Raw genomic sequence first — 112,419 nt, 5'->3', positions numbered from 1 at the left:
TCGATCAGGCGCACCTCATGGCCGGGCAGCGGGCGTCCGACGGTGTGCAGCTTGTCGCGGTGCTCGGTGGCGTTCAGCGCGCAGCTCGCGCCACCCTCGGTCATGCCGTAATATTCGACCAGCAGCCCCGGCCAGCGCGTCACCACATCACGCTTCAGCTCGGGCTTGAACGGCGCGGAGGTGCAGGTCTTGAAGCGGAACGACGACAGGTCGAAGTCGTCGAACTCGGGCAGTGCCATGATGCGCTGATACTGGACCGGAACCAGCATCGTGTGTGTCGCGCCGTGCTGCGCCGCGAGCTCGAGATAGCAGTGTGCGTCGAACTTCTCCATCAACACGACGCTACCGCCCCAGGCGAGCGTCGGCAGGAAGCTGACCAATGTGGTGTTCGAGTAGAGCGGGGTGGCGAGCAGCGTCACCGCGGTGTCGAACCCGGCGGCGGTGTTGCGCGATAGATGCTGCCACCGCATCGCGTGGCTCTGCACGATGCCTTTCGGCACGCCGGTCGTGCCGGAGGAATAGATGATGTTGAACCCGTCGCCCGGCTCGACCGCGACCGGCTCGGGCATCGCACCTTCGGGCGCGAGCCAGGCGTCCAGATCCTCCAGCATGACGACGTCGGCGGGAAAGCTCTGACCGATCAGTGCATCGGCGTTCGCCGCGTCCAGGAACACGACCGCAGCGCCGCTGTCAGTGATCATCCCGGCGATCTGCTGCGGCGTCGCCGAGGGTTGGATCGGCGCGGCGACCGAGCCGGCGCGCAAGGCACCGAGGAACACGACCGCCTGTGCGACGCTGGGGTACGACACCGAGGCGACCGCCTGTCCCGCGCGCGTGCCGCCCTGCTGCAAGGCGGCGGCGACCCGGTCCATCAATTGGTCGAGCTCGGCATAGCTGACCTGCGCTTCGTCGTCCGCGATCGCCAGCTTGTCCGGCCGCTGCTGCGCGTGGACGCGGATCAGGTCGGCCAGCGTGCCGAACTCTTCGGCGAGCAGGGCGGCGATATCGGGCTCAGCGCTCATGAACGCGATCGCTAGGCGAAGCCGCGTTCGAATGCCATACGCGATCTTCGAAAAACAGGTCGGAGGGTGGTATGATGCAAGGTGCAGTGGCGATCGTGACGGGTGGCGGCACGGGGATCGGTGCCGGGACCGTCCGCCGACTGGCAGCGCGCGGCGTGTCGTGCGTGATCAACTACGCGTCGAGCCGCGACGATGCCGAGGCGCTCGCCACGCAAGTCGGGCAGGGCGCCGTCGCAGTGCAGGCCGACATCGTCGACGATGCCGCTTGCCGTCGCCTGGTAGAGACCGCCACTCAGGCGTTCGGACGCGTGGATTTCCTCGTCAACAATGCCGGACGGACGAAGTTCGCCGCGCACGAGGACCTCGACGCGCTCGACGCCGCCGACTTCGTCGACATCTACCAGTTGAACGTCATTGCCGCGTTTCAGATGATCCGCGCCGCTGCGCCCTCGTTGCGCGCGAGCCCCTTCGGCGCGGTCGTCAACGTGGCGAGCGTCGCTGGCGTGTTCGGCATTGGCTCATCGGTCGCCTATGCCGCGTCAAAGGGTGCGCTCGTCACCATGACCAAGAGCTTGGCGCGTGTCCTCGCGCCCGCCATTCGCGTCAACGCGGTCGCGCCCGGCTATGTCGGCACCGGCTGGTTCGAGAAGCGGCTGGGCGAGGAAGGCTTTGCCAAACTGAACGCGAAGATCGCCGCCGCGACACCGATGGCGCTCGCCACCGGCCCCGACGAGGTCGCGGCGCCGATCGAGCTGCTGCTCGACCCTGCCATGCGCGCGATCACGGGCGAGGTGATGCTGGTCGACGCGGGTGCCCATCTCGATGTCGGACTTAGCCGGCGGCCCGGCCGGGAGAACTGATCAACCAGTCGCTTCTCCCTTTGCAGCGCGGCACGACTATGGCATGAACGCCGCCATACCGTTTATTCAGAACGTGGAGACTGACGCGATGGCGACCGCCGCCGAACAGACCCGCCCCGCCGACGCGGCCGACGACTTCCGCCAGGAAGTGCGTGGCTGGATCGAGGCGAACTTTCCCGCGTCGTTGCGCGGCAGCGACAATGCGATGTCGGCTGTCGAGGGGCCGACCGAGGAAACGCCCGATCAGCGCCGGTGGCGCGAAGCAATGGGCGACAAGGGCTGGGGCGTTCCGACCTGGCCGAAGGAATATGGCGGTGGCGGACTCGACCGTGCGCAGGCGCGGATCGTGCAGGAAGAACTCGCGCGCGCAGGCGCCTACAATCCGATCGGCGGCATGGGCGTGATGATGTTTGGCCCCACCCTGCTCGAATACGGCAGCGAGGAGCAGAAGCAGCAGCATATCCCCGGCATCGTCCGCGGCGAGGTGCGCTGGTGTCAGGGTTATTCCGAGCCGGGTGCGGGATCGGACCTCGCCAGCTTGCAGACCTTTGCCGAGGACAAGGGCGATCATTACCTCGTCAACGGGCAGAAGACCTGGACGTCGGGTGGGCAGTGGGCGGACAAGTGCTTCGCGCTGGTGCGTACCGACAAGACGCAGAAGCATGCCGGCATCAGCTTCCTGCTGATCGACATGGACGCGGAAGGCGTCGAGACGAAGCCGATCCGCTTGATCAGCGGGCAATCGCCGTTCTGCGAGACCTTCTTCACCAACGTGCGCGTGCCGAAGGAGAATTTGGTCGGGCGCGAGGGGCAGGGTTGGACGATCGGCACGCGCCTGCTCCAGCATGAGCGCAACTCGCTGTCGGGCGGCAGTGGGTCGGCCAGTCGGATGAATGCGGGCAAGACCGTGCCCGACATCGCCAAGAAGTATCGCGGCACCGATGGCGAGGGCCGTCTCGCCGACCCCGATCTGCGCACCCGCATCGTCAAGCACGAGATGGATCAGCGCGCCTTTGCGCTGACTCTGCGCCGTGCCGCGCTGGAAGCGAAGGGCAATGCCGGACCGTCCGCCGCGACCTCGATCATGAAGAACGTCGGCGCGCGCATCACGCAGGATCGCGCCGAGCTCAACATCGAGATCATGGGCATGCAGGGGCTCGGCTGGGAAGGCGAGGGTTTCAGCGAGGAGGAGCTGTCACAGACGCGGTCGTGGCTGTGGGGCAAGGCCGTGTCGATCTACGGCGGCTCGTCCGAGATCCAGAACAACATCGTGGCGAAGCGCATCTTGGGCATGCTCGACCACCAATGATCACGAGGTAGGCGCGGCGGCATCGAATCGCCGCGTCCGGAGAGGGCCGGGTCGAGGAAGCGGGCGCGACAGAACGCTCCTTCCTCCCCGGCTTGGCTCTTCCACCACATTTCCCCCGAGACATCGCAACGCTGCGTTGAAAGCCTAGAGGACGACACATGGCCGCCTTGAACGACGAACAGGTGATGTTGCGCGACATGGCGCGCGAGTGGGCCGACAACGAGAGCCCGGTTACCGCTTTCCGCAAGCTGCGCGACGCCGCGCCGGCCACCGGCTTCGACTCCGAAGCATGGGGTGCGATCGGGCAGATGGGTTGGGCCGGCGTGGTGATCCCCGAGGAGTTCGGCGGATCGGCATTCGGTTATCTGTCGCTAGGGCTCGTGGTCGAGCAGCTCGGGCGCAATCTGGCGGTGTCGCCGTTGTCGTCGACCGCCGTCGCGGCGAGCGCGATCGTGATGGGCATCTCGGACAGTGCGAAGCAGGAGTGGTTGCCCAAGCTTGCCAGCGGCGAAGCAATCGCCACGCTCGCGATCGACGAGGGTCCGACGCACAGTCTCGATGTCAAGACAAGCCTCGAGCAGGGCAAGCTGACCGGTACCAAGGCATTCGTCGCCGAAGGTGATGGCGCCGACGTGTTCGTGGTTGCGGCGCAGGATGGATTGTACCTGGTGCCCAAGGGGGACGGCATTACCGTCTCGTCGCGTAAGATGGCCGACAGCCGTAGTCACGCCGAGGTGCGCTTCGACGCTGCGCCAGCCGAGAAGCTCGGTGGACCCGAGCTGACCGTGCAAATCGCCGACCGCGCCGCCGCGATCACTGCAGCCGAGATGCTGGGGATGGCCGATTCGGCGTTCCACCAGACGCTCGACTATCTCAAGCAGCGTGTCCAGTTCGGGCAGGTGTTGTCGACGTTCCAGGCGCTCCAGCATCGCATGGCGAAGATGCTGACCGAGCTCGAGTTGATGCGGTCGACCGTCGAGGGCGCGCTGGAAGCGATCGACGCTGGCCGCTCCGACGTTGATCAGGCAGTCAGCCTCGCCAAGGCGACCGCGGGCGAAACGCTGCGCCTCGTCAGCCGCGAAATGGTGCAATTGTTCGGCGGCGTCGGCATGACCGACGAATATGACGCCGGGCTCTACCTCAAGCGTGCCGCGGTGTTGGACGTCATGTGGGGCAACGCCGCGCATCATCGCGATCGTTTCGCGCGTTTGAACGGTTATTGATACCGTCCATCAAGCACTCGGTACGCAATAAAAGAAGATATAGCAGCCACGCTGTCTTGATCTGATAGTCCCGATCCGGTTTACTCGAAGATACGGTACGGCGCGCAACAGCGCCGATCGACAGGAGAGGGATTAATGACGAAGCAGATGCTTTTGTCGGCGTGCGCTGCTGCCGCCTTCGTCGTCGCGGGTCAGGCCGGCGCGCAGACCACCCCCGCGGGCGCTGCCGAGACGGCGCCCGTGCAGAACACCGACAACGTCGACACCACGCCGGCGGACATCGTCGTCACCGCCCAAGGTCGCGCTCAGGTTCTGGCCGACGTGCCGGTCGCGATCTCCGCGGTGAACGCGGACAGTCTCGCGCTGTCGGGTGCGAACGACATCCGCCAGCTCAACCAGCTCGCCCCGTCGCTGCTCGTCTCCTCGACAGGGTCGGAGGCCAACGGCTCGCCCCGCATCCGCGGTATCGGCACGGTTGGCGACAACCCCGGGCTCGAAAGTTCGGTCGTCGTCTTCGTCGACGGCGTGTACCGCTCACGCGCCGGTATTGGCCTCAACGAGCTCGGCGAGATTGACCGGATCGAGGTGCTGCGCGGACCGCAGGGAACGCTCGGCGGTCGCAACTCCTCGGCCGGCCTGATCAGCATCGTCAGCCTCAAGCCTGCCTTCACCTTCGGCGCGAACGGAGAGGCGACCTACGGCAATTACAACTTCGTTCGCCTGGCCGGCGGCGTCACCGGCCCGATCGCGGGCGACACGCTCGCCGCGCGGCTGGATGGTGTCTATGTCAAGCGTGACGGTTTCTACCGTGACCGCACCAACGACACCCGCATCAACGATCGCGACCGCTACTTTTTGCGCGGCCAGCTGCTGTTCGAGCCGACGAGTGACGTCTCGCTGCGGCTGATCGGCGACTATACCAAGCGGAACGAAGCGTGCTGCGCGGCGACCTACGTCGATCGCTCCGTCAATCCGTATATCGGCAACCTGAACGAGCCCGCGACGCCGCTGACCACGGGGCTTCCCAACGGCAACAACATCGTCAACGTGCTGCGCGACCTGGGCCAAAACTTGGGCGCGCTGAACCAGGGATACAGCCGCAACGTGTCGGTGTCGCGTGGGCGTACCTACGACGGCCAGACGCAGGATTGGGGTGTCTCGGGTCAGCTTGACTGGAAGTTCGGCGACACGAACCTCACGTCGATCACCGCCTATCGCGACTATTATAACGCGCAGGGCAGCGACACCGATTACGGCACCGTCGACATCCTCTACAACGCCAATGACGGCAACAATCGCCGCGGGTTCAGGACGTTCACGCAGGAAGTCCGCCTGAACGGCAGCCTGTTCGGCGACAAGCTCGACTGGCTGATCGGCGGCTTCTACATCAACGAGAAGTTCCGCGGTAAAAGCAACCTGCGCTTCGGCTCGCAATATGGGCGTTTCGCAACCTGCCGCATCATCTCGGGCGGTGGTCTCGCCACGCTCTATGCGCCCAACAGCACCGGTTGTGTCGCTCCCGGTGTCGGCCCATTGACGCTCGCCGCCGTGGGCGGTGCGGATGTCGCGAACGGGTTCGTCACCCTCGACGGGATCAACGATCGCGGTTCAACGATTGATCGTTACAACCAGAACATGAACAGCTTCGCGGCGTTCACGCACAACATCATCCACGTCACCTCGAACATCGATCTGACCCTCGGTCTTCGCTACACGACCGAACGCAAGCGGTTCTCGGCCACGTTCGGCAACGACAATACGGGCTGCGTCTCGTTACAGCAGAACCTGACCGACGAGGCGAACATCACCGCGGCGCAGATCGCGGCGAACCCCGCGCTCGCCACCCGGCGCGCGCTGGCGCAGGCGCTGATCGGTCTGGGATGTCAGGGCAATTCGACCGCGGAACTGAACGGCGTCAGCATTCGCGACCGCCGCTCCGAGGATCAATTGACCGGCACCGCGATCCTGTCGTGGAAGCCGATCGACGACCTGCTCGTCTACGGCAGCTACTCGCGCGGCTATAAGGCGGGCGGGTTCAACTTCGACCGCTCGGCACTGAAGGCTCCGCTGCAGTTTGCCAACGGGCAGATCACCACCAGCTTCGCCTCGCTCGGCGGAGCGCAGGCGCTGGTCGGCAACCTCCAGTTCGATCCCGAGAAGGTGAACGCGTACGAGATCGGTGCGAAGTACGCGACCGGACCGTTCTCGCTGTCGATCGCCGGCTTCCGTCAGGAGTTCAGTAGCTTCCAGCTGAACACGTTCGATGGCACCGTGTTCATCGTGCAGAACGTGAACGGTTGCTCGAACAGCCTGAACGGTGCCGACCGTGACCAGAGCACCTTCCCGGCTGTGCCCAATTACAATGCCAATGCCGCCGCGAGCGGTGCCTGCGCGCGCGACAACGTCGGCTATGGCGTCGTGTCGCAGGGTGTCGAACTGGAAGCGACGCTGGTGCCGGCACGTGACTTCCGCTTCACCGCCGGCTTCACCTATGCCGATACCAAGTACCGCGACAATCTGGTCGGCAACAACAATGGCGCGCCGCTCAATCCGGCGCTGCGCAAGCTGCCTGGCGACAATCTGTCGAATGCGCCGCAGGTGGTCGTGACGGCCTCGGCCGCGTGGACCCCCGACATCGGCAGCAGCGGCTGGTCGATGCTGTTCTATGGCGATACGCGCCTCAGCGGTGACTATAACACCGGCTCCGACCTCTTCCCGCAAAAGGAACAGGACGGGTTCGCGCTGGTCAATGCACGCGTCGGGGTGCGCACGCCCAACAACCGCCTGTCGCTCGAATTGTGGGCGCAGAACCTGCTCAACAAGGATTACGCGCAGGTCGCCTTCAACTCGCCGTTCCAGCAGGGCGCCGGCACCGCCAACTTCCAGGATCCGATCTATCCGGGCGGCCGGCAGTTGTTCTCGCAATTCCTCGCCGAACCGCGGACCTACGGCGTGACACTGCGCAGTCGCTTCTGACCGACTGACACGAAGACCCTAGGCGGCGTCGCGCATCCGTTGCGCGGCGCCGTTTTGCTTTGCGAGAACACCTACGGGACCAGACTCTTGGGATTGATCTGGATTATCGTGTCGGATCATGTCCGGCGATTGAAGCAACTGGCTTAGTTCATGGTCACTCGCTAGCCTGCCGCGAAAGAATCAGGAGAGCAGCGCGGTGAAACTGGACCGTCCCGAAATCGCCGACACGCTGGCGCTCAAGCGTCGGGGTTGGACGCTCGCGCTGCTGACGCTGACCTATTTCTTCAGCTTCATGGACCGGCAGATCCTCGCCATTCTGCTGGAAGCGATCAAGGCCGATCTGAAGCTGTCCGATACGCAGCTGGGATTGTTGTCTGGGCTCGTCTTCGCGATCTTCTACGCGACCCTCGGTATCCCGATCGCGCGCCTCGCCGACCGGACCAGCCGCAAGCGGATCATCGCGGTCAGCCTGGCGATCTGGAGCGCGATGACCGCCTTGTCGGGCGTCGCGCAGAACTTCACGCAATTGATGCTCGCGCGGATCGGGGTGGGCGTCGGCGAGGCCGGTGCGGGACCGCCGAGCCACTCGATCATCGCCGATCTGTATCCGCCGGAGAAGCGCGCCTCGGCGATGGCGATCTACTCGCTCGGTGTGCTGCTCGGCGGTGGTTTGGGGATGATGATCGGCGGCTTCGTCGCGCATGCCTATAATTGGCGGGTCGCCATGATGGTGGTCGGGCTGCCGGGCGTTGTCCTCGCGGTGATCGTCTGGCTGTTCGTCGCGGAGCCGCGCCGTGGGCTGTCGGATGCGCAGCGCGCGATGGACGCACCCGACGCAATGCCGTCGCTGGGTGAGGGGATCGCGGCGATGTGGCGCGACCCGGCTGCCCTCCATCTGGTCGCTGCAGTCACGATCACGTCGCTGGTCGGCTATGCGCTGACGGGCTGGGGGCCGAGCTACATGCAGCGCTCGCTCGGCATGTCGATGCTCGACGTGTCCAAATATGTCGCGCTGCCCGCGGCGATCATCGGTTCGACGTCGGCGCTCTTGGGCGGCGCTGCCGCCGACCGTGCCGCCCGCCGCTTCGGACTTCACGCGCAAAGCTGGGTCGTGGCGGCGTTCAAGGTGGTCGCGTTTCCCTTCGCGGTCGGCTTTTATTTCGTCGACGAACCGCGCGTTGCACTCGCGAGCTATTTCGTCGCCGCGCTGTTCGCGGGCGCGTATCTTGGCCCATCGTTCGCGCTCATTCAACATCTCGCGCCCTTGAAGCTACGAAGCGTGTGGGCGGCGCTTACCCTGCTGGTCATCAACCTGATCGGGCTCGGGCTGGGGCCGTTTCTGGTCGGACAGTTGAGCGATCATCTTCGCCCCGTCTATGGCGCGCAGTCGCTGCGTTGGGCGATGTTGTGCGTCGCTTTGCTGACGCCGGTGGCGATCTTTGCTTACTGGCGCGCCGGTGTGCTGATGAACCGCCACGTCGATAACAAAAAGTGACGATAATGGTCCGATATTGATTATTTCCTTTCCACAAAGGTCATGATAACAGACCTGTTCATCACTGCTGGGGGGCGGGAGCGATGAGCGAAGCAGTTTCGCCGGTACAATATTGGCAGCCGAGCGCCACGTTGGCGCCGTATGTTACAGGATTTCACTCCTATCACGCGGCCCTGCCGCCGGGGCTTATCTTGCAGGACGTGTTCCTGCCAAGCTGGGCGTCGATCCGCGTCGCACTGCATGAGAGCCCACCCTGGTCGCTGCGCATGGGGCCGCGCACCTTCGATCCAATGCCGCAGATCGCGCTCATCGGCCCTACCAACTGTGCCGGCTACCTGTCGACGCAAGGCGGTACGATGGTCGGTGTCGGGTTGAAGCCGCTGGGTTGGGCGCAATTATTCGGTGGTGATGTGTCCAAGCACGCCAACCGGGTGGTTCCGCTGTCGCAGATCGACTCGGGCGCGGAGCAGTTGCGCGAAGCGCTGGAGACGGACGAAGCGCCGGATCAGGCGTTCGGCCGCTGGCTCGAAGCGCGGCTGCACCGCCGTCCCGCAGCCGACCCGCGGATCGCGCAGTTGTTCGCCATTCTCGAACAGGGATGTGAAACCCGGATCGACGTCATCGCCGACATGCTCGGCACCAGTCCGCGCTCGCTGGCGACGATGACGCGCTACAGTTTCGGGTTCACCCCCAAGCTGCTGCTGCGTCGGACCCGCTTCGTTCGTGCATTAAGCGCGATGCTTGCCGCGCCTGATCAGGGCGCGGCGGTGCTGGAGGAGGCGGGTTACTACGACCGCTCGCACTTCCTGCGCGACAGTCACCTGTTTCTCGGCTGCTCAGTGCGCGACTTCAATCGTCGCCGTGGCCCGCTCAACCAGATCGCGCTGCGCGTGCGCGAGAAGGTGCTCGGACGACCTGTTTGAGCAGCCGGACGAGTGCGCCTGGTAGCTACAAGGCGCGGTTGTCGAACATGCCGAACATCAGCGTCGAGGCGTAGAGCGCGGTCGCGCGCTCGCGTGGCATCGACCAGGCCCATTTGCGCATGTCGAACGCGGCGTTGAGGAACGCCATCATCGCCTGCGCCGCAATCAGGCTGTCGACCGGGCGGATCGTGCCCTCGGGGATGCCGTCCGAGATCGTGCCGGCGAACCGGCGTGCGATGCGGTTCGATCGTTCCACCATCGCGGCGCGCGTATCGGTCGGCAGCCCGCTGAGCGCCGTGGTACGCAGCAGCGGGCCATGCTCGGAGAATTGCACGTCGAGCAGCGCCGCGACGGTGTCGCAGAGACGCTGCCACTGTGTCCCGCCGCGCTCGTCCGCCTGGCGTTGAGCCGCGGCGATCGTATCGAAGCTGCGGCGATAGCAGGCGGCGACCAGATCGTCCTTCGCATCGAGGTGATGGTAGAAGCTGCCCTTGGTGACGTTCAGCTCGGACGCGATCCGCTGTACGCTGGCGCCGCGATAGCCGAGCTCGTTGATCAGCCGGGTCGCAGCGAGCAGAAAGGCTTCGCGCCCCGGTACCGGATCGTCGTGACCGAGCGCGATCGGTGTGGGTGCCCATTGCGCGTTCGGTCCGGCCACGCCGTGACGGAAGATGTCGATCAACCGGTCGCACGCGCGCGGCCACTGGTCGACGTCGTAGCGCGGCAGCCATACCGGCATCCAGAAGGTGTTCTCCAACAGCACGTGCGCGCGGGCACCCGCCAGGTCGGTCTGCGCGCGTCCGGCGGCTGGGCCCCAGAGCAGTCGCGTGCGGCGAAACACCTCGCGCCATCCGGCCATCAGTTTGGTGCGGACCGGATCCTCGGTCGCGCGCAGGTCGGACAGGACAGCGAACGGCTTCTCCTCGTCACGCTCGATGCGGGCGAGCCGCGCCATGTTGAGCCGCAGGTACGCCTCGACCCGCTCGGCCGGCGTGTCCGCCTCCATCGCCTCGTCGAGCATGCGCAGGAGGTAGTCGAGCGTGTACTCGAACGCAGCGGCGGCGAGATCCTCCTTCCGCTTGAAATAATAAGTCACGCTGGTCGTATTGAGCCCGACACGGCGCGCGACATCGGCGAAGGTCATGCCCTTCGCGCTCTGCTCGTTGATCGCCTCGGCGGCGGCGGCCAGGATCGCGTCGCGCTTCTCGCGAAAACGCCGCGTGCTGGTGGTTTCGTCTACTCGGGTGTCCCCCATCGCCGGAGTGTAGCAAAAGCTTTTCGAAGAAACAGTCCCTTTGTGCGAGCGTCTGGCGTCAACTCGTCGCAGAGGCAAGCGGCGCAATCAGGCGCTTTACCGAATAACCGGTATGGCTTAGACCCGCATCAAACGGATCAAGGCGGAGGGACGAGATGGATTTCACCCTGAGCGAGCGCGAGACCTATTTTCGCGACCGCGTGAAGGCGTTCATCGACGCCGAGATCGCACCGCGCAATCACGAATATCACGAGCAATCGCACACCGGCGACCGCTGGAAGGTCATTCCCGTCATCGAGGAAGTGAAGCAGAAAGCGAAAGCCGCGGGCCTGTGGAATTTCTTCATGCCCCCGCACTCGGGCCAGCAGCACGTCGACACGACGTTCGAGTTCGAGGGAACGCAGCTCACTAACCTCGAATATGCGCTATGCGCCGAGGAAATGGGCAAGATCGGCTGGGCGAGCGAATGTTTCAATTGCTCCGCGCCCGACACCGGCAACATGGAGGTGCTCCACCGCTACGGCACGCTGGAGCAGAAGGAGCGCTGGCTGCGCCCGCTGATGAACGGCGAGATCCGCTCGGTCTTCCTGATGACCGAGCCGCAGGTCGCCTCGTCCGATGCGACCAACATCGAGACGCGGATCGAACGCGACGGCGATCACTACGTCATCAACGGTCGCAAATGGTGGTCGTCAGGCGTCGGCGATCCGCGCTGCAAGATCGGCATCCTCATGGGCAAGACGAGCTTCGAGGGCTCGCGCCATCAGCAGCAGAGCCAGGTGCTCGTGCCGATGGACACGCCCGGTGTCGAGATCAAGCGCATGCTCTCGGTCTACGGCTATGACCACGCGCCGCACGGCCACGGCGAGGTCGTCTTCACCAACGTCCGCGTGCCCGTCGAGAACGTGATCCTGGGTGAAGGTCGCGGGTTCGAAATCGCGCAGGGGCGCCTCGGGCCGGGCCGCATCCACCATTGCATGCGCACGATCGGCGTCGCCGAGACGGGGATCGAGGCAATGGCCAAGCGGCTCGTCAGCCGCGTCGCTTTCGGCAAGCGGATCGCCGATCATAGCGTGTGGGAGGAGCGCATCGCGCGCGCGCGGATCGACATCGAGATGACACGCCTCCTCTGCCTCAAGGCCGCGGACACGATGGATAAGGCGGGCAACAAGGCAGCGCAGCTCGATATCGCGATGATCAAGGTGCAGGCGCCCAGCATGGCGCTCAAGATTCTCGACGACGCGGTGCAGGCGCACGGCGGCGCGGGCGTGTCGGACGATTTCGGGCTCGCGCATGCCTGGGCGAGCCAGCGCACCCTGCGCTTGGCGGACGGGCCGGACGAGGTTCACGCCCGCTCGATCGCGCGCAACGAGTTTGGCAAATATGCCGACTGGAAGATCGACCGTCCGTCGAACGATCAGGCACCGGCCTTTTCCAGCGGCGACGTCGGCGTCAGCCGCTGACCATAACGCCTCGCGCCGGCAGCGGCGCGGGGCACCTATTCGCCACCGGCCAGATGCCGGGGCACGTCATGAGGTGAGGGTGGGGTCATGAAAGCCGCCGTTCTGTTCGAAACCAAGTCGCCGCTCCGGATCGAGGACGTCGACGTCGCTAAGCCCCGCGCGCACGAGGTGCTGATCCGCACGCTCGCGTGCGGCGTCTGCCGCTCCGACCTCCACTTCGTCGACGGCGCCTATCCGCACCCGCTCCCCGCCATTCCGGGGCACGAGGCCGCCGGTATCGTCGAGGCGGTCGGCGAGGAGGTCCGCACGGTGAAGCCGGGCGACCACGTCGTCACCTGCCTGTCGGCCTTCTGCGGGCACTGCGAATTCTGCATCACCGGGCGCATGTACCTGTGCGTCTCGGGTGAGACGCGACGCTCGGCGAAGGACGAGCCGCGGCTCCGCCTCGCGAACGGCGGCCAGGTCCAGCAGATGCTCAATCTGTCCGCCTATGCCGAGATGATGCTGGTGCACGAGCATGCCTGCGTATCGATCGACCGCGACATGCCGCTCGACCGTGCCGCCCTGATCGGTTGCGCGGTGACCACGGGCGCCGGGGCGGTATTCAACACGACCGACGTGTCGCCGGGCGAGACGGTCTGCGTGGTCGGCTGCGGCGGGATCGGGCTTGCCGCGGTCAACGCCGCCAAGATCGCTGGCGCGGGAAAGATCATCGCGCTCGATCCGGTGGCGGAGAAGCGCGCGGTTGCCGAGAAGCTCGGTGCGACGCACACGCTTGATCCGATGAGCGATACCGCGGTCGCCGAGGTGGTCGAGATCACGAACGGCGGCGTCCATCACGCGATTGAGGCGGTCGGGCGCCCGCAATCCGCCGCGACGACCGTCGGCGTGCTGCGCCGCGGCGGTACCGCGACGATCCTCGGCATGATGCCGCTCAGCGAGAAGGTCGGTCTGTCGGCGATGGACCTGCTGTCGGGCAAGCGGCTCCAGGGCGGGATCATGGGCTATAACCGGTTCCCGGTCGACATCCCGCGCTTGGTCGACTTCTACATGCGCGGGCAGCTCGACCTCGACACGATCATCGCCGATCGCCTGCCGCTCAGCCAGATCAACCGTGCCTTCGACGAGCTGCGCAAGGGCGACACCACCCGCAGCGTGATCGTGTTCGATCAGTGAGCGAGCTGCAGACCGAGCTCGCCGAGCGCGACCGGCTCGACCTCGATCGCCTGTCCGAGTGGATGCGCGCCCACGTCCCCGGCTTCGATGGGCCGATGAGCTATGCCAAGTTCGCCGGTGGTCAGTCGAACCCGACCTACAAGCTGACGACGCCTCGCGCGAATTACGTGCTCCGCCGCAAGCCGATGGGCGACCTGTTGCCCAGTGCGCATCAGGTCGATCGCGAACACCGCGTCATGGCCGCGCTCCACCCGACCGGCTTTCCGGTGCCGCGCCAGTACGGCCTGTGCGAGGACGCGGGGGTGATCGGCTCGGCCTTCTACGTGATGGAGATGGTCGAGGGGCGCACGATCTGGGACGGCGGCATGCCCGGCCTCACCCCCGATCAGCGCCGCGACCATTACCATGCGATGATCGACACGCTCGCCGATCTCCACAACACCGATTACGAGAAGATTGGCCTTGGCGACTTTGGCCGACCTGGCAATTATTTCGAGCGTCAGGTCGGCCGCTGGACCAAGCAATATCGCGGTGCCGAAACCGAGCACATGCCGGCGATGGAAACGCTGATCGAGTTCCTGCCGCGCACGATCCCCGAACAGACCCGCACCTCGATCGTCCACGGCGACTACCGCGTCGACAACATGAAGTTCGCGCCCGGCACCGACCCGCGCGTGGTCGCGGTGCTCGACTGGGAATTGTGCACGCTCGGCGACCCAACCGCCGACCTGACCTATTATCTGATGAGCTGGGTGACCGAGCCCGAGGGTCGCTCGGGCGTGCAGGGGCTGACCGGCCCGGAAACGGGTATTCCGACGCTGGAGGAGATGGTCGAGCGCTACTGCGCGCGAACGGGGCGCGACGGTTTGCCCGAGCTCGACTGGTATTTCGCCTTCAACCTCTTTCGTCTCGCCAGCATCGTGCAGGGCATCAAGAAGCGGTTCCTGATCGGCACCGCCTCCAACGCGCGTGCCGAAGAGACGAGCGCGCGCGTGCCGATGCTCGCCGACGCCGCGCTGATGTTCGCCCGCAAGGCGGGAGCCTGACCACCACCACCGCTCGCGCCGGTGCGTGACCACCAAACAAGGGGACGAGAATGTCGCTGTTCGATCTGACCGGCAAGGTCGTGCTGATCACCGGTTCCTCGCGCGGGATCGGCAAGGCCTCCGCGATCGCCTGCGCCGAGCAGGGTGCGAAGGTCGTCATCTCCAGCCGCAAGCAGGACGCATGCGACGCCGCGGCCGCCGAGATCAACGCGCGCTTCGGTGAGGGCACCGCGATCGCAGTCGCCGCCAACATCTCCGACAAGGAAGGCCTGCAGCATCTGGTCGACGAGACGCGGCGCGCGTTCGGGCGCATCGACGTGCTGGTCTGCAACGCCGCCTCCAATCCCTATTACGGGCCGCAGGCCGGCATCGCCGACGATCAGTTCCGCAAGATCCTCGACAACAACATCATCTCCAATCACTGGCTGATCAACATGGTGGTGCCCGAGATGAAGGAACGCCGCGACGGTTCGGTCGTGATCGTGTCCTCGATCGGCGGGCTTCGCGGTTCCACGGTGATCGGCGCCTATTGCATCAGCAAGGCCGCCGACATGCAGCTCGCACGCAACCTCGCGCACGAATACGGCCGCCACAACATCCGCGTGAATTGCATCGCGCCCGGCCTGATCAAGACCGATTTCGCCAAGGCATTGTGGGAAGACGAGAGCGCAGTCGCCGAGCGTAACGCCACGACGCCGCTGCGCCGCATCGGCGAACCCGAGGAGATCGCGGGCGCGGTCGTCTATCTCGCCAGCCCGGCGAGCGCGTTCATGACCGGGCAGACGATGGTGATCGACGGCGGCGTCACGATCTGACCGCGCGAGGGGAGAGGAAAGACATGGCACGCTTCACCGACAGGTCGATCATCGTCACGGGCGCAGGCTCGGGCATCGGCCGCGCTGCCGCAACCCTGTTCGCCGCCGAAGGCGCGCGCGTCGTCGTCGCGGACGTGAGCGAGGGCGCGGAGGAGACCGCGCGGCTGATCCGCGACGCTGGCGGCACCGCCGAGGCGATCCGCATGGATGCCGGCAACGAGGAGGACGTGATCCGCACCGTCGCGCTCGCCTGCGACCGGTTTGGCGGGCTCGACGTCATGTTCGCCAACGCGGGCATCTCCGGCGGCATGGCCAACATCTTCGACACCGACGTGTCGCTCATTACCGAGGTGCTGCGCGTCAATCTGATCGGGCCATATCTGGCGGTGAAGCACGCCGCGCCGAAGATTGCGGAGCGCGCGGCGCAATCGGGCAGGAGCGGCGCGATCATCCTGACCGCCAGCGTCGCCGGCATCCGATCGGGCGCGGGCTCGCCCGCCTACTCCGCGTCGAAGGCAGGCGTCATCAACCTCGCCATGGTGTCGGCGCAGCAGCTGTCGGGCGCGAACGTCCGCGTCAACGCGATCTGCCCCGGGCTGACCGAGACGGGTATGACCAAGCCGACGTTCGACTACGCGCGCGACGCCGGCAAGACCGACCGGCTGGGTCGGCTCAACCCGCTTCGCCGCGGTGCGCAGCCCGAGGAACTCGCCAAGGTCGCGCTGTTCCTCGCCAGCGACGACGCCAGCTACGTCAACGGACAGGCGATCGCGGTCGACGGGGGACTGTCGTCCAGCCACCCGGTCACCAAGCAGGAATATGGCCGCACCGCGGTGTGAGACCGGAACAGCTAGCGCGCGGGCGGGTTAACATGGGTGAAGAACAAGGGGGCTTCACCCATGACCGATCCGATCCGCTATTCGCCCGACCTCGAAGACGTGCAGCCCGATGAGGGTGAGACGGTCGAGCAGCTCAACGAGCAGTTCGACATCATCCTCAAGACGACACACGAGGATTACGGCCACGCCGTCCGCTCGGTCCATGCCAAGGCGCACGCGATCGTCGAGGGGACGCTGACGATCCATGCCGACCTGCCGCCTGAGCTTGCACAGGGACTGTTCGCGACGCCCGGCGAGCATCCGGTGTTCATGCGCTTCTCGACCAACCCCGGCGATATCCTGAGCGACGCGATCTCGCTGCCGCGCGGGCTGGCGATCAAGGTGCTCGACGTCGATGGCGCCCGGCTGGCCGGCGCGGAAGGGCGCACGCAGGATTTCGTGATGGTCAACGGGCCCGTGTTCCAGGCCAAGACGGCGGAGAAGTTCCTCGGCAATTTGAAACTGCTCGCGCGCACCACCGACAAGGCCGAGGGCGCGAAGATCGCGCTGTCGGCAGTGCTGCGCGGCGTCAACACCGCGCTGACCGCGGTTGGCGTGGAGAGTGCCGCGATCCGCTCGATGGGTGGCGCACCCAACGTCGATCCGATCGGCGAGACATATTACAGCGCGACACCGTTCCGCTACGGCGACTATGTCGCCAAATTCTCGCTCGTACCCATCGCTCCGGCGTTGAAGGAGCGTACCGGCGCGATCATCGACGCCTCCGGCCGCCCCAATGCGATCCGCGAGACGCTCCAGCAGGAGCTGCGCGACATCAATGGCGAATGGGAGTTCCGCGTCCAGCTCCAGCGCGACACCGGCAAGCAGCCGATCGAGGATCCGACGGTCGAGTGGAAGGAGGAGGACGCGCCCTTCGTCACCGTCGCGACGATCCGCACCAAAGCCCAGGACAGCTGGGACGATGCGCGCGTCAAGCACGTCAACGAGGAACTGCGCTTCAGCGTCTGGACGGGGCTTGCCGCGCATCAGCCGCTCGGCAACATCAATCGCTCGCGCAAGGACGTGTACAAGCACAGCGCCGACTTTCGCGCCCGCGCCAACGGCTGCCCGATCCACGAGCCGGCGTAGCGGGGCAGGGCGGGGCCGCCCCCGCCCGCTGTCAGGCGCGGTTCGCCGCCGACAGCACCGCGCGCACGCTGGCGGTTGCGATGTCGGTGTCGATGCCAACGCCCCAGACGACGCGTCCGTCCGCGGTGCGACACTCGAGATACGCCGCCGCCTGCGCGCCCGCACCGTGGCCGATCGCGTGCTCGGCATAGTCGATCACGTCTAAGTTCGGACCAGTCGTCTCGGCCAAGGCCGCGATCACGCCCGAGATCAGGCCGTTGCCGCGTCCCGAAATCGAGCGCTCCTCGCCATCGACCGCGACGCGTCCGACGAATAGCCGGTCGCCGACCGCACCGGTTTCCTCGTAATCGCGCAGCACGAAGCGATCGCCGGCTCCCGGCAGGTAGGTCGCAACGAACCGGCCCCAGATGTCGGCGGCGTTCAGTTCGCGGCTCGTCTCGTCCGCCAGCGTCTGGACGTGGCGGCTGAAATCCGCCTGCAGTCGCTTGGGCAGCCGCAATCCCTTGTCCTGCTCGATCACCCAGGCGACCCCGCCCTTGCCCGACTGCGAATTGACGCGGATCACCGCCTCGTAGCTGCGCCCGAGGTCGGCCGGGTCGATCGGCAGGTAGGGCACTTCCCACAGGCCGTCGTTGCGCGTCGCCTGCGCGGCGAACCCCTTCTTGATCGCATCCTGGTGCGAGCCCGAGAAGGCGGTGAACACCAGGTCGCCGGCATAGGGCGTGCGCGGATGGACGGGCAGGTTGGTACAATAATCGACCGTCTTCACGACGCCATCGATATCCGACAGGTCAAGCTTCGGGTCGACGCCCTGCGTGTACATGTTGAGCGCAACCGTCACGAGGTCGCAATTACCCGTCCGCTCGCCATTGCCGAGCAGGCAGCCCTCAACGCGGTCGGCGCCCGCCATCAGCCCCAGCTCGGCTGCCGCTACCCCGGTGCCTCGGTCATTATGCGTATGGAGCGAGATCACGACGGCGTCGCGGTTGGGAATGTTGCGCGCGAACCATTCGATCTGGTCGGCGTAGACGTTGGGGGTCGCGCACTCGACCGTCGCGGGCAGGTTGAAGATGATTGGTCGCTCGGGCGTCGGGCGCAGCACCTCCATGACACCAGCGCAGACCTCGACCGAGAAGTCGAGCTCGGCGGTGGAGAATGTCTCGGGGCTGTATTCGAACTGCCAATCGGTGCCCGGCCGCCGGGCCGCCTCGTCGCGCAGGATCTTTGCGCCGTCAATCGCGATCTGGCGCACCTCGTCGCGTGACATGCCGAACACGATTCGTCGCCATGCCGGACTGACTGCATTGTAGAGGTGGACGATCGCGGTCTTCGCTCCCTCCAGGCTGCGGAAGCTCGTCTCGATCAGGTCGCGGCGCGACTGGGTGAGCACCTGCAACGTCACGTCATCGGGCATGCGACCCGATCGTACCAGGCCCGAGATGAAGTCGAACTCGGTCGCCCCCGCGCTCGGAAAACCGACCTCGATCTCCTTCAACCCGACCTTCACTAGCAGGTCGAAGAAGCGGGTCTTCTTCTCCGCGTCCATCGGATCGATCAGCGCCTGGTTGCCGTCGCGCAGGTCGGTCGACAACCAGCGCGGCGCGCGGGTGATCGTCTTCGACGGCCATTGGCGGTCGGGCAGGTCGATCGTCGGGAACGGGCGGTATTTGGATGATGGATCGCGCAGCATGGCTCGGCTCTCTGCTTGGGGAGTGTCGGCTGGGCCCTTAGGCGCGGGATGCGCGAGCGACGCGCACAGGTCGAGGTCGCGCCTAAGGGCGCGTAAGTCGAAGAAGGCGAATGGCCGAAATCATCGCGCGTCGTTCTGCCGCGCATGCGCCGCGCTGTCCACCCGGAATATCAGACCCGGTCCGGTTCACGTAGATGACGTAGCCGCTCGAACAATGTTCTTAACCTGGGTGCAAGCATTCATCTTTGCCTAACTTCTCAGTCCTAGGCCGGCGGCAAGGAGCCTTCGCCATGCTGCAACTCGTCTACATTTCTTCGGTCGCACAAAAGGCCGATCTCGCCAGCATTCTCGCGGTGTCGCGCATCAACAACCGTCGCGATGGAATCAGCGGGCTGCTCTACTCCGATGGCGTACGATTTCTTCAGGCGCTGGAGGGACCGACGCTCGCGGTTGAAACTGCTTACGCGCGGATCAAGCAGGACCCGCGACACAATGCGCTCGTCATTCTGTCCCGCCGCGAGGTCGCCACGCGTGAGTTCGGCGACTGGGCGATGGCCGAGCGCCGCGTCGGCGAGGAGGGCGACCAGTTCTGCGCGCGCATCGATCGGCTGCTGGCGAACACCGGCCCGAACATCCGCGCGACGTTCGACAGCTTCATCAAGCTGCGTCGCGCAGCATAAGGGCACGGGCGGCACTGCGCCGCCCGCGCGTACGATCAGGCGGTGAACGCCGCGTGGATCGTCAGATTGACCGTGTCCGACACGACCGGTGCATAGGCCCCGACGCCGAAGTCGCTGCGCTTGATCTGCCCCTTGGCGGTGAAGCCGAGGTTGAGCTTCTTGCTCATCGGATTGTCGCCCGCGCCGACGAAGGTAACGTCGAGGGTAACCGGCTTGGTCTGGTCCTTGATCGTCAGGTTACCGGTCATCGTTGCGCTGTTCGCGCCCTTGGGCACGATGCGGGTCGAGACGAAGCGCGCGGTCGGGTATTGCGCGGCGTTGAAGAAGTCCTCCGACTTGAGATGCTTGGCAAAGCCCGCAGAAGTTACCGACAGATCGTCGACGTTGAACGAGATGTCGACCTTGGTCGCCGCCGGCTTCTTCGGATCAATCGTGATCGAACCGCCGCTCGCGCCGAACTGCCCTTCGAGCATCGAAAAGCCCATGTGGTTGACCTGCCAGCTGACCTGCGTGTGCGCGGGATCGACCTGATAGGTGCCGGCAGGCACGCGCGAGGCGATCGGCTGACCGGGCTGCTGCGGCGTGGTCGCGATCTGCGCGAGCGCGGGCACGGACATGAGCGCCAGCGTGGCGGCGGCGAGGTGACGGATGCGCATGGTCGAGGAACACTCCCTGTTGATCGAGTGATCCAACCACAGCGCGGCAGGCAAGGGAATAGGTCGAGCCGAAACGGTCGGTTTCGCGCGCGCCCTACTCGTCGTCGAGCTCCTTCGAGCCCTGCGGCAGGATGTCGTAGCGGATACGAACCCAGACGCCGAGCATCGGCTGACCTCCCTTTCGCGGCGGGCGTATCAGGAACTGCCACGCAGCCTGACGCACCGCGCCCGCGATGCGTGAGCCCGGCGTTTCACCCAGCTCGCGGCAGTCTTCGACGTGGTAGCGCGCGATCGTGCGGCACGCGATGACGCCCCAGCCGAGCTTGCCCGCGGGCAGGTAGGTCGACATCTCCGCGCGGGTCGGCTTGCGATACCATTCGGCGGCGTACATTGGCTCGCCACCTGGACCCGTGCCGATGCTAGGATCGCCGCCCGCTTCGCCTGCAGAGGCGGTCTGCGTGCCGTCGCCCGTTCCCGCGGTGCCCTTGATCTTGCCGATGTTCGAAGCGGCATAGTCCGACTGACTCAGCATGATCACGCCGGGCAGGTGGAGCGTGACGGGCGGCGGCGGCACGATCGGCGCTTCGCGCGGCTCGGTCACCGGACGCGGCTCCGGCGTGGCAGCGGCCGGTGAAGCCGCGCGCGTGCGCTGCACCGATCGCTTGCTTGTCTCCGACGATCCGAGTGGGGTCACGTTGAAGGTGGACAGCCGCCGCCCGTCGCCCGGCTCATGTCGCTGGTAACCACCCATCCCGAGCAGCGCGAGAATGATCGCTGCCGCAATGCCGAGCGCCATTGCCCAGGACGCCGCGCGGCCGCCGCGCGAGGCGCGGGCGTCGTACGACAATGACCGGTACGACGCCGCACTCATGACGAGCCGCCCCTACGCTCGGACGTGCGCCGCGGCAACGGGGCCGCGGCGCTATTTCGTGGCCGCTAGTTCTTGGCCTTATCGACCAGCTTGTTGGCGCCGATCCACGGCATCATCGCACGCAGCTCGGCACCCACCTTCTCGATCGGGTGCGCCGCCGCCGCCTTGCGCGCGGCCTTGAGCTCGGGCTGCCCCGCGCGGTTGTCGAGCACGAAGTTCTTGACGAAGCGACCCACCTGAATGTCGGCCAGCACCCGCTTCATCTCCGCCTTGGTCTCGTCGGTGATGATGCGCGGACCCGTCGTGATGTCGCCGTACTCGGCGGTGTTCGAAATCGAGTAGCGCATGTTGGCGATCCCGCCCTCGTACAGCAGGTCGACGATCAGCTTGGTTTCGTGCAGGCACTCGAAATAGGCCATCTCGGGCGCGTAGCCCGCCTCGACCAGCGTCTCGAACCCCGCCTGGATCAGATGGGTAATGCCGCCGCACAGCACCGCCTGCTCGCCGAACAGGTCGGTTTCGCATTCCTCCTTGAAGTTGGTCTCGATGATACCCGAGCGCCCGCCGCCGACCGCGCTGGCGTAAGAAAGGGCGAGATCATGTGCGTTGCCGCTCGCGTCCTGCTCGACCGCGATCAGGCAGGGCACGCCACCGCCGCGGACGTATTCGGAACGGACGGTATGGCCAGGACCCTTCGGCGCGATCATGATGACGTCGATGTCGGCGGGCGCCTCGATCAGCCCGAAATGCACGTTCAACCCGTGCGCGAACGCGATCGCCGAGCCTGCGCGCATGTTACCCTTCAGGTCCTTCTCCCAGATGCCCGCCTGGTGCTCGTCGGGCGCGAGGATCATGACGAGGTCGGCCCAGGCCGCCGCCTCCTTGTTGCTCATCACGGTGAAGCCGGCGTCCTCGGCCTTCTTCGCGGTCGCCGAACCCTCGCGCAGCGCGATCGCGACATCCTTGACGCCCGAATCGCGCAGGTTCTGCGCGTGCGCGTGACCCTGGCTGCCGTAGCCGACGATCGCGATCTTCTTGCCCGTGACGAGGTTCAGGTCGGCGTCCTGGTCATAATAGACACGCATGGTAAGCTCCCTTTGATCGTGGAAAGCGGCGCCTGCTGATCGTGGCGCCGTGGAATATGGGTCAGGCGGCGTCCTTGCCGCGCGAGATCGCGACCACGCCGGTGCGCGCGACCTCGATCAGGCCGACCTCGCCCATCAGCTCGACGAACTTGTCGATCTTCTCGATGCCCCCGGTCACCTCGAACACGAACGACGAGGTGGTCGCGTCGACCACGCGCGCGCGGTACACGTCGGCGAGCCGCAGCGCCTCGATCCGGTGGTCGCCGGTGCCGCGTACCTTGACCAGCGCCAGCTCGCGCTCGACGTGTGGGCCCTCGGCGGTCAGGTCGTGGACGCGGTGAACGGGCACCAGCCGGTCGAGCTGCGCGACGATCTGCTCCAGCGTCGCCGGGCTGGCGCTGGTGACGATCGTGATGCGGCTGACCGCCTTGTCGGCGGTCACCTCACTGACGGTCAGGCTCTCGATATTGTAGCCGCGCGCGGTGAACAGCCCGGCGATCCGCGCCAGAATACCGGGTTCGTTGTCGACGATGACCGCCAGCGTGTGCCGCTCGGCCTTTTCCTCACGAATATGCATGATGGTCCTTCTGCGCGCCCGGGCAGGGCGGAGGCAATCGTTGTCGGGGGTGTGATCAGACGAGCGCGCGTGCCTCGTCGTCCATCGTGCCCGATACCTCGTTCGCCTGCAGGATCATGTCGGTGTGCGCCGCACCCGACGGAATCATCGGAAAGCAATTGGCGAGCTTCGCCACGCGGCAGTCGACCATCACTGGCCCGTCATGCGCGAGCATGTCGGCGATCCCGCTGTCGAGCTGATCGGGTCGCTCGATGCGGATGCCCTTCCAGCCATAGGCCTCCGCCAGCCGCACGAAGTCGGGCAGCGAATCGGAATAGCTCTCCGAGTAGCGGCTCTCGTAGGTCAGCTCCTGCCACTGGCGCACCATCCCCATGTACTCGTTGTTGAGGATGAAGACCTTGACCGGCAATCGGTACTGGGTCGCGGTGGCGAGCTCCTGGATGTTCATCTGGATCGACGCCTCGCCCGCGATATCGATGACGAGCGCGTTGGGATTGCCGAGCTGCGCACCGATTGCTGCGGGCAGGCCGTAGCCCATCGTGCCGAGCCCGCCGCTGGTCAGCCATTTGTTGGGCAGTTCGAACCCGAAATATTGCGCCGCCCACATCTGGTGCTGGCCGACCTCGGTGGTGATGATCGGCTGGCGCTGGTGCGTCGCCTCCCACAACGCCCGCACCGCGCGCTGCGGCATGATCTCACCGCGCAAGCCGCCGGTCTCATCCTCCGGAAAGGCCAGACTGTCCTTCGCACGCCATTCCGCGATCCGCGCCCACCAGGCGGACAGATCGGGCTTGGCATATTGCCGCGATTTCCAGACGCGGATCATGTCCTCCATCGCGCGCCCGGCGTCGGCGACGATGGGAAGGTCGATCCGTACCGTCTTGTTGATGCTCGACCGGTCGATATCGACGTGGATCTTGCGGCTGTTGGGCGCGAAGGCGTCGAGCCGACCGGTGACGCGGTCGTCGAAGCGCGCGCCGATGTTCACGATCAGATCGGCCTGGTTCATCGCCCAGTTCGCCTCGTACGTGCCGTGCATCCCGAGCATGCCGAGAAACTGCGGCGACGAGGCTGGATACGCGCCCAGCCCCATCAGCGTCGAGGTGACCGGCGCCCCCGTGATGCGCGCCAGCTCGACCAGCAATTGCGCCGCGGCCGGCCCCGAATTGATCACCCCGCCGCCGGTGTAGAGCACCGGGCGCTCGGCCGCGGCAATCATTTCGACCGCCTGCTCGATCGCGCCGCGATCGGCCTTGAGCGCGGGTCGATAGGTCTTGTGCTGGATCGGACCCGGCTTGCTGTACGCCGCGGTCGCGACCTGCACGTCCTTGGGGATGTCGATCACGACCGGCCCTGGGCGGCCCGAGGTGGCGATATGGAACGCCTCGTGGATCGTCGCGCCCAGGATCGCGGGGTCTTTCACCAGGTAATTGTGCTTGGTGCAGTGGCGCGTGATGCCGACCGTGTCTGCTTCCTGGAATGCGTCGGAGCCGATCAGGTGCGTCGGCACCTGACCGGTAATGACGACCATCGGGATCGAATCGAGCATCGCGTCGGTGATGCCGGTGATCGCGTTGGTCGCGCCCGGGCCGGAGGTGACGAGCACGACGCCGGGCTTGCCGGTCGAGCGCGCGTACCCTTCGGCGGCGTGCGTCGCCGCCTGTTCATGACGGACGAGGATGTGCTTGATCTTCTGCGCGCGAAATAATGCATCGTAGATCGGCAGCACCGCGCCACCGGGGTAGCCGAAGACGACCTCCACGCCGAGATCGACCAGCGCCTCGACCAGGATGTCCGCTCCGCTTCGCTCAACCACCACTCAACTCCCGCGTTGGTGCAGGCCAAAGCCCGCTGGGTGGCGGCGCGCTAAGCCATGTAAAGTTGCGCGTCAACCAACCTAAAGGAAATAAAATTGCGGGTCAGCTTTATCGATGCGTGTCCACGATGCCGGCGGCTGGTTGCGAAACCAAGTATATTGGCGCTTGGCGTACTGCCGTGTCGCACGCTGCGCACGCGCGATGGCGTCGCCGCGGCTGATCGTGCCAGCCAGCAACGCCGTGATCTCCGGCACCCCGATCGCGCGCCGCACGGGGGCGTCGGCGGGCACATCGTTGCGGGCCAGCAGGGCGGCGACTTCCTCCACCGCTCCTTCCTCGAACATCGCTTCCAGCCGGCGATCGCAGCGGGCGAACAGATCCTCGCGGTCGGGCAGCAGAACCGCGGCCGAGAGCGCGATCCGGTCGCCGATCCCGCCGGCGCGCTGCTCCTGCCAATGCGATAGCGGCTTGCCGGTCGAGCGCACCACCTCCAGCGCGCGCGCCACCCGCGTCGTATCCGCGGGCGCGAGCCGCGCGGCAGCGGCCGGGTCCTCACTTATGAGCGCCACGTGCGCGTCCGCCACCGACAGCGCGCGCACCGCGGCGCGGATGTCCGCGTCGATGTCGGGCACCGGCGCGATCCCGTCGAGGAGCGTGCGCAGGTACAGCCCCGTTCCGCCGACCAGCACCGGGACGCCGCCTTGCGCATGCACCGCGTTGATCGCAGCAGCAGCGTCGCTGGCCCAGCGTGCGGCCGAGCATGCCTCCGCCCCATCGACGTAGCCGAACAGCCGGTGCGGCACGCGCGCCTCCTCCGCAGGCGATGGCCGCGCGCTCAGGACGCGCAGGTCGCGGTAGACCTGGCTCGCGTCGGCGTTGATCACCGTGCCGCCGATCGCCTCCGCCAGCGCGATCGCCAGCGCGCTCTTGCCGCTCGCGGTCGGCCCTGCGATGAGCGCGACCCTCGGGTGCGGACTTGGGCGCAGATCAGGGGGCGACACGATGTTCACGGCAACGCTGATAGCAGCGGGGCGGCTGCTCCCCAACACGCTGGCGGACGCGCGCGCGCGGCTGGCGGCGGCGGGCTGCGCGCCGACGACGCTCGCCTGGATCGACGAGGGCGACGCCGCCGACCTCAGCTTCGGCCTCTCGCTCGTTGCCGCACGCGAGGTGCTGGAGGACGCGTTCGACCACGTCGATGTCGTCATCCAGCCGGCTGAGGGTCGCGCCAAGCAACTGCTCGTGGCCGACATGGATTCGACCATGATCACGGTCGAGTGCATCGACGAGCTCGCCGACTATGCCGGGATCAAGCCGCAAATCGCGGAGATCACCGAGCGCGCGATGCGCGGCGAGCTGGATTTCGAGGCCGCGCTCGATGCGCGCGTTGCGCTGCTGCGCGGGCTTGACGAAACCGCGATAGACCGTTGCCGTGCCGAGCGGGTTTCGCTGATGCCCGGCGCACGCACGCTGGTGCGGACGATGCGCGCGCGTGGAGGTACGGCGGTGCTGGTATCGGGCGGCTTCACCCGCTTCGCCGAGCCCGTTGCGGCGGAGATCGGCTTCGATCGCGCCATCGCCAATGTGCTGGAGATCGCGGACGGTCGCCTGACCGGCACCGTCGCGCGCCCGATCGTGGGGGCCGCGACCAAAAAGGCGACGCTGCTCGATTATCGCGCCTCGCTTGGCCTTCCCGACCCCGCGACGCTCGCGGTCGGCGACGGGGCCAACGACCTGTCGATGATCGAAGTCGCCGGGTTGGGCGTCGCCTATCACGCCAAGCCGATCGTCGCGGCGGCAGCGTCTGCGCGGATTGACCACAACGATCTGACCGCGCTGTTGTGGGCGCAGGGCATTCCTCGCGCCGAATGGGTCGACTGAGCGGACGCGCGCGCGCCCGCCCAAACCTGCATCAACCCGCCAGCGCCGCCTTCACCAGCCCGCTCGCTTTGCTCATGTCGAGGTTGGCGGCGTGGCGCGCCTTCAACTCGCCCATGACACGGCCCATGTCCTTCATGCCACTGGCACCCAGCTCGTCCTTGATCGCCTGGATCGCCGCGCGCGTCTCGTCCTCGCTCATCTGCTGCGGCAGGAAGCGTTCGATCACCGCGACCTCGGCCTCTTCACTCGCTGCCAGCTCCTCGCGACCGCCCTTGCGGTACATGTCGATCGACTCGCGGCGTTGCTTGACCATCTTCTGCAGCACCTCGACCACCAGCGCGTCGTCGCCGGGGGTGCCGGGTTCGGGCGCATTGCCGGTGCGCGCCTCGATGTCGCGGTTCTTCACCGCCGCCTGGATGAGGCCGATCGCGGCGCGGGCTTCCTTGTCGCCCGACTTCATGGCGGCGATCTGGGCTTGCTTGATGTCGTCTCTGATCATGCAAGCGCGATAGCGCGAGTTCGCCGCATAGGCGAGGCCCGGCGGTTGACGGATCGGGGCCGGGGGCTTAGCGGGCGGGGCTTAGCGACATCGCAGACTTTGACCAGGAGTGCCCGCCGATCATGGCCGACGCCAAGCCTTCGCACGCGTCCAAACCCGATGGAGCCACCGGCGTCCTCGTGCTCGCCTCGGGTGAGGTCGTCTGGGGTCGCGGCTTCGGCGCGGAAGGGCAGGCGGTCGGCGAGGTGTGCTTCCACACCGCGATGACGGGTTATCAGGAGATCATGACCGATCCGTCGTTCGCCGGGCAGATCATCACCTTCACCTTTCCGCACATCGGCAACGTCGGCGCCAACCCCGATGACATCGAGGCCGATGCGCCGCACGCGCTCGGCATGATCGTGCGCGAGGACGTGACCGCACCGTCGAACTTCCGCGCGGTCGAGAATCTCGACGGCTGGATGCGCCGCCACGCGCGCATCGGCCTGTCGGGCATCGACACGCGCGCGCTGACCAGGCGCATCCGGGCGAGCGGCGCGCCCAACGGCGTCGTCGCGCACTCGGCGGCGGGCGAGTTCGACCTCGACGCGCTGCTCGACATGGCGCGCGCGTGGCCGGGGCTGGAGGGGATGGACCTTGCCAAGACGGTCTCGACCGAAACTCATTACGCCTGGGGCCAGACGCGCGAGGGCGGGCCGTGGCGGCTCGGCTTTGGCTACGGCACCCAGGGTGATGACGCCCGCCCGCACGTCGTCGCGATTGATTACGGCAGCAAGCACAACATCTTCCGCAATCTCGTCCACGCCGGCGCAAAGGTCAGCGTCCTGCCCGCCACCGCGACGTTCGAGCAGGTGATGGCGCTCGCGCCCGACGGCATCTTCCTGTCGAACGGGCCCGGCGACCCCGCCGCGACCGGCGAGGACGCCGTGCCGGTGATCCGCCAGTTGCTCGACACTGGAAAGCCGCTGTTCGGCATCTGCCTCGGCCACCAGTTGCTCGCGCTCGCGGTCGGCGCGCGCACGACCAAGATGTTCCAGGGCCACCGCGGCGCGAACCACCCGGTGAAGCGCGTCGGCGCGAATGGTGCGACCGAGCAGGTCGAGATCACCAGCATGAACCACGGCTTCGCGGTCGAACGCGACAGTCTCCCCGCGAATGTGCGCGAGACGCACGTCTCACTGTTCGACGGCAGCAACGCAGGGCTGGAACTGACTGATCGGCCGGCCTTCTCGGTGCAGTACCATCCGGAAGCGAGCCCGGGGCCGCAGGATAGCCTCTACCTGTTCGAGAAGTTTGTAGGGTCGCTTCGTTGAATTTGGAAACGGCGACGAAGTGTCGGCTGTTGATCGCAAAACGATACGAAGTCACCGCTCGGCTCATGTTATATGCTGGGATGGCAACGATCGGTCTTTCTTGGTTTTTGCAGAACCTTTGGATGGCAATCATTGCGGCGTTCGTGAGTATGCCGTGCGCGTGGATATTCAATCTTAGATGTCCGGTATGTTCATGGCTGGTCTACCGAATTTACGGAACGGCCGACGATAAGCACGCTAAAGACCAACTGTTGGCGCCGCTGTATTCAAGGCACATATGGCGGCAGCCGCCGGCGTGTACGAAATGCGCGCAGCCATTTCTGACAACTGAGAACCCTTCCGAGGCGATTTTCTAATGCCCAAACGCACCGACATCTCCACCATCCTCGTCATCGGCGCTGGGCCGATCGTCATCGGTCAGGCGTGCGAGTTCGATTATTCGGGCACGCAGGCGATCAAGGCGCTGCGCGAGGAGGGCTATCGCATCGTCCTGGTCAACTCGAACCCGGCGACGATCATGACCGATCCCGATCTGGTCGGCAGTGACGGTGCGACCTACGTCGAGCCGATCACGCCCGAGGTGGTCGCCAAGATCATCGAGAAGGAGCGCCCCGACGCCGTCCTGCCGACGATGGGTGGGCAGACCGCACTCAACACCGCGCTCGCGCTGTTCCGCGACGGCACGTTCGAGAAGTTCGGCGTGCAGATGATCGGTGCCGACGCCGACGCGATCGACAAGGCGGAGGATCGCCTCAAATTCCGCGACGCGATGGACAAGATCGGGCTGGAGAGCGCACGCTCGGCGATCGCGCACACGGAAGCCGAGGCGCTCGCGGGGCTGGAGAAGGTCGGGCTGCCCGCGATCATCCGCCCCAGCTTCACGCTCGGCGGCACCGGCGGCGGCGTCGCCTACAACCGCGAGGAGTTCCTCGATATCGTCCGCAAGGGGCTCGACGCCTCGCCGACGACCGAGGTGCTGATCGAGGAGTCGCTTCTCGGCTGGAAGGAATATGAGATGGAGGTGGTCCGCGACCGCGCGGACAATTGCATCATCATCTGCTCGATCGAGAACGTCGATCCGATGGGGGTCCACACCGGCGACTCGATCACTGTCGCGCCCGCGCTGACGCTGACCGACAAGGAATATCAAATCATGCGCAACGCGAGCATCGCGGTGCTGCGTGAGATCGGGGTAGAGACGGGCGGCTCGAACGTCCAGTTCGCCGTCAACCCGAAGGACGGCCGCCTGATCGTCATCGAGATGAACCCGCGCGTGTCGCGTTCGTCGGCGTTGGCGTCAAAGGCGACCGGCTTTCCGATCGCCAAGGTCGCGGCGAAGCTGGCGGTCGGCTATACGCTCGACGAGATCGAGAACGACATCACGGGCGCCACACCCGCGTCGTTCGAACCGACGATCGATTACGTCGTCACCAAGATCCCCCGCTTCGCGTTCGAGAAGTTCAAGGGCGCGGAGGCCGTGCTGTCGACCGCGATGAAATCGGTCGGCGAGGTGATGGCGATCGGTCGCAACATCCACGAATCGATGCAGAAGGCGCTGCGCGGGCTGGAGACCGGCCTGTCGGGCTTCAACAACGTCGATCGCCTGATCGGTGCCCCGCGGGCCGAGATCGAGGCCGCGCTCGCGATCGCCTCGCCCGACCGGCTGCTCGTCGCCGCCCAGGCGCTGCGCGAAGGCTTCACCGTCGCCGAGGTCCACGCGATCGCCAAATACGATCCCTGGTTCCTCGAGCGCATCGCCGAGATCGTCGCCGCCGAGGCGGAGGTGATGGAGAACGGCCTGCCGATCGACGCACCTGGCATGCGCCGTCTGAAATCGATGGGGTTCAGCGACAAGCGGCTCGCCTGGCTCGCGCTGCAATCGGCCAATCTGCGCGGCATGAGCCGCGGCATCGCGCGCGGCTCGGGGCTGATTCACGAGGCGGTCAAGGCGATGACCGGAGGCGTGACCGAAGACGAGGTGCGCGCGCACCGCGTCAAGCTCGGCGTCCGCCCCGTCTTCAAGCGGATCGACACCTGCGCCGCCGAGTTCGACGCGAAAACGCCGTACATGTACTCGACCTACGAAGCGCCCAGCTTCGGCGAGCCCGAGAACGAGGCGATGCCGTCCGACCGTCGCAAGATCGTCATCCTGGGCGGCGGACCCAACCGGATCGGGCAGGGGATCGAGTTCGATTACTGCTGCTGCCACGCCTGCTTCGCACTGGCGGATGCGGGGTTCGAGACGATCATGGTCAATTGCAACCCGGAGACGGTGTCGACCGACTATGACACGTCCGACCGGCTCTATTTCGAGCCGCTGACCGCCGAGGACGTACTCGAGATCCTCCACGTCGAGCAGTCGCGCGGTGAGCTGGTCGGTGTGATCGTGCAGTTCGGCGGGCAGACCCCGCTCAACCTCGCGCGCGCGCTGGAGGCGGCGGGCATCCCGATCCTCGGTACCGCACCCGACGCGATCGACCTCGCCGAGGACCGTGAGCGCTTCGCCGCGCTCGTCAACAAGCTCAAGCTGTTGCAGCCGTCCAACGGCATCGCGCGCAGCCGCGACGAGGCGATCGCGGTCGCGCACCGCATCGGCTATCCCGTGCTGATGCGCCCGAGCTACGTGCTCGGCGGCCGCGCGATGGAGATCGTCGACAGCGACCAGCAGCTCGACGATTACATCCAGACCGCGGTGCAGGTGTCTGGCGACTCCCCCGTCCTGATCGACCAGTATCTGCGCGACGCGGTCGAGGTCGACGTCGACGCGATCGGCGACGGCGATCAGGTGGTGGTCGCGGGCGTGCTCCAGCACATCGAGGAAGCCGGCGTCCACTCGGGCGACAGCGCCTGTTCGATCCCGCCCTACAGCCTGTCGGCGGAGATCATCGTCGAGATCGAGCGTCAGACCGAGGCGCTCGCGCGCGGGCTGAACGTCGTCGGGTTGATGAACATCCAGTTCGCGGTCAAGGATGGTCAGGTTTACCTTATCGAGGTCAACCCGCGCGCCAGCCGCACCGTGCCCTTCGTCGCCAAGGCGATCGGCGCCCCGATCGCGAAGATCGCCGCGCGCGTCATGGCGGGCGAGAAGCTGCGCGATCTGCCGCCGATCGACCGCCGCATCGACTATGTCGCGGTCAAGGAAGCCGTGTTCCCGTTCAACCGCTTTCCCGGCATCGACCCGGTGCTCAGCCCCGAAATGAAGTCGACCGGCGAGGTGATGGGGATCGATCGCGACTTCACCACCGCCTTTGCCAAGGCGCAGCTAGGTGCGGGTACCGTTCTGCCGTCCTCGGGCGCGGTGTTCGTCAGCGTGAAGGACAGCGACAAGCCGCTGATCGTGCCGGCGGCGCGCCAGCTGGTCGACGCCGGGCTCACGATAGTCGCGACCGGCGGCACGGCGGATTACCTGACGCGCGCCGGGTTGCCGATGGAATTGGTGAACAAGGTGGCGCAGGGGCGTCCGCACATCGTCGATCGGATCAAGGACGGCGGCATCGCGTTGATCTTCAACACGACCGAAGGATGGCAGAGTCTGAAGGACTCACAGCCGATCCGTGCCAGCGCGGTGAACGGGCGCATCCCGTATTTCACTACCGCATCGGCCAGCATCGAGGCAGCCAAGGCGATCGCTGCGAGGGCCGTGGCCGGTGCGATCACACCTGCGAGCGGCACGCTTGAAGTGCGTCCGCTGCAATCCTATTATTCGCAATCGCACAACTGAACCTCGGACATATAGTTTGATCGTGCGTGCGGCCTCGCAGGGGAGGTCGCTCGGGGGCGTTTGAAGGAAGTGACGCATGGCGACCGTTGAAAAGATGCCGATGCTGCAGGAAGGCTATGAGAAGCTGAATGCGGACCTGAAGCGTCTGAAGATCGAACGCCCGCAGATCGTCGATGCGATCGAGGAAGCCCGCGCGCACGGCGACCTGTCCGAGAATGCCGAGTACCACGCTGCCAAGGAGCGGCAGGGGCAGATCGAGGCGTCGATCGCCGACATCGAGGACAAGCTCAGCCGCGCGCAGATCATCGACCCGCGCGACCTGTCGGGCGACAAGATCGTGTTCGGCGCGACCGTGACGTTGCTCGACGAGGACGACAAGCCGATCCGTTACCAGATCGTCGGTCAGACCGAAGCCGACGCGAAGGGTGGCCGTATCAGCTACAACTCACCGCTCGGTCGCGCGTTGATCGGCCGCAGCGTCGACGATGAAGTCGAAGTGACGGTGCCGTCGGGCGACCGTTATTATCTGGTGTCGAAGATCGAGTTTATCTGATCGGGCGGAATAGAACGGTGTGACGCCTGACTAGCGGATCAGATGCAGGAAGGCATGCGGCGTCGTCAGCGTGATTGGGGAGCGCAGCCTCCTCCCACGTATCACTATGTTTCGTGCTTGCTGCCGCGCGAGGTTGCGCAACTGGCGTAGGTGATCGGTATCACCGCACGTGCGCTCCAACTTATTGAAGTACTTGGATACGCGTCTCGCGGTGATGCGCGGCGCGCACATCGCTACGCTTACCTGAACTGAGCGTTGAGCCGATGTGCAAGAGGATCAATCGCCGCGACGTGGCACTAGGCAGAAGATCACTCGCTTGGTCCGAAGCCGGAATCAAGGCAGTTGCGGACCATCAGAGCCCGAAGCAAACCGTGGCACACCACTCCCTAGAGACGCGCGCCTTGAAGCTTCAGGCGTCGGTGCTCAGCGATGGTTCGAGCAGGCGGTGCAGGTGCACGACGACGTACTTCATCTCAGCGTCGTCGACCGTTCGCTGCGCCGCCCCGCGCCATGCCTTTTCGGCGCTGGCGTAATCGGGAAAAACGCCGACGACGTCGATCGACTTGAGATCGTTGAATTCTAGCGTGCGCGGATCGCTCACGCGCCCGCCGAAAACGAGGTGAAGCTTGCTCATGCGCGCTCCTCTAGCGTTCTCGGCGGGAAACGTGAAGGGTCAGGCGGCAGTCGTTTGCGTGTCCGATTGATCGTCGGCGTGGCGCAGTTCCTTCTTGCCCGCCGACGCTGCGGCCTTGCCGGCGGTCGCGGCGGCACCGGCGACGTTCTGCAACAGCGTCTTGACCTGTTCCTTCGCGCCGCCCTTGGTCAGGCCGATATTCTGCAGCTCGCTCTTGCCGCTCTCGCGCGCAGCGGCGACGGCGGCGAGCGCGGTCGCGCCGAGGCGCTTGCCGACGGGTGCAAGCAGTTCGCGCTCCTTCTGGCTGCGCGGCACGATTGCCCCAACGAGCGCGCCGAGCGCCAGGCCGCCGGCCACGATCGCGAGTGGGTTGGTTTCCGCCGCGTGAGCGGTCTGGTGTGCGAGTTCGCGCGTCTTCTCGCGCGTGGTTTCAACAGCATCGCTCACTGCGGCCGTCGCAGTATCCAGGCCGTCGCGCAGCGTGCCGTGGTCGTTCGCATGATTGTGATCGGTCATGTCGTCGTTCCTTTCGCGAACGGATAGGTGCGTTATCGAACGCGTCTGAGGTGAGGTGGTTTCGCTGCCGAAGGCGGACGCTTGCTCAGGCCAAGCGCCCGCATCAGCGGCTTGCGACACAGCAGCAGCACCACCGCGGCAACGCCGCCGGTCACGGCGGACGGATTGCGCATCGCGGTCTTGACCGAGGCGCGCGCGGCAAGCTGCGCGCCTTCGGTCACGTTATCGGCCGCAGTCCGCGCCAGCTTGCGCGGCGCGAGTTGCTCCTGCAACTGCTCCACCGTGCCGTTCAGTCGCGCCCGTGCCTCGGCGGCGCGCGCTTCGGCTGCAGCAACGTCGGCGGGCGAGGTCACGCGTCGACCTTGGGCGACAGACGATTTTTCCCAATGAGCGCCAGCACGCCCGCAATCAGGAATACACCGCCAACCACCAACAGTGTCGACAAACCCGGACCCATCAGCGTCGCCAGTGTCTCGATCAGCCCGACGAGCAGCGCGATCAGACCCGCGAGCGCCAATACGCCCGCTACGGCGAAGAAGATGGCGGCGTTCCGGTAACGACCCACCGCCTCACCGACCTTTGCTTTCTGCAAGGCGATCTCGGCCAGCGCCACGTCCTTGGCGTCGCCGGTCAGACGCGAAACCAGATCGGTCAGACCTGGCTCCGGTGCCACCTTGTCGCGGACGGCGTTAGCCGCGCGTCTGATCGGGGTCACGTTGCTGATGTCGCTCATCGCTTTAGGCGCCGCGCTGCTCGACGCCCGCCGAGACGAGCCGCGCGATCGCGAAGCCGAACGCGGCTGCGATGCCGACGGCCACGCCCGGGCTCTTCTTCACCAACTCGCGCGCCTCGTCGAAGATTTCGTCGACCGTCGTGTCGTCGAGCTTGGCGCCGAACGACTGCACCTGATCGGCCGCAGTACGTGCATATTGCCCGTATTGCTTGCCAAGCTTCTCATCGACCTGCGAGGCCGCATCGTTGAGGATCTGCGTCAATTGACCCAGCGCGTCGGTCGCCTTCGTCTTGCCGTCCTCGGCGAACAGGCGCACGCGGTCGGTTGCCTGCCCGCGCAAGCCCGAGGCGCTCTGCTTGATCGTGTCGCCGGCCTGGCTGACCTTGTCGGAGACGACATCGGCGGTGCTGCTCGTGCTGTCGCTGGGTCCACCGTTCTTGAGTGGGGCTGCCTGCTGGAGGGACGAGTCGCCGCGCGGCGTTTCCGTGTCGCCGCTGGTCATCGGTGCCAAATCGTTGCGATCGTTCGGGTCGGCCATCGTGGTCATGTCCTTTATGGTTTCGTCGTGAACCCCGCGCGTCGCAGCCGGTTCCCTCGCGTTGCGGCATCCACCGCCGCTCGCTACAGCCGCCCACGACATGCTTGCCCGAACAGCTAGGGGGATCGTTACGTGACCGCAATCATCGACATTCACGCACGCCAGATCGTGGACAGCCGCGGCAATCCGACGGTGGAGGTCGATGTGCTGCTGGAGGACGGCAGCTTCGGCCGCGCCGCCGTTCCCTCCGGCGCCTCGACCGGCGCGCATGAGGCGGTCGAGCGGCGCGACGGCGACAAGGCGAAATGGGGTGGCAAGGGCGTCGACCAGGCCGTGGAAGCGGTCAACGAGGAGATCGCGGGCGAGATCGTCGGCATGGACGCCGAGGACCAGCTCGAAATCGACCACGCGATGATCGAACTGGACGGCAGCGAGAACAAGGGCCGCCTGGGTGCCAACGCGATCCTCGGCGTCAGCCTCGCAGTCGCGAAGGCGGCCGCGGACGCGCGCGGGCTGCCGCTCTACCGCTACGTCGGTGGCGTCGCCGCGCACGTCCTGCCGGTACCGATGATGAACATCATCAACGGCGGCGAGCATGCCGACAATCCGATCGACTTTCAGGAATTCATGATCATGCCGGTCGGCGCACCGTCGCTCAGCGAAGCGGTGCGCTGCGGGTCGGAAATCTTCCACACGTTGAAGAAGGGCCTGCACGACAAGGGCCTGGCGACCGCGGTGGGCGACGAGGGCGGCTTCGCGCCCAACCTCGCCAGCACGACCGACGCGCTCGACTTCATCATGGCGAGCATCGAGAAGGCGGGTTATACGCCTGGCGACGACGTGATGCTCGCGCTCGATTGCGCCGCGACCGAGTTCTTCAAGGGCGGCAAATACGTCATTTCGGGTGAGAATCTGACGCTCGAACCCGGCGCGATGGCCGAATATCTGGCCGACCTCGTCGCGCGCTACCCGATCCTGTCGATCGAGGACGGCATGGCCGAGGACGACTTCGAGGGCTGGAAGGCGCTGACCGACGCGGTCGGCGGCAAGGTGCAGCTGGTCGGCGACGACCTGTTCGTCACCAATCCGAAGCGGCTGCGCGACGGGATCAAGCAGGGCCTGGCAAATTCGTTGCTGGTCAAGGTCAACCAGATCGGCACGCTGTCGGAGACGCTGGAGGCGATCCGCGTCGCCGAGCGTGCGGGCTATACCGCGGTGATGAGCCACCGCTCGGGTGAGACTGAGGATGCGACGATCGCCGACCTGGCGGTCGCGACCAATTGCGGGCAGATCAAGACCGGCAGCCTCGCGCGCTCCGACCGGCTCGCCAAGTACAACCAGCTGATCCGCATCGAGGAGGAGCTGGACAAGGTCGCGCATTACGCGGGCCGCGACGTGCTGCGCACGCGCTGAACGGTCTTGCCACGGCGGCGTATCTGCGCGATTTTCCGCGTCGATGCGCCGCAAGCCGACACCTCCGCTTCTGATCCTCCGACGCGCCGCGGTGCCGGCAGCGGCGCTATCCGTGATGGCGTTCTTCGGTGCCTATGCGGTGACGGGATCGAACGGCATCTTCGCGCTAGGCGAATATAAGCAACAGATCGCGGCGCACGAACGACAGTATCAGCAGCTAGACGAGCGTCGGACGATGTTGCGCAACCGGGTCGCGCTGCTCGACCCGCGGCATGCCAATCCCGATCTGGTCGACGAACTGGTGCGCAAGGAATTGAACGTCGCGCATCCCGACGAGGTCATCGTTCCGATGAAATGACCGGAACGGAGCTGCGTTGCACGGCTCCGTTCCGGTGAACAGCTCAGCGCAGGAAGGTCAACAGATCCTGCGTCAACCGATCGCCCTCGGTCGCGAATAGTCCGTGTGGCGCACCGTCATATTCGACCAACTGGCTGTTCGCGATCGACGCCGCCGCCGCGCGCCCGGCGGCGTCGATCGGCACCGTCTTGTCCGACGTGCCGTGAAGCACCAGCGTCGGCACGCGAAAGGCGGGCAGGTCGGGGTGGAAATCGGTGTGACCAAAGCTCTCGGCGCAGGCGAGTGTCGGTTTCAACCCGGCCTGCATCGCCAGCCGCCACGCCCAGTCGATCGTCGCGCTGCTGACCGGGCTGGTGAGATAGCCTTCACCGAAGAAGTCCTTGAAGAAGGACTGGAAAAAGGCGGGGCGATCCTTCTTGATGCCGTCCGCGATCTCCTGCAACTTCTCCTCGGGCGTACCGTCGGGATTGTCGTCGGTCTTAAGCATGTACGGCACGACCGAGGAAATCAGCCCGGCGGAGACGACACCGCGGCCGTCGTGCCGGCTCATGTAGCGCGCGACTTCGCCGCCGCCCATCGAGAAGCCGACGAGGCTGACGTCGCTTTCCGCGCCCGCCGCCTTCAGCACGTCGGCAAGATCGTCGGTCAGCGTATCATAGTCATAGCCAGACCAGGGCTGGCTCGATCGACCGAAACCGCGGCGGTCATAAGCGATGACGCGGAAGCCCGCATCCGCCAGTGCCATCATCTGCGGGTCCCAACTGTCCGACGACAGCGGCCAGCCGTGGATCAGGACGATCGGGCGGCCAGATCCCCAATCCTTGACGTAGATGTCTGTACCATCACGGGTTTTCACGTAAGGCATGCGGGTTGCTCCAGCCCGTTGTTGAGCCGGGTTAACGTAGGGCAAGCACGCCTGTTCCTGTCAGCGCGCCTCGCTCGCGAGGAAGTGCTCGATTCGGTCGAGCGAGACGGTCTTGTCGAGGAAGGTCTGCCCGATCCCGCGCGCCAGCAGGAAGGGCAGGGTGCCCGATGCCATCTTCTTGTCGTGGCGCATGTGTTCGACCAATCGCGATGCGGGCGCCGCGATGTGAGATGCCGCCAGACCCTCGGGCAGCCCGCTGTCGCGCCAGTGTTCAGCGACGCGATCGGCATCGGCGCGTGTGCACAGCCCGATCGTGGCCGAGAAATCGAATGCGAGCCCGCATCCTGCGGCCACGGCCTCGCCGTGAAGCAGGCGATCGGAGAAACCCGCCTCCGCCTCCAGCGCGTGGCCGAACGTATGCCCCAAATTCAGCAGCGCGCGCCGCCCCGTCGTCTCGAACTCGTCCTCCGCGACGATCCGCGCCTTTGCCGCCACCGCGTGCGCGATCGCGTATGCGCGCGCTTCCGCATCCCCCGCGAGCAGCGCCGCACCGTTCCTCTCGCACCAGGCGAAGAAATCGGCGTCGTCGATCAGCCCGTATTTGACGACCTCGGCATAACCCGCGCGAACCTGCCGCAGGGGCAATGTGTCGAGCACGTCGGGGTCGATGAGCACGACGCTCGGCTGGTGGAACGCGCCGACCAGGTTCTTGCCCGCGCGCGCGTTGATCCCGGTTTTCCCGCCCACCGAGCTGTCGACCTGCGCGAGGAGCGTGGTCGGCACCTGCACGAAGCGACACCCGCGTTTCAGGATCGCGGTCGCGAACCCGACCAGATCGCCGATCACGCCGCCGCCGAGCGCGATCACATGGTCCTGCCGCTCGACCCCGAACTCGAGCAGTGCGTCGCACAATCGTTCCAGCACCGCCCAGCTCTTGGTGCCCTCCCCCGAGGGAAGCACGACCTCGCGCGCGCCGATGCCGGCGGCGCGCAACGATTGCCGCAGCGTCGTCAGGTGCGGGGCGACATGCTCGTCCGCGACGATCACGACCGGTCGCGTCCCCACCAGCGGCGCGAGTTCGTCCCCCGCACGCGCCAGCAGCCCGCTCGCGATCCGCACCTCGTAGCTGCGCGCGCCGAGCGCGACCGGAACCACCTTCATCGACCAATTGCCTCCAGGATCGCGCGGACGGTGTTTTCGTGCGGCGCGTCGGCGCTCACCACGCGTAGGTGCGCGAGGCTGTAGAACGGCGTGCGCGCTGCGGCGAGCTCGCGCAGCACCGCGCCGGCGTCGCGCCCGCGCAGCAGCGGACGCGTGTCGCGTCGGCGCACGCGGTCGACCAGCACCTCAACGGGCGCGTCGAGCCAGATCGACAGCGCGTCGGACAGGATCAGCGCGCGCGTCTTGTCGTTGATGAACGCGCCGCCGCCGGTCGCGATCACCTTCGGGTTGCCGTCGATCAATCGCGCGATGACGCGGCGCTCGCCATCGCGAAAATATGCCTCACCGAACCGATCGAAGATGTCGGTGATCGTCATCCCCGCGGCGTGTTCGATCTCGTGGTCGGCATCGACGAACGGCAGCTTCAGCCGGTTGGCCAGCCGGCGCCCGACTGTTGACTTGCCCACCCCCATCAACCCGACCAGCACGATCGGTTGCCCCGTCCAGGCGGGCGTCACGGGCGGGCTATGCAACATGGTGAGGCGGGCTATACAGCGCACTTCGACGCCGGCGCCAGACCTAGCGCTCGGTGATGTGATCCGTTCATGCTAAGGTCCCGATATGCGTTTGATCGTCTCGCTCGTGGTGCTGATCGTCCTGATCGTGGGCGCCTTGTTCTTCTTCGCGGGGCGCGCAACCGAGCGGCCGCTGACGCAGATCGAGAAGCCGGTCGAGCTCGGCAACCTTGCCAATTAAGCACCTGCTGATCGGGGTCGCGGCGGCAGCGGTCGCGGCCACCGCGCTGGCGCAGGAACGACCCGAATCACTGCTGCCGCCGGGGTTCGGACAAACGCCCGCACCCGCGCCTGCACCGACCCCTGCGCCCGCGGCGACGAGCGACACGACGGCAGCGCCGCGCGCATCGACCAGCGCGGGGCCGCTCCCCGCGCTGCCGCCGCTCGTGCTGCCCAGCCCGACGCCATCACCTTCTCCGACGCCCGACGCGGCGCAACTCGCGCTGTACGAGATGCCGGCGTTCGCGCGCCGCTCACTGGCGCAGGTCGGTCCGATCGGTGCGGGTGAGGGAGGTGTCGCAGCCGACGCCTTCGGGCGTGCCGACGGTCGCTATCTTGAGATACTGATGCGGCGATTGTCCGCACCGCTTCCCTCGCGCTGGCTGTCGATCGCGCTCCGCCGGTCGCTCGCGTCACGCCTCGATACGCCCGCGGGGGTCGACGGCGCCGATTTCGCTGCCGAGCGCGCGTGGCTGCTGCTGCGCATGGGCGAGGCGGTGGCGGCGCGCGCGGTCGCGCAGTCGGTTGATACGCGCAACGTCACGCCGAAGCTCGCGCAGGTGTGGATGCAGGCCGCACTCGCCAATGCCGACCCGGCGGGACTGTGCACGCTGGCGCCATTGCCGCGCATTGCCTCCAGCGAGCGCGGCTGGACGGTTGCGCAGGCGATGTGTGCGGGGCTGACTGGCGAGCCGACGCGGCCGCTGATCCAGAGCCTGCGCCGCCGTCGTGTCGCGAGCGGAGTTGACCTGCAACTCGCGCAAAAGGTGATCGGTGCCGGGGCAGACAGCCGCCAGGCGATCACGATCGAATGGGATCCGGTGTCGCAGCTGACCGCGTGGCGCTTTGGCCTCGCTACCGCCACCGGCGTGACGATCCCCGATACGCTTTATGCCACCGTCGGCCCGCAGGTGACCGGCTGGCGCGCGCTCGCCCCCGCGATCCCGCTCGGTGATCGTGCCGTTCCGGCCGAGCGCGCCGCGGCGATGGGCATTCTCTCCAACGCAGCACTGGTCGACCTCTTCGCCGCCTCGCGCGAGCTGGAGGAAGCGCCGGCATCGCTCGCGCAGACCGCCAACGATCTACAGGACGCGTACGTCGGCGCCGATCGCGCGACGCGGTTGAAGGCGATGGCGGCGTTGTGGGACGGCGCTGCGGCCCCCGATCTACGCTACGCCCGGCTGATCCTGACCGCGCGCGCGGCGGGACGCTTGACCGTGTTCGACGGCGTTGAACGGCCCGAGCGGCTGATCGCATCGATGCTTTCCGCCGGGCTCGATCGCACCGCGATGCGCTGGCAAGGGCATGTGCCGGGGGGCAGCGATGCCTGGGCGATGCTGCAGCTCGCCGATCCCGACCGTAGCGGCAGCGGTTGGGGCAGCGTCGATGATTATGCGCCGACCGGCACGAATGCCGCGCGCAAGAAGCAGATGTTCTTCGCCGGGATGGCGGGGCTCGGCCGGATGAGCGCGAGCGACGTCGAGAGTGCCGCGCAGTCGCTCGACGTCCGCATCGGCGCGGCGAACGCCTGGACCCGCGCGCTCGATCGCGCTGCGGCGGAAGGCCAGTCGGGCACGGTGCTGCTGCTCGCCGCGGTCGGTATGCAGACGGGCGACTGGGCGGGCGTTCCGCCGGCGGCCTTGTACCGTATCATCGGCGCGCTGCGCGCGGTCGGGCTGACGGGTGAAGCACGTATGATCGCGGTCGAAGCGCTAACCCGTTTGTGAGGCGCGGGTGACCGGGGCGCTGCCGATGCCGCAACCGAGCGACCGCGACGCGATCGAGCGATTTCTCGAGATGATGGCGGCGCAGGCGGGCGCGGCGCGCAACACGCTCGCCGCCTACCGAACCGACCTGCGGCTCGCCTCGGAAGCGTTGAACGGTGCGTTGAGCGTCGCCGATCCGCAGGCGTTGCAGCACCTATCGGCGACATGGGTCGAGCTGTCGCGTGCCACCGTCGCGCGCAAGGCAGCCGCGCTGCGCCGGTTCTTCGCTTTTCTGGTCGAGGAGGGCGACCGTGCCGACGATCCCTCGTCGGCGCTGCCGCGGCCGGGTGCCGACCGAGGTCTGCCTCGCACGCTGTCGCACGAGGACGTCGATCGGCTGTTCGCCACGGTCGCGGCGCGGCTGGAGCGCGATCCCCCGCTTTCACCCGACCTGCGCCTGTCGGCGCTGCTCGAGCTGCTCTACGGCTCGGGTCTGCGCGCGAGCGAGCTGGTCAGCCTGCCGCGCCACGCGGTGCAGGGTGACCGGCCATTCCTGATCCTGAAAGGCAAGGGCGGGCGCGAACGGCTGGTGCCCTTGTCCGATCGCGCGCGTGCCGCCGTGGCGGCGTGGCGCGCGCACGTGCCCGCCGATCAGCAATACCTGTTCCCCTCGGGCAAGACGCATTTGTCGCGCGTCCGCCTGTTTCAGATCGTGCGATCGATCGCCGCCGACGCGGGGATCGCGCCCGATCGCATCAGCCCGCACGTGCTGCGTCACGCCTTCGCGACGCATTTGCTCGAAGGCGGCGCGGACCTGCGCGCGCTTCAATCGATGCTCGGCCACGCCGACATCGCGACCACCGAGATCTATACCCACGTCGACCGGCGCAGGCTGGTCGAGCTGGTCAACGAGCGGCACCCCTTGCGCGAGGCACTCGTTGACGCTGGCGCGCGCGCGTCCTAACCGCGCGCGATGCTCAAATTCCTCGATTTCGAGAAGCCGATCGCCGAACTCCAGTCGCGTATCGACGAACTGCGCGACACTGGTGCCGAGGGCGGGGTCGACATCGCCGCCGAGGTGTCGCGGCTGCAGGCCAAGTCCGACAAGCTGCTCAAGGACACGTTCGCCAAGCTGACGCCGTGGCAGAAGACGCAGGTCGCACGCCATCCCGAACGGCCGCACTTCAAGGATTACGTGGCCGGATTGTTCAGCGAGTTCATGCCGCTCGCCGGCGACCGCGCGTTCGGCGATGATCAGGCGATCCTCGGCGGCTTCGCCACCTTCCGCGGGCGCCGTGTCATGGTTCTGGGCCATGAAAAGGGCGACGATACCGCGACGCGGCTGCGGCACAATTTCGGCATGGGCAAGCCCGAGGGCTATCGCAAGGCGATCCGCCTGATGGAACTCGCCGATCGCTTCGGGCTGCCGGTGGTCACGCTGGTCGACACCTCCGGTGCGTTTCCAGGCATCCAGGCCGAGGAACGCGGCCAGGCCGAGGCGATCGCGCGCTCGACCGAAACGTGCCTGTCACTCGGCGTTCCGCTCGTGTCCGCGATCGTGGGCGAGGGCGGCTCCGGCGGCGCCGTGGCATTGGCGAGCGGCAACAAGGTGCTGATGTTTGAGCACGCGGTCTATTCCGTCATATCGCCCGAGGGCTGCGCCTCCATCCTGTGGCGCACCGCCGACAAGGCGGCTGATGCGGCCGAAGCGATGAAGGTGACCGCGCAGGATCTGCACGCGCTGGGCGTCGCGGACACGATCGTGCCCGAGCCGCTGGGCGGCGCGCACCGTGATCCGGCCAAGGCGATCGCCAATCTGGGCGACGGGATCGAGCAGGCGCTGGGCGATCTGGTACCGCTCGATGCGGCGGCGCTGCGCCAGGCGCGTCGCGCGAAGTTTCTCGCGATGGGGCGCGTCGCTTAATCGACCACGACGAAAAAGGCGGCGAAACCGTGTTTCGCCGCCCCATTCGATCAGACGTGATCCGCTATTTCGGAGCGGTCGTCTTCATCGTGTCCGAGGTCTTCTTGAACGTGGTCGACAGCTGGGTGCCCAGCGTCTGCATCGCGGTGATGGCGGCGACGGCGATCAGCGCGGCGATCAGGCCGTACTCGATCGCGGTGGCGCCCTTGCTGTTCTTCAGGAATGCGCGAATCTGCTGCATGTCGATCTCCAGTGGCTATTCGAAACTTCAGTTACCCGGCTGGTTTTCCGAAGCTCGGTAGCCAGCAAGGAAGCGGATACGGCCTGGGCGGTTGAGAAATGTTTAAGCCCGGCAAATAATCATCAGCCCTGCGAGGCGTTGGTTACGCGAACACGAATGTCGCTCCACATCGTCTGGGTCACGTCGGCGAGCTGTGACAGGGCGGCGAAGCTGGCAAGGACGATCAGCGCCAGGATGAAGCCATATTCGACGGCGCTGCTGCCCCGCTGCGAGCGGAGGAGTGCGCGTGCGAAGCACGCGATCCGATGGGCGGAGCGCCGGCGTCTCGTCATGTTGGGAGGAACTAGCAGGTGAGCGTTAACGATTTGTCCAAGCTCGATGCGGGTACGCATACATCATTGCTGGTCGTCGTGGCGGCCGCGCTGATCGACCATGACGGCCATGTGCTGATGCAACGTCGACCCCCGGGCAAGGCGCATGCGGACCTGTGGGAGTTTCCCGGTGGCAAGGTCGAGCGCGGGGAAACGCCCGAGCGCGCGTTGGTACGCGAATTGCGGGAAGAACTAGGGATCGAGGTCGATGTTGCCGACCTGACCCCGTTCAGCTTCGCGGTCGACCATCGATCTGATCGGCCCATGATCCTGTTGCTGTTTACCTGTTGCCACTGGCGCGGTCGCGTCACCGCGCTCGACGCCGCTGCCTTGTGCTGGGACAAGCCTTCCAACTTGCGCCGCTTGCCGATGCCGCCGCTCGATCAACCACTGCTGGAGGCGCTGATCGCGCGCGGCGGCCCGATCTGAACCGGTCGGCAGATCAGGCGGAGGCGGCGATACCGAGCGGAGAGCGCTCCATCACCTGATCGACCGCCTGGGCCAGCTCGGCCCGGGTAAAGGGCTTGCCCAGCACCGGATAGATGGCGGCCTCCGCGGCGGTGAACTCGGCATAGCCGCTGACGATCAGCACCGGCATGGTCGGCGCGCCGTGGTGGATGCGGCGGATCAACTGCGTGCCGAGCATGCCGGGCATCAACTGGTCGGTCACCACCATGTCGATCAACTGGTCACGCGCGAGCTGTTCGAGTGCCTCCTCGCCCGAACAGGCGATGGTGACGTGGTGACCGATCTCGTCGAGCATGGCGGCGATATTCTGCCTCACCAGTGGATCGTCCTCGACCAGCAGCACGCGGCGCGGCTGCGCCGGCAATCGATCGCCGATCGACTTTGGGCCGGACGTGCCTGCGGCGCGGCTGCGCACGGTTGCGGGCAGCAACAGATCGATCGACGTGCCCGCGCCGGGCTGGCTGCGGATCAGCAACCGTCCGCCCGATTGCGCGGCGAGCCCGTGCACCATCGAGAGGCCGAGGCCGGTGCCCTTGCCCGCGGGCTTGGTCGTGAAGAAGGGGTCGGTCGCGCGCGCGAGTGTCGCGGCGTCCATGCCGTGCCCGCGGTCGATCATGGTAAGGCGCACGTAGCTGCCGGCAGGCAGATCGGCCCGGTTTTCGGGCGCGAGATGCTCGGTCGCGCCCTCGATCCGCAGATCACCGCCGTCCGGCATCGCATCGCGCGCGTTAACCGCCAGGTTGAGCAGCGCAAGTTCCAGTTGGTGCGCATCGACGTGCGCGGGCGGCATGATGTCGGGAAAGTCGGTGGAGATGTTCATCGACGGGCCGAGCGAGCGACGCAGGAGATCGTCCATCCCCGCGACCAACTCGGCCACGTCGACCGCGCGCGGGCGCAGGTCCTGCTTGCGTGCGAAGGCGAGCAGCCGCTGGGTCAGCGCGGCACCGCGCTGCGCACCCTGCGTGGCGCCATTCAGGAACCGCTCGGCCTTGGCGTCGAGCGGGCGCGTGCGCAGCAGATCGAGATTGCCGATGATGACCGCGAGCAGGTTGTTGAAATCGTGCGCGACGCCGCCGGTCAGATGGCCGAGCAATTCGCTCTTCTGCGCCTGCTGCAACGCCTTCTCCGCCTCGTGCCGTGCGGTAACGTCGGTCAATCCGCCGAGCACGTGCCTGAAGCCGCCACGCGAGTCGCGCTCGACGCGGGCGGAGACGATCACGTCACGCACGTCACCGTTCTTGGTCATCGCGCGGTAGTCGCATTCCTCCAGCACGTCGCGGGCTACGAGCAATGGCCAGTCACGTGTCGTGAATTCCAGTGCGCTGTCGGGGGCGAGGAAATCGCGCAATGGACGGCCGATCACCTCGTCGCGCGTGAAGCCGAACAGGTCGAGCCAATTGTTGCTGACCTGCTCGAGCCGTCCGTCGCGATCGAGCGAGAACAACGGCAGCGGTGTGCGCAGGTATAGCGCACGAAAACGTTCCTCGCTCTCACGCAGCGCGTCGGCTTCACGAAGCGCGGCCGCCGCCAATCGTCGGTCGACGTTTGCAGCGACGAGTGACAGCAACAGGATCACGAACGCCGCGCCCGCGACCGCCAGTGCCAGCGCGGTCTGTCCCAAGCTGGCGCGATCGGGTGCCATCGCGGAGTCGAGCGCGGTGAAGCGTGCCGCACGCATTCCTGCGAAATGCATTCCGGCGATCGCGGCACCCATCGCGGATGCGGCACCCGCGCGCAGCAGTCGATTGGCATTGCGTCCCGCGAGCCACAACGCAACCGTCGCCGCGCCGATCGCGATGAAGATCGAGATGCTCAGCCACCATCGGTCATAGCTGATCGTCGCCGGCATCTGCATCGCCGCCATGCCGATATAGTGCATGCCGACCACGCCGAGCCCCATGAGCAGGCCTGCGGGTAGCAATTGCCGCCACACCACGTCGCGACCAGACACGAGCGCGAAGGCGACGCCGGTCGATCCGATCGCCACCACGACCGACAGCAAGGTCAGTCCCAGGCTGTAATGCACCTCCATGCCGGGCATGCTGAAGGCGAGCATGGCGACGAAGTGCATCGCCCAGATGCCGCCCCCCATCGCGAGCGCGGCGGTACACAACCAGGCAGCCCGCGCCCAGCCGTGCGCCGCGCGCATCCGACCGGCAAGGTCGAGCGCCGAATAGGATGCAAAGACGGCAATCGCGATCGAGAGCAGCACCAACGTCGCGTCATGGGTGCCAGCGCCGGCCAATCACGTCCTCCTTTCTCGTCCTTACCTGATTATGCGGCGGTCGCGGGAAAGAAAAGACCGGCGCACTGTCGCAGGCGTGATGTGCGAACACCCGCTCGTCGATGAAAGAAGCCGCGGGGGATTATAATTACCGAACCTGTATCAAGGCGTGGGTCATGCTTGCTGACAGGTGAACCGGTTGCGGCTAGTTGCCGCGCGTGGAGTCTATCCGCCGCCTCGTCGCGCAACGCCAATTCGCGGTGCTGATCTGCGCCGCGGCGCTGCTGATGAAGGTGCTGGTGCCCGGCGGTTACATGGTGAGTAACGTCGCCGGCTGGCCTGCGATCACGCTGTGTCCCCAGGCGGAGCCGATGCCTTCGACGCGGTCACCAGCCGAAGCCACTCCGATCCCGCACGCCGGTATGTTCATGGCGATGCATCACGATAACGATCACCGCATGCCTGGCGATCATGGCAAGACGGGAAACCACGGCAAGGCGGAAATGCCGTGCGTGTTTACCGCGCTCTCGGCGGCGACGCTCGCCGCCACCGACCCGATCCTGCTCGCCGCGTTCATCGCGTTCATCGTCGCGACGGCGATCACGGGTTTGGTGTTGCCGCGTCTCTCTGAACCGGCACGAACACGCCCGCCGCTGAGAGGCCCGCCCGCCTTCCTTTGACCTGATCCGTGCCGCGTTCGCGTGGCGCTTGTCCAGCATCCCGACGCAAGGGTTCTCGCCGCGCGCGTTGGTCAAAGGTATTCCATGTTCCGATATCTTTTTCTCGCCGGTGCGGCCGTGCCGTGCCTGTATCCGCCTGCGTTCGCCGCGGCCCAGACCCGCGACGGCGACATCGTCGTCGAGGGCACGCGCGATCCGCTCAAGCTCGATCAAAGAGCGTCGGGCAGCAGCCGACTACCACTCACGATCAGGGAAACGCCCGCGAGCGTCGAGGTGCTGACCCAGGACGATCTCCAGGTCCGCGGTCTTCGCACCGCGCGCGAGACGTTCAACGACGTGGTCGGTGCGGTCGCGGGCAACGTGCCGGGCAACCCGGCGGTCGTGTCGTTGCGCGGGTTCGCGGGCAATACCGTGTCCATCCTGCAGGACGGCGTCCGGGTGTCCGCGTCGACGGTCGTCCAGCGTGACAGCAACAATTGGCATTATGACCGCGTCGAGGTGCTGAAGGGACCGGCGTCGGTGCTCTACGGCGAGGGTGCGCTCGCCGGTGTCATCAACAAGGTGACGCGCAAGCCGGTGCTGGGCGAACGGCACCTCGACAGTCTGATCTCGGTCGGCAGTTTCGACACGGTCTTCGCCGCGGCGGGCGTCAACCTGCCGATCGCGAGCGACGTGGCGATCCGCGCCGACGCGAGCTACCAGCGATCGGACAGCCTGTACGACGTCGACAACAACGACACCTTCTCCGCCGGGCTGACCGCGAGCGCGTTGTGGCGGCCGGACGCTAATGTCACGGTGCTGGTCGCCGTTGATCATTTCGAGGATCGTTACGACGCAACCTATCAGGGATTGCCGCTGATCCCCGCGCGTTATGCGCTGCGGCCCAGCGACGCGGTGGAAAGCACGACCGGGCTGGTCGCTGATCGCGCGCTGCGCCGGCGCAACTACAATCCGCTGGGGGCCTATTCGGGCGCGAACGAGACGACGCTGCGCTCGCGCATCGACTGGGCCATCGGCAGCGGCTGGACCGCTGCGCTCGACCTGACCGGCTACACCGCCAAACGTGCTTTTCTGCTCGCCGACACGCAGACGTTCGTGGCGCCCGGCGCGGGATTTCCGAACGGCAGTTTTCGCCAGAGCTATCAGGATTTCCGCCACGATCATCAATTCTGGAACGTTCGCGGCGTGGTGGGGCACGAGGGTCCGATCGCCGGGTTGCGCAATCGCTTCAGCCTGGGTGCCGAATATAACGACACCGATTTCACCAGCCTGCGTCAGCAGGCACCCGCGGGCGTGTTGCCGGCGGTGGACGTTCGCGCGCCCGCCGTACTCGCGCGGCCGACGGCAGCCGGTATCTTCACGAGCGGCAACGTGACGTTCGTGTCCAAGCTCAAGCAGGGCTCGCTCTTCGCCGAGGATGCGCTCAATCTCACCCCTAAATGGCTGCTGGTCGGCGGCGTGCGCTGGGACCATCTGGCGCTCGACCGCGCGACGATCCAGAATGCGAGCGGCGCAATCGACCGCAACGATCCCCGCTTCGATCCGGTGTCGTGGCGCGCGGGAACGACGTGGGATGCGCTGCCCGGCGTGACGCTCTACGCGCAATATACCACCGCCGTGTCGCCGGTGTCGTCGATCCTGCTCGCTTCGGTCGCCAACAGCCGCTTCAAGCTCACCGACGGACGCGCCATCGAAGCCGGCTTCAAGGCGAGCGGATGGGGCGGACGCGCCAGCCTGACCGGGGCGGCCTATCGGATCGAACAGCGCAACATCATCACGCGCGACCCCGTCAACCCCACGATTGCAGTACAGGGCGGGCGGCAGTCGTCGCAGGGCGTCGAGCTCGTCGCCGCGGTGACGCCGATCAAACCGCTGCGCCTGTCGGGCGGCGCATCCTACACCGATGCGCGCTACGATGCGTTGAACGAAGTGGTGGCAGGCCAGACGGTCAGCCGCCGCGGCAATCGCCCGATCAACGTGCCCGCGGCGACGGTGAACGCGTCCGCGCTGTACACGGTCGCGGACCGGCTGACGCTGGGCGCGTTCGTGCGCCACGCCAGCGCCTTCTACACCGACACCGCCAATACCATCCGTGTCGCCGGACATGTCGTGGTCGATGCCAGCGTGTCGCTGCCGGTCGCGCCCGGCGTCACGGTCACCGCGCGCGGGCGCAACCTGTTGAACGCCTTCTACGGTGAATATTCGGGTTATCCGACCACCAACGTCTATATCGGTGCGCCGCGGTCGTTCGAGATCGCGTTGGCGTCGCGCCTGTGAGGAACGCCATGCAACACAACAGGCGCATCGCCGCGTTCCACCGCACCGTCTGGCGCTGGCATTTCTGGGCCGGGCTGATCGTCGCGCCGTTTCTGCTGATGCTCAGTGTGACGGGCGCGATCTACCTATTCAACGATGGGCTGAACGACCTGATCTACCCCGACCTGCGGTTGGTCGCGCCGCACGCCAGCGACGTTCCGGTTTCGCGCATGATCGGTGCTGCGCTGGCGGCGCACCCCGGCGCCGTCTCCCGCGTCGATTTGCCCGCGACCGGCACGCGCGCGGCGGTGGTCTATGTCGCGCCGCATGTCGGCGCGCCGCTGCGCGTCCACGTCGACCCAGGAAGCGGCCGGGTGCTCGGCAGTCTGGTGTACGAACGCACGCTGGTCGGCATCGCCAACGACCTGCACGGCAAGCTGATGATCGGCACGCTGGGCGACCGCTTGGTCGAGCTCGAGGCCTGTTGGGCGCTGGTCCTGCTCGTGACCGGCACGATCCTCTGGTGGCCGCGCGGGCAGGGTGCCACACGCTGGCGCGCCGCGGGTGTGTTCTGGCCGCGTTTCGACGTGCGCGGGCGACGGTTCTGGCGCGCATTGCACGGCCCTGTTGGCGCGTGGAGCGCGGCGCTGATCGGCTTCCTGATCGTGACCGGGCTACCCTGGGCCGGCATCAGCGGCGATCTGCTGCAACGCGCGAGCGCGGCAGCCGGCGTCGGCTACCCAGCGTCGTTTCGCACGCATAACGCGCCGCACAGCGTCACGATGAAGGCAGCGCTCGGGCAGGTCCCCTGGACGCTGGAGGCAGCGCCGATGCCGCGGTCGGCCAGCCCCGTGGCGGTCGACGAGCACGCCGGTCACGCCGGACACGAGATGCCCCCGGCGACCCAGGATGCCGCGGCGATCGCGGGCGTCGACCGCGTGGTGCAGCTGCTTGCTGCGCGTGGCCTGTCACGCAACTATTGGCTCTACCTGCCGAACGGTCCCGACGGCGTCTATACCGCGGTCACCTATCCCGATCGCCCGCAGGGGCAGCGCACGATCTACGTCGATCGCTACAGCCTGCGCCAGATCGGACCGGAGGTGCGCTTCGCCGATTACGGCATCGTCGGACGCGCGATCGAACTCGGCGTGCAGTTGCACATGGGCAATTACTTCGGGCGGCTCAATCAGTTGCTGATGCTGCTGCCGTGCGTGGCGATCTGGGTGCTGGCGGTCAGCGGTGTCGCGATGTGGTGGAAACGCCGGCCGCACGGCTCGGTCGGTGCGCCGCCGCCGATCACGGGTGCGCGCGCGCGCGGCCTGATCGTTGCGCTGGTGGTCGGCGGATTGGTGCTGCCGCTGTTTGGCGCATCGTTGCTGCTCATCGCCGCCCTCGACTGGCTGCTCGTCCGCCTTCGCCCCGCCCATCGCTACGCGGTGGCGTGAACCACATCGGGAACCGCCGTCCTTGCCCGCGCGCTGAACGGCGCAAGGGAGGGCAGGCGATTGCTGATGCAGGTAGGAGAAGGCGACACCCATGCGGTGGCGGAACGCGTCGTCGCTGCCGCACGTGAGTGGGACCGCGTCAACGGTCACGAGGATTTTCCGACCGAGCGGTTGCGGACCCTGATCGACCTCGGCGCGACCGCCGCATTCGCGTCGCTCGACGACGAGCGCGCCGTCGACGACCTGCTGGCGGTGTTGCGGCACGTCGGTGGCGCCGACCTGAGTCTCGGCCGCATTTTCGAAGGGCACGTCAATGCCGCGCAACTGGTCCATGCCTATGGTACCGACGCGCAACGCGCCGCGCTCGCGCGCGACCTCGCCGATGGACGCGTCTACGGCGTGTGGAACACCGAGCCGGCGCCGGGCATGCGGATCGAGCCAGCCGCTGCCGGCAGCTACCGCCTGTCCGGTGCGAAATGCTTCGCGACCGGCGCGGGGCATATCGACGCCGCGCTGATTACGGCGGTGGAACCGAGCGGCGGCAAGCAGATGGTGCTCGCCGACCTCTCCAATGCCGCGACGCGCGTCGACAACGGCGCGTGGCAGGTGCGCGGCATGCGCGGCACACAGAGCGGCACGCTTGATTTTGACGGCATGATCGTGAGCGACGACGCGCTGATCGGCGATGTCGGCGATTACGAGCGCGAGCCGCGCTTCTCGGCCGGCGCGTGGCGTTTCACTGCCGTGCAACTGGGCGCGATCGAAGCCTTGCTGCGGCACTGGCGCGATCACCTGATTGCTACCGGAAAGGCCGGAGACGCGATCCAGCGCGCCCGCATCGGTGCGGCGATCGTCGCGACCCGCTCAGCCGCGATCTGGGTCACGCGCGCGGCGCATCTCGCCGAGCAGGGCGCGCGTGACGCGATCGCGCACGTGCTGATGACGCGCGGGGTGGTGGAAGAGGCGGGCCTGCTGGTCATGGAAGGCGCCGCGCGCGCGGTTGGGACCGCATCGTTCTTCGCCGCCAGCCGCATCGATCGCATCACGCGCGATCTCGGCCTCTACCTGCGTCAGCCCGTGCCCGATCAGGCGCGCGATCGCGCCGCGGCGGCGTGGATCGAGGCGGATCGCTGGGGCGACGACCCGTGGTGGTGACACCCGGCCACGCCCATTGGCGTCGCACGTTGCTGCGCGCGCGGCCGATGTCGATCAAGGAGGCCGCACGCGACGGCTGGCTGGTGATCGCGCCGCACCCCGATGACGAGGCGCTGGGCGCAGGCGGACTGATTGCCGGCCTCACTCGCGACAACGCCCGGCTGGCGGTCGCGTTTCTGACCGATGGCGCGGGCAGCCACGTCGGCGCGCCGGGCTGGAGCGCGCGGCGGGTGGCGGCGCTGCGTGCCGGGGAGGCGCGCGCGGCGCTGCGCATTCTCGGGGTTCGAACACCCCCGATACTGCTCGGCTGGAGCGACGCTGCCCCACACCCGCGTGACAGTGCGGCGTTTGCGTGCACCGTTGACCGGCTGGTCGCGCTGTGCCGGCGTGTACGGCTCACCCGCGTCACGACGACCTGGGCAGCGGACCCGCACTGCGACCATCAGGCTGCCGCCGACATCGCGCGTGCGGTCGCGGCGCGCATCGGGACGGTGCCGCTCTTCTACTGTGTCTGGGGCTGGACGCGCGACGATCTCGCCGCCCGGCTCGCCACCGTGCGGTCGGTCGCGCTCGCGTCAATCGGACGGCCCGGTACGGCGCGGCGCGCGCTGGCCTGCCATCGCAGCCAGTTGGGTGGGCGGATCACCGGCGCGCGCGAGCGTTTCGTGCTGCCGCGTGGCATGCGCCGACTGGCCGATCGCCGCATCACCCTGCTGCTGGAGGAACGCGATGCGGCGTGAGCGATCGATCGCACCCGACTGGTTCGAGCAACTGTTCCGCGATCAGGGCGATCCATGGCATTTCGAAACAAGCGCGTACGAACGCGCCAAGTACGATCACACGCTCGCCGCCCTTCCACGCGATCGCTACGAGGCGGCGCTGGAGGTGGGTTGCGCCAACGGCGTGCTGACGCAGCGACTGGCGCCTCGATGTGCCGATCTGCTCGCCGTTGACGTATCGCCGACCGCGCTCGACGCGGCGCGACGGCGCTGTGCCGATCAGCCGCAGGTCCGGTTCGAGCAGCGGCGGATGCCTGCGGATGCGCCCGACGGACGCTTCGACCTCGTCCTGTTGTCGGAGGTGATCTATTACTGGGATCGCGACGATCTGGCGCGCGCGGCGACCTATCTGTGCGAGCATGTGCGAGAGGGTGGCGACGTTCTGCTGATCCATTGGACCGGCGACACCGATTATCCGCTCTCAGGCGACGAGGCCGTGGATGGGCTCAAGTCCCTGCTCGGCGATCATGTCCGTCCGATGCTGGCGGAGCGGCGCGAGCGCTACCGGCTCGACCTGTGGCGTCGCGGCTGAGCGGCGCGCGCGGATCATCGCGCCCGCGCGCACGACCGCTGCGGGCAGCGTGTCGAAGCTGAGCCGGTCACGGGCATCTGCCCGACCGGGATCGAGCGCAGCGGGAAAGGCATAGGTTTCGTGCAGCGGCTCGTCCGCGGCTTGCGTGATCCAGCGTGCGAATGCGTCCGCCATCCCGCCCGGCGCGCGCCCGTCGATCCGGCTCGAGGTGAATACCCGTACGTCGAGCGGGTGCCGGACGACGCCACCCTGAGTGCGGACGGCATCGAACAAGGCGCGATCCTCGGCCACGGGCGGCGTCGGCGCACCGCCGATCGCGCGATACGTCGCCAGCCGCAACGCGATGCTCGCGCCGCCTTCGTAGAAATGGCGCGGCCACGGATCGTGTGCGATCGGTGCGCCATCCGCGCGCAGCCAGTCGAGCGCGGTGTAGTAACGGCCGAGCAGGTTGAGCCGCCGCATCGCGTCCCGCCCGAGTGCACGGCGATCCTCGCGCCGGGTCAGCGCGCGTCCGGCGACCGCGTCGGCTCCGGCGTCGAGGTGATGCACCGCACGCACGATCCAGTCGGGTGACACGCACGTGTCCGCGTCGGTCGACAGCAGCACGTCCTCGTCGTCGCCGAGTATCGCCGCGGCTGCATCGAACGCGATTCGGCGCGCCCAACCGGCATGCCGGAACGGCGGCAGCAGCGAGACTGCGCACGGCAGCAACACGGCATGGCGCAGTACCGCGCGTGCGAGCACGCCGTGCGTGTCGTCGGTGCAGTTGTTCGCGGCGACGACGATCGTCACGCTGCCGCCGAACCGCGCCGCGGCATGGTCGAGCGTCAAAAGGCAGGCGGGCAGGTCCGCCGCCTCGTTCTTCGCCGGCAGGGCGACGGCCACGCGCGGCAGGCGATCGTTCATGGAATAACGAACATCATGGATCACTGACCTAGATCGAAGTTACCTGGGCTACAACAAACGTAGATCAATCGCGGCAGGACCGTCGGCCTTGTTCGCGCGGCGTGCGCACGTCATAGCCAGGCGCTCCTCTCACCAGCGGCTCTCGTCCCATGTCCAGATCTCAGGCCGTCGGGCTCGATTTCGGCACCACCAACAGCGTGGTCGCGGTCAGTGACGACGCGCGTACCCCGCCGCGGCTGCTGACGCTCGATCCCGCGACCGACGGCGCGGTGTTTCGCTCGGCTTTGTGCTTCTGGCAGGACGAGGACGCGCGAGGCGGACTGATGGTGGAGGCGGGTCCGGCCGCGATCCGCGAATATCTCGACTACCCAGACGGCAGCCGTTTCCTGCAATCGTTCAAGTCGGTCGCCGCCAGCGCGTCGTTCGACACCGCGCCCGTGTTCAACAAACGCTTCCGCTTCGAGGAATTAGGGCAGACCTTTCTCGATCGCCTCGCCGAACATGCCGGCGGGGCGCTCGATCGCCCGCAACGCCTCGTCGTCGGCCGGCCGGTCCGCTACGCAGGCGCGCGGCCTGATCCAGCGGTCGCGCGTGAACGCTATGACGCGATGTTCGCCGGGCGCGCGGCGGAGGTCCACTACGTCTACGAACCGCTTGCGGCGGCGTTCAGCTACGCGACCTGGTTGAGCGAGCCCGCGACGTTGCTGGTGGCGGACTTCGGCGGCGGCACCAGCGACTTCTCGGTCGTGCGGGTCGAGGAAGCGGGCGCCGCGCGGCGCTGCCTGCCGCTCGGCCACGCGGGCGTCGGGATCGCCGGCGACCGCTTCGACTATCGAATCGTCGATCGCCTGGTGCTGCCGATGCTCGGCAAGGGCGGCAGCTATCGCTCGTTCGACAAGGTGCTGGAGATCCCCGGCGGCTATTTCGCCGATTTCGCCGACTGGTCGAAACTCGCGTTGATGCGCAACCGCCGCACGCTGGGCGAACTCGAGCGGTTGCAGCGCAGCGCGATCGACCCGGACGCGATCGGGCGCATGATCGCGTTGATCGAGCACGAGCTAGGCTTCCCGCTCTACGACGCAGTTGCGCGTCTGAAGCGCGACCTCTCCTCCGCCGACCGGGCCGAGTTCCGCTTCGCCGGTGGCGGATTGGACATCGCCGACACCGTGACCCGCGCCGATTTCGAGCGCTGGATCGCCGACGATGTCGCGCGCATGGCCGCGTCGGTTGATGACGCGCTCGCCGACGCGAACGTCGCGCCTGCCGCGATCGACCGCGTGTTCCTGACTGGTGGCACCTCGCTGGTTCCCGCGGTACGTCGCTTGTTCGAGCAGCGCTTCGGCGCCGATCGCATCGTCTCGGGCGGCGAACTCACCTCGATCGCGCACGGCCTCGCGCTGATCGCGCAACAGGACGACCTGTCCGCCTGGACCGTGTAGCGCTGTCGGGGGAAACTGGAGGCCCGACCGGGAATCGAACCCGGGTGCAAGGATTTGCAGTCCTCTGCGTCACCACTCCGCCATCGGGCCTCGACGTCGGGAGGCGCGCCAATGCGCAGCGCGCGCGCGGGTGTCAAGCCTTCGACGCACCGGCGGAGTGATCGGGCGCCAAGTGTTGGCGAGCGGCGAGGTGTCCGGTACATAGCGTCGTAGCAGAAGTGTGTTGTCTTACTATGACAGCTATGGCACAGGAACCGTAATGACCGCGACGACGCTCCATTCCGATCAATTCGAGGCCATGCGCATTGCAATGGTGGCCAGCCAGTTGCGCCCCAGCGGCGTCACCGATCCGCGCGTGATCGCGGCCATGGCGGAAACCCCGCGCGAGCGTTTCGTGCCTGCCGGCATGGAGGAGCTCGCCTACCGCGATTCGACGATCAACCTCGGCGAAGGTCGCCGCGCTAACACCCCGCTCGCGACCGCGCGGTTGCTGGTGGAAGCACGGTTGCGCCCGAGCGACCGGGTGCTGCTGATCGGCGCGGCGATGGGCTATACCGCGGCGGTGCTGGCGCAGATCGTCGCCGAGGTCGTCGCGGTGGAGAGCACGCCCGCGCTGGCAGCGGCGGCCCGCGCCAATCTCGCTTCGTTTCCCAAAGTCACCGTGGTCGAGGGCGCGCTGGAGCAGGGCCATGCCGCGGCTGCGCCCTATGACGTGCTGGTGATCGACGGCACGGTCGAACAGGTGCCGGCGACACTCTACACGCAACTCGTCGAGCGCGGACGCGCGGTGACCGGGCTCAACGACCGCGGCGTGTCGCGGTTGGCGGCGGGTTCGCGCGACGCCGACGTGCTCGGGCTTCTGCCCTTCGCCGATTACGACAGCGTGCCGCTGCCCGGCTTCGCCAAACCTCGTTCCTTCACCTTCTGAGGATTTCTCCCTTTGCGCGCTTCCTTTCTCCTGCTGGGAACGATCCTTGCCGGCCTCTCCGTCGCGTCCGCGTCGGGGGAGACGTTGCAGGAAGCGCTGTTGAAGGCTTATCAGACCAATCCGACGCTGACGGGTCAGCGCGCGGGGCAGCGCGCGGCGGATCAGAACGTACCGCTCGCGCGCGCCGCCGGGCGACCAACGGTCGCGACCTCGGGCGGGCTGAACGAGAACTTCATCCGCGGCGGTAACAGCTTCACCTCGCCTGAGCGATCGCTCAACGGCACGATCGGTGTGACGGTGCCGGTCTATCAGGGCGGCGCGGTGCGCAATTCGGTGCGCGCGGCGGAGATCCGCGTCGAGGCGGGGCAGTCGACGCTGCGCCAGACCGAGGCGCAGCTCTTCACCGCGGTGGTGGGTGCGTACAACAACGTGCTGCGTGACGAGGCGATCGTCGGTCTGAATGCGCAGAACGTTCGCGTGCTCGAAACCAACCTGCGCGCCAGCCGCGACCGTTTCGAGGTCGGCGACCTGACGCGCACCGACGTGGCGCAGTCGGAGGCGCGGCTCAGCCTCGCACGCGCGCAATTGCAGACCGCGCAGGCGAACCTGATCACCAGCCGCGAGAGCTATGTCAGCCTGGTCGGTGACGCGCCCGGCACGCTCGCGCCGCCGCCGCCGTTGCCGCACCTGCCCACGTCGCCCGACGCCGCGGTCGAGGTGGCGTTGCAGGACAATCCGCAATTGCTCGCCGCGCGACGCGCGCGCGACGCGACCGACTATGACATCAAGGTCGCGCGCGCGAGCAGGCTGCCGCAGGTCGGCGTGACCGTCGGGCAGAATTACTCGAATTTCCTCGGCACGCTGGGCGCCGGCCAGGGGTATCAGGGCACGCAGTCGGGCACCTCGACCGCGGCGGGGCTGTCGCTCAACCTGCCGCTGTTCCAGGCCGGTCGTCCTGCCGCGCTGATCCGGCAGGCGCAGGAGCTTCGTTCGCAGGCGATCGAGCAGGCGACGCTCGCCGAGCGGCAGGTGATCGCGCAGACCCGCTCGGCCTATGCGGTATGGCGCTCCTCGCAGGAGGTGATCGCCTCTGCCGAGGCTGCAGTTGCCGCCAACAAGCTCAGCCTGGAGGGTGTGCGCGCGGAGAACAGCGTCGGTACGCGCACGATCCTCGACATCCTGAACGCCGAGCAGGAATTGCTCAACAGTCAGGTGACGCTGGTCACCGCCAGGCGCGACGCCTACGTCGCGGGCTTCGCGCTGCTCGCCGCGATGGGTGAGGCGGAGGCGCGCGACCTGGGTCTTGAGGGCGGCCCGCTCTACGATCCGACGGTGAATTACACGCGCTACCGCGGCAGCCTGTCGGATTTCGACACGGACATTCCGACGTCGACCGCGGCATCGTCGACCGCGTCGGTGCCGGCGCAGAATGCGGTTGTCACGCGTCCGCTCGACCCGATGTTGCAGAGCAATGTTGACAGAAGCGCGCCATTAACCACAGGTGCGGACACGCGGCGTCCCTGATCGGGGGCCGAACGGTGGGGCAACGGGATTACGATGGGCGACATGAGCGCGGAGCCGTCGATGGAGGACATCCTTTCCTCCATCAAGCGCATCATCGCGGAAGAGGGTGATGCCGGAACGCCGCGTCACCGCCGCAGCGCCGGCGCGCGCGCCGCGCCGCTGCCGATGAGCCGTGACGACGAGGATGAGGACGAGGTGCTCGAACTGAGCGACCCGATCTCACCGCCGACCCCGCCGCCCGCGGCGCAGGCGACGCCCGCGCATGATCCACGTCCTGCACCGCGTGCGCCGGCGCAGCACGCCGCACCGATCCATACGTCCGCTGCGCACGACCATGACGCACACGGCGGGCACGTTTCCGCCGCCACCGTTGAGGCAACGCGCGGCGCGCTCGACTCGCTCTCTCGTCTGCTCGTGAAGCCTGAGCCGGAGAGCGACGGCACGCTCGAGGGGCTGGTGCGCGAGATGCTGCGCCCGATGGTGTCGGCCTGGCTCGACCGCAATCTGCCGGGCATCGTCGAGCAACTGGTCGCGCGCGAGATCGCGAAGATCACCGCCGGGCAGCCGTAACGACGCCGACCGCGCGATTGTTTCACGCGCGACGATCTGCTTAATCGACGCGATGAAGAGGATCATCGCGGCGACTCTGTTCGCCACCACCGCTGCCCTGTCGCTCGGCATCGCGCCTGCCGCCGCGCGGCCGCTCACGATCAACGATGTCGTCGCCTTGTCGCGTGTCGGTGCGCCGACGATGTCGAAGGACGGGCGTTGGCTCGTCTGGGCGCAGCGCGAGGCCGATGTCGCGGCCGATCGTGGCCGCTACGATCTGTGGCGGCTCGACCTGTCGCGCAGCGGTGCGGCGCCGGAGAAGCTCGCTGCCGACGCCAAGCTCGACGAGAACGACCCGCAGATCGTCGGCTCGACCGTGTATTTCTCCGCCGACGACGCGATCTGGTCGGTGCCGGTGACGGGCGGCACGCCGCGCCGGCTGACCAGCTTCAAGGGTGGGTTCAACGGCTACAAGGTCGCGCCGACCGGTGATCGCCTCGTCGTCTGGGCGGATCGCAAACCCGGCGCGCCGAGCCTGGAGCCCGCGATGGAGAAGAAGGACCCGCTCGCCGGATCGGGTCGCACCTACGATCAGCTGTTCGTGCGCCACTGGGACACCTGGGCCGACGGCACGCGCTCGCAACTGTTCGTCATCCCGCTGACGAGCGCCGGGGCGCCGGGCAACGGTGTGGCGATTCAGGGCGCGCTGGTCGGTGACGCGTCGTCGAAGCCGTTCGGCGGCGCCGAGGAAGTGAGCTGGAGCGCGGACGGGCGCACCGTCTATTTCGCGCTGCGCGAGGCCGGGCGGATCGAGCCCTTGTCGACCAACCTCGACATTTTTGCGGCGCCCGCCGACGGCTCGTCCCCGCCGACCAACCTGACCGCGTCGAACAAGGCGACCGACACGCAGCCGAGCGTGTCGCCAGACGGGCGCAAGCTCGCCTATCTCGCAATGCGTCGCCCCGGCTTCGAGGCCGACCGCTACGTGCTGACGATCCGCGATCTGGCGAGCGGGCAAACCGTGTCGCTGACCGAACGCTGGGATCGCTCGGTCGGGTCGATCGCCTGGGCTCCCGATTCGCGCAGCCTGTACGTGACCGCCGAGGACACGCAGGAAAACCCGCTATGGCGCGTCGATGCCGCCAGCGGGCAGGTGACGCGATTGACGCAGGCGGGCAACGTGTCCGCGGTCGCAGTGGGTCCGCGCGGTGCGATCGTGGCGATGAACAGCCTGACCGCGCCCGACGATTTCTATCGCATCGCCGGCGGTCAGCCGCAGCGGCTGACGCAGGTCAACGCGGCGAAGCTCGCCGGCATCGACATGCCGACCGTCGACCGCTTCAGCTTCAAGGGCGCGAACAACGACACCGTCTGGGGTTATGCGGTGAAACCCTACGGCAGCGCGGGTAAGGTGCCGATCGCGTTCATGGTCCACGGCGGGCCGCAGGGGTCGAGCAACAACAGCTGGTCCTATCGCTGGAACCCGGCGGTGTTCGCGGGCGCGGGCTACGGGCTGGTCGCGGTCGATTTCCACGGCTCGACCGGATACGGCCAGGCCTTCACTGACGCGATCAGCAACAATTGGGGCGGGTGGCCGCTCGAGGACCTGCAGAAGGGGCTAGCAGCGGCGACCGCGAAATATCCGTGGCTCGACGCGAACAACGCCTGCGCGCTCGGCGCATCTTACGGCGGGTACATGATGAACTGGATCGAGGGGCGCTGGCCCGATCGCTTCAAGTGCATCGTCCAGCACGACGGCGTGTTCGACGCGCGCGCGATGGCGTACGAAACCGAGGAATTGTGGTTCGACGAGTGGGAGCACGGGCAGAAAGCCTATTACGAGGACCCGCAGGCGTTCGAGCGTTGGAACCCGGTCAATTACGTCGCCAAGTGGAAGACGCCGCAGCTCGTCATCACCGGCGAGAAGGATTTCCGCATCCCTTACACGCAGGGCATCGCGGCCTTCACCGCGCTCCAGCGCCGTGGCGTGCCCTCTCGCCTGCTGGTGTTTCCGAACGAGAACCATTGGGTGTTGAAGCCCAAGAACTCGCGGCAATGGTACGGCGAGGTGCTCGGCTGGATGGACCGCTGGACCAAGGGTGGTGATCAACGCTGAGCGATCTCAACTGAAACGTGACTTCGGCGGGGTCGGTTGGCTAAGGGCAGGCGCATGAGCGAACTTCCCCAGAACACGTTGGCCAAAACCTTCGACCCCGCCGCGATCGAGACCCGCTGGTACAACCATTGGGAAGAAAAGGGGCTGTTCCGCCCCGATCGGCCGAACGCCGAGCCGTGGACGATCGTCAACCCGCCGCCCAACGTGACCGGCTCGCTCCACATCGGCCACGCGCTCGACAATACGCTCCAGGACATCCTCGCGCGCCATGCCCGGTTGAAGGGCAAGGACGCATTGTGGGTCGTCGGCACCGACCATGCCGGCATCGCGACGCAGATGGTGGTCGAGCGGCAGATGAATGCCGCGGGGCAGAAGCGCACCGATCTGTCGCGGGAGCAGTTCGTCGCGCGCGTGTGGGACTGGAAGGCGGAGAGCGGCGGCGAGATCACGCGGCAGCTACGCCGGCTTGGCTGCTCGATGGACTGGGCCAACGAACGCTTCACGATGGACGAGGGCTTCTCGAAGGCCGTGCTCAAGGTCTTCGTGGACCTGCACCGCGAAGGGCTGCTCTACCGCGACAAGCGGCTGGTGAACTGGGACCCGGGTCTCGGCACCGCGATCAGCGACCTGGAGGTCGAGACGCGCGAGGTGCAGGGCAAGTTCTGGCACCTGCGCTATCCGCTGGAGGACGGATCGGGCTTCATCGAAGTCGCGACGACGCGGCCCGAGACGATGCTCGCCGACATGGCGGTCGCGGTTCATCCCGACGACGCGCGCTACACCGCGCTGATCGGACGCAACGTGCGCCTGCCGATCACCGGACGGCTGATCCCGATCATCGCCGACGAGCATGCCGACCCGGCGCTGGGATCGGGCGCGGTGAAGATCACGCCGGGACACGACTTCAACGACTTCGAGGTCGGTCGCCGCGCGAGGATCGAGGCGCGCGACATGCTCAACATGCTCGATGCCAGGGCGTGCGTGACGCAGGTTGCGGACGGCAGCATCCCGGCCGACTTCCTCGGGCTGTCGACGGCCGAGGCGCGGGCGGCGGTGGTCGCACGGCTCAAGGCCGAGGGCGTGCTGGTCCCGCATGTCGACAAGGACGGCGCGGAACACGACGCCGAGCCGCGCACGATCCAGACGCCGTACGGCGATCGCTCGGGCGTGGTGATCGAGCCGTGGCTGACCGACCAATGGTACGTCGACGCGAAGACGCTCGCGCAGCCCGCGATCGAGGCGGTGCGATCGGGCAAGATCAAGATCGTCCCCAAGACGTGGGAGAAGACGTTCTTCAACTGGATGGAGAACATCCAGCCGTGGTGCGTCTCGCGTCAATTATGGTGGGGGCACCGCATCCCTGCGTGGTTCGCTGAGGATGGAAACGTCTACGTCGCCGAGACGCAGCAGGAAGCGCAGGCACAGGCGGGCGCGGGCGTCGCGTTGCGCCAGGACGAGGACGTGCTCGACACGTGGTTCTCCTCGGCATTGTGGCCGTTCGCGACGCTCGGCTGGCCCGAGGGCGAGGATCGCACGCTCGCCGGCCGTTATCCCAATGACGTGCTGATCTCGGGCTTCGACATCCTGTTCTTCTGGGATGCGCGCATGATGATGCAGGGCATGCACTTCATGGGCGATGTGCCCTTCCGCACGCTGTACCTCCACGGCCTCGTCCGCGCGGCCGATGGCGCCAAGATGTCGAAGTCGAAGGGCAACACGGTTGATCCCCTGGGGCTGATCGACCGCTACGGCGCCGACGCGCTGCGCTTCTTCATGGCGGCGATGGAGAGCCAGGGCCGCGACATCAAGATGGAGGAAAAGCGGGTCGAGGGATACCGCAACTTCGCGACCAAGCTGTGGAACGCCAGTCGCTTCGCGCAAGGCAACGGCATCGGCGGATCGACCACGCTCGACCCGCCGGTTGCAACCAATGCGGTCAACAAGTGGATCGTCGCGGAGGCGATCGCCACTGTCCAGGCGGTCGACCTCGCGCTCGCCGATTACCGCTTCGACGCGGCGGCGAACGCGATCTATCAATTCACCTGGAGCCGCTTCTGCGACTGGTATCTGGAGCTCATCAAGGGCGCGATCGACGATGAGACCAAGGCGGTCGCGGGCTGGGTGCTCGACCAGATCCTGGTGTTGCTCCACCCGTTCATGCCGTTCATCACCGAGGAATTGTGGCACGCGCTCGCTCCCCGCGAGCATGAGCTGATCGTCGCGCACTGGCCGATGGCGGACGCGCGCGCGCTCGATCCCGCCGCGGGGGCGCAGGTGTCGGGGCTGATCGAGCTGATCGAGGCGGTGCGCGCCGCACGCGCCGAGCTGAACGTACCGCCGGGCGCGCGGATCGCGCTTCACACCGGCGCGAGCGCAGTCCCGGCGGAGATCGTGCCCTATGTCGAGCGGCTCGCGCGCGTGACCGTGACCGCGGGCGAGGCGGCCGGCGCGCGCGCGCCGATCCTGTGGGGCGCGGAAACCTTCGCACTCGCGCTCGACGGCGTGATCGACTTGGACGCCGAGCGCGCACGCCTGACCAAGTCGCTCGCCGCGGCCGAGAAGGAGCGCGATGCGCTCGCCGGCCGCCTGGGCAATCCGAGCTTCGTCGAGCGCGCGAAGCCTGAGGCGGTGGAGAAAGCCAAGGCCGATCACGCCGAGAAATCGGCCGATGCTGAGCGGCTCGCGGCGGCGCTCGCCCGGCTTGGCTGACGCGGTGTTCGCGCGCGGCGGGCGGGTCGGCCCGCCGCGCACATCGCATCAGGGAAGGATGCGGTAGGTCACGCGCGCGGTCGCCTGCGTCTCGATCGGTCGGGGCGCGACTGCCACGTCGATCGGCGGCGGTGGTGGCGGGGGCGGCGGCGGTGCAGGAGCTGCCCGCAGTGCACCGGTTAAGACGATCTCGTCGGGCGTATCGCCGCGACCACTGTCAGACGCGTAGAGCAGATCGCCCAGCTTCACCTGCGCGCCCTGCGCGACCGCCTCGGCGCGGGTGCGTGCGTCCGCCAGCGCCGCTGCCATCGCGCGCCGCTGCGCGCCCCGCGGATCGGCGAGCATGAACGAGGTCACGCGCGGGTCACGCGCGCCAAGCCGACCGATCAGGCCGGTGATCGTCCCTACCTTTGCGAGCTGATCGGTGCGGAGCTCGAGCGGCAGATCGGCGACGTAGCCGATGATCGCGCACGTGCCGGCGTCGAGCTGCGGCGGACCGTAACTGTTGGCGGTGCACTCGCGGCTGCGAACTGCGCGGATCGACACGTCACCGCCCTTTGCGGTCGCGCTGGTGAGCGTCCGGATGCCGCCGTCGATCGCGCGCCGCGTGGCATTCAACTGCGTCAACGCCACGTCGGAGGTCGGGCCCTCGCCGTGGACGGTCCAGCTCACCACCGCCAGATCGGGCGGGGTGAACACGCTGCCGCTGCCCGTCACGCTGATCTGAGGCGTCGGCGGCTCCGCGCCGCTTGCCTGAACCAGCAACAGCACGCTCAACAACGATCCGGTGAATGGCATTTCACGTCCCCTCTGCCACTAGGCTAGCGCGCGCCGATGACCGTTCCAAGTGCGCTGGTGGACGGGGTCGCACTTTCACGGCAGGTTGCGCGGAACGGATCAACGCGACGGGGGTAGGGCAGCGACATGGACGAAGCCTCCCCACCCCAGACGCACGGACCTCAGCGCGATCTTACGCGCGGGCCGATCGGCAAGACGCTGCTCGCCTTCGCGCTGCCGACGCTCGGGTCCAACGTGCTGCAATCGCTCAACGGATCGATCAACACGATCTGGGTCGGGCGCTTCCTGGGCGAAAATGCGCTTGCCGCCACCAGCAACGCCAACATCATCATGTTCCTGATGTTCGGCATGGTGTTCGGGTTCGGCATGGCGGCGACGATCATCGTCGGTCAGGCATGGGGCCGGCGCGACCATGATGCCGCTAAACGCGCGTTCGGCTCCGCGATCGGGCTGGTGCTCGCCGGATCGGTCGTGACGGGCGCGCTCGGCTGGATCTTCGCGCCGCAGATCCTGACGCTGCTGGCGACCCCGGGCGATGCTTATGGCGAGGCGCTCGCCTATCTTCGCGTCATATTCCTCGGGCTGCCCGCTTCGATGCTGCTGGTGCTGATGTTCATGGGTCTGCGCGGGATCGGCGATTCGCTGACGCCGCTGTGGTTCATGGGACTGTCGGTGGTGCTCGACGCCGGGCTGAACCCGGTCTTTATCCTCGGGCTCGGCCCCGCGCCCCAGCTCGGCATCGCGGGCTCCGCGACGGCGACGCTGATCGCCAACGTCGTCGCCTGTCTCGTGCTGGTGATCTACATCTACGCGCGCGAGCTCCCGCTGCGGCTGGTCGGGGCGGAGTTGCGATACATCCTGCCCGAGCGGGACCTCGTCGGCACGATCGTCGGCAAGGGGCTGCCGATCGGCGCGCAGATGCTGGTGATCTCCAGCGCGGGTCTCGCCATGGTCGGCCTCGTCAACCGCAACGGCGTCGATACCACGGCCGCCTATGGCATCACGCAGCAATTGTGGACCTATATCCAGATGCCAGCAATGGCGATCGGCGCCGCGGTCAGCGCGATGGCGGCGCAGAACATCGGGGCCGGGCGGTGGGACCGCGTCGGCGCGATCACGCGCAGCGGCATCATCTACAATCTGGCGATCACCGGCGCGATCATCGTCGTCGCGCTGCTGTTCGATCGGCTGCTGCTCTCGCTGTTCGTGCCCGATCGATCGGCCGTGCTCGGGATTGCGGAACACGTGAACCTCGTCTCGACCTGGGGCTTCGTGCTGTTCGGCGCGACCATGGTGCTGTTCGGCGTCGTGCGCGCGAACGGTGCCGTATGGGGGCCGCTCGCGATCTTGTTCATCGCGATGTTCCCGGTCCGGCTCGGAGTCGCACTGGCGCTGCGGCCTACGATGGGCGCGGACGCCTTGTGGTGGAGCTTTCCTTTGGGATCGGCCACGACGGTGTTGCTCGCCGCGCTTTATTACCGCCACGGGGGCTGGCGAAAGGGCGCGTTGCTGGCGCCCGAGCAGCATTGCGACGAGCGCAGCCACGCCGATGTCGAACCCGGCGGCAGCATGCGTCCGGCGAGCTGACGCCGGGCGCCAGGGCGCGTCAGCGCGGCACCATCACCTCGATCACCCCCGCCGCGATATGCGCGGTGACTGGCGTATGGGCGAGGACTTCGCCGTCGATCGAGATCGGCATGCCCGTGGGCACGGTATCGATGCGCATGCTCTTGCCGGTAAACGCGGTGGTATGCTCGCGGCGCGCCTCGTGACCCACGAAGGCGGCGGCCCAATTCTTGACCAGGTTCCGCTTGAACGGGCCCTTGACCGCTTGGACGACGATCTCGCCCGAATCGACCTGGGCGCCTTCGACCACGTCGGTGCCGCCGTGGAACGGCCCGTTGGAAATCCGCACCTCGACCGCCTTGATCCGTGCCGCGTCCTCGCCTTCCCCGACGATGAGCGTGAACGAGTGGAAACGCAGGAACTGCAGCGTTGCCCAGCCGAGATAACCGACCCGCCCCGCCACCTTCTTGAGCAGGTGCGGCACCGTGGCCGCGATCTGCGGGCTGATCCCCATCGCAGCGCAATTGGCGTAATAATCGCCGTCGATCATGCCCAGATCGATCCGCCGCGGCGTGCCGTCCGCCAGCACCCGCACCGCCCCCGCGATGTCGAGCGGCAGGCCGAGCGAGCGCGCGAAGCTGTTGGCGGTACCGAGCGGCAGGACACCCAGAATTACATCCTTGCCGACCAGCAGGTCGACGAGGCCACTGATCGTCCCGTCGCCGCCGCCCAGGATCACCAGGTCGGGTTTCTTCGCCAGTGCCTGGTGCACCGTACCCTCCAGATCTTCGGGATCTTCCACCGCGTGCGCGTCGACCGGGAAGGGCAAGCCGCGCATCGCCTCGCACGCTTGCGCGAACAATTTCTGACCGCGCCGCGATTTGGCGTTCACGATCAGGGCGGCGGACGTGATGCGCGGGTGTGTCATGCGGCGCCAACGCGCCAAGAGCGATTTCGCTTCCGTAACGCTCGTGCAACATCAGCTACTTGCACTGGTCTCGCCCATGACCGAGAACGCGCGCATGCATGCTCCTTACCCTGCGCTTCGCCTGCGTCGTACCCGTGCCAGCGCGTGGAGCCGTCGGCTCCATGCCGAGAACGTGCTGACCGCCGCCGACCTGATCTGGCCGTTGTTCGTGACCGAGGGGGAGGGCGTCGAGGAGCCGATCGCGACCTTGCCCGGCGTGTCGCGCTGGTCGGTCGATCAGGTCGTCGCGCGTGCGCGCGATGCGCGCGATCTCGGCATCACCTGTCTGGCGCTGTTCCCCAATACGCAAAGGGAGCGGCGCAGCGATGATGGCGCGGAGGCGCTCAACCCCGACAATCTGATGTGCCGCGCGATCCGCGCGATCAAGCAGGCGGTTCCCGAGGTGGGCGTGCTGACCGACGTGGCGCTCGATCCCTATACAGCGCACGGTCACGACGGGATCGTCGACCGCGACGGCTACGTGCTGAACGACCGCACCATCGAGGTGTTGATCGGCCAGTCGCTCAACCAGGCGGCGGCGGGTGCCGACATCATCGCGCCGTCGGACATGATGGACGGCCGCGTCGGGCTGATCCGCGAGGCGCTGGAAGGCGACGGGTACGTCAACGTCCAGATCATGGCCTATGCCGCCAAATATGCGTCGGCCTTCTACGGCCCGTTCCGCGACGCGGTGGGCAGCCGCGGGCTGCTGAAGGGCGACAAGACGACCTATCAGATGGACCCGGCCAACCGCGAGGAAGCGCTGCGCGAGGTCGCGCTCGATCTTGCCGAGGGTGCGGACAGCGTGATGGTGAAGCCCGGCCTGCCGTATCTCGACATCGTGCGCGAGGTGAAGGACGCGTTCGCCGTTCCGGTCTTCGCCTATCAGGTGTCGGGCGAATATGCGATGATCGAGGCCGCGGTCGCCGCCGGCGCTGCCGACCGCGACGCGATGGTGTTGGAAACGCTGCTCGCGTTCAAGCGCGCGGGGTGTTCGGGCGTGCTGACCTATCATGCGCTGCACGCGGCCCGGCTGCTCGCCCGCTGACCACGGCCATGATCCATACCGAGCGGCTGATCCTGCGCTCGCCCGTCGATGCCGACCGGCCGGCGCTCCACGCGATCTGGGCTGATCCGGTGACGATGGCCGATCTCGGCCCCGTCAAGTCGGCCGCCGACAGCGACGCCACACTCGCGCGTCACGCCGGCTACGGACCCGATTTGGGCTTCTACGCCGTTGTTCGGCGTGCCGATGATGCGGTGATCGGCTTTTGCGGGTTGAAGCCTGGTCCGCCCGATACGCCGATCGCGGGCGAGCTGGAGGCGGGGTGGCTGATCGCGCGATCGTGCTGGCGTCAAGGATACGCGTCCGAAGCGATGCGCGCGGTGCTCGACCGGGGCTGGTCCACTACGCAGGCGGCGCGGATCGTGGCGATCACCGCGCGCCGCAATGCGAAGAGCCGCGCGATGATGGCGCGCCTCGGTATGTCGCACCAGCCTGCGCTCGACTTCCTCCATCCGCAGTTCGCCGCCGACGATCCGCTCGCCGACATCGTCACCTACACGCTGGCGCGTTCGTGATGGAGCGACGGGGGACACGACGTTTCACCGGCGTTAACCATCCGGCAGCTAGGTAGATCGCTCGTCCGGCCGCGGTTCGGCTCTGAAAGGCTCGCATGGTTGCTGTTCCCCCGCGCGGATCGCGCTGGCTGTTCATCGCGACGATCCTGACGGGGTCGTTCCTGCTGTTCCTCGTCCAGCCGATGATCGCGCGGATCGCGCTGCCGCGGCTGGGTGGTGCGCCGGCGGTGTGGAACTCCGCCATGCTGGTTTACCAGGCGCTGCTGCTCGGCGGCTACGCTTATGCGCACCTGCTCGGACGCTTGAGCCCGCGCGGGCAGGGACTGGTGCACCTGTTGGTGCTCGTCGCCGCGGCGACGTTCCTGCCGATCGGGCTCGCCGATCGCATCCTTCCCCCCGGTGCGGAGCCCGCCTTGTGGGTGCCCTACCTGTTCGCGATCTCGATCGGTCCGCTGTTCTTCGCCGTGTCGGCGCAGGCGCCGCTCGTGCAGCGCTGGTTCGCGCTGGCGCGGCCGGGCGAGGATCCGTACGCGCTCTATGCCGCGTCGAACATCGGCAGTTTCGTCGGACTGCTCGCATTCCCGCTGCTGGTCGAGCCGATGCTTCCGGTCACCGCGCAGCGTTGGCTGTGGAGCGCGGGCTACATCCTGCTCGTCGTTCTGGTCGTCGCCTGCACGCGTTATCTGCCACGGGTCGCGGAGCAGCCCGCGCTCGCCCTCCCGCCGCGTGACGCCGCGTCACCGGGTGCGAAGCGCTGGTTGACGTGGATGGTGCTGGGGCTGGTGCCCTCGGGGCTGATGCTCGCCACCAGCACGTTCATCAGCACCGATCTGCTGGCGATGCCGCTGTTATGGGTGCTGCCGCTCGCGCTCTACCTGCTCAGTTTCTCGGTCGCTTTCGCCGCCAACCGCGCGCTCGCCGACGCGATCACGCGTTATGCGCCGATCACCCTGGTCGTGTTCGGCGGCATCCTGATGGGCGGGTTCACCGATGCCGCGCTGCTGGCGGTGGGCATCGCGTTGATGGTCCTGTTCGTGGCCTCAGTCGCGCTGCACACGCGGCTCTACCGGCTGCGACCGCCGCCCGCGCAGTTGACGAGCTTCTATCTCGCCATGTCGACCGGCGGCGCGCTGGGCGGCGTGTTCGCCGGGCTGGTCGCGCCGGTCATCTTCGACTGGACCTGGGAATATCCGATCCTGATCCTCGCCACCGGTGTGCTGATGCCGCAGACCTTCCTCGCGCAACAGATTGCGCGGGTCTGGCTCACACCCAAATCGCGGCTGGTCGCGATGGCGGTATACGTGCTGGTGTTCGCGACACTGTTCGTGCTGACCAGCGGTCCAGAGGCCGCGTCGGGGGTTAATCCGCATTTCACCCTGTTGTTCGCCGTCGTCGCGCTGTTCGGCATCCTGTCGGTTGGCGCGCGCCGGCCGTTCCTGCTGGTGCTCGCCTGCGGGTTGATGCTGTTCGGCGGCATGCGCTCGCTCTCGCTGTCGCTTGATCCGGGCGCGCGCATACGCAGCTACTTCGGCGTGTACACGCTGAACGACGCACCGCGCCGCCACGTGCTGGTGCATGGCAGCACCGTTCACGGCATCCAACAGGCCGGCAGCCCCGCGCGCGAGCGTACCCCGACCACGTACTACGTTCCTGGTTCTGGTATTGGCCGCGTCATGACGCTCGCGCCCGCCTTGTACGGCACGGGCGCGCGGATCGGGGTGGTCGGGCTGGGGACCGGCACGCTTGCCTGCTACCATCAACCGGGTCAGCGCTGGCGATTCTACGAGATCGATCCGGCAATGGTTCGTATCGCGCAGGGGCGGCATTTCACCTTTCTTCGCCGCTGCGCACCCGATGCCCGGATCGTGCTCGGTGATGCGCGGTTGAGCCTGGAACGGCAGGCGACCGATACGCTCGACGTGCTCGCGCTCGATGCATTCTCGTCCGATGCGGTGCCGATGCATCTGCTGACGCTGGAGGCGTTCGACACGTACGGGCGTGTGCTCGACCGGCGCGGCGTGCTCGCGGTGCATATCTCCAACCGCTTCATCAACCTCGTACCCGTGGTCGCGGCCGCGGCAAAGGCGCGCGGGTGGCAGGCAGCAATCCTCGATTTCACGCCCGATCCGTTCGAGGAGGATGCGAGTCTATCGTCCTGGGTGATGATGACGCGCGATCCGACCGTCTTCGACGCGGTGCACGCGCGTGATGCCGCTTGGCGTCCGATCCGCCCGCGTCCCGGCTTCGCCGCGTGGAGCGACGATTACGGGACGATCCTGCCGCTGCTGCGCTTCTGATCCGTCAGGCGGGGGCGAGCCTCGCGGCGATGGCGTCGATGCGGCGCGTCTGCGCACTGCTCGTGGCGCGCGCGGTGGTCAGTGCCTGTTCGAGCGCGGGGTAGGCGGGCTCGAGCGCCTGCGCCCGCGTCGCGGCCAGATCCTCCAACACGCCGACTGCGTCCTGATGCCGGGCCCGCGCCGCGTCGAGTTCGGCGAGCGCGGTTTGCGCGTCGAGCCAGCGATCGCTGCCGGCCTTGGCACCACGCGCCGCGCGCGCCAGCCGCTCCGCCCGTGCCGCGCCCGCATCGAACGCCTGCGTCGCGGCCGCGCGGTCGCGCGCGTTGCTTGCCAGCTTCGCGTCGAGCGCCGGATCGGGGGCGACCGGCGCGGGCGGCGCCACCGCCGGTTCGTCGAACCCCAGCTTCTCCGCCGCGCGCGGGGCAAGCGACGGATAGGGCCCCTCCGGCACGGCGCAGCCCGAGAGCGTGGCAAGGGCAGCGCAGAGCAGCAGCGGCGGACGGGCAAGTGGGTGCGACATGACGGGTGCGATAAAATCTTCCAGAAAAGTGCGCAACGCACTTGCGCGCTCGAAAAAGCCCTCGTATCAGCGCGCCTCCACAGGGCGCCCGTAGCTCAGCTGGATAGAGCATCAGACTACGAATCTGAGGGTCGGACGTTCGAATCGTTCCGGGCGCGCCATTCTTCTCTTGAAGAACTGGCTGGAAAAACCATCGTGAGGATGGACGAAGCCGGGTCAGCAATGACCCGGCTTTTTCGTGTCGACGGTGTTCGGCGGCGTGACGCGAGCCAGCATGCGGCGCAGGCGCTTAATCGCTTGCGCTACGCTCCACCGCCTCGATGATCTTTGCGCCCGCCATGAACACCGCGATCGTGCAGGCGCCGAACAGCAGCCATCCTTGAACGCCGGGGTACAAGCTGCGGTAGTGCATACCGCGCTCAACCGCCCCCGCGCCCAGGCCGTAGATGACGAGGAACGCCTCGAACTTGGTCTTGATGACGAACAGGCGTGCGATGCGGCTCCACATACCTGCCGTTACGCAAAATACACGCCAACCGCGGTTTCCCGCCATTTCGGCGTTATCGTTGTTGGTTAACTGTCAATTAAGCCGACAAGATCGAGCGCGCGAAACAGTGCCGCGCGTGCCTGCTCCACCTGCTGGATCAGCGCTGGGTCGCCGATCTGCTCGGGTGCGATTGCCTCGGGCCAGTGCGATGACACGACCGCGGCGATCCGGTCGAGCTTGGCATCGTCGACCAGGAAGCGCGGGTCGACCGTGTCCGGATCGCACACCACGCGCAGCCGCAGGCACGCGGGACCGCCGCCGTTCGCCATCGATTCGCGTACGTCGACCACCTCGACCCGGCGGATCGGCCCGTTGCCGGCCAGATGCTCGCGCAGCCACTGCCACGTGCGCGGATGGTCGCGTACCTCCTGCGGCACGATCAACACCTGCTCGCCGCTTGCCGCCGTGACCAGTTGCGCGTTGAAAAGGTAGGAACCGATCGCGTCGGCCAGGCTCACCTGGTCGGCCGGCACCTCGACGATCTCGACCTCGGGCATGAGCCCGCGCAGTTGCGTGAAGAAGCCGTCGCGATCGGCGAAGGCTTGTTCATGCGCGAACAGCGTCCGCTCGTTCGCGACCGCGACAACGTCGTTGTGGAACGCGCCAGCCGCGATCGCCGCGCTCGATTGCTCGACGAACAACGTCCGTGCAGGGTCGAGCCGGTGCCCGCGCGCGATCGCGCGGCTCGCCTCCATATGCTGGCGTGCCGGGAAAGGACCGCCTGAGACGCCATACACGAAGATCTCGACGCCTGCCGCATCGTGCGCGGCGCATAGCCGCATGTGATTGGCCGCGCCCTCGTCGCCGAACGGGGCGGGGACGGGCGCGTGGACGCGGAATGCGTCGTGCGCGAAGGCGATACGAAGCTGCGCCAGCGTGTCGGGCCATTCGTGGCTGCGGTGCGGCATGGTGACGAGGTTGGCGACGCTCAGGTGACAGCGTCCGTCGGCGCAGTCGGGCGCGGGCGAGACCGTTGCCGCATTCGCCGCCCACATCGCTGAGGCCGAGAGCGCGCGCGCCTGCAGGTGCGCGTCGGCCGCGGCATAGTCGGTATGAAGCGCGGACAGCCAGCGGTGATCGGGCCGGCGGTGTGGCAGCAGCACGCCTTGCACCAGACCGAGCGCCAGATTGGCCCGCATCTTCGCGATGCCTTGCAATGCTGCGGCACGGGGATGCGCAACGGCTCCGGCGTTGCTGGTCGCGGCGAGATTGCCGGGGCTTAGTCCGGCATAATTGTGCGTCGGACCGATGATGCCATCGAAGTTGATCTCGCGCATGGTCGTCACAGCCGACCGACGTGCGTGATCGTCGCGTCCTCGGCGACGCCCAGCGTATCGGCGCAGGACCGCGCCAGGATCACACCCTCGCCGCATTCGCGCACCTCGCCATAGGCGCAGCGGAAGTCGGCAAGCGTTCCGCTCGCCACCAGCGCCTGCTCGCCGGGTTCACCGTCGATCGCGACCACGCGCGTCTGGTGCGCATCGCGGATGCTGCGCACCGCGTCGGTGCGCGCGGTCATCGTCGGGCCGCCATCGAAGATGTCGACGTAATTCTCGAACGCGAAGCCCTCGTTTTCCAGCATCCGCATCGCCGCCCGACCGCTCGGATGCGGCTTGCCGATCGCGGCGCGCGCGGTGTCGGACAACATGGCGGTGTAGATCGGGTGCTTGGGCATCAGATCGGCGATGAATTGATGGCCGTTGATCGCGTTGAACTCATCCGCGGCTTGGAAATTCATGCCGAAGAAGCGCCCGGCAAGGCCGTCCCAGAACGGCGAGCCGCCCGCCTCGTCGATCAACCCGCGCAGCTCCGCCAGGATGCGCGGCGCGAAGCGCGCGCGGTGCATCGCGATGAACAGGTAGCGCGCGCGTGCCAGCAAAAGCCCCAACCCACCAGCGCGCTCGTTCGGGTGGAGGAACAGGCCGCCGACCTCGCTGCACCCTTCCAGATCGGTCGTCAGCGTCAGCATCTCGGCACGGAACGTCCGGTCGAGCTCGCGGCTGTGCTGCGTCAGCATGCCGATGCGATAGCTGTAGAAAGGGTGCTGCTGCCCCACCATGGTGAAGATCTGGCACGTGCCGCGCACCTCACGCGTCGCGGTATTCTCCAGAATGAGAACGAACAGCTCGTCGGTGACTGGACCATCTTCACGCGCGAACGCCTCGCGGCTGCGCGCAAGTTTGGCTGACAAGGCTTTGCGATCGGGCGGCAAATTGGTGAAGCCGCCGCCCGTCAGCTTCGCCATCTCGTACAGGTGCGGCAGATCGGCCTCGGTGGCGGCGCGGACAACGAACGTCAAAGAAGGGCTCCCTCGGCAATGCGGGCGATGGTCAGCGCGGACAGAGCGGCGCGTTCGGCCAGGCTGTCGACCAGCAGAAATTCGTCGGCTGAGTGGATCGCGCCGCCGCGCGCACCCATCGTGTCGACGACCGGCACGCCCGCCGCCGCAATGTTGTTGCCGTCGCACACACCACCGGTGTCGCGCCACGCGATGTCGAGACCGAGCGCCGATCCGCTGTCCTTCACCAGCGCGAACAACCGCGCCGCGCCCGCGTCGACCGGCTTGGGCGGGCGATTGAAGCCGCCGTGGACCTCGACCTGCACGTCGTGGCGGCCCGCGACTTGACCGGCCACCGTGTCGATCAGCGTTCGGGCGCGATCGATCTCGGCGGTGTCACCCGGGCGGAAGTTCACGCGCAGGACGGCGGTGTCCGGCACGACGTTGTTGGGCCCGCCGCCGTCGATCCGGGCGGGGTTCACCGCGAGCCGCGGGCCGCGCGCATCGTGCAGTCGCAGCGCGATCTCGCTCGCCGCGACGATCGCATTGCGACCGTCCTCGGGATTGCGCCCCGCGTGCGCCGATCGCCCGCGCACGAGGATCGAGAAATTGCCCGTTCCACCCCGCGCCCCGGCGAGCGTGCCGTCGGGCAGCGCCGGCTCATAGGTCAGCGCAGCGTGCTTGCCCCGCGCCGCATCGGCGATCAGCCGCGCGGATGAAAAGGAACCCGTTTCCTCGTCGGCGTTGATCAACACCTCGTAGCCGAGGTCAGGCATGCCCGATGCTTCGATCACCCGCAGCGCTTCGAGCAGTACCGACAATCCACCCTTCATGTCGGCGACGCCGGGTCCGTTCAGCACATTGTCGTCGCGCCACGTCAGCGCCTGAAAGGCGTGATCGACCGGATAGACGGTGTCCATATGCCCGGTGAACAGCATCTGGATCGGTGCCTTGGGTCGCACGACCAGACGCAGGTGGCGCCCGTGCGTCAGCCGCGTCACCGTTCCGTCCGCGCCGACGCTCTCAGCCTCGTCACCCTCGACGAGCGACAAGCAGCCAGGAAGGATCGAGAAGTCATCGGCGAGCAGCGCCGCGACCGTGGCGAGACCGGCCAGGTTGCGCGTTCCGCTGTTGATCGCGCTCCACGATTGCGTCCGCGCGAGCAACGCCGCTGCGTCGATCCGCTCGGTCAATGCTCGATCGTCATGTCTCTCCGTCACACCCGCAGCCTAGCGTGATCTAGTTACAAATGCGACCGTCGCGTAGGAGCACTCGGTGCGTACTAACTCTCGCGCAATAACAGATGCTTGGATCGAACGGTTCGTGTCGGTTAGAAGCTGTACACGATCGACGCCCGACTGGTCGTATCGGTCGAAACGCGACCCTCGGGGGGCGCACTCTCATATTGCACCATGTACGAAAGCTGCGCCGACAGAGGGCCGATCAGCTTGGCAGCCAGCGCGGTGTTGCTGCTCACGGTGCTGTTGAACCGTTCGGCGTAAGCGGACGCATTCTGTTTCACGGTCACGCCGGGCGACAATTTCCAGTTCAGATCGACGCTGCCGCGTGCCGCAGGGCTGCTCTGCAAGCGCCCATCGGTGAAGTTCGTGTAACGGAACGCCGGTCCCACCTCGATGTCGAGCGTCAGCGCCGGTGAGCGCAGCGCATTATAGCCCGCCCCCGACGATGCCGAATAGCGTTCGTGATAGCCGAAGAAGCGATCGGCTTCGAATTGCGCGCTGCCGTACAGGTACAGGCGGTCGTCGATCTTCCAGTTCGGCTCGTAGGCGGCGAGATAATGCTCGCGGCTGGTGACGCCGGCATTGCGCTGATAATCGGCCTGCAGCCGCAGCTTGTGGCGCCAGTTCAGACTCTCGCGCTGAAGATTGGCGGTGCCGGTGATCCCGGTCACCTGCGTGTTGCCGGTCGATGCGAAGCCACCCGCTTCGATACGCCCCGTCCACAATTCGAGCGGAGACGCCTCGCGCAGCCGCTCGTTGCGCTCCCTGGCACGCGCCTCGCGCCAGTCGCTGGCGAGTTTCAAGGACGCGTCGCCGGAGGCAGGGTCGGCGAGCCGCGCATATTTGACGATCGTGTTGACCGCGTTCTCGTCCCCCGACGCCATCGCCGCGTCGAGCATCGAGCGGATCGTGGGCGGTATCGCCATCGTGTCGGGCGTGTTGTCGACAGCGACGGCGGACAGGAGCAGCGCAGCGATCATCGGCACAATGGTCTTGTCGGAGGAAAGCGGGAAAGAGAAGCCGACGCGGCGGCGATCGGCGACGATCCGCCCGTCAGTTCAGATGATCCGCGAACGCGGCGAGCACATCCTCGTACAGCGCGCGCTTGAACGGAACGATCAGCGTCGGCAGGTCGGCGGGCTCGGCCCAGCGCCACGCGCGAAATTCCGGGTGTGCGGTGTCGATACGGATGTCGCTGTCCTCGCCCTCGAAACGGAACAGGAACCAGCGCTGGCGCTGGCCGCGGTACTTACCCTTCCACACCTTGCCGACCAGCTCGGGTGGCAGATCGTAGAACAGCTCGTCGGCGGCCTCGGCGACCAGCGTGACCTTGTCGGGCGTCACGCCGGTTTCTTCCCCGAGTTCCCGGATCGCCGCTGCCTGCGCGTCCTCGCCGGGATCGATCCCGCCCTGCGGCATCTGCCACGCTTCCAGCGTGTTATCGATCCGCTGCCCGACGAAGACGTGATGGTCGCGGTTGATCAGCATGACGCCCGCGCAGGGGCGGTACGGAAGCGAAGCGGGATCGGTCATACCCGCTTCCCTACCAGCCGGCGCGCGCCGACTCCACCGTTGACGCGCATCGCTTCGTTGATCGTCAGCCCGCGGCCTGCGCCATGACGCGTTGACCCTCCGCTTCGACGATCGCGCCCTTTACCGCCGTCAGGTAAGCCGCGACGTCCCCCGCGCTCGACGGCACGGCCTGACGCAGCGTGATGAAGCCGTGGATGTTGCCGCGCGCCTCGCGGAAGGTGACCGGCACGCCCGTCTGGATCAGCGCAGCGGCATAAGCGCGGCCCTGGTCGCGGATCGGGTCCAGGCTGGCCGTCACGATCACCGCCGGTGGCAGCCCGGCGAGCGAACCGCCCATCGGCGACGCCTTCCGGTGGTCCGGGTCGGGCGCGTAATGCTCGCCGAACCACATCATGCCTTCACGCGTCAGCAGATACCCGTCGGCGAAGTCGCTGAACGACGGATATTCCTTCATCATGTCGGCGGCGGGGTAGATCGGCGCCTGCACGATCACCGGCACGTCGGCCGGCTCGTCGCGCAGCGCGATCGCGGTGGTGATGGTCAGCGTGCCGCCCGCGCTGTCACCCGACAACACCAGCGCGGTCGCGGTACGCCCGAGCTCCGCGGGATTGGAGGCGACCCAGCGCGCTGCCGCCTCGCAATCGTCGGGCGCCGCGGGCCATTTCGCTTCGGGCGCGAGCCGGTAATCGACCGAGACGACCGGCAGGTCGAGCTGCCGCGCCATCTCGGCGGTGAAGCTCGCATGCGTGTCGATGTTGCCGATCACGAAGCCGCCGCCGTGGAAGAACACCACCATTGGGCCGGGCTCGCGGGTCTCGCGCGGGTCGAACAACCGTGCGGCGATGCTGCCGCCCTCGACCGGGATCGTCAGATCCTTGATCGTCGCCAGCACGCCCACCGGCGGATCGGCGATGTCCTTCATCGCGTAGAACACCGCACGCGCTTCCGTCGGCGTCTGCTGGTGCATCTTGGGCCCGGGAATGCTGTTCAGGTAATCGAGGAAGTTGCGCACGTCCGGGCGGACGAAGGGTTCGCTCTTGGTCGGGGCAGGACGATCGATGGTCGTATCGGTCACAAACGCTCTCCTGTGTGCCGCGCGGTGGCGCGTCGTTCTTTGCAACCTATCTTAGCTGCATGATCGCGGTCGTCCACCATCCCGATTACGTCACCGAGGCGCCCGCGCGCAGCACGTATCGCTGGGGCAAGAACGGTGCGATCCGCGATCTGCTGCTGGCGGAAGGAGCGCGCGTGGCGTGGCACCAGCCATCGGCGATGCCGCGCGCGTGGCTGGAGGCGGTGCACGATCCCGATTACGTCGCGCAGGTGCTGTCCGCGCAGGTGCCGCGCGAGAAGGAACGGCGCACCGGCTTTCCGATCACGCCGCTGGTCGCGCGACGCGCCGCGGTGGTGCCGGGCGGAACCTATCTGGCCGCGCTGCTCGCGCTCGATCGCGGTTTTGCGGCCAACACCGCGGGCGGCAGCCACCACGCATTGGCCGATACCGGCGCCGGTTACTGCGTGTTCAACGATCTTGCCATTGCCGCGCACCGCCTGGTCGAGGAGGGCAGGGCGGAGCGCGTCGCGATCGTCGACTGCGACGTCCACCAGGGTGACGGCACTGCAGCGCTTTGCGCCGGCCACCCACAAATCGCGACCTACTCGATCCACGCGGCGAAGAACTTTCCGGTGCGCAAGGCGCAATCGACGCTCGACGTCGCGCTCGCCGATGGCGTCGGCGACGCGGAATATCTCGATACCCTCGAGACGACGTTGTCCGGGTTTCTCGACGCGCACCGGCCCGACCTGATCCTTTACCAGGGCGGCGTCGATCCGTTCGCGGGCGACCGGCTCGGGCGGCTGGCGCTGAGCGAGGAGGGGCTGGTCGCGCGCGACCGCCTGATCGCGCGGCTGGCGACCGACCGCGGCCTACCGCTCGCCTGCACCGTCGGCGGCGGCTACGGTGACGACGTGATGGCGATCGCGGCGCGTCACGTCCGCGTCATTCTGACGCTCGGCGAGGCGATGGGGCGGGGTCACGTTGCGCGGGCGGAACAGAAAAGCGGAGCCAGCGTAGTCGCGGGGTGACGAGCATCCTGTGGTTCCGCCAAGACCTTCGCCTCCACGATCAACCGGCGCTGCTCGCCGCGGTGGCGGACGGCGACGTGATCCCGCTGTACATCCTCGATGACGAGACACCCGGGGACTGGCGGATCGGCGGCGCGCAGCGCTGGTGGCTGCACGGCAGCCTCGCCTCGCTTGACCAGAGTCTGCGCGCGCATGGAAGCCGCCTGATCCTGCGCCGCGGCGCGTCCGAGCAGGTGCTGCGCGAGGTGCTGGACAAGAGCGGAGCCGATCGCATCCACGCGTTGCACCATTACGAGCCATGGTGGCGAAAGGTCGAGCAGGCGCTGGGCGACCATCTCTGCCTCCACGACGGTAATCACCTCGTCCATATCGAGGACGTGAAGACCGGCAGCGGCGCGCCGTTTCGCATCTATTCGTCCTTCTGGAAGGCGCTGCAGGAACATCTTCCGCCCGAGAAGCCGCATCCCGCGCCAAAGAGCATCCCCGCACCCAAGAAGTGGCCGAAGTCGGAGACGCTCGCCAGCTTCGATCTGCTCCCGACCAAACCCGACTGGGCGGTCGACTTCGATGGTGAGCCCGGCGAAGCCGACGCGCAGGAAAAGGTGAACGCGTTCGCGAAGCGCGTCGACCGCTACGAGCAGATGCGTAACCTGCCGGGCGAGGAAGGTACGTCGCTGTTGTCCCCGCACCTCCACTTCGGCGAGATCTCGGTGCGTGCGCTCTGGCACAAGGTCGGCACCGGCGAGGACGCGGTCAAATACCAGAAGGAGCTCGCCTGGCGCGACTTCACCAGCGGGGTGACGCTCGCGCTGCCCGACTATGGCGACAAGAACGGTCGACCCAAGTACGACAAATTGCAGTGGCGTACGGGCGAGGACGCGAAGGCCGACCTGCGTGCGTGGCAGCGGGGTCGCACCGGCTATCCCATCGTCGACGCAGGCATGCGCCAACTCTGGACCAGCGGCTGGATGCACAATCGCCTGCGCATGATCACCGCGAGTTTCCTCATCAAGCATCTGCTGATCGACTGGCGCGAGGGCGAGCGCTGGTTCTGGGACTGTCTGGTCGATGCCGATTACGGCAACAATTCGGTCAATTGGCAGTGGGTCGCGGGGACCGGGGTCGACGCCAACATGTTCTCGCGGATCATGGCGCCGCTGACCCAGTCGGAGAAGTTCGACGCCGGCGACTATATCCGCCGCTGGGTGCCCGAACTCGCCGACGTGCCCGACCCCGCGATCCACGACCCCGAGACTGCCGGGTGCAAGCCCGACGCCTATCCGTCCAAGATCATCGGGCACCGCGAGGCACGCGAACGCGCGCTGGCGGCGGCGGCACGGTTGCGATAACCGCCGCGTCCTATGGACGCTCCGGTTCGCTCTCTGGCTCGCCAGCCCCGTCGTGCCTCCCGCTTCGCCGGGCTGACCGCGCCCGTCTTCCACCGCATCCTCGACCGCGTCGATGCCGGGCTGGTCGAAGGCGCGATCGAGGCGACGCTGCCCGACGGCACGCACCGGCTGCTCGGCGGTCGGCAGGACGGACCCGTCGCGATCGTCGCCGTACACCGCTGGCGCGCCTTGTGGCGCCTCGTCTCGGCCGGCTCGATCGGCTGGTACGAGGGGTGGGAGGCTGGCGACTGGTCGAGCCCCGATCTCGTTCCGATCTTTGATCTGTTCATGCGCAACCGCGTCGCGCTCGGCGACACCGCGCGCGCCAAGCGCGGCGCGAAACTCGCCGCCCGCGTCGTCCACGCATTCCGCCGCAACGACCGCCGCGGCGCGCGCCGCAACATCGCCGCGCATTACGACCTCGGCAACGATTTCTACCGCGAGTGGCTCGACGAGACGCTGACCTATTCGTCGGCGTTGTTCGCGCATGCCGAGGAACCGCTCGCCGTCGCGCAGCAGCGCAAGCTCGACGCGGTGCTCGCACGCACGGGTGCGCGGGCGGGCGACCGCGTGCTCGAGATCGGCTGCGGCTGGGGCTCGTTCGCCGCCACCGCCGCGGCTGCGGGCGTGCAGGTCCACGCACTGACGCTCTCGACCGAGCAGCGCGACCATGTCGCGGCGCGCGCGTTACCGGGCGTCACCGTGTCGCTGACCGACTATCGCGACGTGACCGGCACCTATGATGCGGTGGCGAGCATCGAGATGGTCGAGGCGGTGGGCCAGGAATATTGGCCCGCCTACCTCCAGACGATCGCGCGCGTCCTCAAACCCGGCGGTCGCGCGGCGATCCAATATATCTCGATCGCCGACGACGTGTTCGAGGCCTACGCCGGCAGCGTCGACTTCATCCAGCGCTACGTCTTTCCCGGCGGCTTGCTGCTGTCCGAGTCGCGCTTCCGGCGAATCGCCGAGGCGAACGGGCTCGAATGGCGCGACCAGCACGCATTCGGGCTCGACTATGCCGAGACGCTGCGGCGCTGGCGCGATTGCTTCGACGCGGCCGCCAGTGAGCGGCGCCTGCCACCGCGCTTCGACGCGCGCTTTCAGCGGCTGTGGCGCTTCTACCTGATGTACTGCGAGGGCGGCTTCCGCGGCGGCGGCATCCATGTCGCGCACGTCACGCTGGTCAAATGCTAGGGCTCACGCTTCCACGCGCTCGCGGTGCCCCGCGGGAAAGCCGTCGATCGCCAGCCGCACGATCGCCGCGGCAACCGTGTCGGGCGGCTTGACCGAGGCGGGGTCCTCGCCCGGATAAGCGCGCGCGCGCATCTTGGTCCGCGTGGCACCCGGATCGAGGATCGCGGTCCGCACGCGGCTCACCTCGGCCATCTCATCGCCGTACGCGCCCAGCAGCGTATCGAACGCCGCCTTCGACGCGCCGTACGCACCCCAGTAAGCGCGGGGCTTGGCCCCCACCGACGAGGTGACGCCGATCACCCGCGCACCCGCCGACCGACGCAGCAAGGGGTCGAACGCCTGGATCATCGCCACCTGCGCCGACACGTTGAGCGTCAGAACCTGCGCCAGTTCCTTCGCGTCGATCGCAGGCACGGCCGCCAGCGTACCGAGCATCCCGGCGTTCAGCACCAGTACGTCCAGCGCATCCCACCGATCCGCCACCGCGGTCGCCAGACGCGCAATCGAGTCAGTCTGCGTCAGGTCGAGCGGCGCGATCGTCGCCGATCCACCGGCGTCGAAGATCCGCTCCTCGACGCTCTCCAGATCCTTCGCGGTCCGCGCGGTGATGACGACATGCGCGCCTTCCGCCGCCAGCGCGATCGCGGTCGCCGCACCGATCCCCCGGCTCGCACCCGTCACGAGCGCGAGCTTGCCTTCCAATCCCTTGGTCAAATCAGTTCACTCGTTCTGCCAGAAGCGCGAATTGGTCGACCGAGGTCGTATCGTCATGGTCGGTCAGGCTGGTCGGATAGTCGCCGGTGAAGCACGCGTCGCAATATTTCGGGCGGATGTCGGCGCGGTGCGTCTCGCCCAGCGCCTTGTACAGCCCGTCGATCGACACAAAGGCGAGGCTGTCGGCGTGGATGAACTCGGTCATGCCGCCGATGTCGTGCTTGGCCGCCAGCAGCTTGGCGCGCTCGGGCGTGTCGACGCCGTAGAAGCACGAATGGCGCGTCGGCGGGCTGGCGATCCGCATGTGCACCTCGGCCGCGCCCGCGTCGCGCATCATCTGCACGATCTTGAGGCTCGTCGTACCGCGCACGATCGAATCGTCGATCAGCACGACGCGCTTGCCCTGGATCAGCGCGCGATTGGCGTTGTGCTTCAATTTCACGCCCAGGTGACGGACCTTGTCGCCCGGCTGGATGAAGGTGCGCCCGACGTAATGCGAGCGGATGATGCCGAGCTCGAACGGAATGCCGCTCTGCTGCGCGTAACCGATCGCGGCCGGCACGCCCGAATCGGGCACCGGAATGACGAGGTCGGCCTCGACCGGCGCCTCGATCGCGAGCTGCGCGCCGATGTTCTTGCGGACCGAGTAGATCGACTGGTCGTCGACAATCGAATCGGGACGCGAAAAATACACCCATTCGAAGATGCAGGGCCGCGGCGACAGCGGCGCGAACGGGCGCACCGAACGCGTCTCTGCCCCTTGCACGATCACCAGCTCGCCGGGTTCGACCTCGCGCACGAACTCCGCCCCGACCACGTCGAGCGCGACCGATTCGGAGGCGAAGATCACCGCGTCGCCCAGCTTTCCCATCACCAGCGGTCGGATACCCAACGGGTCGCGGCACGCGATCATCCCCTCGGGCGTCATCACGATCAGCGCATAGGCGCCTTCGATCTGCTTTAACGCGTCGATGAAGCGGTCGAGCAACGTGCGATAGCTCGATGTCGCGACCAGGTGGATGATCGTTTCGGTGTCGGAGGTCGACTGGAAGATCGACCCGCGCCGCACCAACTCGCGCCGCAGCTTCATCGCATTCGACAGATTGCCGTTGTGCGCGACCGCGAAACCGCCCGACGACAGTTCGGCATAGAGCGGCTGGACGTTGCGCAGCGCGGTCTCGCCCGTCGTCGAATAGCGCACGTGCCCGCACGCGACCTCGCCCGGCAGCGAGCGAATCACGTCGTCACGGTCGAAATTGCCCGCGACGTGACCCATCGCGCGGTGCGTGTGGAACATCGCGCCGTCGAACGTCGTGATCCCCGCTGCTTCCTGTCCACGGTGCTGCAGCGCGTGGAGGCCGAGCGCGACCAGCGCCGCGGCGCCCTCGGTCTGCGACACGCCAAAGATGCCGCACTCCTCGTGCAGATGGTCGTTGTCGAACGGATGGGTGGTCAGCATGGGGCCGAAGCTCGCGTTGGGGGGCTCGCGTGATGCCGGGCCGCATATAGCGACTGTCGCGCGATTGTCATCCTGCGTGCGCCTGGGCGACCGGCGCGGTCTGTTGCGCGACGGCGAACTCCGCTACCAGCCACGGCATGGACGACCGCGAACAAGGCAGCACCTTTCAACCCAAATTCGACGCGAACGGGCTCGTCACCGCCGTGGTCAGCGACCGCGCCGGCGCGCTGTTGATGGTCGCGCACATGAACGCCGACGCGATCGCCGCCACAAAGGCGAGCGGCGAGGCGACCTTCTGGTCGCGCAGTCGTGCTCGCTTGTGGAAAAAGGGCGAGACGTCGGGCAACGTGCTGCGCGTGATCGAGATGCGGGTCGACTGCGATCAGGACGCGCTGTGGCTGATCGTCGACGCCGCCGGCCCCGCCTGCCACACCGGCGCGACGAGCTGCTTTTACCGCCGCGTCAACGGCGACACGCTGGAGCGGGTCGGATGAAGCGCACGCTCGCACTCGCGCTGCTTCTGGCCGCGTGCGGCGAACAGTCTTCCGTTCCGGACGAGGGCGGAGCCGGAGCCGCGCTCGAGCGCACCGCGCGGGCGAGCGGGATGGTGCCCGATCCCGCCCGCATCATTCCGACCGGCGTCTACGCCAGCGGCGAGGACAAGGTCTGCCTCGTGCCGCAAGACGGCGATCGCTACCGCATCGGCGCCTCGATCGATCTGGGCGAACAGCAGCGCTGCACGGCACGCGGTACTGCGCGCGGACGCGACAAGCTCGACGTGCGGATGGGGGAGGGCTGCGAGTTCGTCGCCTCGCTCGACGGCGACACGATCGCGTTTCCAGCCGTGCTGCCTGCTGCGTGCGACACGATGTGCGAGGGTCGTGCGACGCTCGCCGCGCTCGCGGCCGCGCGGCTGAGCGACAGCGTATCGGAGGCGACGCGCGCTATCGGATCGGACGGTAGCCCGCTCTGCGCAGGTTGACGTTCACGTAAGGGTAAGGTAAACGGCGGTGCATGAGCGCTGTCGCCTACGCTGTCGTTCCGCCGCGCGATGATCGCGAGCATTTCAGCATCTCCGACCTCTCGACCGAGTTCGGCATCACCCCGCGCGCGCTGCGCTTCTACGAGGACGAGGGGCTGATCAGCCCCGAACGTCGTGGCCTCGCGCGCATCTACTCGCAGCGCGACCGCGCGCGGCTCGCCTGGATCCTGCGCGGCAAGCGCGTCGGGTTCAGCCTTGCCGACATCCGCCAGATGATCGACCTCTACGATCTGGGCGACGGCCGCCGCGCGCAACGCGCGATCACGATCGAGCGCTGCCGCGAACGCATCGCGACGCTCCAGGCACAACGCACCGACATCGACGCCGCGATCCTCGAACTGGAGGAATTCATCGGCGTCATCGAAACATCAAACCCGACCAAGGAAGCCTGACATGCCGCAATATACGCCCCCCGTCCGCGACACGCGCTTCGTGCTCGAACACGTCGTCGGGCTCGATCGCTACGCCAACGTGGCCGGGTTCGCCGCCGCGACCCCCGACACCGTCGACGCGGTGCTGGAGGAAGGTGGCCGCTTCGTCGCCGAGGTGCTGTTCCCGCTCAACCAGTCGGGCGACCTTGAAGGCTGCACCCGGCACGAGGACGGCTCGGTCACCACGCCCAAGGGGTTCAAGGACGCGTACAACAAGTTCGTTGAATCGGGCTGGGGCACGCTCAGCGCACCCGAGGCGTTCGGCGGGCAGGGCATGCCGCACGTCGTCTCGACCGCGTTTCAGGAATATATGATCAGTGCCAACATGGCGTTCGCGATGTACCCCGGCCTCGCGCACGGCGCGATCGCCGCGCTGGTGGTGAAGGGCAGCCCTGAGCAGCAGGAGAAGTATCTGCCGCGCATGATCTCGGGCGAGTGGGGCGGCACCATGAACCTGACCGAGCCGCAGTGCGGCACCGACCTCGGGCTCATCCGCACCCGCGCCGAGCCGCAAGCGGACGGCAGCTACGCGATCACCGGCACCAAGATTTTCATCTCGGCGGGTGAGCACGACCTGACCGACAACATCATCCACCTCGTGCTCGCCAAGACGCCGGGCGCGCCCGACACGTCGAAGGGTATCTCGCTGTTCGTGGTGCCCAAGGTGCTGGTCAACGACGACGGCTCGCTGGGTGAGCGCAATGCGGTGTCGTGCGGCTCGATCGAGCACAAGATGGGCATCCACGGCAACGCCACCTGCGTGATGAACTATGACGGCGCGACCGGCTGGCTGGTCGGTGAGGAGATGAAGGGTCTCGCCGCGATGTTCATCATGATGAACGCGGCGCGGCTCGGCGTCGGCTTGCAGGGGCTGGGCGTTGCGGAAACCGCGTACCAGAATGCGGTGCAATATGCGAAGGACCGCCGCCAGGGTCGTGCGCTGACCGGCCCGGCGGAGCCGAACGAGAAGGCCGACACGCTGTTCGTCCATCCCGATGTTCGCCGCATGTTGATGGATGCGAAGGCGTGGATCGAGGGGCTGCGCGCGCTCTGCCTGTGGGGCGCGCTCCAGGTCGATCTCGAGCACAATGCCGGGAGCGAGGAGGAGCGTCAGCTCGCCGGCGACCTGATCGGTCTGCTCACCCCCGTCATCAAGGGCGTCGGCACCGACAAGGGCTACGAAATCGCGACCAACGCGCAGCAGGTCTACGGCGGGCACGGCTACATCCAGGAATGGGGGATGGAGCAGTATGTTCGCGACGCCCGCATCGCGCAGATCTACGAAGGCACCAACGGCGTGCAGGCGATGGATCTGGCCGGGCGCAAGCTGGCGCAGAACGGCGGCCGCGCGGTGATGGCGTTCGGCAAGATGGTGACCGAGGAGATCGCCGCGGCCAAGCAGGACGACGCCACCGCCGACTTCGCGGCCCGGCTGGAGAAGGCCGCGGGCGAGCTGCAGGGCGCGACGATGTGGTTCATGGCGAACGGCATGAAGAACCCCAACAACATTGGCGCGGGCGCGGTGCCGTACATGCACCTGGTCGGCATCGTCGCGGTCGGGCTGATGTGGCTGCGCATGGCCTCCGCGGCGGCGCGCCTCAAGGCGGCGGGCGAGGGCGATGCGGCGTTCCTCGACGCCAAGCTGGTGACCGCGCGCTATTTCGCCGAGCGCGTGCTGCCCGAAGCGGGTGCGCTGCGTCGCAAGATCGAGGGCGGCGCCGACGCGGTCATGGCGCTGCCGGTCGAGATGTTCGCCGCCGCGTGACCCGACGTGACCGCCGGCGGGTGCGCGTCACTCGCCGGCGGTCGTACCCGCCTCACCGGCCTGATCGCCGCTCGCAGCGGGCTTTGCCTCGGTCGGCGTGGCAGCCGCGGGCGCTGCGCGGCGAACGCCGTGCAGTGCAGCAGGTCCGCGCGTAGTCGCGGGCGTCGCAGGCGGCGGTGCGGAACCCGTGACGGGCACCGCGGTCATCGATCCGCGTCCGCGCATGCACTGCGCCGTGTCAGCGCGCTTGAACTGCCCGCAATTCCAAAGCACGCGGTCGAACCCGTTGCTGCGATCGCGCAGATAGCTGAACCCCATCGACGTATATTGCTGCGGCGACATCGTCATCCCCGCGGGTACCAGCCGCGCATCGCTCCAGCCCATCAGCTTGCAGCGAAGCCGTTCGCCGCAGGCACGCTGCGCGAGCGCCGGCAGCGCGTCGGGCTGGCGCGGGTCGATGACGACCAGGAACGTGTCTGGCGCTTCGGCCAGCGGCTTCAACGCGGTCGGTTGCGCGAGCGGCAACACGCCGGGCGCGATCGGCGCGTCGCCGGGCAGATCGGCGAACAGCGGCAGCACCGCCGCGAGCGCTTCCTCCGTTTCGTCCACTACCCCGCCGTCGCGGTGCGCGTCGGAAATGGTCGCAAGCTTGGCGATGCTCGGCTCGACCGAGGCGACGGTGCGGTTGAACGCCGGCGGCGTGCCCCACCACCCCGCCCAGCGGAAAAACAGGTGGCTGTGCACCGCCGCGATCTTGTCCAGGCTCGACTGCCAGTAAGGCACGACCCAGTCGGTATGGTAATGCGTCGCATAGCCGACAGGTTTGTAGACCCGGCCGGAGAGCGCCTGTGCCGCCAGCGCGCGTGCATCGCGCCACATCGCCTCGGTCGGGATCCAGCGGGTCAACGCGCCGTCGCAGGTGAAGGTGAACTGGCAGCCGGTGCTGCGTTCCTGCCCCTCGAACACCACGCCGCAAACGGTCTTCGGGAAGGCGGGGTGGCGCAACCGGTTGAGGATCACCTGCGCGACCGCGCGCTGCCCCTCTGGATCGTTGCCCGCCTCGTAGATCTGCGCCGCGGCGAGGCAGTCGGTCGCGCGCGCGATGCTGGCGGCGTCGCCGGCGATGCGGAACGGCCGCGCCGCCGGGTTCGGGCCGGTGACGAACGGTACGCTGTCGTTGAACGCCTTCGCGTCCTGCGGGCTGAGCGCGACGAACTCGACCGGCTCTACCGGAGGAAGGACGGTCGCGGGCACGACCGTGCGCTTGGCGAGCGCGCGCAGCGCTGCCGGACGCGCGGCGATCGCCGGCGGGTGCGTGACCACCCATGCCGGCACGGCCACCGCCGCGACCGCGACGAACGAGAGGATCGCGCGCAGGCCCGGTGTGACCTGCGCGCCCGATGTGGAACCGCTCACTGTTCGGGCAGGAAGTCCGGCACCGACAGGTAACGCTCGCCCGTGTCGTAGTTGAACCCGAGCACGCGGACGTTGTCGGGCAGGTCGGGCAGCTTCTGCAGGATCGCGGCGAGCGTCGCGCCCGACGAGATGCCGACCAGCATGCCTTCCTCACGTGCCGAACGCCGCGCCATGTCCTTGGCGACCGCGGCGTCGACCTCGATCACGCCGTCGAGCAATTGCGTGTGCAGGTTCGCCGGGATGAAGCCAGCACCGATCCCCTGAATCGGGTGCGGACCCGGCTGACCGCCGCCGATAACGGGCGAGGCGGCGGGCTCAACCGCGAATACCTTGAGGTTCGGCCATTCCTTTTTCAGCACCTCGGCGACGCCGGTGATGTGCCCGCCGGTGCCGACGCCGGTGATGATGACGTCGATCGGCGTGTCGCGAAAGTCGTTCAGGATTTCCTGCGCGGTTGTGCGGACGTGCACGTCGACGTTGGCTGGATTCTCGAACTGCTGCGGCATCCACGCATTGTCGGTCTGCTCGACCAGCTGCAGCGCGCGCTCGATCGCGCCCTTCATCCCCTTCTCGCGCGGGGTCAGATCAAAGGTCGCGCCGTAAGCGAGCATCAGCCGGCGACGCTCCAGCGACATGCTCTCGGGCATGACGAGGACGAGCTTGTAGCCCTTCACCGCCGCCACCATCGCCAGGCCGATGCCCGTGTTGCCGCTCGTCGGCTCGATGATCGTGCCGCCGGGCTTCAACTCGCCCGACTTCTCCGCCGCCTCGATCATGGCGAGCGCGATGCGGTCCTTCACAGAGCCGCCGGGATTGCCGCGCTCCGACTTGATCCACACTTCGCTGTCGGGGAACAGCCGCTGCACGCGGACGTGCGGGGTGTTGCCGATCGTGTCGAGAATGGTGTTCGCCTTCATGGCTGTATGCCTCCGTTCTGCGGTCCGGGCTCTAGCGCCTCGGGCGGGTCAAAGGTCCGTGCGTTCTTGAGTTCGGGGAAAAGCCGCGCCCAGACAAGCGTGATCGCGATGGCGCCGATGCCGCCCGCGACCACAGCGCCGACGGGGCCGAGCAGCGAGGCGAGCAAGCCGCTTTCCGCCTCACCCAGTTCGTTCGACGCCGAAATGGTGAGCTGCGACACCGCGCTGACGCGTCCGCGCATCGCATCGGGCGTGTGGAGCTGGATCAATGAGGTACGGACATACACCGACACCATGTCGGCGCACCCTGCGACGATCAGCGCGGCTAGGCTGAGCCAGAACGAGCGCGAGATGCCAAAGGTCAGGATCGCGAGCCCGAACACGACCACCGCCACCAGCATCTTGACGCCGACGTTCTTCTTCATCGGGTTGAACGAGAACCACAGCGCGGTGGACGCGGCACCGATCCCCATGCCGGCGGCGAGAAAGCCGAGCCCCGTTGCACCGACGTGCAGGATGTCGCGCGCGTAGATCGGCAGCAGCGCGGTCGCGCCCGCCAGCAGCACCGCGAAGAGATCAAGCGTGATCGCGGCGAGCACCAGCCGGTTCTGCCGCACATATTGAAAGCCGTCGAGGATGCGCTGCATCGGGCGGCGATCCTTCTGCGCCGGCGGCTGCGGTACGCGCCCGATCATGAACATGAGCGCGAGTGCGACGAGCAGCATTCCCGATACCACACCATAAGCGATGTCGGGGTGGAGCCCGTACAGGAACCCGCCGACGCTCGGGCCCACGATCGTGCCGGTCTGCCACGCGATCGAGCTGATCGCGATCGCGGTCGGCAGGCTCTCCTTGGGCACCAGATTGGGCGCAAGCGCGGAATAGGCCGGGCCGGAGAAGGCGCGCGCGACCCCCACCAGCACCGCCGCGCCGAACAGCGCGGGCAGCGTCAGCGTATTGGTATAGGTCAGGTAGCCGAGCGTCGCCGCGACGGTGCACAGCAATGCGGTGGTCGCGCGCACGATCCAGCGTCGGTCGACGCTGTCGGCGACCAGCCCGACGAGCGGGGTGAGCAGGAACAACGGCACGAACTGCACCAGCCCGATCATGCCGAGCAGGAAGGCGGCCTCCTGCACGTCCATCGTCTGGCGCGCGATGCCGTACACTTGCCAGCCGATGATGATCGCCTGCGCGCTGATCGCGATGGTGCCGGCAAAACGCGACAGCCAATAGGCGCGGAAATTGGCGATGCGCAGCGGGTGCACGGTCTGTTCCATCTGGCGAGCGGCTTAGGCGGGGGTGCAGCGCGAGGCAACTGCTGAGGCTGGCACTCACGCCGGCTCACGGCTGTCGTAGCGGCAAGCGTTGCAGGTGCGCGTCAATCGCGCCTATAGGCCCGCATCCCTTTCCCCAGGTACGAGGTTTTTGTCCGTGGCCAAAGCCCCCGCCCGCGCACCCGCGCCAAGCGAGCCACCTACGTCCAATCGCGTGCGTCCGAATGAGCCGCAACCCTATGCGGCCTCGAAGGACGAGCTGCTGAAATTCTACGAGCAGATGCTGCTCATCCGCCGGTTCGAGGAAAAGGCAGGGCAGCTCTACGGCCTCGGCCTGATCGGCGGTTTCTGCCACCTCTACATCGGTCAGGAAGCCGTCGCGGTCGGGTTGCAGTCGGCGCTGTCGGGGGATGACTCGGTCATCACCGGCTACCGCGACCACGGCCACATGCTGTTGTGCGGCATCCCGCCCAAGGACGTGATGGCGGAGCTGACCGGGCGTCAGGCCGGCATCTCGAAGGGCAAGGGCGGCTCGATGCACATGTTCAGTGTCGAGCATAAGTTCTACGGCGGGCATGGCATCGTCGGCGCGCAGGTGTCGCTCGGCACCGGTCTCGCCTTTGCGCACAAGTACCGGAACGATGGCGGCGTGGCGCTGGCCTATTTCGGCGATGGCGCGGCGAACCAGGGCCAGGTGTACGAGAGCTTCAACATGGCCGAGCTGTGGAAGCTGCCGATCATCTACGTGATCGAGAACAACCAGTATGCGATGGGCACCAGCGTCAATCGCGCCTCGGCCGAGGACCAATTGTACCGCCGCGGCGAGAGCTTCCGTATTCCCGGCCTGCAGATCGACGGCATGGACGTCCTGGCGGCACGCGGCGCGGCGGAAGAAGCGCTCGCTTGGGTGCGCGCGGGCAAGGGGCCGATCATCCTCGAGATGAAGACCTATCGCTACCGCGGTCACTCGATGTCCGACCCCGCCAAATACCGCTCGCGCGACGAAGTGCAGGCGGTGCGCGACAAGTCCGACCCGATCGAACACGTCAAGAAGCTGTTGTCCGAACAGGGCGTGGCCGAGGACGAGCTCAAGAAGATCGAGCAGGACATCCGCCGCCAGGTGAACGAGTCCGCCGACTTCGCCGAAAGCACCCCCGAGCCGGAGCCTTCCGAATTGTACACCGACGTTCTGGTGGAGAAGTACTGACATGGCGATCGACATCAAGATGCCGGCGCTGTCGCCCACGATGGAAGAGGGCACGCTGGCCAAGTGGCTGGTGAAGGAAGGCGACACGGTTAAGTCCGGCGACATCATGGCCGAGATCGAGACCGACAAGGCGACGATGGAGTTCGAGGCGGTCGACGAGGGCGTCGTCTCCAAGATCCTGGTCGCAGAGGGTACCGACAACGTGAAGGTCGGTGAGGTCATCATGCAGCTCGACGGCGAGGATGCCGGGGCTGGCGGCTCGACCGCGACGGAGCAGGCGGCGCCCGCCGATCAGGCTGCGGCAACGAAGGATGACAATCCCGCCGCCGACGCCAAGGCCGACGAGAAGAAGGCCGATACGGTCGAGGATTCGGCGCACCCGGCGCAGGAGAAGGTCGAGACCGGCGCGCGCCAGTTGTTCGCCGCTGCCGAGAACAAGGCCGAGGTGCGCGACCCCGCGATCCCCGCCGGCACCGAGATGGTGAAGATCACCGTCCGCGAGGCGCTGCGCGACGCGATGGCGGAGGAGATGCGCGCCGACGATCGCGTGTTCGTGATGGGCGAGGAAGTCGCGCAATATCAGGGCGCGTACAAGGTGACGCAGGGCCTGCTCGACGAGTTCGGCGAGCGCCGCGTGATCGACACGCCAATCACCGAATACGGCTTCGCTGGCATCGGTTCGGGCGCGGCGATGGGCGGGTTGAAGCCGATCGTCGAGTTCATGACCTTCAACTTCGCGTTGCAGGCGATCGACCACATCATCAACTCGGCCGCCAAGACCAACTACATGTCGGGCGGTCAGATGCGCTGCCCGATCGTGTTCCGTGGTCCGAACGGCGCGGCCAGCCGCGTCGGCGCGCAGCACAGCCAGAACTTCGGCCCGTGGTACGCGAGCGTGCCGGGCCTGATCGTGATCGCGCCCTACGATGCGGCGGACGCCAAGGGGCTGCTCAAGGCCGCGATCCGCACCACCGATCCGGTCGTGTTCCTGGAGAACGAGCTACTCTACGGCCGCTCGTTCGAGGTGCCGAAGCTCGACGATTGGGTGCTGCCGATCGGCAAGGCGCGGATCATGCGCGAGGGCCGCGACGTGACGATCGTCAGCTACTCGATCGGCGTCGGGCTCGCGCTCGAAGCCGCCGACAAGCTGGCCGAGGAGGGCATCGACGCGGAGGTGATCGACCTGCGCACGCTGCGCCCGCTCGACAAGCAGACGGTGCTGAAGTCGCTCTCCAAGACCAATCGCATGGTCGTGGTCGAGGAAGGCTGGCCGACCTGCTCGATCGCGTCAGAAATCAGCACGATCGCGATGGAGGAAGGCTTCGACGACCTCGACGCACCGGTGATGCGCGTGACCGACGAGGACGTGCCGCTGCCCTACGCCGCCAATCTGGAGAAGCTGGCGCTCGTGTCGGCGGACAAGGTGATCGCGGCGGTGAAGAAGGTCTGCTATCGCAAGTGACGCACAACTATCTGCGGCCGCTCACGTCGTCGTGTAGCGGTCGCAGGTATATCTGGTCGCTGCCGGGGCCGGGTTGTAGATCTGGCTGAACACGCGTTTGTCGCGCACGATGAACGATGCGTTGTAGTGCAGCAGCATGAAGCCGTCGGGGATCCAGCTCGATCCGATGACCGGCTGATAGTCGTAGTTGATCTCGACGAACATGACGCCGGAATCGGGCGGCGCGGTGACCACTGCGCCGGTGTCGCCCATGCCGGTCACCTGCTTACCGGGCGCGCTCGGCCAGGCCTGCAAACCCGAGTCCGTCGTCGCCACGCCGTAGTGCGAATCGTAATTCGTACCCTTCTTCAACCCGAGACAGCGCTGCCAGCGGACATATTGCTTGCCGTCATGCTCCTCCAAACTGGTCAGCGTGATCCGGCCATATTGCGTCAGGCCCCATCTCGTGCCCTGGAGGCGGGCGGCGGTTAGCGCATCGTTGACATCGATTTCGCGTAGCTGCGACGAATTGTCGCTCTGCATGTCGCCGACGCGCGAGGCATTGTCGGCGAGCGACAGCGCGATCTGGTTCACGCGCTCGTTCATGATCACGATGTTGGCGCATTCGGTCGCGTAGCAGCCGAGCCCGAGGACGATCGGCAGCGAATAAGCGAATTCGATCAGCGCGACGCCCGAACGGTCGCGCACCAACCGGCGGAAATGACGTCTGGCGCGGTCGAGCAGCGAGCGCCGGGCTTCCAGGGTCACGTGCATATCGACTCCGGCGGCTGAACGACCTGCGTCTTGTAGGGCTGGTTCTTCAACAAGGTTTCGCCGACGATCGTCTGCGTGTCGGGCAGGCCCAGCAGACCCGCGACCGGGAACAGGCGCGGGTAGGTGACGGTCATCGTGTATTTCGTCACGTCGTTCGCGCCGCCCTGCGACTGACGGCCGGGATCGGCGTCCCACTGCTTGTTGCCATTCACGTCGTCGAAGCATTCCCCCGGATCGCGCACGCCATTGCCGTTCTTGTCGGTGAAATTCTCCGGCTTGACCAACAGGAAGCTGGAATAGCTGCGCCGGACGGGCTCGAACTTCATGTTGGGGCCGAGGATGCTGACCATCTCGATCACCTTGGCATCGATATCGGCGGCCGAGCGCGCGTTGGTCTCGAGCCCGGAGTCGCGCCCGGCCTTGTACATCGCGCCGTCGAGGATCGACTGCGCGTAGGATTGGTACATCAGGTCGCACAAACCCATCAGCAACGTGCACATGACGGGCGTCACGATCGCGAACTCGACCACCGTCACGCCGCGGCGATCGCGCGCCAGCCGCCGGCCAAGCGCCGCGATCACTGCTCGAGCCTCAGCATGGCGACCTGCTTGGCGATCTTCTGGAACAGGCTGGCAAGGCCGCTGCCGGTGGTGGTGTAGAGTGCCTGACCGCTGTTGCTGGCGCATTGCGTCAGTTCGGGCGTCGTCCCCATGCCGACCGCCACCGTCCAGACGTCGATCTTCAGCTTCGCAGCCTGATCGCACTCGTAGAGGAAGCGGGCGTTGTGGTATTTGGTCAGGGCAGCATATTTGTCCGCAGCGGTTCCGAAATCGCCGGCGCTGACGCGTCGATCGTAATATTCCAGACCGTACTGGCTGTAGATCAGCGGGCTCGGCGCCATGTTGCCGTCGGTCAGGAAGACGATGACCTTTTTGGGCGTCGGCTGGCCGGTGCGCCCCGTGTTGTCGGCCGCGAAGATGCCGCTCGACGCGAGCAGGCGCACCCCCCAGATCATGCCGGAGTCGTGGTAGGTACCGCCGACCGGCTTGAAATCGTCGGCGTCGACGTAATTCGCAACGTCGGAGGCTGACATGACCGAGAGGCGGCGGATCGGCTTGCCGCAAGAATAATAGCCGGATTGGCGCCGTGCGTCGGATCCCAGGTTCACGCCAGGGTAAGACGATCCGTAAGGATAGGGCCTGAAATCCTCGTCATTGCTCTGCTGTGCCGCCGTCGATGCGTAGTTGTAGCGCGCCCAGGTGATCCCCGCCCAAGCGGGCCGCCACCGCGTCGCGACCGCGCCCGTAGGCACCAGCGAGGGGTCAAGGTCGTACGAGCTGGAGTTGAAGCTGGTGGTGCCCGACTGCGTCTGGCGTTCCTCGATGCACCCGTCCCAAGCAGCAGTAGCACCGTCGACTCGCGCCGGATCATCGACGTTTCCGCCCTTGAGGTACTGCGACACGTCGACCTGGTACTGGCCGTAAGTCCAGACCGGGCCCATCGTCTTGACGACGTCGGTGCAGCCGAGCGAAGCGTCCCACTCCTGTGAGGTGATGGTGGCGCGGCCGTCACTTACGCGAAAGGGATATGGGTTGCCCGGCGTCGCTGCGGGATTGCGCGTCGGGGTGCCCGCGCTCGACGTGCAGCCCTGCTGGCTCTTGTTGTTGCCCTGCGGCGTCGTGACTCGGCTGATCTCATATTCGCCCGTCACCGCGCGCGTCTCATAGTCCATCTTCTCGCCCGCGCTCGCACCGATCAGATAAGCGGGATTGACCGAGTAGATCGCCTTTCCGGCGTTGATGATCGAGGTGTAGCTGACGAAACCGTACCGGACGCGGGTATTCTTATCGATGCTGCTGTCGACGGTGGCGTAGAAGTCCTTCACCGCCTGCCGCAGGGCCTTCATGCGCGATCCGTTGCCCGCGTTGGTCTCGGGCACGCCATAGCCTTTCTGGGCGGTGTACCCAGGCATTGCGTAGGAGTCGTTCGGGCGCGTGTACTGGACCGCCGGATTGTTCTGGACGTACTGGTTGCATTGCGCCTCGGTGTCCTCGGGGCGGCACGCCATCGATCCGGTCGTATCGAGCACGAAGACGATGTCGGTGTCGGAAATGTCGTAGCGCGCCTTGCACGCGACGGTGACGGTTGTGTCGCTCGCGCTCATGATCTTGGTGATCGTCATCGGCACGACCACCGATGCGGTCCCCGACACCTGCTGGTCGCTTGTCTTGACCGGGGTGAAGGTCGGGTTGGACGTGGCGACCCAGCCGGCCTGGAAGTTGTTCTTGAAGAAATTCTGCGCCTGCGTCGTCGCATTGGGATCAAGCGTCGCGCCGTCGGCCTTCATGAACTTGCGCCCGGCGAGCACGCCGGCGTCGCACGCCTGCTGCAACCGCGATTTCACCGCGTAGAGGCGACCCATGTCGACCGCGGATCCCGCAAAGGCGGTGAGCGGGATCAACGACGCCGCCATGATGACGAGCGCATTGGCGGTGCGATCGCGCAACAGGCGCGCGAGAAAGGCGGTTTGGGCGCGCGATGGCTCCGGTGAGCGCAGGGGGGCGTTGCTGGTCACTACGTTCCGATGCGGCAGAAACGTACAATATGAGTTCAAAAACCGCGGTTAACGCGCCGTTAGGAAGGCTTGCCCGGAGCCCGGCCGACCGCCATGTGCCGAACGTGCCAGCGATCCAGATGCCCAGCCGTCCGGCGACCGTGTTCGCGTGGGGCGCAGCACGCTACCAGGATAGCGGCGTCGAGACGCTGTTCGCGCTTGATCGGCAACTCGGCGACATCGTGCGGACGACCGAACAGCCGATCATCGGGCAGATGCGGCTGACCTGGTGGTACGAAGCACTCGCCAAGCTCGACACCGAGCCTGCCCCCGCGCAACCGCTGCTCGCCGAGGTGGCGCGGCACGTGATCACCGCGGGAGTGACGGGGCGCTCGCTCGCGACGATGAGCGAGGGGTGGGAGGTGCTGCTCGACGACGAACGCGGCGATCCCGCGTCGCTGATCCAGTTCGCGCGATTGCGCGGAGGCACGCTGTTCGGCGCGCTGGGCGCGTTGCTCAACGAGGAGCAACCTGCGCTGGAGGAGGCTGGGACGCTATGGGCGCTCGCCGACCTTGCGGTAAACGTCAGCCGTCCCGGGCTGAGCGAAACGGCACGCGGGGCGGCGCTGACGCTCGCCGAGCAGGTATTTGCCCGACCCTGGTCGCGCGCGCGCGTGCTCGGTGCGCTCGCGCTCGATGCGCGTGCCGCGATGCTGGGCCGCGGCGTGGCGGATGGCCCGCGACGCGCGGCCATGGTGGCGCGATTCCGTATGATTGGGCGCTGACCGCTTTCGCCGCCGCGCGACGCTCGCTAGCCTCCGTCCACGACTTCGGGGGGAGAGCGTGGGCATGTGGCGGTATGTGGTGGGTGCAGCGGCACTGGCGCTGCTGATCGGTGCGGGGTGGTTGCTGTTGCAGGGCGATCGGCCAAGCGAGTTCGCGGCGCGCGCGGCAACGCTGACGCCCGCCATGCCGGCGGCCGTGCCCCAGGATGACGACCAGGTTCCGGTCACCTTGCCCGAAGCTCCCGAGCGGACGCGCGAGCAGAAGCGCTTCGACCGTTACGACAAGGACCGCGATGCCAAGATCACGCGCGACGAATATCTGCTCAGCCGACGAAAGGCATTCATCAAGCTCGATCTGAACCACGACGGGCAGCTGTCGTTCGATGAATGGTCCGCCAAGACCGCTAAGCGGTTCGCCGACGCGGATGCCGACCAGTCGGGCGCGCTCACCGCGGCGGAATTCGCCACCACCAAGCCGAAGCGCAAGACACGGCGACCGGCGTGCGCCTGTCCGGCGGCACCGACGCGCGACGACGATTAAGCGGCGAGCCAGCCCGCCAAGGCGGCGCGGCCGCGATCGGTATACATCCGCTTGCGATCGGCCTTTCTGGTCTTGCCCTCGATGGGGGGGAACAGGCCGAAGTTGACGTTCATCGGCTGGTAGGTTTCGGCCACGGCGTCGCCGGTGATGTGCGACAATAATGCGCCGAGAGCCGTCTCACGCGGGGGCGAGGGGAGCGCACGTCCCGCAAGCTCCGCCGCGGCGAAGCGCCCGGCGAGCAGACCGATCGCGGCGCTTTCCACATAGCCTTCGCATCCTGTGATCTGTCCGGCGAACCGGATGTTGGGGCGCGAGGACAATCGCAGCGTCGCGTCGAGCAGCTCGGGCGAGCGCAGAAAGGTGTTGCGGTGCAGGCCGCCTAATCGTGCGAACTCGGCGTGCTCGAGCCCCGGGATGGTGCGAAAGATGCGGACCTGTTCGGCGTGCTTCAGCTTGGTCTGAAAGCCGACGATGTTCCACAGCGTGCCCTGCGCATTGTCCTGCCGCAACTGCACCGCGGCATAGGGCCAGCGTCCGGTGGCGGGCACGTCGAGGCCGACGCCCTTCATGGGCCCGAACCGCAGCGTTTCCGGACCGCGCGCCGCCATCACCTCGATCGGCATGCAGCCTTCGAAATAGGGGACGTTCTCCCATTCCTTGTATTCGGTCTTCTCGCCGTCGAGCAGCGCCTGGACGAACGTGTGATACTGCTCCTTGTCGAGCGGACAGTTGATGTAGTCGGTGCCGTCACCTTTGTTCCAACGCGACTGCGCCCAGGCCACGTCCATGTCGATCGAGTCGCGGTGAACGATCGGCGCGATCGCGTCGAAGAACGCGAGCGAATCGCGACCGGTCTCCGCGGCGATGCTGTCGGATAGCGACGCCGCGGTGAGCGGGCCGGTGGCGATGATCGCCGGACCGTCCGGCAACGCGTCGACGCGCTCGCGCACGATCGTGACGTTCGGGTGCGCGTCGAGCGCGGCAGTCACCCCGGCGGAGAAACCGTCGCGGTCGACCGCGAGCGCGCTGCCGGCGGGAACACGGTGCGCGTCGCCGGTGCGCAGGATCAGCGAGCCCAATGCGCGCATTTCCTGGTGCAGCAGCCCGACCGCGTTCGACTCTGCGTCGTCGGAGCGAAAACTGTTGGAGCAGACCAGCTCGGCGAGATGATCGGTGTGGTGTGCGGGCGTGTTCTCGCCGCTGCCGCGCATCTCCGACAGGCGTACCTTGAAGCCTGCTTCGGCGAGCTGCCACGCGGCCTCGGAACCTGCGAGCCCGCCGCCGATCACGTGAATGTCATGGGTCATGGAGGGGCAGATAGCGCCTGACCCCATCACCGCAAGCGCAGCGTCAATGCGGCTGGACGTTCACCAGCGCGTCGATTGCGGCCTGCAAGATGTGCGCGGCTGCGGCCGAGTCGATCCGTTCAGCGCGTTTCGCGCGGCTCATGTCCTGCTCGATCAGCGCACGTTCGGCGGCGACGGTCGACCAGCGTTCGTCCCACAACAGGATCGGCAGGTTCATGTCGACGCAGTTGCGCGCAAAGGCACGCGCCGACTGGCTGCGCGGACTGACGCTGCCGTCGAGATTGAGCGGCAGCCCCATGACGATGCCCACGACGTGCTGCGCCTGTATAAGCCGCGCGAGCTCGGCCTTGTCAGCGGTGAACTTCGTGCGGCGGACGAGCGGCGCGGGGCTGGCGAAGCTCCAGCCCGCATCGCACAAGGCGGTGCCGATCGTCTTGGTACCGAGGTCGAGCCCCAGCAGCCGCCCACCGTCGGGCAGCGCCTCGGCGAATGCGCGCGCATCGGTCGTGATCATCGCGCTGCCATCCGGCGCGCCGCATCGGCGCGGACGTTGGCCCAGAACAGGCTGTAATCGTACACGTGGTAATTGTTGCCCGGCAGCACGTAGGGCCCGACGTCGGGGGGCCATCCGATCAGCAGCAGGCCGCGCGCGTCGCAGCGCGCGCCGACCGTGCCGCGGCGAAGCTGCGCGGTCGAGAGATCCTCGCTCGGATAAAGCGTGCCAAGATTGGCGCTTGCCGGAGCAGCGGTGAAGGGCACACCGGTGATCGGATTAGTGCACAGCATCCGCGTGCCCTTGCGCGGGCGTCCGTCGAACCCGGTCGTCCGATCGTAATTGTCGGTAATCAGCGAGGGATCGGCCGGCTCGGCGAAGCTCTGCCACGACAGGATGCAGCCGCGCTGGTCGGCGCGCGCGCAGGCGGGCAGCCCGAGCGCGGACAGGTCGGTCGCGGTCGATACCGGCCAGCCGACCACGTAAGCCGCGACGATGCGACGCGCGAGCGGCTTGCCCGCGACCCGGTCGCGCAGCAGGTGGGTCAGGTGCAACCCACCCTGGCTGTGGCCGGCGAGGATGATCGGACGGTCGGGGCCGACCTGCGCGACGAACGCGTCAAAAGCGGCAAGCACGTCGCGGTAGGCCTGATCGAGCGCGCGGTCGGCATTGGCCTGATCGGTCAGGAACGCGCCGAAGGTCGCCTGATGATAGCGCGGGGCCCAGATTTCGCCGACGGCGTTGAACGCGCTCGCCTGCCCGCGCAGGAACAATGCGGCGCGGTCGTTCGCCTCCGTGTCGTCGAGCGGCGCGTTCCAGTGCGCGCGGTTGAGGTAGGATGTCGGATGGATGAAGAACACCGCCGCGCCGCCGGGCTGTCGACGCGGCTGCTCACCCGCGGGCGTCCACAAGGCGGGGTTGTTGCGGATATCGGGCCGCGCCAGCCATAGTTTCGCGTCACGGTAGTCGGCCGGGGTCAGGCCGCGGACCGCCTTGAACTCTTCGCCCGGCACCATCGCCGCGCGCATCAGCTCGACCCCCCAGATGCGATAGCCGATGAGCCCGGCGAGCGCGAGGACGATCAACCCGGCGACGATGTAGAGAAATTTGCGAACCAACGGCGGCGTCCATCACCCTGGCACCACGGAAGCGCCGCGGCGGTCGGCGCCGCTCTGCCGCAGCCGCGTGCCCTGCGCAATCGCGCGGTTGCGCAGGGAACGCGGCTGGTGGTAGCGGCGCGGGCATGTCCGTTGACACAGCAACCGTTAAACGCGTGGCCAAGCTCGCGCGGATCGCGATTCGTGACGAGGAGGCGAGCCGCCTCGCGCCCGAACTCGGCAACATTCTCGGCTGGATCGAGCAATTGGGTGAGGTCGATACCTCGTCGGTGCAGCCGATGACCGCGGTGATCCCGAACCATCTGCGGCTGCGCGACGACGTGGTCACCGATGGCAACATCCGCGCGCAGGTGCTCGCCAACGCGCCGCAAGCCGAGCACGGCTTCTTCACGGTTCCCAAGGTGATCGAATAGTGAGCGAACTGACCGACCTAGGTATCCGCCAGATCCGCGACGGCGTGGCGGGCGGCGACTTCTCCGCGCGCGAGGTGGCGGAGGCGTTCAACGCCGCGGTCGCTGCCGCGAAGCCGCTCAACGCCTTCATCGTCGAAACGCCCGACCACGCGCTCGCCGCGGCCGACAAGGTCGACCAGGCACGCGCGGCGGGCGACACGCTGCCATCGATGGCGGGTGTGCCGATCGGGATGAAGGACCTGTTCTGCACCCGCGGGGTGCAGACGACCGCGGCGAGCCACATTCTCGAAGGCTTCAAGCCCGAATATGAGTCCACCGTTTCGCAGAAACTGTGGGACGCTGGCGCGGGCATGCTCGGCAAGCTCAACCTCGACCAGTTCGCGATGGGATCGTCGAACGAGACGAGCTATTTCGGCAACGTGATCAGCCCGTGGCGGCGCAACGACGGCGGCAATGCAGCCCTCGCGCCCGGTGGATCGTCTGGCGGCAGCGCGGCGGTCGTTGCGGGGCGGATCGCGCCGGGCGCGACGGGCACCGACACGGGCGGCTCGATCCGGCAACCGGCGGCATTCGTCGGCATCTCGGGCATCAAGCCGACCTACGGGCGCTGCTCGCGCTGGGGCACGATCGCCTTTGCCTCCTCGCTCGATCAGGCAGGGCCGATGGCGCGCGACGTGCGCGACTGCGCGATCATGCTCGAGGCGATGAGCGGGTTCGATCCCAAGGACGCGACCTCGCTCGACCTGCCCGTGCCCAAGTGGGAAGCCACGTTGAACGCCAGCATGTCCGGCAAACGCGTCGGCATCCCCCGCGAGTACCGCGTCGACAACATGCCCGAGGAGATCGAGGCGTTGTGGCACCAAGGCATCGCTTGGCTGCGCGACGCGGGTGCCGAGATCGTAGAGGTGTCGCTGCCGCACACGCGCTACGCATTGCCGGCCTATTACATCATCGCCCCGGCCGAAGCATCGTCGAACCTGGCGCGCTACGACGGCGTGCGATTCGGGCAGCGCGACCTGCCCGAGGGTGCCAACCTGCAGGACATGTACGCGGCGACGCGCGAGGCCGGGTTCGGTGACGAGGTGAAGCGCCGCATTCTGATCGGTACCTATGTGCTGTCGGCCGGCTTCTACGACGCCTATTTCACGCAAGCATCGAAGATTCGTGCGCTGATCGCGCAGGACTTTGAGCGCGCGTGCGAGCAATGCGACGTGCTGCTGACCCCGACTGCGCCGTCGGCCGCGTTCGCGCTGGGCGAGAAGAGCGCCGATCCGCTGGCGATGTACCTGAACGACGTCTTCACCGTTCCGTCATCGCTCGCGGGCCTACCGGCGATGAGCGTGCCGGGCGGGCTCGACAAGGCGGGGCTGCCACTCGGGCTGCAGGTGATCGGTCGCGCGCTCGACGAGCAGGGCGTGCTGAACGCGGCGCTCGCGATCGAAGAGCGCGCCGGCTTCGTAGCGCGGCCGGAGCGCTGGTGGTGATAGGCAGGCGCGCGGGCAAGGCTCGTGCGCCGTGTGTGGAAGCGGATTGACGACAATGGAATCGACCTATCGCATCAAGGGCGCGACCGGGGACTGGGAGGTCGTGATCGGCCTGGAGGTCCACGCGCAGGTGACGAGCAACGCCAAGCTGTTCTCGGGCGCGGCGACTGCGTTCGGGGCCGAGCCGAACAGCCAGGTCAGTCTGGTCGACGCGGCGATGCCGGGGATGCTGCCGGTGCCCAACCGCGAGTGTATTCGCCAGGCGGTGCGCACCGGGCTGGCGATCGACGCCCAGATCAACAAATGGTCGCGGTTCGACCGCAAGAATTACTTCTACGCCGATCTGCCGCAGGGTTATCAAATCAGCCAGCTCTACCATCCGCTGGTGGGCGAAGGCGCGATCGAGATTGAGGATGACGACGCGGTCAAGACGATCGGGGTCGAGCGCATCCACGTCGAGCAGGACGCGGGCAAGCTGATGCACGACCAGCATCCGACGCGCTCCTACGTCGATCTCAACCGTTCGGGCGTGGCGCTGATGGAGATCGTCAGCCGTCCCGATATGCGCTCACCCGCCGAAGCCGGGGCGTACCTGACCAAGCTGCGCTCGATCCTACGTTACGTCGGGTCGTGCGACGGCAACATGGACCAGGGATCGATGCGCGCCGATGTCAACGTCAGCGTGCGGAAACCCGGCGACGAACTCGGCACGCGCACCGAAACGAAGAACGTCAACTCGGTGCGCTTCGTGATTGCGGCGATCGAGCATGAGGCGAAGCGGCAGGTCGCGGTGCTGGAGGACGGCGGCGCAATCCAGCAGGAGACGCGGCTGTTCAACCCCGACACGGGCACGACGCGGTCGATGCGCTCGAAGGAAGATGCACACGATTATCGCTACTTCCCCGATCCCGATCTGCTGCCGCTCGAACTCGACGACGCGTTCATCGAGGAATGTCGCGCGTCGCTGCCCGAACTGCCCGATGCCAAGCGCAAGCGGTATGAGGCGCTGGGGATCAGCGCCTATGCCGCGAACGTCCTGACCGCCGAGGTCGAGAGCGCGCGCTGGTTCGATGCGCTGCTGAGCACGGGTGCGGCGCCGGTCGCGGCCGCCAATTGGGTGACCAGCGAGCTATTCGGCGCGCTCAACCGCCTTGGCAAGTCGATCGGCGAAAGCCCGGTGCAGCCGGGGCAGGCGGCGGAGCTGCTCGCGCTCGTGGCGGACGGCACGTTGTCGGGCAGTCTCGCCAAGCAGGTGTTCGAGGCGATGCTGGAGACAGGCGACGCGCCGGGCAAGATCGTCGAGGAACGCGGGCTCAAGCAGACCAGCGACACGGGCGAGATCGAGGCGGTGATTGCCGACGTGCTGGCGAAAAACCCCAAGCAGCTCGAGCAATATCGCGGTGGCAAGGAAACGCTGTTCGGCTTTTTCGTCGGTCAGACGATGAAGGCAATGGCTGGCAAAGCCAACCCGCAGGTGGTCAACGACCTGCTGAAGAAGGCGCTGGCAAACTAACTTGCGGTGGTGAACCAAGGGTCGGCCGCCATCAGCGCGACCGACCCTCGCGCGGTTACTGCTGCGTGTCGTCCTGGTTCTTCACCTCGCCGCCGGTACCGCTACTGCCGTCGAACTCGCCGGTGTCGGTGAACATCGCGGGCTCCGAGCCGCCTTCGCCACGCTCGACCGCGTCGCTGCGTGCCTCGACGGCCTGCTGGATGTCGGGGCGCTCGTCGTCGCGGTTGGGCGTCACGTCTACTGTCTTTGGATCAGTCATATCGGCCTCAGATGGTCGGGTTCGCGGGGGCGGGCGTCTCGTTCGGCGCGCCCGGGCTTGGCATGTCGATGTCGGGCCCGGGCGGCGACACCTCCGGCGGTGGTACGTCGGGCTGCGCGGGCTGGGTCGGCTGTGGCACGTCGGCGGGCAGATCGCCTGGATTGGTGGCCATGTGTTCGTCTCCTTCGCAACTCTCAACGCGGTGTGGCGCGCTTCGGTTGCCGCCACGCTTGCTCCCGCGGTTTCCACGGTATAGAGGCGCGCGACCGACGGTGTCCTGTGCGGGCGTGGCGGAACTGGTAGACGCAGCAGGTTTAGGTCCTGCCATCGCAAGATGTGGGGGTTCGAGTCCCTTCGCCCGCACCAGTCCCGCGACTTGCTCGCGGGTGCCACCATCAACGATATTCCTAGAAGCGAAGGCGTAACATGCAGACTGTGGAGACGTTGAACGAGGGGCTGAAGCGCGCCTACACCCTCACCATCCCCGCCGCCGAGATCGCGAAGAAGGTCGACGCCGAGCTGAAGCGCGTCGCCCCGCAGATCCGCATGCCCGGTTTCCGCCCCGGCAAGGTGCCCGCCAATCTGGTGCGCAAGATGCATGGCCCCGCGCTGATGCAGGAAGCGCTCAACACCTCGATCCAGGACGGCGTGCAGTCGCTGATCGCCGAAAAGCAGCTGCGTCCCGCGACCCAGCCCTCGGTCGAACTCGCCGACGGATATCAGGAAGGCAAGGACGCCGAGCTCAAGGTCGAGCTGGAAGTGCTGCCGCAGGTGCCGACGCCCGCGATCGACGCGCTGAAGCTCGAGCGGCTGACGGTGCCGGTCGCCGACGAGGCGGTCGACGCGCACCTGCAGAAGTTCGCCGACCAGCAGAAGAAGTGGGACGATGCCGGCGACAAGGCCGCCGAGCAGGGCGACCTGGTCACTGTCGATTTCGTCGGCAAGACGACCGACGGCGTGGCGTTCGAGGGCGGCACCGGCGAGGACATGGCGGTCGAGATCGGCTCAGGCCGGCTGATCCCCGGGTTCGAGGATCAGGTCGTCGGCGCGAAGGCCGGCGAGGAGCGTCAGATCAAGGTGACGTTTCCGGAGGACTATCCGGCCAAGGAGCTCGCCGGGCAGGACGCGACCTTCGACCTAACGATCAAGTCGGTGAAGATCGCGGGCGCGAGCGTGATCGACGACGAGCTCGCGACCAACCTCGGGCTCGAGAGCCTGGAGCAGCTACGCGGTCTGCTCAGGGGGCAGATCGAGCAGGAGCACAACGGGCTGACGCGCACCCACATGAAGCGCAAGCTGCTCGATCAGCTCGCAGAGGGTCACGACTTCGAAGTGCCGCCGTCGATGGTCGAGGCGGAGTTCAACCAGATCTGGTCGCAGCTCCAGCACGAAGCGACGCATGAGCCCGATCCGCAGGCGGCACTAGCCGAGATGGAAGCCGAGCGTGACGATTACCGCAAGATTGCCGAGCGGCGGGTGCGTCTGGGCCTGCTGCTGTCGGAGATTGGTCAGGCGAACGGCGTCGAGGTCAGCCAGCAAGAAATGCAGCGGCTGATCATGCAGGCCGCGCAGCAGTACCCGGCCGAGCAGCGCCAGCAGTTCGTCCAGTACGTCCAACAGGAGCCGATGGCGGCCGCCCAGCTGCGCGCGCCGCTGTATGAGGACAAGGTTGTCGACTTCCTGTTCGAGAAGGCCGAGATCACCGACCGCGAGACGACGCGTGAGGAACTGGAGGCCGCGATCGAGAGCCAGGACGGCTTTGCGACCGGCACGCACACGCACGATCACGACAATCACAAGCCCAAGCAGAAGGCGAAGAAGGAAGCGGCCGAGCCCGCGAGCGACGACGCCGCTGCCGAGGCGACCGAGGCTGAGCCGGCGAAGAGGGCCGCCAAGAAGCCGGCGGTCAAGGGCGACAACGCCGGCGTCGAGCCGATCGACGCCGACGCGGCGCCGGCCAAGAAGCCGCGTGCCAAAAAGGGTGCGCCCGTGGAAGCCGAAACGCAGGTGCTCGAAGCATCGTCCGGGGCGGCAGAGGCGGCGGAAGGCACGACCGCGGCGGACGAGCCTGCACCCGCTGCCAAGAAGCCGCGCGCGAAAAAGCCGCCCAAGACCGAAGTAGGCGAGGTCTAATGCGCGCAAGTCTGCGTTTCGCGGCAGGTCTGTAGTCGGAAGAGTAAGAATCAGTGCAGGTTTCTATCGATCCACGCGGCCGTGTGAGGCCTCGTACTGGCTTTATCGTGATAGTTGTCTGCGCCAGTCTCCTTTCACTTTGGATTCGCACAGGTGTGCCTGCGTACATAATCGCAGGTGCACGGTACGATGATCAGCTTTTCATCCGTTTGGCGCGCTTTATCCTTATCGGCCAGTGGTTGGGCCCATTTGACAATACAACGCTGGTCAAGGGAGTGGGCTACCCGATCTTTGCTGCTCTGGCGTTTGCGATGGGCGTTCCGCTTAAAATGGCAGAAACGGTCTTATACATCGCGACCTCGATCGCCGGCGCTAGCTTGGTTGTTCGTTTGTCTCGGTCTCACTTGATTGGCGCTGTGTTGTTCCTCGCGCTAGTCTTGAACCCAGTTCTTTGGGGAAATGAACTGGCCCGAGTAATACGGGAGGGAATCTACGTCAGTCTCACACTCCTTTCCGTGCTTTCCGCAGTGGTTCTGATTGTCGCTGAAGCGCGCAGTCGCGTTGCACTGCTCGGCGCAAGCGCTTGTACCGGCTCGATTTGGGCTTGGTTTTGGCTCACTCGGGAAGAGGGCATATGGCTACTACCTTCCTTGGCTGTTATCCTACTAATCGGCGTCATCAAAGTACGAGATGCTGATCGCACAAGTTACCTGGCTACAACTAAGTCGCTAGTAAAGCCGTTCGGGATTGCGTTGGGCGTCGCAGGAGTACTGGTAGGGTTAGTTGCTGCGAAAAACTAGAGGCTTACGGCAGCTTTGAGACAGTAGAGGTTAAGTCAAGGCCCTTCGAACGCGCCTACGGCGCGTTGTACCGAGTTAAACCCGATCATTACCAGCGATTAGTTGTTTTCCCGCGGGACGTCAGGATGGCGGTTTACAATGTAAGTTCTGCAGCGCGAGAACTGCGACCTGCCTTCGAGGGTGTGATTGGCGAGCAGTGGCGAGCACCAGGTTGTGAGTCAGACAAGCTTTCGCGCTGTCCGGAAATTCTAGCCGGTTGGTTTCAGTGGGCGTTGCGCGATGCCGTGGCTCATGCCGGATATTACAAGACCGCTGGAACTGCTGCGGCATTCTACACCAGATTGGCAGATGAGATCGACACCGCTTGTGCTGCGAAGAAGCTCGACTGCTTGGCATCGCGTTCTACGCTCGCGCCACCGTTCCGTAGTGACTACGTGTCCGGCTCCGTCGCGCGGGTTCCCGTGCTCATCCAGACGTATTGGCGAGATGGGTTGCACGTCGCTCCGCAAAACTATTCCGTGGAGCACGTAGGCGAGAGTGTCACTGATCCAGAAAAAGTTATGCGGGTTGCAGACTTCGTGGGCAGTGCGAAGCCAACAGCTCAGCAGGCGACATGGTCGCGTTTAGCCACTGAAAGTCGCAATCGCGCAATCGGACGTTTGGTCAGCTTGATCTCAACCATTTATGCCTGGGTGTTCCTAGTGATGCTTTTGGCTTCCCCGGTTGGTTTTTCCTTGTACGTGCGTCGAGCCAAAAGTGCCCATGAATGGGCACTCGTTGCGCTTGTCTCGGCGTGCTGGGTCGCGGTATTTAGTCGAACTGCGCTGCTTACTTATCTGGATGTCACGTCGATTCCGTCGATAAACGTCTTGTATGCCTCACCAGCATCACCGCTGCTGGCCCTAGCGGTGGTTGTCAGCGCAATGGGATTAATGCCACGGCCGAGTAAGCAGCCTCAATCGTTGTGAGAGTTAGAATGTGCCGGATCGCTATCTTGCTTCCCTGCTATAATGAGGAAGTCGCGATCGCGCAGACGATTGCGGGGTTCCGTGCGGCGCTGCCCGACGCCGCGATCTATGTTTACGACAACAACAGCCGCGACCGGACGGTCGAGGTAGCGCGAGCCGCCGGGGCGATCGTTCGGACCGAACGTATTCAGGGCAAGGGGGCGGTAGTGCGGCGGATGTTCGCCGACGTCGATGCCGATGTCTACGTCATGGCGGACGGCGACGCGACCTATGATGCGGCATCCGCACCGGCATTGGTCGGGCGATTGCTGGACGAGCAGCTTGACATGGTAGTCGGCAGTCGCGTGCACGAAGCAGTCGAGGCGTATCGCCGCGGGCATCAGTTCGGGAACGCGATGCTGACGGGTATGCTGGCGCGGCTGTTCGGCCGCAGCTTCAGCGACATTCTCTCGGGCTACCGCGTTTTCTCGCGCCGTTTCGTGAAGAGCTTTCCGGTTCTGTCGGTCGGGTTCGAGATCGAAACCGAGATAAGCGTCCACGCGCTGGAGTTGAAGATGCCCGTCGCCGAAGTGTCCACGCCGTATTTCGCGCGGCCCGAAGGCTCCGCGTCGAAGCTGTCGACGTATCGCGACGGCTGGCGCATCCTGGGCACGATCGTCACGCTCTATCGTGTCGAGCGGCCAATGTGGTTCTTCGGCGGGCTGGGTGGCTTGCTGGCGCTGCTCGCCGTAATCCTCGCCGTGCCGCTCGGGATTACCTATGCCGAGACGGGACTGGTGCCGCGGGTGCCGACCGCCATTCTGGTTACCGGTCTGGTCATCATCGCGACCTTGGCATTCTTCGCCGGGTTGATCCTCGACACGGTGGTCCGCGGGCGGCGCGAAGTGCGCCGGCTGGCCTACCTCGCGCATCCGGCACCGCTGCTTTCCTGATCCTGGCAATGCTCCCGAGCTCCACCGCCCACGTTGGGGCTTGAACAAGCCTGCACCAGCGACGATGTTGCACGTCTTCCCTTCAAGAGAGTTTTTCCATGCACAATCCGTTCGACAACGGCGATTTCGCGGGCAAGTTGGCGAGCGCCGGCGTCGGCCTTCAGTCGACCCAGGCCGGGCTGGTTCCGATCGTGATCGAGCAGTCGAACCGCGGCGAGCGTTCGTTCGACATCTTCTCGCGCCTGTTGCGCGAGCGCATCGTGTTCGTGACGGGCGGCGTCGAGGACGGCATGGCTTCGCTCATCACCGCGCAGTTGCTGTTCCTTGAGTCAGAGAACCCGAAGAAGGACATCTTCATGTACATCAACTCGCCGGGCGGCGTCGTCACGGCGGGCATGGCGATCCACGACACGATGCAGTACATCCGGCCGCGCGTCGGCACGGTATGCATCGGTCAGGCGGCGTCGATGGGCAGCTTCCTGCTGGCGTCCGGCGAGCCGGGGATGCGCGTCGCGCTCACCAACGCGCGCATCATGATTCACCAGCCCTCGGGCGGCGCGCAGGGCATGGCATCGGACATCGAGATCCAGGCCAAGGAAATCCTGCGCATCCGCAAGCGGATGAACGAGCTCTATAGCCAGTACACCGGTCAGCCGATTGAGGAGATCGAGCGTCGCATGGATCGCGACACGTTCCTCGAGGCGAATGAGGCGAAGGACTTCGGGTTGATCGACGAGGTGTTCGACAAGCGGCCTGCGCCGGCCGACGCCGTGGCGGCGGCTGCCTGAGCGCCACCGCGCTGTTACGGCATTGCCGAATGAACGCGGGGCGGGCTACGATGCCTGTCCCACCATACCGCGGGTGCGCGGGAAGGATGATTGAATGACGAAGCTCTCCGGCGGCGACTCCAAGAGCACGCTTTACTGTTCGTTCTGCGGCAAGTCGCAGCACGAGGTACGCAAGCTGATCGCCGGGCCAACGGTCTTCATCTGCGACGAATGCGTTGAACTGTGTAACGACATCATCCGTGAGGAGACGAAGTCGGCGCTCGTGTCCAAGAAGGACGGCAGCGTTCCGACGCCGCAGGAAATCTGCGACGTGCTCGACGATTATGTGATCGGGCAGAAGCAGGCCAAGCGTGTGCTCTCGGTCGCGGTGCACAACCATTACAAGCGGTTGAACCACGGCGCCAAGGGTGCCGACGTTGAGCTCGCCAAGTCGAACATCCTGCTGGTCGGTCCGACCGGATGTGGCAAGACGCTGCTGGCGCAGACGCTGGCGCGCATCCTCGACGTGCCGTTCACGATGGCCGACGCGACAACGCTGACCGAGGCGGGTTATGTCGGCGAGGACGTCGAGAACATCATCCTGAAGCTGCTCCAGGCGTCCGACTATAACGTTGAGCGTGCGCAGCGCGGCATCGTCTACATCGACGAGATCGACAAGATCAGCCGCAAGGCCGAGAACCCGTCGATCACGCGCGACGTATCGGGTGAGGGCGTGCAGCAGGCGTTGCTCAAGCTGATGGAGGGCACCACCGCGAGCGTGCCGCCGCAGGGCGGGCGCAAGCATCCGCAGCAGGAGTTCCTGCAAGTCGACACGACCAACATCCTGTTCATCTGCGGCGGTGCGTTCTCGGGCCTCGAGAAGATCATCGGCGATCGCTTGCAGGGCAAATCGATCGGCTTCGGCGCGTACGTCGCCTCTCCCGAAGAGAAGCGCACCGGCGAGATGCTGCGCCAGACCGAGCCGGAGGATCTGCTCAAGTTCGGCCTAATCCCTGAGTTCGTCGGCCGTCTGCCGGTGATCGCGACGCTTGAGGACCTCGACATCCCGGCGTTGGTCAAGATTCTGAGCGAGCCGAAGAACGCATTGGTTAAGCAGTATCAGAAGCTGTTCGAGATGGAGGACACCAAGCTCGGGTTCACCGACGATGCGCTGACCACGGTCGCCAAGAAGGCGATTGAGCGCAAGACCGGTGCACGCGGGTTGCGATCTATCCTGGAGGCGATCCTGCTCGACACGATGTTCGACTTGCCGGGAATGAACTCAATCGACGAGGTGATGATTGACAAGGACGTGGTGGAGGGCCGCAAGGAGCCGATCCGCGTCTATGCCGAGAAGCAGAAGGTGGCGGACGGCGCCGCCTAACTCCTTGCTCCGCGAAGCTTTAGGAGGGCGCTGTCGGCTTGTTCGGCGGCGCCCTTTCTCGTTGGTGCGCGTCCGGTCAGCGGAACGAAGAAGGGCGCGTGCGATTGTCTTGGCGGACAACGGGAGCATGGTTCGTGGACGACAATCGCGTGTGGAGTTTCGAGGAGAGCCTGTGGACGGCGACGCCCGAGCATTACGAGGAATCGATCGACGACGAGTGCCTGATGGTGCTGCCTGAGCCGCCGTTCGTGATGAGCCGGCAGCAGGCGATCGACGCGGTCAAGAAGACGCCGCGGTGGGACAAGGTCGAGCTGAGCGAACGGCAGGTGGCGCGGCCGCAGGAAGGACTTATCGTCGTCGCCTATCACGTCGAAGCGTCACGCGGTGACGAGCATTATGCGGCCTATTGCACATCGACCTACCGCTGGTTGTCGCACGAGAATTGGCGGGTGGTGCAGCACCAGCAGATGGTGCCGCTGAAATCCAACGGTTGATCGGGTGGGCACCTCGCTTGGACGAGGTGCCGTTTTCTATTTTCTAATCGGACGCAGGCTGGCGGCGAGGGCGACGCCGGCGACTAGTTGCGCGAGGCCGTAGAGGCGGCGTCGGGTCGGCTTCCCACCGAATGGCGAGACTAGGTAAGCGTCCGGTGACGGCGTCACCTCAAACGGGCCGGTAGTTCCACGGCAGCAG

General features: G+C 66.8%; 105 protein-coding genes and 3 tRNA genes (1 of these 108 only partly in view). 62 read left to right on the top strand and 46 right to left on the bottom strand.

All coding sequences use genetic code 11. The features are described from left to right. Positions 1–1,022: the 5' portion of a class I adenylate-forming enzyme family protein gene (locus Q0579_RS08320; RefSeq protein WP_298811144.1), read on the bottom strand. It extends 520 nt beyond the left edge of the window; the window shows 1,022 of its 1,542 coding nt (coding positions 1–1,022); it begins with the start codon at positions 1,020–1,022; its stop codon lies beyond the left edge, outside the window. Between the two features lie 71 nt (positions 1,023–1,093). Between Q0579_RS08320 and Q0579_RS08315 the strand changes: the two genes are divergently transcribed. The 6 genes from Q0579_RS08315 (at position 1,094) to Q0579_RS08290 (ending at position 9,808) form a co-directional block, all read left to right on the top strand. After that, positions 1,094–1,882, top strand: coding sequence for an SDR family oxidoreductase (locus tag Q0579_RS08315; protein ID WP_298811112.1), 789 nt, complete (start codon positions 1,094–1,096; stop codon positions 1,880–1,882). An 88-nt stretch (positions 1,883–1,970) separates the two neighbouring features. Beyond that, a complete protein-coding gene (locus Q0579_RS08310) occupies positions 1,971–3,191 on the top strand; it encodes an acyl-CoA dehydrogenase family protein (RefSeq protein ID WP_298811427.1) in 1,221 nt (406 codons plus the stop codon). Between the two features lie 158 nt (positions 3,192–3,349). Beyond that, positions 3,350–4,414, top strand: a complete 1,065-nt coding sequence (locus Q0579_RS08305) for an acyl-CoA dehydrogenase family protein (RefSeq protein WP_298811110.1) — start codon at positions 3,350–3,352, stop codon at positions 4,412–4,414. A gap of 135 nt (positions 4,415–4,549) precedes the next feature. Beyond that, the gene (locus Q0579_RS08300) at positions 4,550–7,390 is read left to right on the top strand and encodes a TonB-dependent receptor (protein ID WP_298811108.1); all 2,841 of its coding nucleotides are present in this window, start codon (positions 4,550–4,552) and stop codon (positions 7,388–7,390) included. A 196-nt stretch (positions 7,391–7,586) separates the two neighbouring features. After that, positions 7,587–8,885, top strand: coding sequence for an MFS transporter (locus tag Q0579_RS08295; protein WP_298811105.1), 1,299 nt, complete (start codon positions 7,587–7,589; stop codon positions 8,883–8,885). Positions 8,886–8,968: 83 nt separating this feature from the next. Beyond that, the gene (locus tag Q0579_RS08290; protein WP_298811102.1) at positions 8,969–9,808 is read left to right on the top strand and encodes a helix-turn-helix domain-containing protein; all 840 of its coding nucleotides are present in this window, start codon (positions 8,969–8,971) and stop codon (positions 9,806–9,808) included. Between the two features lie 25 nt (positions 9,809–9,833). Here Q0579_RS08290 and Q0579_RS08285 read toward each other — a convergent pair whose 3' ends face one another. Continuing rightward, positions 9,834–11,063: a TetR/AcrR family transcriptional regulator gene (locus Q0579_RS08285; RefSeq protein ID WP_298811100.1), complete on the bottom strand. Its 1,230-nt coding sequence runs from the start codon at positions 11,061–11,063 to the stop codon at positions 9,834–9,836. A 155-nt stretch (positions 11,064–11,218) separates the two neighbouring features. On the opposite strand from Q0579_RS08285, the gene Q0579_RS08280 reads away from it, so the two are divergent. The 6 genes from Q0579_RS08280 (at position 11,219) to Q0579_RS08255 (ending at position 17,530) form a co-directional block, all read left to right on the top strand. Next, positions 11,219–12,526: an acyl-CoA dehydrogenase family protein gene (locus Q0579_RS08280; protein WP_298811097.1), complete on the top strand. Its 1,308-nt coding sequence runs from the start codon at positions 11,219–11,221 to the stop codon at positions 12,524–12,526. Positions 12,527–12,613: 87 nt separating this feature from the next. Beyond that, positions 12,614–13,702 carry a Zn-dependent alcohol dehydrogenase gene (locus Q0579_RS08275; RefSeq protein ID WP_298811096.1) on the top strand — a complete coding sequence of 363 codons (1,089 nt, stop codon included), beginning with the start codon at positions 12,614–12,616 and terminating at the stop codon, positions 13,700–13,702. A gap of 62 nt (positions 13,703–13,764) precedes the next feature. Next, a complete protein-coding gene (locus tag Q0579_RS08270) occupies positions 13,765–14,748 on the top strand; it encodes a phosphotransferase family protein (protein ID WP_298811424.1) in 984 nt (327 codons plus the stop codon). Positions 14,749–14,798: 50 nt separating this feature from the next. Next, positions 14,799–15,563 carry an SDR family oxidoreductase gene (locus tag Q0579_RS08265; protein WP_298811094.1) on the top strand — a complete coding sequence of 255 codons (765 nt, stop codon included), beginning with the start codon at positions 14,799–14,801 and terminating at the stop codon, positions 15,561–15,563. 23 nt (positions 15,564–15,586) lie between these two features. Continuing rightward, positions 15,587–16,402, top strand: a complete 816-nt coding sequence (locus tag Q0579_RS08260) for an SDR family oxidoreductase (protein WP_298811091.1) — start codon at positions 15,587–15,589, stop codon at positions 16,400–16,402. A 60-nt stretch (positions 16,403–16,462) separates the two neighbouring features. Further along, positions 16,463–17,530, top strand: coding sequence for a catalase family protein (locus Q0579_RS08255; protein ID WP_298811089.1), 1,068 nt, complete (start codon positions 16,463–16,465; stop codon positions 17,528–17,530). Between the two features lie 31 nt (positions 17,531–17,561). On the opposite strand, the gene leuA is transcribed toward Q0579_RS08255, so the two are convergent. Further along, the gene (gene leuA / locus Q0579_RS08250; protein WP_298811087.1) at positions 17,562–19,220 is read right to left on the bottom strand and encodes a 2-isopropylmalate synthase; all 1,659 of its coding nucleotides are present in this window, start codon (positions 19,218–19,220) and stop codon (positions 17,562–17,564) included. 290 nt (positions 19,221–19,510) lie between these two features. Here leuA and Q0579_RS08245 point away from each other — a divergent pair, with 290 nt between their 5' ends. Then, a complete protein-coding gene (locus Q0579_RS08245; protein ID WP_298811084.1) occupies positions 19,511–19,900 on the top strand; it encodes a BLUF domain-containing protein in 390 nt (129 codons plus the stop codon). Between the two features lie 35 nt (positions 19,901–19,935). On the opposite strand, the gene Q0579_RS08240 is transcribed toward Q0579_RS08245, so the two are convergent. From Q0579_RS08240 to miaA, 6 genes are all read right to left on the bottom strand, one after another. Further along, the gene (locus Q0579_RS08240) at positions 19,936–20,556 is read right to left on the bottom strand and encodes a YceI family protein (protein ID WP_298811081.1); all 621 of its coding nucleotides are present in this window, start codon (positions 20,554–20,556) and stop codon (positions 19,936–19,938) included. Between the two features lie 94 nt (positions 20,557–20,650). Continuing rightward, entirely contained in the window at positions 20,651–21,427 is a 777-nt protein-coding gene (locus Q0579_RS08235; RefSeq protein WP_298811078.1) for a hypothetical protein, read from the bottom strand. Positions 21,428–21,492: 65 nt separating this feature from the next. Continuing rightward, positions 21,493–22,512 (bottom strand): ketol-acid reductoisomerase, encoded by a 1,020-nt coding sequence (gene ilvC, locus Q0579_RS08230; RefSeq protein WP_298811075.1) that lies wholly within the window; start codon positions 22,510–22,512, stop codon positions 21,493–21,495. Between the two features lie 61 nt (positions 22,513–22,573). Next, complete coding sequence (gene ilvN / locus Q0579_RS08225) at positions 22,574–23,089, bottom strand: acetolactate synthase small subunit (protein ID WP_298811072.1); 516 nt, start codon at positions 23,087–23,089, stop codon at positions 22,574–22,576. Between the two features lie 55 nt (positions 23,090–23,144). After that, complete coding sequence (locus Q0579_RS08220; RefSeq protein WP_298811056.1) at positions 23,145–24,905, bottom strand: acetolactate synthase 3 large subunit; 1,761 nt, start codon at positions 24,903–24,905, stop codon at positions 23,145–23,147. Positions 24,906–24,986: 81 nt separating this feature from the next. After that, positions 24,987–25,910 carry a tRNA (adenosine(37)-N6)-dimethylallyltransferase MiaA gene (miaA, locus tag Q0579_RS08215; protein ID WP_298811421.1) on the bottom strand — a complete coding sequence of 308 codons (924 nt, stop codon included), beginning with the start codon at positions 25,908–25,910 and terminating at the stop codon, positions 24,987–24,989. Between miaA and serB the strand changes: the two genes are divergently transcribed. Next, positions 25,909–26,787, top strand: coding sequence for a phosphoserine phosphatase SerB (serB, locus tag Q0579_RS08210; RefSeq protein WP_298811053.1), 879 nt, complete (start codon positions 25,909–25,911; stop codon positions 26,785–26,787). The two genes, miaA and serB, sit on opposite strands and share 2 nt — an antisense overlap. Positions 26,788–26,818: 31 nt before the next feature. On the opposite strand, the gene Q0579_RS08205 is transcribed toward serB, so the two are convergent. Next, positions 26,819–27,286 (bottom strand): GatB/YqeY domain-containing protein, encoded by a 468-nt coding sequence (locus Q0579_RS08205; RefSeq protein ID WP_298811049.1) that lies wholly within the window; start codon positions 27,284–27,286, stop codon positions 26,819–26,821. A 122-nt stretch (positions 27,287–27,408) separates the two neighbouring features. Here Q0579_RS08205 and carA point away from each other — a divergent pair, with 122 nt between their 5' ends. From carA to greA, 3 genes are all read left to right on the top strand, one after another. Further along, entirely contained in the window at positions 27,409–28,599 is a 1,191-nt protein-coding gene (gene carA / locus Q0579_RS08200; protein ID WP_298811047.1) for a glutamine-hydrolyzing carbamoyl-phosphate synthase small subunit, read from the top strand. Between the two features lie 355 nt (positions 28,600–28,954). Then, complete coding sequence (gene carB, locus Q0579_RS08195; RefSeq protein ID WP_298811044.1) at positions 28,955–32,320, top strand: carbamoyl-phosphate synthase large subunit; 3,366 nt, start codon at positions 28,955–28,957, stop codon at positions 32,318–32,320. Positions 32,321–32,396: 76 nt separating this feature from the next. Next, positions 32,397–32,873, top strand: coding sequence for a transcription elongation factor GreA (gene greA, locus Q0579_RS08190; protein WP_219768434.1), 477 nt, complete (start codon positions 32,397–32,399; stop codon positions 32,871–32,873). 409 nt (positions 32,874–33,282) lie between these two features. On the opposite strand, the gene Q0579_RS08185 is transcribed toward greA, so the two are convergent. From Q0579_RS08185 to Q0579_RS08165, 5 genes are read right to left on the bottom strand one after another with little or no spacing between them, the layout of a single operon-like run. Continuing rightward, on the bottom strand, positions 33,283–33,507 hold the full coding sequence (locus Q0579_RS08185; RefSeq protein WP_298811027.1) for a DUF4170 domain-containing protein: 225 nt from the start codon (positions 33,505–33,507) through the stop codon (positions 33,283–33,285). A gap of 39 nt (positions 33,508–33,546) precedes the next feature. Next, on the bottom strand, positions 33,547–34,023 hold the full coding sequence (locus Q0579_RS08180) for a hypothetical protein (protein WP_298811024.1): 477 nt from the start codon (positions 34,021–34,023) through the stop codon (positions 33,547–33,549). Positions 34,024–34,055: 32 nt separating this feature from the next. After that, positions 34,056–34,376 (bottom strand): DUF3618 domain-containing protein, encoded by a 321-nt coding sequence (locus Q0579_RS08175; protein ID WP_298811022.1) that lies wholly within the window; start codon positions 34,374–34,376, stop codon positions 34,056–34,058. Further along, positions 34,373–34,756 (bottom strand): phage holin family protein, encoded by a 384-nt coding sequence (locus Q0579_RS08170; RefSeq protein ID WP_298811019.1) that lies wholly within the window; start codon positions 34,754–34,756, stop codon positions 34,373–34,375. Before Q0579_RS08170 ends, Q0579_RS08175 begins: the two co-directional genes overlap by 4 nt. 4 nt (positions 34,757–34,760) lie before the next feature. After that, positions 34,761–35,303 (bottom strand): hypothetical protein, encoded by a 543-nt coding sequence (locus tag Q0579_RS08165; RefSeq protein ID WP_298811017.1) that lies wholly within the window; start codon positions 35,301–35,303, stop codon positions 34,761–34,763. A 123-nt stretch (positions 35,304–35,426) separates the two neighbouring features. On the opposite strand from Q0579_RS08165, the gene eno reads away from it, so the two are divergent. Beyond that, complete coding sequence (gene eno / locus Q0579_RS08160; protein ID WP_298811014.1) at positions 35,427–36,707, top strand: phosphopyruvate hydratase; 1,281 nt, start codon at positions 35,427–35,429, stop codon at positions 36,705–36,707. A 115-nt stretch (positions 36,708–36,822) separates the two neighbouring features. After that, on the top strand, positions 36,823–37,065 hold the full coding sequence (locus tag Q0579_RS08155; RefSeq protein WP_298811011.1) for a septum formation initiator family protein: 243 nt from the start codon (positions 36,823–36,825) through the stop codon (positions 37,063–37,065). Positions 37,066–37,108: 43 nt separating this feature from the next. Here Q0579_RS08155 and Q0579_RS08150 read toward each other — a convergent pair whose 3' ends face one another. From Q0579_RS08150 to Q0579_RS08140, 3 genes are read right to left on the bottom strand one after another with little or no spacing between them, the layout of a single operon-like run. After that, positions 37,109–37,930, bottom strand: coding sequence for an alpha/beta hydrolase (locus tag Q0579_RS08150; protein WP_298811008.1), 822 nt, complete (start codon positions 37,928–37,930; stop codon positions 37,109–37,111). Positions 37,931–37,990: 60 nt separating this feature from the next. Beyond that, positions 37,991–39,091 (bottom strand): 3-dehydroquinate synthase, encoded by a 1,101-nt coding sequence (aroB, locus tag Q0579_RS08145; protein ID WP_298811006.1) that lies wholly within the window; start codon positions 39,089–39,091, stop codon positions 37,991–37,993. Continuing rightward, positions 39,088–39,627, bottom strand: a complete 540-nt coding sequence (locus Q0579_RS08140) for a shikimate kinase (RefSeq protein ID WP_298811002.1) — start codon at positions 39,625–39,627, stop codon at positions 39,088–39,090. The genes aroB and Q0579_RS08140 overlap by 4 nt, the downstream gene beginning before the upstream one ends. Positions 39,628–39,712: 85 nt before the next feature. On the opposite strand from Q0579_RS08140, the gene Q0579_RS08135 reads away from it, so the two are divergent. From Q0579_RS08135 to Q0579_RS08120, 4 genes are read left to right on the top strand one after another with little or no spacing between them, the layout of a single operon-like run. Further along, the gene (locus Q0579_RS08135) at positions 39,713–39,847 is read left to right on the top strand and encodes a hypothetical protein (protein WP_298810999.1); all 135 of its coding nucleotides are present in this window, start codon (positions 39,713–39,715) and stop codon (positions 39,845–39,847) included. Then, complete coding sequence (locus Q0579_RS08130; protein WP_298810997.1) at positions 39,837–41,612, top strand: hypothetical protein; 1,776 nt, start codon at positions 39,837–39,839, stop codon at positions 41,610–41,612. The genes Q0579_RS08135 and Q0579_RS08130 overlap by 11 nt, the downstream gene beginning before the upstream one ends. A 25-nt stretch (positions 41,613–41,637) precedes the next feature. Then, a complete protein-coding gene (locus Q0579_RS08125) occupies positions 41,638–42,555 on the top strand; it encodes a tyrosine recombinase (RefSeq protein ID WP_298811419.1) in 918 nt (305 codons plus the stop codon). A gap of 9 nt (positions 42,556–42,564) precedes the next feature. Further along, on the top strand, positions 42,565–43,515 hold the full coding sequence (locus Q0579_RS08120) for an acetyl-CoA carboxylase carboxyltransferase subunit alpha (RefSeq protein WP_298810995.1): 951 nt from the start codon (positions 42,565–42,567) through the stop codon (positions 43,513–43,515). A gap of 64 nt (positions 43,516–43,579) precedes the next feature. On the opposite strand, the gene Q0579_RS08115 is transcribed toward Q0579_RS08120, so the two are convergent. Further along, positions 43,580–43,756, bottom strand: a complete 177-nt coding sequence (locus tag Q0579_RS08115; protein WP_298810992.1) for a Flp family type IVb pilin — start codon at positions 43,754–43,756, stop codon at positions 43,580–43,582. A gap of 122 nt (positions 43,757–43,878) precedes the next feature. Beyond that, the gene (locus tag Q0579_RS08110) at positions 43,879–44,088 is read right to left on the bottom strand and encodes a Flp family type IVb pilin (protein WP_298810989.1); all 210 of its coding nucleotides are present in this window, start codon (positions 44,086–44,088) and stop codon (positions 43,879–43,881) included. 18 nt (positions 44,089–44,106) lie between these two features. Between Q0579_RS08110 and Q0579_RS08105 the strand changes: the two genes are divergently transcribed. Beyond that, complete coding sequence (locus Q0579_RS08105) at positions 44,107–44,556, top strand: (deoxy)nucleoside triphosphate pyrophosphohydrolase (protein WP_298810987.1); 450 nt, start codon at positions 44,107–44,109, stop codon at positions 44,554–44,556. Between the two features lie 13 nt (positions 44,557–44,569). On the opposite strand, the gene Q0579_RS08100 is transcribed toward Q0579_RS08105, so the two are convergent. After that, positions 44,570–46,840 carry an MHYT domain-containing protein gene (locus Q0579_RS08100; protein WP_298810985.1) on the bottom strand — a complete coding sequence of 757 codons (2,271 nt, stop codon included), beginning with the start codon at positions 46,838–46,840 and terminating at the stop codon, positions 44,570–44,572. 197 nt (positions 46,841–47,037) lie between these two features. On the opposite strand from Q0579_RS08100, the gene Q0579_RS08095 reads away from it, so the two are divergent. The 6 genes from Q0579_RS08095 to Q0579_RS08070 all read left to right on the top strand — a co-directional run bounded on the left by Q0579_RS08095 (position 47,038) and on the right by Q0579_RS08070 (position 53,666). Next, positions 47,038–47,499, top strand: a complete 462-nt coding sequence (locus tag Q0579_RS08095; RefSeq protein WP_298811416.1) for a hypothetical protein — start codon at positions 47,038–47,040, stop codon at positions 47,497–47,499. 84 nt (positions 47,500–47,583) lie between these two features. Beyond that, positions 47,584–49,776, top strand: a complete 2,193-nt coding sequence (locus tag Q0579_RS08090) for a TonB-dependent receptor (protein WP_298810982.1) — start codon at positions 47,584–47,586, stop codon at positions 49,774–49,776. A gap of 8 nt (positions 49,777–49,784) precedes the next feature. After that, positions 49,785–51,200, top strand: a complete 1,416-nt coding sequence (locus Q0579_RS08085) for a PepSY domain-containing protein (protein ID WP_298810980.1) — start codon at positions 49,785–49,787, stop codon at positions 51,198–51,200. Between the two features lie 66 nt (positions 51,201–51,266). Further along, positions 51,267–52,355, top strand: coding sequence for an acyl-CoA dehydrogenase family protein (locus Q0579_RS08080; protein ID WP_298810977.1), 1,089 nt, complete (start codon positions 51,267–51,269; stop codon positions 52,353–52,355). Beyond that, the gene (locus Q0579_RS08075; protein ID WP_298810976.1) at positions 52,346–53,095 is read left to right on the top strand and encodes a PIG-L family deacetylase; all 750 of its coding nucleotides are present in this window, start codon (positions 52,346–52,348) and stop codon (positions 53,093–53,095) included. Before Q0579_RS08080 ends, Q0579_RS08075 begins: the two co-directional genes overlap by 10 nt. Beyond that, positions 53,085–53,666 (top strand): class I SAM-dependent methyltransferase, encoded by a 582-nt coding sequence (locus Q0579_RS08070; RefSeq protein ID WP_298810974.1) that lies wholly within the window; start codon positions 53,085–53,087, stop codon positions 53,664–53,666. The genes Q0579_RS08075 and Q0579_RS08070 overlap by 11 nt, the downstream gene beginning before the upstream one ends. On the opposite strand, the gene Q0579_RS08065 is transcribed toward Q0579_RS08070, so the two are convergent. Then, positions 53,556–54,572, bottom strand: coding sequence for a glycosyltransferase (locus tag Q0579_RS08065; RefSeq protein ID WP_298810972.1), 1,017 nt, complete (start codon positions 54,570–54,572; stop codon positions 53,556–53,558). The genes Q0579_RS08070 and Q0579_RS08065 overlap by 111 nt on opposite strands. A gap of 149 nt (positions 54,573–54,721) precedes the next feature. On the opposite strand from Q0579_RS08065, the gene Q0579_RS08060 reads away from it, so the two are divergent. Next, positions 54,722–56,011: an Hsp70 family protein gene (locus Q0579_RS08060; RefSeq protein ID WP_298810970.1), complete on the top strand. Its 1,290-nt coding sequence runs from the start codon at positions 54,722–54,724 to the stop codon at positions 56,009–56,011. A gap of 16 nt (positions 56,012–56,027) precedes the next feature. Here the strand turns inward: Q0579_RS08060 and Q0579_RS08055 are convergent. Further along, positions 56,028–56,101, bottom strand: a tRNA-Cys gene (locus tag Q0579_RS08055). A 169-nt stretch (positions 56,102–56,270) separates the two neighbouring features. Here Q0579_RS08055 and Q0579_RS08050 point away from each other — a divergent pair. From Q0579_RS08050 to Q0579_RS08030, 5 genes are read left to right on the top strand one after another with little or no spacing between them, the layout of a single operon-like run. Continuing rightward, positions 56,271–56,939, top strand: coding sequence for an rRNA adenine N-6-methyltransferase family protein (locus tag Q0579_RS08050; RefSeq protein WP_298810968.1), 669 nt, complete (start codon positions 56,271–56,273; stop codon positions 56,937–56,939). Between the two features lie 12 nt (positions 56,940–56,951). After that, complete coding sequence (locus Q0579_RS08045; protein WP_298810966.1) at positions 56,952–58,463, top strand: TolC family outer membrane protein; 1,512 nt, start codon at positions 56,952–56,954, stop codon at positions 58,461–58,463. 33 nt (positions 58,464–58,496) lie between these two features. Beyond that, positions 58,497–59,033 carry a DUF2497 domain-containing protein gene (locus Q0579_RS08040; RefSeq protein ID WP_298810963.1) on the top strand — a complete coding sequence of 179 codons (537 nt, stop codon included), beginning with the start codon at positions 58,497–58,499 and terminating at the stop codon, positions 59,031–59,033. A gap of 52 nt (positions 59,034–59,085) precedes the next feature. Continuing rightward, on the top strand, positions 59,086–61,128 hold the full coding sequence (locus Q0579_RS08035) for a S9 family peptidase (RefSeq protein ID WP_298810962.1): 2,043 nt from the start codon (positions 59,086–59,088) through the stop codon (positions 61,126–61,128). Positions 61,129–61,182: 54 nt separating this feature from the next. Further along, on the top strand, positions 61,183–63,837 hold the full coding sequence (locus Q0579_RS08030; RefSeq protein WP_298810960.1) for a valine--tRNA ligase: 2,655 nt from the start codon (positions 61,183–61,185) through the stop codon (positions 63,835–63,837). 48 nt (positions 63,838–63,885) lie between these two features. Here the strand turns inward: Q0579_RS08030 and Q0579_RS08025 are convergent, their stop codons facing one another. Beyond that, positions 63,886–64,635, bottom strand: coding sequence for an SIMPL domain-containing protein (locus Q0579_RS08025; RefSeq protein WP_298810958.1), 750 nt, complete (start codon positions 64,633–64,635; stop codon positions 63,886–63,888). Positions 64,636–64,761: 126 nt separating this feature from the next. Here Q0579_RS08025 and Q0579_RS08020 point away from each other — a divergent pair, with 126 nt between their 5' ends. Continuing rightward, positions 64,762–66,222, top strand: coding sequence for an MATE family efflux transporter (locus Q0579_RS08020; RefSeq protein ID WP_298810956.1), 1,461 nt, complete (start codon positions 64,762–64,764; stop codon positions 66,220–66,222). A gap of 19 nt (positions 66,223–66,241) precedes the next feature. Here Q0579_RS08020 and Q0579_RS08015 read toward each other — a convergent pair whose 3' ends face one another. Next, positions 66,242–67,129: a diacylglycerol kinase family protein gene (locus tag Q0579_RS08015; protein WP_298810953.1), complete on the bottom strand. Its 888-nt coding sequence runs from the start codon at positions 67,127–67,129 to the stop codon at positions 66,242–66,244. Between the two features lie 94 nt (positions 67,130–67,223). Here Q0579_RS08015 and hemB point away from each other — a divergent pair, with 94 nt between their 5' ends. The 3 genes from hemB (at position 67,224) to Q0579_RS08000 (ending at position 71,046) form a co-directional block, all read left to right on the top strand. Then, positions 67,224–68,216 carry a porphobilinogen synthase gene (gene hemB, locus Q0579_RS08010; protein ID WP_298811413.1) on the top strand — a complete coding sequence of 331 codons (993 nt, stop codon included), beginning with the start codon at positions 67,224–67,226 and terminating at the stop codon, positions 68,214–68,216. An 8-nt stretch (positions 68,217–68,224) separates the two neighbouring features. Continuing rightward, positions 68,225–68,749: a GNAT family N-acetyltransferase gene (locus Q0579_RS08005; protein ID WP_298810947.1), complete on the top strand. Its 525-nt coding sequence runs from the start codon at positions 68,225–68,227 to the stop codon at positions 68,747–68,749. 95 nt (positions 68,750–68,844) lie between these two features. Next, complete coding sequence (locus tag Q0579_RS08000; RefSeq protein WP_298810944.1) at positions 68,845–71,046, top strand: fused MFS/spermidine synthase; 2,202 nt, start codon at positions 68,845–68,847, stop codon at positions 71,044–71,046. A 4-nt stretch (positions 71,047–71,050) separates the two neighbouring features. On the opposite strand, the gene Q0579_RS07995 is transcribed toward Q0579_RS08000, so the two are convergent. Then, on the bottom strand, positions 71,051–71,566 hold the full coding sequence (locus tag Q0579_RS07995; protein ID WP_298810941.1) for a hypothetical protein: 516 nt from the start codon (positions 71,564–71,566) through the stop codon (positions 71,051–71,053). An 84-nt stretch (positions 71,567–71,650) separates the two neighbouring features. On the opposite strand from Q0579_RS07995, the gene Q0579_RS07990 reads away from it, so the two are divergent. Then, positions 71,651–71,727: transfer RNA gene (locus Q0579_RS07990), tRNA-Arg, on the top strand. Positions 71,728–71,855: 128 nt separating this feature from the next. Here Q0579_RS07990 and Q0579_RS07985 read toward each other — a convergent pair. From Q0579_RS07985 to Q0579_RS07955, 7 genes are all read right to left on the bottom strand, one after another. Further along, a complete protein-coding gene (locus Q0579_RS07985) occupies positions 71,856–72,074 on the bottom strand; it encodes a hypothetical protein (RefSeq protein WP_298810938.1) in 219 nt (72 codons plus the stop codon). A gap of 65 nt (positions 72,075–72,139) precedes the next feature. Next, on the bottom strand, positions 72,140–73,390 hold the full coding sequence (locus Q0579_RS07980) for an N-succinylarginine dihydrolase (protein ID WP_298810935.1): 1,251 nt from the start codon (positions 73,388–73,390) through the stop codon (positions 72,140–72,142). Between the two features lie 5 nt (positions 73,391–73,395). Continuing rightward, entirely contained in the window at positions 73,396–74,412 is a 1,017-nt protein-coding gene (locus tag Q0579_RS07975) for an arginine N-succinyltransferase (protein ID WP_298810931.1), read from the bottom strand. Further along, positions 74,409–75,611 carry a hydrolase gene (locus tag Q0579_RS07970; protein ID WP_298810928.1) on the bottom strand — a complete coding sequence of 401 codons (1,203 nt, stop codon included), beginning with the start codon at positions 75,609–75,611 and terminating at the stop codon, positions 74,409–74,411. Before Q0579_RS07970 ends, Q0579_RS07975 begins: the two co-directional genes overlap by 4 nt. Before the next feature lie 110 nt (positions 75,612–75,721). Beyond that, the gene (locus tag Q0579_RS07965) at positions 75,722–76,612 is read right to left on the bottom strand and encodes a DUF481 domain-containing protein (protein ID WP_298810925.1); all 891 of its coding nucleotides are present in this window, start codon (positions 76,610–76,612) and stop codon (positions 75,722–75,724) included. Between the two features lie 73 nt (positions 76,613–76,685). Next, complete coding sequence (locus tag Q0579_RS07960) at positions 76,686–77,165, bottom strand: RNA pyrophosphohydrolase (protein WP_298810923.1); 480 nt, start codon at positions 77,163–77,165, stop codon at positions 76,686–76,688. 64 nt (positions 77,166–77,229) lie between these two features. Then, complete coding sequence (locus Q0579_RS07955) at positions 77,230–78,240, bottom strand: alpha/beta hydrolase (protein ID WP_298810921.1); 1,011 nt, start codon at positions 78,238–78,240, stop codon at positions 77,230–77,232. Positions 78,241–78,299: 59 nt separating this feature from the next. Between Q0579_RS07955 and Q0579_RS07950 the strand changes: the two genes are divergently transcribed. From Q0579_RS07950 to Q0579_RS07940, 3 genes are read left to right on the top strand one after another with little or no spacing between them, the layout of a single operon-like run. After that, the gene (locus tag Q0579_RS07950; RefSeq protein WP_298811412.1) at positions 78,300–79,250 is read left to right on the top strand and encodes a histone deacetylase; all 951 of its coding nucleotides are present in this window, start codon (positions 78,300–78,302) and stop codon (positions 79,248–79,250) included. Beyond that, on the top strand, positions 79,247–80,599 hold the full coding sequence (locus Q0579_RS07945) for a deoxyribodipyrimidine photo-lyase (protein ID WP_298810919.1): 1,353 nt from the start codon (positions 79,247–79,249) through the stop codon (positions 80,597–80,599). Before Q0579_RS07950 ends, Q0579_RS07945 begins: the two co-directional genes overlap by 4 nt. Before the next feature lie 12 nt (positions 80,600–80,611). Next, positions 80,612–81,835 (top strand): cyclopropane-fatty-acyl-phospholipid synthase family protein, encoded by a 1,224-nt coding sequence (locus Q0579_RS07940; protein ID WP_298810917.1) that lies wholly within the window; start codon positions 80,612–80,614, stop codon positions 81,833–81,835. A gap of 3 nt (positions 81,836–81,838) precedes the next feature. Here the strand turns inward: Q0579_RS07940 and Q0579_RS07935 are convergent, their stop codons facing one another. After that, positions 81,839–82,549 (bottom strand): SDR family NAD(P)-dependent oxidoreductase, encoded by a 711-nt coding sequence (locus Q0579_RS07935; RefSeq protein ID WP_298810915.1) that lies wholly within the window; start codon positions 82,547–82,549, stop codon positions 81,839–81,841. A gap of 1 nt (position 82,550) precedes the next feature. Next, complete coding sequence (gene purF / locus Q0579_RS07930; protein ID WP_298810913.1) at positions 82,551–84,008, bottom strand: amidophosphoribosyltransferase; 1,458 nt, start codon at positions 84,006–84,008, stop codon at positions 82,551–82,553. Between the two features lie 137 nt (positions 84,009–84,145). On the opposite strand from purF, the gene hisI reads away from it, so the two are divergent. The 4 genes from hisI to Q0579_RS07910 are packed head-to-tail and all read left to right on the top strand — an operon-like array spanning position 84,146 to position 87,246. Continuing rightward, the gene (hisI, locus tag Q0579_RS07925) at positions 84,146–84,502 is read left to right on the top strand and encodes a phosphoribosyl-AMP cyclohydrolase (protein ID WP_298810912.1); all 357 of its coding nucleotides are present in this window, start codon (positions 84,146–84,148) and stop codon (positions 84,500–84,502) included. Next, on the top strand, positions 84,499–84,990 hold the full coding sequence (locus tag Q0579_RS07920; protein WP_298810909.1) for a hypothetical protein: 492 nt from the start codon (positions 84,499–84,501) through the stop codon (positions 84,988–84,990). Before hisI ends, Q0579_RS07920 begins: the two co-directional genes overlap by 4 nt. Positions 84,991–85,022: 32 nt before the next feature. Then, entirely contained in the window at positions 85,023–85,442 is a 420-nt protein-coding gene (locus Q0579_RS07915) for a MerR family DNA-binding transcriptional regulator (RefSeq protein ID WP_298810908.1), read from the top strand. 1 nt (position 85,443) lies between these two features. Next, a complete protein-coding gene (locus Q0579_RS07910) occupies positions 85,444–87,246 on the top strand; it encodes an acyl-CoA dehydrogenase C-terminal domain-containing protein (RefSeq protein ID WP_298810905.1) in 1,803 nt (600 codons plus the stop codon). Positions 87,247–87,273: 27 nt separating this feature from the next. Here Q0579_RS07910 and Q0579_RS07905 read toward each other — a convergent pair whose 3' ends face one another. Genes Q0579_RS07905 through Q0579_RS07895 form a run of 3 tightly spaced genes read right to left on the bottom strand, consistent with a single transcriptional unit; the run spans position 87,274 to position 90,856 of the window. Next, entirely contained in the window at positions 87,274–88,662 is a 1,389-nt protein-coding gene (locus Q0579_RS07905; RefSeq protein WP_298810902.1) for a cell wall hydrolase, read from the bottom strand. Further along, positions 88,659–89,579 carry a cysteine synthase A gene (cysK, locus tag Q0579_RS07900; protein WP_298810899.1) on the bottom strand — a complete coding sequence of 307 codons (921 nt, stop codon included), beginning with the start codon at positions 89,577–89,579 and terminating at the stop codon, positions 88,659–88,661. Before cysK ends, Q0579_RS07905 begins: the two co-directional genes overlap by 4 nt. Further along, entirely contained in the window at positions 89,576–90,856 is a 1,281-nt protein-coding gene (locus Q0579_RS07895) for an MFS transporter (protein WP_298810896.1), read from the bottom strand. The genes cysK and Q0579_RS07895 overlap by 4 nt, the downstream gene beginning before the upstream one ends. Before the next feature lie 154 nt (positions 90,857–91,010). Here Q0579_RS07895 and pdhA point away from each other — a divergent pair, with 154 nt between their 5' ends. Next, positions 91,011–92,060 (top strand): pyruvate dehydrogenase (acetyl-transferring) E1 component subunit alpha, encoded by a 1,050-nt coding sequence (gene pdhA, locus Q0579_RS07890; protein WP_298810894.1) that lies wholly within the window; start codon positions 91,011–91,013, stop codon positions 92,058–92,060. 1 nt (position 92,061) lies between these two features. After that, complete coding sequence (locus Q0579_RS07885; RefSeq protein WP_298810892.1) at positions 92,062–93,522, top strand: pyruvate dehydrogenase complex E1 component subunit beta; 1,461 nt, start codon at positions 92,062–92,064, stop codon at positions 93,520–93,522. 21 nt (positions 93,523–93,543) lie between these two features. Here the strand turns inward: Q0579_RS07885 and Q0579_RS07880 are convergent, their stop codons facing one another. Genes Q0579_RS07880 through Q0579_RS07870 form a run of 3 tightly spaced genes read right to left on the bottom strand, consistent with a single transcriptional unit; the run spans position 93,544 to position 96,850 of the window. Further along, the gene (locus tag Q0579_RS07880; protein WP_298810890.1) at positions 93,544–94,269 is read right to left on the bottom strand and encodes a histidine kinase; all 726 of its coding nucleotides are present in this window, start codon (positions 94,267–94,269) and stop codon (positions 93,544–93,546) included. Next, a complete protein-coding gene (locus Q0579_RS07875) occupies positions 94,266–94,856 on the bottom strand; it encodes a TadE/TadG family type IV pilus assembly protein (RefSeq protein WP_298810889.1) in 591 nt (196 codons plus the stop codon). The genes Q0579_RS07880 and Q0579_RS07875 overlap by 4 nt, the downstream gene beginning before the upstream one ends. Next, positions 94,853–96,850 carry a TadE/TadG family type IV pilus assembly protein gene (locus Q0579_RS07870; protein ID WP_298810886.1) on the bottom strand — a complete coding sequence of 666 codons (1,998 nt, stop codon included), beginning with the start codon at positions 96,848–96,850 and terminating at the stop codon, positions 94,853–94,855. Before Q0579_RS07870 ends, Q0579_RS07875 begins: the two co-directional genes overlap by 4 nt. A gap of 119 nt (positions 96,851–96,969) precedes the next feature. On the opposite strand from Q0579_RS07870, the gene Q0579_RS07865 reads away from it, so the two are divergent. Both Q0579_RS07865 and Q0579_RS07860 read left to right on the top strand, forming a co-directional pair. After that, positions 96,970–97,614: a squalene/phytoene synthase family protein gene (locus tag Q0579_RS07865; RefSeq protein ID WP_298810883.1), complete on the top strand. Its 645-nt coding sequence runs from the start codon at positions 96,970–96,972 to the stop codon at positions 97,612–97,614. Positions 97,615–97,678: 64 nt separating this feature from the next. Beyond that, positions 97,679–98,155, top strand: a complete 477-nt coding sequence (locus Q0579_RS07860; protein ID WP_298810880.1) for a histidine kinase — start codon at positions 97,679–97,681, stop codon at positions 98,153–98,155. On the opposite strand, the gene trmFO is transcribed toward Q0579_RS07860, so the two are convergent. The 3 genes from trmFO to Q0579_RS07845 are packed head-to-tail and all read right to left on the bottom strand — an operon-like array spanning position 98,152 to position 101,073. After that, positions 98,152–99,462: a methylenetetrahydrofolate--tRNA-(uracil(54)-C(5))-methyltransferase (FADH(2)-oxidizing) TrmFO gene (trmFO, locus tag Q0579_RS07855; RefSeq protein ID WP_298810877.1), complete on the bottom strand. Its 1,311-nt coding sequence runs from the start codon at positions 99,460–99,462 to the stop codon at positions 98,152–98,154. The two genes, Q0579_RS07860 and trmFO, sit on opposite strands and share 4 nt — an antisense overlap. A gap of 43 nt (positions 99,463–99,505) precedes the next feature. Continuing rightward, complete coding sequence (gene ruvX, locus Q0579_RS07850) at positions 99,506–99,976, bottom strand: Holliday junction resolvase RuvX (RefSeq protein WP_298810874.1); 471 nt, start codon at positions 99,974–99,976, stop codon at positions 99,506–99,508. Beyond that, positions 99,973–101,073: a DUF3089 domain-containing protein gene (locus Q0579_RS07845; RefSeq protein ID WP_298810873.1), complete on the bottom strand. Its 1,101-nt coding sequence runs from the start codon at positions 101,071–101,073 to the stop codon at positions 99,973–99,975. Before Q0579_RS07845 ends, ruvX begins: the two co-directional genes overlap by 4 nt. A gap of 125 nt (positions 101,074–101,198) precedes the next feature. On the opposite strand from Q0579_RS07845, the gene gatC reads away from it, so the two are divergent. From gatC to gatB, 3 genes are read left to right on the top strand one after another with little or no spacing between them, the layout of a single operon-like run. Further along, positions 101,199–101,486 carry an Asp-tRNA(Asn)/Glu-tRNA(Gln) amidotransferase subunit GatC gene (gene gatC / locus Q0579_RS07840; RefSeq protein ID WP_298810869.1) on the top strand — a complete coding sequence of 96 codons (288 nt, stop codon included), beginning with the start codon at positions 101,199–101,201 and terminating at the stop codon, positions 101,484–101,486. After that, the gene (gatA, locus tag Q0579_RS07835) at positions 101,486–102,970 is read left to right on the top strand and encodes an Asp-tRNA(Asn)/Glu-tRNA(Gln) amidotransferase subunit GatA (protein ID WP_298810866.1); all 1,485 of its coding nucleotides are present in this window, start codon (positions 101,486–101,488) and stop codon (positions 102,968–102,970) included. Before gatC ends, gatA begins: the two co-directional genes overlap by 1 nt. Before the next feature lie 55 nt (positions 102,971–103,025). After that, positions 103,026–104,483, top strand: coding sequence for an Asp-tRNA(Asn)/Glu-tRNA(Gln) amidotransferase subunit GatB (gene gatB, locus Q0579_RS07830; protein ID WP_298810863.1), 1,458 nt, complete (start codon positions 103,026–103,028; stop codon positions 104,481–104,483). 55 nt (positions 104,484–104,538) lie between these two features. Here gatB and Q0579_RS07825 read toward each other — a convergent pair whose 3' ends face one another. Further along, the gene (locus tag Q0579_RS07825; protein WP_298810860.1) at positions 104,539–104,742 is read right to left on the bottom strand and encodes a hypothetical protein; all 204 of its coding nucleotides are present in this window, start codon (positions 104,740–104,742) and stop codon (positions 104,539–104,541) included. Positions 104,743–104,749: 7 nt separating this feature from the next. Then, entirely contained in the window at positions 104,750–104,914 is a 165-nt protein-coding gene (locus Q0579_RS07820; protein ID WP_019516848.1) for a hypothetical protein, read from the bottom strand. Positions 104,915–105,023: 109 nt separating this feature from the next. Here Q0579_RS07820 and Q0579_RS07815 point away from each other — a divergent pair. The 7 genes from Q0579_RS07815 to Q0579_RS07785 all read left to right on the top strand — a co-directional run bounded on the left by Q0579_RS07815 (position 105,024) and on the right by Q0579_RS07785 (position 112,220). Next, positions 105,024–105,108: transfer RNA gene (locus tag Q0579_RS07815), tRNA-Leu, on the top strand. Positions 105,109–105,168: 60 nt separating this feature from the next. Then, the gene (tig, locus tag Q0579_RS07810) at positions 105,169–106,875 is read left to right on the top strand and encodes a trigger factor (RefSeq protein ID WP_298810855.1); all 1,707 of its coding nucleotides are present in this window, start codon (positions 105,169–105,171) and stop codon (positions 106,873–106,875) included. 925 nt (positions 106,876–107,800) lie between these two features. Next, positions 107,801–108,643 carry a hypothetical protein gene (locus tag Q0579_RS07805; protein WP_298810852.1) on the top strand — a complete coding sequence of 281 codons (843 nt, stop codon included), beginning with the start codon at positions 107,801–107,803 and terminating at the stop codon, positions 108,641–108,643. A gap of 8 nt (positions 108,644–108,651) precedes the next feature. Then, complete coding sequence (locus tag Q0579_RS07800; protein WP_298810850.1) at positions 108,652–109,575, top strand: glycosyltransferase family 2 protein; 924 nt, start codon at positions 108,652–108,654, stop codon at positions 109,573–109,575. A 98-nt stretch (positions 109,576–109,673) separates the two neighbouring features. Then, a complete protein-coding gene (locus Q0579_RS07795; RefSeq protein WP_298810849.1) occupies positions 109,674–110,363 on the top strand; it encodes an ATP-dependent Clp protease proteolytic subunit in 690 nt (229 codons plus the stop codon). Positions 110,364–110,457: 94 nt separating this feature from the next. After that, positions 110,458–111,726 (top strand): ATP-dependent Clp protease ATP-binding subunit ClpX, encoded by a 1,269-nt coding sequence (gene clpX / locus Q0579_RS07790; RefSeq protein ID WP_174192402.1) that lies wholly within the window; start codon positions 110,458–110,460, stop codon positions 111,724–111,726. 134 nt (positions 111,727–111,860) lie between these two features. Beyond that, positions 111,861–112,220: a DUF4440 domain-containing protein gene (locus Q0579_RS07785; protein ID WP_298810847.1), complete on the top strand. Its 360-nt coding sequence runs from the start codon at positions 111,861–111,863 to the stop codon at positions 112,218–112,220. The last annotated feature ends 199 nt before the right edge of the window (positions 112,221–112,419 follow it).

Source organism: uncultured Sphingomonas sp. (genome assembly GCF_936927845.1).
Lineage (GTDB): Bacteria > Pseudomonadota > Alphaproteobacteria > Sphingomonadales > Sphingomonadaceae > Sphingomonas.
This window is presented reverse-complemented; position numbering and strand designations above follow the sequence as displayed.

What these genes read in the sequence shown, in the direction of transcription:
- Q0579_RS08315 (WP_298811112.1), top strand. Translation starts at nt 1,094, where the DNA reads ATGATGCAAGGTGCAGTGGCGATCGTGACGGGTGGCGGCACGGGGATC.
- Q0579_RS08310 (WP_298811427.1), top strand. Translation starts at nt 1,971, where the DNA reads ATGGCGACCGCCGCCGAACAGACCCGCCCCGCCGACGCGGCCGACGAC.
- Q0579_RS08305 (WP_298811110.1), top strand. Translation starts at nt 3,350, where the DNA reads ATGGCCGCCTTGAACGACGAACAGGTGATGTTGCGCGACATGGCGCGC.
- Q0579_RS08300 (WP_298811108.1), top strand. Translation starts at nt 4,550, where the DNA reads ATGACGAAGCAGATGCTTTTGTCGGCGTGCGCTGCTGCCGCCTTCGTC.
- Q0579_RS08290 (WP_298811102.1), top strand. Translation starts at nt 8,969, where the DNA reads ATGAGCGAAGCAGTTTCGCCGGTACAATATTGGCAGCCGAGCGCCACG.
- Q0579_RS08285 (WP_298811100.1), bottom strand. Translation starts at nt 11,063, where the DNA reads ATGGGGGACACCCGAGTAGACGAAACCACCAGCACGCGGCGTTTTCGC.
- Q0579_RS08280 (WP_298811097.1), top strand. Translation starts at nt 11,219, where the DNA reads ATGGATTTCACCCTGAGCGAGCGCGAGACCTATTTTCGCGACCGCGTG.
- Q0579_RS08275 (WP_298811096.1), top strand. Translation starts at nt 12,614, where the DNA reads ATGAAAGCCGCCGTTCTGTTCGAAACCAAGTCGCCGCTCCGGATCGAG.
- Q0579_RS08270 (WP_298811424.1), top strand. Translation starts at nt 13,765, where the DNA reads ATGCGCGCCCACGTCCCCGGCTTCGATGGGCCGATGAGCTATGCCAAG.
- Q0579_RS08265 (WP_298811094.1), top strand. Translation starts at nt 14,799, where the DNA reads ATGTCGCTGTTCGATCTGACCGGCAAGGTCGTGCTGATCACCGGTTCC.
- Q0579_RS08260 (WP_298811091.1), top strand. Translation starts at nt 15,587, where the DNA reads ATGGCACGCTTCACCGACAGGTCGATCATCGTCACGGGCGCAGGCTCG.
- Q0579_RS08255 (WP_298811089.1), top strand. Translation starts at nt 16,463, where the DNA reads ATGACCGATCCGATCCGCTATTCGCCCGACCTCGAAGACGTGCAGCCC.
- leuA (WP_298811087.1), bottom strand. Translation starts at nt 19,220, where the DNA reads ATGCTGCGCGATCCATCATCCAAATACCGCCCGTTCCCGACGATCGAC.
- Q0579_RS08245 (WP_298811084.1), top strand. Translation starts at nt 19,511, where the DNA reads ATGCTGCAACTCGTCTACATTTCTTCGGTCGCACAAAAGGCCGATCTC.
- Q0579_RS08240 (WP_298811081.1), bottom strand. Translation starts at nt 20,556, where the DNA reads ATGCGCATCCGTCACCTCGCCGCCGCCACGCTGGCGCTCATGTCCGTG.
- Q0579_RS08235 (WP_298811078.1), bottom strand. Translation starts at nt 21,427, where the DNA reads ATGAGTGCGGCGTCGTACCGGTCATTGTCGTACGACGCCCGCGCCTCG.
- ilvC (WP_298811075.1), bottom strand. Translation starts at nt 22,512, where the DNA reads ATGCGTGTCTATTATGACCAGGACGCCGACCTGAACCTCGTCACGGGC.
- ilvN (WP_298811072.1), bottom strand. Translation starts at nt 23,089, where the DNA reads ATGCATATTCGTGAGGAAAAGGCCGAGCGGCACACGCTGGCGGTCATC.
- serB (WP_298811053.1), top strand. Translation starts at nt 25,909, where the DNA reads ATGTTCACGGCAACGCTGATAGCAGCGGGGCGGCTGCTCCCCAACACG.
- Q0579_RS08205 (WP_298811049.1), bottom strand. Translation starts at nt 27,286, where the DNA reads ATGATCAGAGACGACATCAAGCAAGCCCAGATCGCCGCCATGAAGTCG.
- carA (WP_298811047.1), top strand. Translation starts at nt 27,409, where the DNA reads ATGGCCGACGCCAAGCCTTCGCACGCGTCCAAACCCGATGGAGCCACC.
- carB (WP_298811044.1), top strand. Translation starts at nt 28,955, where the DNA reads ATGCCCAAACGCACCGACATCTCCACCATCCTCGTCATCGGCGCTGGG.
- greA (WP_219768434.1), top strand. Translation starts at nt 32,397, where the DNA reads ATGGCGACCGTTGAAAAGATGCCGATGCTGCAGGAAGGCTATGAGAAG.
- Q0579_RS08185 (WP_298811027.1), bottom strand. Translation starts at nt 33,507, where the DNA reads ATGAGCAAGCTTCACCTCGTTTTCGGCGGGCGCGTGAGCGATCCGCGC.
- Q0579_RS08180 (WP_298811024.1), bottom strand. Translation starts at nt 34,023, where the DNA reads ATGACCGATCACAATCATGCGAACGACCACGGCACGCTGCGCGACGGC.
- Q0579_RS08170 (WP_298811019.1), bottom strand. Translation starts at nt 34,756, where the DNA reads ATGAGCGACATCAGCAACGTGACCCCGATCAGACGCGCGGCTAACGCC.
- Q0579_RS08165 (WP_298811017.1), bottom strand. Translation starts at nt 35,303, where the DNA reads ATGACCACGATGGCCGACCCGAACGATCGCAACGATTTGGCACCGATG.
- Q0579_RS08155 (WP_298811011.1), top strand. Translation starts at nt 36,823, where the DNA reads ATGGCGTTCTTCGGTGCCTATGCGGTGACGGGATCGAACGGCATCTTC.
- Q0579_RS08150 (WP_298811008.1), bottom strand. Translation starts at nt 37,930, where the DNA reads ATGCCTTACGTGAAAACCCGTGATGGTACAGACATCTACGTCAAGGAT.
- aroB (WP_298811006.1), bottom strand. Translation starts at nt 39,091, where the DNA reads ATGAAGGTGGTTCCGGTCGCGCTCGGCGCGCGCAGCTACGAGGTGCGG.
- Q0579_RS08140 (WP_298811002.1), bottom strand. Translation starts at nt 39,627, where the DNA reads ATGTTGCATAGCCCGCCCGTGACGCCCGCCTGGACGGGGCAACCGATC.
- Q0579_RS08135 (WP_298810999.1), top strand. Translation starts at nt 39,713, where the DNA reads ATGCGTTTGATCGTCTCGCTCGTGGTGCTGATCGTCCTGATCGTGGGC.
- Q0579_RS08125 (WP_298811419.1), top strand. Translation starts at nt 41,638, where the DNA reads ATGCCGCAACCGAGCGACCGCGACGCGATCGAGCGATTTCTCGAGATG.
- Q0579_RS08120 (WP_298810995.1), top strand. Translation starts at nt 42,565, where the DNA reads ATGCTCAAATTCCTCGATTTCGAGAAGCCGATCGCCGAACTCCAGTCG.
- Q0579_RS08115 (WP_298810992.1), bottom strand. Translation starts at nt 43,756, where the DNA reads ATGCAGCAGATTCGCGCATTCCTGAAGAACAGCAAGGGCGCCACCGCG.
- Q0579_RS08110 (WP_298810989.1), bottom strand. Translation starts at nt 44,088, where the DNA reads ATGACGAGACGCCGGCGCTCCGCCCATCGGATCGCGTGCTTCGCACGC.
- Q0579_RS08090 (WP_298810982.1), top strand. Translation starts at nt 47,584, where the DNA reads ATGTTCCGATATCTTTTTCTCGCCGGTGCGGCCGTGCCGTGCCTGTAT.
- Q0579_RS08085 (WP_298810980.1), top strand. Translation starts at nt 49,785, where the DNA reads ATGCAACACAACAGGCGCATCGCCGCGTTCCACCGCACCGTCTGGCGC.
- Q0579_RS08080 (WP_298810977.1), top strand. Translation starts at nt 51,267, where the DNA reads ATGCAGGTAGGAGAAGGCGACACCCATGCGGTGGCGGAACGCGTCGTC.
- Q0579_RS08070 (WP_298810974.1), top strand. Translation starts at nt 53,085, where the DNA reads ATGCGGCGTGAGCGATCGATCGCACCCGACTGGTTCGAGCAACTGTTC.
- Q0579_RS08065 (WP_298810972.1), bottom strand. Translation starts at nt 54,572, where the DNA reads ATGAACGATCGCCTGCCGCGCGTGGCCGTCGCCCTGCCGGCGAAGAAC.
- Q0579_RS08060 (WP_298810970.1), top strand. Translation starts at nt 54,722, where the DNA reads ATGTCCAGATCTCAGGCCGTCGGGCTCGATTTCGGCACCACCAACAGC.
- Q0579_RS08050 (WP_298810968.1), top strand. Translation starts at nt 56,271, where the DNA reads ATGACCGCGACGACGCTCCATTCCGATCAATTCGAGGCCATGCGCATT.
- Q0579_RS08040 (WP_298810963.1), top strand. Translation starts at nt 58,497, where the DNA reads ATGGGCGACATGAGCGCGGAGCCGTCGATGGAGGACATCCTTTCCTCC.
- Q0579_RS08035 (WP_298810962.1), top strand. Translation starts at nt 59,086, where the DNA reads ATGAAGAGGATCATCGCGGCGACTCTGTTCGCCACCACCGCTGCCCTG.
- Q0579_RS08030 (WP_298810960.1), top strand. Translation starts at nt 61,183, where the DNA reads ATGAGCGAACTTCCCCAGAACACGTTGGCCAAAACCTTCGACCCCGCC.
- Q0579_RS08025 (WP_298810958.1), bottom strand. Translation starts at nt 64,635, where the DNA reads ATGCCATTCACCGGATCGTTGTTGAGCGTGCTGTTGCTGGTTCAGGCA.
- Q0579_RS08020 (WP_298810956.1), top strand. Translation starts at nt 64,762, where the DNA reads ATGGACGAAGCCTCCCCACCCCAGACGCACGGACCTCAGCGCGATCTT.
- Q0579_RS08015 (WP_298810953.1), bottom strand. Translation starts at nt 67,129, where the DNA reads ATGACACACCCGCGCATCACGTCCGCCGCCCTGATCGTGAACGCCAAA.
- hemB (WP_298811413.1), top strand. Translation starts at nt 67,224, where the DNA reads ATGCATGCTCCTTACCCTGCGCTTCGCCTGCGTCGTACCCGTGCCAGC.
- Q0579_RS08005 (WP_298810947.1), top strand. Translation starts at nt 68,225, where the DNA reads ATGATCCATACCGAGCGGCTGATCCTGCGCTCGCCCGTCGATGCCGAC.
- Q0579_RS08000 (WP_298810944.1), top strand. Translation starts at nt 68,845, where the DNA reads ATGGTTGCTGTTCCCCCGCGCGGATCGCGCTGGCTGTTCATCGCGACG.
- Q0579_RS07995 (WP_298810941.1), bottom strand. Translation starts at nt 71,566, where the DNA reads ATGTCGCACCCACTTGCCCGTCCGCCGCTGCTGCTCTGCGCTGCCCTT.
- Q0579_RS07985 (WP_298810938.1), bottom strand. Translation starts at nt 72,074, where the DNA reads ATGTGGAGCCGCATCGCACGCCTGTTCGTCATCAAGACCAAGTTCGAG.
- Q0579_RS07980 (WP_298810935.1), bottom strand. Translation starts at nt 73,390, where the DNA reads ATGCGCGAGATCAACTTCGATGGCATCATCGGTCCGACGCACAATTAT.
- Q0579_RS07965 (WP_298810925.1), bottom strand. Translation starts at nt 76,612, where the DNA reads ATGATCGCTGCGCTGCTCCTGTCCGCCGTCGCTGTCGACAACACGCCC.
- Q0579_RS07960 (WP_298810923.1), bottom strand. Translation starts at nt 77,165, where the DNA reads ATGACCGATCCCGCTTCGCTTCCGTACCGCCCCTGCGCGGGCGTCATG.
- Q0579_RS07950 (WP_298811412.1), top strand. Translation starts at nt 78,300, where the DNA reads ATGATCGCGGTCGTCCACCATCCCGATTACGTCACCGAGGCGCCCGCG.
- Q0579_RS07940 (WP_298810917.1), top strand. Translation starts at nt 80,612, where the DNA reads ATGGACGCTCCGGTTCGCTCTCTGGCTCGCCAGCCCCGTCGTGCCTCC.
- purF (WP_298810913.1), bottom strand. Translation starts at nt 84,008, where the DNA reads ATGCTGACCACCCATCCGTTCGACAACGACCATCTGCACGAGGAGTGC.
- hisI (WP_298810912.1), top strand. Translation starts at nt 84,146, where the DNA reads ATGGACGACCGCGAACAAGGCAGCACCTTTCAACCCAAATTCGACGCG.
- Q0579_RS07920 (WP_298810909.1), top strand. Translation starts at nt 84,499, where the DNA reads ATGAAGCGCACGCTCGCACTCGCGCTGCTTCTGGCCGCGTGCGGCGAA.
- Q0579_RS07915 (WP_298810908.1), top strand. Translation starts at nt 85,023, where the DNA reads ATGAGCGCTGTCGCCTACGCTGTCGTTCCGCCGCGCGATGATCGCGAG.
- Q0579_RS07910 (WP_298810905.1), top strand. Translation starts at nt 85,444, where the DNA reads ATGCCGCAATATACGCCCCCCGTCCGCGACACGCGCTTCGTGCTCGAA.
- cysK (WP_298810899.1), bottom strand. Translation starts at nt 89,579, where the DNA reads ATGAAGGCGAACACCATTCTCGACACGATCGGCAACACCCCGCACGTC.
- Q0579_RS07895 (WP_298810896.1), bottom strand. Translation starts at nt 90,856, where the DNA reads ATGGAACAGACCGTGCACCCGCTGCGCATCGCCAATTTCCGCGCCTAT.
- Q0579_RS07885 (WP_298810892.1), top strand. Translation starts at nt 92,062, where the DNA reads ATGGCGATCGACATCAAGATGCCGGCGCTGTCGCCCACGATGGAAGAG.
- Q0579_RS07865 (WP_298810883.1), top strand. Translation starts at nt 96,970, where the DNA reads ATGCCCAGCCGTCCGGCGACCGTGTTCGCGTGGGGCGCAGCACGCTAC.
- Q0579_RS07860 (WP_298810880.1), top strand. Translation starts at nt 97,679, where the DNA reads ATGTGGCGGTATGTGGTGGGTGCAGCGGCACTGGCGCTGCTGATCGGT.
- trmFO (WP_298810877.1), bottom strand. Translation starts at nt 99,462, where the DNA reads ATGACCCATGACATTCACGTGATCGGCGGCGGGCTCGCAGGTTCCGAG.
- ruvX (WP_298810874.1), bottom strand. Translation starts at nt 99,976, where the DNA reads ATGATCACGACCGATGCGCGCGCATTCGCCGAGGCGCTGCCCGACGGT.
- gatC (WP_298810869.1), top strand. Translation starts at nt 101,199, where the DNA reads ATGTCCGTTGACACAGCAACCGTTAAACGCGTGGCCAAGCTCGCGCGG.
- gatB (WP_298810863.1), top strand. Translation starts at nt 103,026, where the DNA reads ATGGAATCGACCTATCGCATCAAGGGCGCGACCGGGGACTGGGAGGTC.
- Q0579_RS07825 (WP_298810860.1), bottom strand. Translation starts at nt 104,742, where the DNA reads ATGACTGATCCAAAGACAGTAGACGTGACGCCCAACCGCGACGACGAG.
- Q0579_RS07820 (WP_019516848.1), bottom strand. Translation starts at nt 104,914, where the DNA reads ATGGCCACCAATCCAGGCGATCTGCCCGCCGACGTGCCACAGCCGACC.
- tig (WP_298810855.1), top strand. Translation starts at nt 105,169, where the DNA reads ATGCAGACTGTGGAGACGTTGAACGAGGGGCTGAAGCGCGCCTACACC.
- Q0579_RS07805 (WP_298810852.1), top strand. Translation starts at nt 107,801, where the DNA reads ATGGCGGTTTACAATGTAAGTTCTGCAGCGCGAGAACTGCGACCTGCC.
- Q0579_RS07800 (WP_298810850.1), top strand. Translation starts at nt 108,652, where the DNA reads ATGTGCCGGATCGCTATCTTGCTTCCCTGCTATAATGAGGAAGTCGCG.
- Q0579_RS07795 (WP_298810849.1), top strand. Translation starts at nt 109,674, where the DNA reads ATGCACAATCCGTTCGACAACGGCGATTTCGCGGGCAAGTTGGCGAGC.
- clpX (WP_174192402.1), top strand. Translation starts at nt 110,458, where the DNA reads ATGACGAAGCTCTCCGGCGGCGACTCCAAGAGCACGCTTTACTGTTCG.